This window comes from Pedobacter sp. GR22-6 (assembly GCF_037402555.1).
GTDB lineage: Bacteria > Bacteroidota > Bacteroidia > Sphingobacteriales > Sphingobacteriaceae > Pedobacter.
The window spans coordinates 1,435,975-1,551,317 of sequence record NZ_JBBEUC010000001.1 but is presented as its reverse complement, the minus strand read 5'-3'; the positions used below and the strand labels follow the sequence as shown (position 1 = coordinate 1,551,317).

Sequence of the window (115,343 nt, the reverse complement as noted above, 5' to 3'; positions counted from 1 at the left end):
TTCGCTGGTGCTTTCTTTACAGTGGTCGTCTTCCTTGCTGCAGTACCGGTTTTCTTTGCTGCCGCTTTTTTCTTCGGCTCAAATGCATTCGGAACTTGCTCTACGATTAGCTTCTTCACTTCGTCCAAAGAAATCACCGCCAGTTCTTCTGGTGTATATTTATCGTTGGTGGCCGGGTTTTTCCGAAGTTTCAGCATTTCTTTACCAAAACGGATGAAAGGTCCCCATCTGCCGTTTTCAATAGCTATTTTATCGGCATCCCATTGCTGGATGAATCGGTTGGCTTCTTTTTCTATCTTTTTAGCGATCAGTTCCTCAATATCTGTCTGGGAGAGCCTGTCGAAATTATAGGCCTTAGGTACGTTGATAAACAGGTCATTCCATTTGATGAAAGGCCCAAAACGCCCGGTGCCTTTAGTCACTGGCAGCGACTGGTAATGCGCCACCGGTGCATCTGCGGTAATTTTCTCTCCGATGATCTCAACCGCACGGGCCTGATCAATCGAAAGCGGATCTTCGTTCTTTGGAACTGAAATGTACGCATCTCCCCATTTTACGTAAGGCCCAAAACGGCCTACACCTACAGAGACTTCTTTACCTTCATAGTCTTCCAATGAAAAAGGCAATTTAAATTGTTCCAAAGCCTGTTCCAATGTGATGGTGGCAACCGACTGGCTTTTCGCCAGGCTTGCATAACGTGGCTTTTCAGCACCTTCATCATCGCTCAGTTCACCGATCTGAACCAGGGGTCCAAATCTGCCAACCTTAGTATATACATTCTTTCCGGATACAGGATCTATACCCAACAGACGCTCGCCATTAGCACGGTCGGCATTCTCCAGCGTAGTTTCTACCTCAACATGGAAAGGCGTATAAAAGGAGTGGAGCATTTTTGTCCATTCCTGTAAGCCCTGTGCGATCTCATCAAATTCCTTCTCAACATTTGCCGTAAAGTTAAAATCAACAATACCTTTAAAATGCTCTACCAGAAAGTCATTTACGACTTCACCAATGTCTGTGGGGAACAGTTTTCCTTTTTCAGCACCGGTAATTTCAGTTTTTTGTTGTTTGACCACTTTGCCAGCGCTCAGCACAATAGAACCAAAAGCACGCTGACGGCCGTCACGGTCTTCTTTCACCACATAACCACGATTTTGGATCGTGGAAATGGTAGGTGCATACGTGGATGGTCGCCCTATGCCCAGCTCTTCCAGTTTCTTCACCAGAGCGGCCTCTGTATATCTCGCCGGAGGTCTTGAGAAACGCTCCGTTGCGTTCATTTCTTTTAAAGTCAATTCCTGCCCGCGTGTCAAGGGAGGCAGTAAACTCGAGTTTTCCGAATCATCCTGCTCATCTTCATCTGAAGATTCCAGGTAAACTTTCAGGAAGCCATCGAATTTCAATACTTCACCTTCAGCAATCAGGATTTCTTTGCGCGTGCTGATGCCAATCTGAGCAGTAGTTTTCTCAAATAAGGCTTCGCTCATCTGCGAGGCGATTGCACGTTTCCAGATCAGCTCATACAGACGCTGCTCAGAACTATCACCTGGCACAGTGTGCTGGTTGAAATAAGTAGGACGGATGGCCTCGTGAGCTTCCTGCGCACCAGCTGATTTGGTTTTATAAACCCTCAGGTGATGGTATTTATCCCCGTATGCCGACTTGATCTCTGCGGCAGCAGCTTGCAGGGCAGTCTCAGACAAATTCACAGAATCGGTCCTCATGTAAGTAATGCGTCCGCTTTCATACAGGCGTTGTGCAATCTGCATGGTCCTGGATACAGAGTAACCCAATTTACGGGATGCCTCCTGCTGCAGGGTAGAAGTAGTAAAGGGTGCTGCCGGATTACGTTTAGCGGGTTTGGTCTCCAAACTGTCAACTGCAAATCCTGCATTAATGCAATCATTGAGGAAAGCTTCCGCATCCGCTTCTTTTTCAAAACGTTGTGGCAGTTCTGCTTTCACAATTTCACGTGCATTTCCAGTGAGGAACTGTGCAGTGATCTTGTATGCCGCAGCGGCATTGAATTTATTTACTTCGCGCTCACGGTCTACGATCAGGCGTACCGCCACAGACTGTACACGACCTGCGGACAACGAAGGTTTGATCTTTTTCCACAGCACTGGCGACAATTCGAAACCTACCAGACGGTCCAGCACCCGGCGTGCCTGTTGTGCATGCACAAGGTTGTAATCGATTGTCCTTGGTGTTTCTATTGCTTTTAAAATCGCAGGTTTAGTGATCTCATGAAAAACGATCCTCTTGGTTTTGGCTTCTTTAAGCCCCAAAGTCTCGTATAAGTGCCAGGAAATGGCTTCTCCCTCGCGGTCCTCATCGGATGCGAGCCAGACCATTTCGGCATCCTTGGCTAATTTTTTAAGTTCTGCAACGACTTGTTTCTTATCAGCGGGTACTTCGTAGGTTTGAGCAAAATTGTTGTCGATGTCAATGCCCATATCCCCCTTAACCAGATCACGGATATGCCCGTAGCTTGATTTAACGAGGAAATCTTTACCTAAATACCCTTCTATGGTTTTAGCTTTTGCAGGTGACTCAACTATTAATAAATTCTTAGCCATTCAGGAGGTTTTTCTGCAAATAAAGCTATAAATACGGCTAATATCAAAATCAGAACTAAAATTTGTCATAAAAATATTCCGAATTAATCAATTTTATTCTCCAATAGTTAAGGGTTTCTTAGCCTGGAGACCAGCTGCCCGACTAAGAAACCCTATAATTATTAAGCGGTTAAATTAATCCTGCCACAGTAGGTGCTATTGGAAACCTCCATTCTGTCATCGGAAACAAAAGCGATGTAAGTTTCCACATAACTTTCATCGAAGCCTGTACCATCATTCTTCAGGTGGACATCAAGTCCTAACACATCTGATCGATCGACCCGGCGTGCGCCGCTTGTGCAATAGCTGCTTTTTCCGGTCTCCGGAAAGAAAGCCAGCATCATCACCTGATCACGCTGCCGCTCTCCATAGCAATTTGGATCTGACTCCCAGCTGAACTTGAGTTTGACTGTTCTGTTTTGCTGATCGTACACAGACAACTCCGCGACTGGATTCAGTGCTGCCGGCAGCACTCCCGCCGCTACTATCGCTTTTGAAAAGTCAAAATGCTGATCAGGATATTCGCCGTATACGGCAGGTAGGTTTAGGGACATTCCTGCATTTCTTGGAATCTGCGTAGTGCCTGCTACGTAGGGTTTGAAGCTTACATCAGTGAACGCTCTGATGGGGCTCACAAACTTGGATACGATGCTAAAGGCATTAGTGGAAGCTTTTTGAGCAGAGCTTCTTTTCTTTTTGGTGGGGATAGACTTCATCCTGATCAATGGCTGCCCTAAGCGAATGTAGCCAACATGATTGCCCAATTTGCCCACTATCGGGCCCGAAATTCCGTTCTTTAAACGTGCCATAATATAATATGATTTAATAAGCTGCACCATTGCAGCCTATACAAATTTACTATAAGAATGTCCAATTGCCAACTCTGTGCGATGGTCCAGTATTTCTAACCGGCCCTTTGTAAGCGTGTTTTCTCCGGCTTTTTGATCAAAAAGTCGGAGAAAACACGGAGCGGTGCTGGAACGTAGACGGACACAGCCACCACTCATTGTTGGAAATTATATTAGCGATTTGATTAGATTTTACGGAATGATTATAAATAGCTAATGTGATATATTTAACTTCGCATATATCAAAGCATATAACTATGAACACATTATTAATTTTCCTCGCTTTATTTTTTACACCTCCTGTGAAAAACGTATACGATTTCTCCTTCAAAACAATTGATGGAAAAGAAGTCAAGCTTTCTAAATTCAAAGGAAAGAAGATCATGATTGTAAATACGGCTTCCAAATGTGGTTTCACACCCCAATATGAGGATCTGGAAAAACTGCATAAGCAATATGGCAAAAAATTAGTCCTGATCGGTTTTCCCGCAGGAAATTTTGGCGGACAGGAATTGGCTACCAATTCTGAGATCCAGGATTTCTGCAAAAAGAACTTCGGCGTGACTTTCCTGCTGAGCGAGAAAGTAAGCGTGAAGGGTGCAGACATCAATCCCTTGTTCAAATACCTGACTGCCGCAGAGAACCCTGATTTCAAAGGTGACATCAACTGGAATTTCGAAAAATTCCTGATCAATGAAAAAGGTGAGTTGGTACACCGTTTCCGTTCTAAAATAAAACCAACAGACGAGAGCATCGTTAAAAATCTTTAATGACCAAAAAAACAATACTCAGACACTGTCTGCCGCTGCTGTTTGCAGCATTACTGTTTTCCTGCAGTACAGGATACCGGCTTAGCAGGAGCAATCGTGCCGACTATCCAATAGATAGTCAACTGGCGGCCGACAGTGTCATTATAAAGACCTACCTGCCTTATAAAGCGCAGATGGAAGCAGAGATGAGGCAGGTAATTGCGCACTCTGCTGTGTTGATGTCTAAGAAAAGCAGCGATACGCTTCCGGAAAGCCTACTCAGCAATTTCTTTGCTGATGCGGTGATGCACCAGGCATTAAAATTAGATCCAAATATAGATTTTGCGATTCCTTCTACAAAGGGTGGACTTAGGGTAGACCTTCCCAAAGGCAACATTACGGTTTCCAATATTTTTGAACTGATGCCATTTGAAAATGAAGTAGTGGTCTATGATGTCACAGGAATTCAGCTGAAGCAACTCCTCGACTTTATTGCCTCTACTAATGGTCAGCCCATCAGTGGTTTTCAAATGCAGATCAAAGACAAAAAACTGCTCAGTGCAACTTACAAGGGAAAGCCTTTTGAAGACAACAAGACTTACAGGATCATGACTTCTGATTACATTGGCGGGGGAGGTGACAAAGTACCTGTGTTTAAGGACATAACAAGCAGAAAAGCCATAGGTCTTAAGGTCCGTGATGCCCTAATGAAAGAGGTCAAAGAAAAAGAAGCTGCCGGAGAATTGCTGAACCCGGTGTTGGACAACAGAATCATCAAATTATAAAGTAATGAAAGAATTGATCAACCGCAGAAACTTCATCCGGAACAGTGCAGCAGCAGCATTGGGCTTTAGTGTTTCCGGTGGTTTGGGTTTTGATGCCAGCGCCGCGATAGCAGGAGGGGACCTGGTGAAGCTGACCATATTGCATACCAACGATGTGCACAGCAGGATAGAACCTTTTCCCTTGGACGGATCTAAATATGCCGGACTGGGCGGAACTGCCAGAAGAGCCGCCTTATTAGCTAAGATCAGGTCTGAGGAACAAAATGTATTACTCCTGGATACGGGAGATATTTTTCAGGGTACACCTTACTTTAATAAGTTTGGCGGTGAACTCGAAATTAAGCTGATGAGCATGATGGGCTACGATGCGGCTACCATGGGCAATCATGATTTTGACAATGGCCTGGAGGGCTTTCATAAGCAACTGCCTCATGCTAAATTTCCCATCCTTTGCGCCAACTATGACTTTTCGAATACCCTGATGAAGGGTGCGACGAAAGCCTACCAAATTTTTAAGAAAGCAGGACTGAAAATAGGCGTATTTGGAATCGGGCTGGAGCTTAAAGGCCTTGTTGCTGATGCGAATTACGGAGACACCCGCTATTTGGATCCAGTGAAAAAAGCAAATGAGACGGCGGCACTGCTGAAGAATGAATTGAATTGCGACCTGGTGATCTGCCTTTCCCACCTGGGTTATAAATATGAGAACGATAAGGTTTGTGATCAGATTTTGGCGAAAAACACAAGTAACATCGATCTGATCATCGGTGGACATACACATACCTTTATGGACCAACCGGAGGATGTACAGAATTTAAGCGGGGGAATCACAACCATCAATCAGGTAGGTTTTGCCGGTATCAACCTGGGCAGGGTAGACTACTACTTTGAAAAATATAAAGGCAGACGTGTAAAAACAGGCCTGCCTTATGTGATCACTAACGAATTGGGATAGCTTTAAAGCTTCATTGATTTTTTAGCACAGGAAACCACCGCCCAGCAAGTCGTTTCCTTCATAGAACACGGCAGACTGTCCAGGTGCTATGGCCGATACGTTATGATCGAATACCACACGCATCCGGTCTTTCTCCTGTACAATAGTGCTCAGCATACCAGCATCCTTGTAACGGATTTTGGTAATGACATTATCCATAGGTTCCAGGATGTTCTCATACTTCACCATATTCACATTCCTCACCATAGCTTCTTTACGTTCCAGTTCATCTGCACGTCCCAATACTACTGTATTGCTCTCCGGCAGGATCTGGATCACGAACATCGGTTCACCAAAAGCGATACCCAGTCCCTTACGCTGACCGATGGTATAGAAAGGATAGCCCTTATGCTGACCCACCACCATGCCATTGCTCAATATAAAATTGCCGCCCGCGACACGCTCTTCCAGATCCTCTACTTTATGTCTCAGAAATGACCGGTAATCATTATCAGGCACAAAGCAGATCTCATAGCTTTCGCTTTTCTTTGCCAGTTCTTCCTGTCCCATGTCCAATGCCATTTGACGGATCTCCGATTTGGCAAAAGAGCCCAAAGGAAATTGCGTACGGGAAAGGTTTTCCTGTGATACGCCCCAAAGCACATAAGATTGGTCTTTATTTTCGTCTTTACCTTTAGAGATCACGTAGCGGCCGCTGTCCTGCTGGCGGATATTGGCATAGTGACCTGTAGCGATGAACTCGCAGTCCAGTTTGTTTGCCCGTTTCAATAAGGCTTCCCATTTGATGTGCGTATTACAAAGCACACAAGGATTTGGTGTACGCCCTGCGAGGTATTCATCTACGAAGTTATCGATGACAAAATCGCCAAATTCATCCCTGATATCGAGGATATAATGTGGAAATCCATAATTTACTGCCAGTGTACGCGCATCATTGATGCTGTCGAGGCTGCAGCAACCGGTTTCTTTACTGCTGCTGCCGGAGGTGGCATAATCCCATGTTTTCATGGTGAGGCCAATGACTTCATAACCTTGTTCGTGGAGCATGACCGCTGCAACTGAACTGTCGACGCCGCCACTCATGGCGACCAATATTCTTCCTTTTTTACTCATTTTTTTAATACTGCCACGGGTTCAAGGCCCGGTGATTAAGATATAAGCTGCAAAAGTACGGGATTTTTTGGGTTTATCTGAAACCCGGAGTCAGGGACGGGTAATAAATTCGACGGCGCATGGATTTGCACTGATGAAGTCAAACGTATTAGCAAAGCTAAAAACAGTGTTTTTTATTATTTTTTTAATACATTAGTCGATAGATTAGCAAAGCGTAAAAAATATCATTAAACTAAACATGAAGAAAGCATTATTGTACTGTTTACTGTTGTCGCCGGCCATGGCATCGGCACAGCAAAATCTGGTGAAGTATGTGAGGCCGATCATCGGCACACAAAAAATGGGACATACTTATCCCGGGGCAACGGTACCTTTTGGGGCTGTACAACTCAGTCCGGATACTGATACCTTATCCTACGAGCTCAACGGAAAGTACAATGGCGATATCTATAAGTATTGCGCAGGCTACAAATACGAGGATAAGACCATCGTAGGTTTCAGTCATACGCATTTCAGCGGCACAGGCCACTCTGACCTGGGCGATTTCCTGATTATGCCAACACAGGGAAAACTGCAATTGAACCCAGGTACAGCCAGCGATCCGAAATCAGGTTTCCGTTCTGCATTCTCCCATGCCAATGAAGTTTCAGAGGCCGGTTATTACAAGGTAAAACTGGATGATGACAACATCACCGCTGAAATGACCGCCACCAACAGGGTAGGGATCCACCAATACACCTTCCCTAAATCTGATCAGTCGCACATCATCCTGGACCTGATGTCGGGCATCTACAATTACGATGACAAGACTGTGTGGACCTATGTAAGGGTGGTGAATGATACCCTCATTACCGGTTACAGACAGACGAATGGCTGGGCGCGTACCCGTACGGTGTATTTCGCCATGTCGTTCTCTAAACCTTTCCGCGAGTACGGACAAAAGAACTTTGAGAAAACACAGGTGTACCGCGGTTTCTGGAGAAAATTTGACCAAACGAAGAATCACCCTGAAATTGCCGGCAAGCGCATCAGGATGTATTTCGACTTCGCTACAGAAGCGCAGGAAAAAATCCAGGTGAAGTTTGCCATTTCTCCGGTGAGCCAGGACAATGCCCTTGAAAATATGCGTGCAGAAGCACAGGGCTGGGATTTCAATAAATTTAAGAGTCAGGCACAAGCCGACTGGAACAAGGAGCTGAACAAGATTAAAGTGGAAGCTTCGGAAGATGATAAAATCAATTTTTACACCGCTTTGTATCATTCATTCATCAATCCGACCAATTATAGCGATGTGAATGGCGAATATAAAGGATTGGATCAGGGCATCCATAAAGCAGATGGCTTTACCAATTACACCACTTTCTCTTTATGGGATACCTACAGGGCATTACACCCTTTCTTCAACATCATCCAACCGAAGCGCAACAATGATATTGTAAAATCGATGATGGCACATTACGAACAGAATAGTTTGAAAATGCTGCCGATCTGGTCGCACTATGCCAATGAAAACTGGTGCATGAGCGGCTACCACAGTGTTTCTGTTTTAGCGGATGCAATCATCAAAGGAGTATATGACGGCGATGCCCAAAAAGCTCTGGACGCCTGTATCGTGACGGCCAATCACAGAAATTATGAAGGCATTGGCGATTATATTGATATGGGTTATATCCCTGCTGAACGTAGCGGAACCTCCGTATCCAATACACTGGAATATGCATATGACGACTGGTGTATCTCACAAATGGCCAAAAAACTAGGTCGTAATGATGTATACGATACTTTCATGAAACGCGCGGCCAGCTGGAAAAATGTCTTTGATCCTTCAATCGGCTTCATGAGACCCAAAATGGCTGACGGTTCTTTCAAGAAGGAATTTGATGCATTGAGCACACATGGGCAAGGCTTTATTGAAGGAAATACCTGGAACTACAGTTTCTTCGTTCCGCAGGATCCTAAGGCCATGATCGCAGCCATGGGCGGCGCTAAAAAAGTTACTTCGAGGTTGGATTCCCTGTTCTCTATGCACCTGCCTGATGAATTCTTTGCCGAAACAGAAGACATCACCCGTGAGGGGATCATCGGTGGGTATGTGCACGGAAATGAGCCTGCACACCATGTGGCCTATTTGTACAACTGGGTCGGTCAGCCCTGGAAAACGCAGGAAAAGATCCGTATGATCCTGAAAATGCAATACAAATCGACACCGGATGGATTGGGCGGCAATGATGACTGCGGACAGATGAGCGCCTGGTACATGTTCTCCTCACTTGGTTTTTATCCGGTAGCACCTGGTTCAGACGAATATTCACTGGGTAGTCCTGCGGTAAAGAATGCCGTACTTGCATTGGAAAATGGCAAAACCTTTACCGTAGAAGCGCTGAACCAGAGTGACAAAAATGTGTACGTCACTAAAGTCTTGTTGAATGGCAAACCATTGACAGACTGGAAGATCAAACATTCAGACATCACCAATGGTGGTAAACTGAGCTTCTACATGTCGGCCAAAGCCAAAAAATAGACCTTAAAAATAAGGTATAAAAAAAGTCAGGTAAGGTTCACTTACCTGACTTTTTTATTTTAATGCCCCAATTCTATAGGAACCGGCTAAACGAAAGCAGGCACATCTGAACGGGGATCATTTCCCTGAATTTGATTTTTGCGCATATCTGAAGGTTCTACCGGGGTTCTGATGATCTTTTTATTGAGTCCGCTGGCTGCGTTATAGAGGAGAATACTTCCTAAAGCGATCTCTTCAAAGGCAATGAGTGGTCTCTTTTTTAGAATTCTCAGCCCTTTTTGTAAGATGTATGCTCCAGCTATGATAGAGATGATCCTTTTTCCGGCGCTTAAATCCTCCGCTTTATACCCGCTCAGCAATGAGCTGGCAATGCCTATAGTCGCTTTGTCTTTTATCTTTGTAAACATAGTCGCTTCGTTTAAAATTCTAATTATTGAACAGGACAAAGCAAGTTTTTGTTTTCACAATTGCTCAAAAACCTGCCTGATGGCCTGATTTACGACTTTTTCCGGTTCCGGACTAAACTGGAAACCAACGCGGCTCGCGAGAATAGCATTGATAGATAAAGCCTTATGTCCCAATGCCCTGGCAAGCGCATAGATGCCGGCTGTTTCCATCTCCAGGTTGGTGATCCGCTGATCCCGATAACGGAAGCTATTGAGTAAGTAAATGAAATCAGGAACGGTATTCTTTGCACGGACCTGTCGCCCTTGTGGGGCGTAGAATCCGGGGGCTGTCAACGTGATACCTTTTTCCATTCCCTTCGCAAATCGGTCCAGCAAGCCTGGATCTGCCGAAGTAAGATAAGGACTGACGCCTTTGAGCTGTCCGCAGTGAACTCTGAAGTGCTCCAGCATATTCCCTTCTTCGTCTGAGGCCTTCTGCTCGTAATAGAGCATCAGTGCATCCATACCTATACCTACAGTGGAAGCCAGAATGGTACCCATTGGCAGATCGGGCTGGATGGCACCGGAAGTACCGATTCTGATCAGTTCCAATGACGTCAATTCCTTTTTCACCTGCCGTGAATTGAAATCAACATTGACAAGCGCATCCAACTCATTAAACACGATATCGATATTATCGGTACCAATGCCTGTTGAAATACAGCTGATGCGTTGTTTGCCCACATAGCCGGTATGTGTGAGGAATTCCCGTTTTCCTTTTTTCAGTTCAATCCGGTCGAAGTGCTTAGAAATCACGGAGACCCGGTCGGGATCGCCCACGGTAATAACGAGGGGTGCCAGGTCCTCTGGTCTGATGTTGAGGTGATAAATGCTACCATCCGGATTGATGATGAGGTCTGCGGCTGAGATCTGATGTTCCATACCTCAATTTAGCAAATAAGTACCGAAAGCCGCTAAACTGTAGTCAGGTATTTCAAACGCAGGCCTTCGATTTTTTCCATCTTAGCGATCACTGCATTCAGATTGGCTTTTCTCACCTCGAAACGAATGCTGCAGTGGTTGTCGAATTGCTGATCAAGAACAGCCAGCTGCTCTTCTTTGATGAGCCTCATGACCTCATTCATCGCCAGGTATTCAAACTTGGCCTCATAGATGTCATTGACTGTTTTCTCAACTATGGATGATTCCTTAATCGCTTCTGCAGCAGCAGTTTTATAAGCATTGATTAAGCCAGGTACACCTAATAATGTGCCACCGAAATACCGGACTACTACAATGAGCACATTGCTGAGATCTGCAGAAAGCATGGCATTCAGAATAGGCCTGCCGGCAGTGCCAGATGGCTCTCCATCGTCCTGGATACGGAAAACACTACGGTCGGGACTCAGGCGCAAGGCCCAGCAGAAATGCCTGGCCTTTGGATGTTCTGTGCGGATTCTTTGGAGGATGAGCTTAGCTTCCTCGTCGGTACTTAACGGGAAGGCATAACCAATGAACTTACTGCCCCTGTCGCGGAAAATACCTTCTGAGGGCTCAGCTATCGTTCTATAGGTATCATCAAACAGCATAGACCTGGGATATAGTGATCAGAATGATGGCGATAAGGGCCAGTGCCAGTCCGGCATAGTTGAGCTGATTGAGTTTTTCCTTGAAAATAACGATACCTACGATACTTCCCAGGGTAATCACGCCCATATTCATGGCCGCAAAGACAGTAGAAGGATCGTCGGCCATTGCACGGTGTGCCTTGAGATAGAACAGGATATTGAAAAAGTTAAAAAACCCGAGGATGCATCCGCACAGGAAGTTGATCAGTTGAAGTTTTTCTTTCTTTACAATAGCTAAATAAATGATGGTCAGTATAGATATCAGGAATGCCAATGCAAAAATAAGGATCAGAGAACTGGTATAAGGAAGACTCTTGATCTGAGCAACTTTTTTGAACAGGATGTCTATGATACCAAAGCCTACGAAAACGACCAGAGGATAGATCCAGCTGGATCCTTTCGATTGCTGGTCCGTCTTTTTGTGGAGGGTAAAGAAAATGGCCAGGAAGCCGACTGCAAGCCCAAGCAATTTGATGCTGCGAAAAGATTCATTGAACAGGAAAAAAGCGGCCAGTATAGGAATAAATAGGGAAAGGCGTTGTGCGATGTCTGTTTTCGCAATTCCGATATTTCTTACCGAGGCGGCCAGGAACCAAAAAACAAGGGGCAATAAAATGCCCAACGCTATATATATGCCGTTTATGGGGGCTGAGGAAAGCTGTGTAAAATCTGGCTGAAAGAATACTGTGGCGAGTGCAATGGCAAAAAGGTAGTTCCAGGTGACTGCCTGTGGTATGCTGATCTGATATCTTTTGGCTAACTTAAGCAATACAGCTACGGTGACGCTACAGCAGATACTGATGAGAAGGTAAATCATAGTTGATGTTTGTTTTGGTAAATGGTAAGGCGGTCCTGACCGACCTGATATTGCTCACTAATGTAGCCATTAATGTGTGGAGCCGACAGTCCTTCCAGCCAGGAAGTACCTGAAGTAAAAACACGGGCTTCATCCCATAAATTACCTATGATGAACTGGTTAAGGATATTTGCGCCACCCTCAATGATCACGGATTGAATGTCCATTAGATACAATTGAAAAGCGATCTTCTGAGGCAGGTAAAATTGCATGTCTTCCATTTGAATGTAATGGATATTGCCCTCTACCTCGGTTTTTATTTCATTAAAAACTACTGTTTTCGCATGATCATTATAGATATGATTGTTGTGGGGTACGGAAAGCTGGCGGTCGATGAGGATCCTTACCGGATTTTTACCGGGCCATTCCCTGGAGCTCAACTGCGGGTTGTCGGACATTGCCGTTTGCCGCCCGATCAGAATGGCGTCTTCTTCTGTACGCCACTTATGTACCAGTAATTTAGCCAAGGGGCCACTAATCCATTGTTGTACTGTATTTTTAGGGGCAAAATAACCATTGGCAGTGGTTGCCCATTTGAGTAGGATATATGGTCGTTGCTGACTGATGCGTGTGAAGAAACGCCGGTTTAGCTCCCTGCATTGTGCATCGAGTATACCAGCTTTTACCTGGATGCCTGCGGCTTCCAGTTTCTGAATGCCCTTACCGTCGACATCTGGAAAGGGGTCACGATTACCAATCACTACGCTTTTTAGTCCATGCCTGATCAACAGGTCAGCGCAGGGTGGGGTCTTACCAAAATGTGCACAGGGTTCCAGACTAACGTAGGCAGTAGCCTCCCTCAAAAGTGCTGGTGCCTGATCTCCAAAACGGCTCAGCACATCATTGATCGCATTTACTTCTGCATGCGCTTTTCCAAATTGCTCATGATAACCTTCGCCGATGATCAGTCCATTGCTGACGATAACGCAGCCAACCATAGGATTGGGGCTTACACTGCCAATTCCCATTTCCGCCAGCTCCAGACAGCGCTGCATATATAATTCATCGCTCATTGCTGCAAAAGTAAGGTATATTGTTCGATTTAGTTACTTTTGTGCCTCATGAATTTAAAGGCGCTGGCGCAACATTTTAGTGTACAATTGAAGAACCGCTATGAGGAGCAGGAAATCAGTTCCATCTTCAGCATTGTGGTAGAAGAACTGTCCGGCTGGAGCAGGTCCCAGCAAGTCTGGAAGAAGGAAGAGGAGATTCCTGATGCAGAGCTTGTGGCCTACCTGCAGGTTTTGCAGTCACTGTCAGATGGCCAGCCAGTTCAATATGTGCTTGGAAAAGCACCATTTTTTGGCCTGGATTTTATCGTAAATCCTTCGGTACTCATCCCCAGACCGGAGACAGAGGAACTTGTCGACTGGGTGCTGGAAAGCTGCAGGACTTTAGAAGGGCCAGAAGTGATCGACATTGGCACAGGTAGTGGCTGCATTGCCATTTCACTCGCAAAAAATTTACCACAGGTCAGGGTGTCTGCTCTGGATGTATCTTCTGCTGCTTTGGAAGTGGCCAGGGAAAATGCTGTACTCAACGAAGCAGCGTTGACTTTCATTGAGTCTGACATCCGAACCTACGATAATCCGGGGAAGTTTGACATTATCGTGAGCAATCCGCCATACATCACGCTTCACGAAAAAGCCGAAATGCATGAGCATGTGCTCAGTCATGAACCGCATCTCGCATTATTTGTTCCCAATGAGTCTCCATTGGTCTTTTACGAAGCCATTGCAGATTTTGCGTTACACTCGCTAAAAGCCGGCGGGTATTTGTTCTTCGAAATCAATGAGCACTTAGGAGCAGAAATGATAGAGATGCTTAGCTTTAAATCGTTTATAAACATTAACTTAAGGAAAGACATGCAGGGTAAGGACAGGATGATCAGCTGCAGTCTTGGCTAAGTTCTCGGATGGAAATCGGTAATGACTCCCCGCAGGTAGTCGCGGTCCAGGTGCGTATAAATTTCGGTGGTAGTGATACTGGAATGCCCCAACATCTCCTGTACAGCGCGCAGGTCGGCACCACCTTCCACAAGATGGGTAGCAAAGGAATGGCGAAAAGTATGCGGACTAATGGTCTTTTGGATGCCCGCCTTTTCGGCTAATCCTTTAATCATCGTAAATACTGAAATCCGGGAAAGGGCTGTTCCGGAACGGTTCAGAAATATATAGTCTTCATGGCCTTTCTTCACATCGATATGCAGACGGCTTTCCTGAATGTAAATATTGAGAAACTTCAATGCCGAGCCACCGATAGGTACAATTCGCTCCTTATTGCCTTTTCCGATCACCCTGAGGTATTCCTGGTCCGGATATACATTTGATAGCCGGAGTCCTACCAATTCTGATACCCTTAGCCCACATCCATATAACACTTCAATAATCGCTTTACTGCGCATACCATCGGGCCTGGAGGCGTCAATGGCATCAATTATAGCATTGATCTCGTGTATATTCAGCGTATCGGGCAATTTCTTATTCTGGCGAGGTGCTTCCAACAATGCGGTAGGATCCAGGTCAATCACTTCTTCCAGCAGTAAAAATCCAAAGAAAGATTTCAGTCCGGAAATTAACCTGGCCTGAGAACTCGGCAACATCCCCAGCTCGTTGATCCAGGAAATGAACAACTTCAGGTCCTGATAGCTAACTTCCTTAATAGTTGGCTTCCGGTTGATGCTTTCATAGTACTGAACGAGTTTTGAAATGTCGCTTAGATAAGCCTCGATGGAGTTTGCAGAAAGCGCCCGTTCCAGTTTGAGGTAGGTTTTATAAGATCTGATGTAGGCCGGATTAATCACAAAAAATTTTATACTGTAAGTTTTTAACTTTAAGTTTGATTGATGAAGATACAAATTATTAACGGGCCAAATTTAAACCTTTTAGGAGTACGTGAACCAGGAATTTATGGAAATCAGGGGTTCGATCAATATATCAAGGAGTTAAGAGATAAATATAGCATCCTGGAGATTGATTATTTCCAAAGTAATGTGGAAGGTGAACTGATCAATAAATTGCATGAGGTAGGCTTTAGTTATGATGGCATCGTGATCAATGCAGGGGGCTATACGCATACTTCAGTAGCCATAGCTGATGCCATTGCGGCGATTAAAACGCCGGTAGTAGAGGTTCATATCTCCAATATTTACGCCAGGGAAGAATATAGACACGTATCCCTTACAGGTAAAAACTGCAAAGGTGTGCTTACTGGATTTGGCATGGACGGTTACAGGCTGGCTATTGAGAGCCTGCTGCATATCTAAACTTTCAGCTGACTGAAATACCTGATTTTCTGAATAAAATAAGCCCAGACGATGCTCGAAGGGTATTGTCCGGCATGTTTTTGAAAAGGAATTTGCCGGTCATTACGTTTGCTTGCGTTTTTGAAAAGGGCCAGCACAAAATGATAATGCGCTTTATTGACGGACCATGCAAAGTCGGTTTCGCCTTTGAGCAGGAAATGGATCCAGGCAATGAAATCTATGCACATCCGTATAAACACCCTAAAATAGGCATCGCCAAGTGGAAGGTTCTTTTGAAGAATAATAAGGTTATTGCGGAAATTCAGATAGGTCTTATAGGGGTTATTGGCGTTTAGGGTACCGCCCCCGACGTGGTAGACTTCGGCCTGCGGACAATAGATCACTTTGTAACCCAGGTTTTTAAGACGCCAGCACAGGTCAATTTCTTCCATATGTGCAAAGAAATCTGGATCCAGTCCACCTACCTCATGCCAGGCTTTGCTTTTGATGAAAAGCGCAGCTCCGCTGGCCCAAAAAATTTCTGTGGTCTGCTCATACTGGCCCTGATCAGTTTCTATGGTATCAAATAACCTTCCACGGCAAAAGGGGTAACCATGAAGATCAAGAAAACCACCTGCAGCGCCGGCATATTCAAATTGTGTCTTATCTTTTTGCCATTTGATTTTGGGTTGCGCTGCCGCAATCAATGGATCGGCTTCCATTTGCGCAATTACCGGCCGGATCCAGTCCGCAGGCACCTCTACGTCAGAATTGAGCAAGATGTAGTAATCGGCTTCAACCTGATCCAGCAACTTACGGTAGCCCTCAGCAAAACCATAGTTTTGCGCATTTCGGATGATACGAACGTCGGGGTAATTGGTCTGTAGGAAGTCGACGGAACCATCGGTAGAATTATTATCGCCAACGATTAGCTGCAAATTGCCATAAATGGATTGTAAGACACTTGGAAGAAACTGTTCAAGCAAGGCCTGTCCGTTCCAATTTAAAATTACTACTGCTACGCTTGGTTCCATTCTTCTTTTGTCGGTTGGTATTTCCATCTCCTATGGCTCCAAAGCCAGTAGGGTGGGTTTTCTTTGATGATATTTTCTAGAAATGCAAAGGTCATGTCCGCAATCTCATGCCCTTTAGTTTCGCTGGGTTTCTCACAGATCACGTCACAATCAATCTCATAATAGCCTCTCCTTAGGAATTTCATATTGAAATAGATCACGGGGCGATCGGTCTGTAAGGCAATTTTTTCAAGTCCCAGCAATACTGCTGTAGGCTGATGGAGAAAGTTGATCCAATATTTAGCTTCGTGTCGCACGGGGGTCTGATCCCCTGCAAAACAAAACATGGTGGCCTCATTTTTAGTACTTACCAATGCACGGAGTGTTTGTTTCATCGGGATGAAGACATTCCCGAATTTGGTACGCATTCGATTAAACCAGCTTTCATATGCCTTATTGTTCAACGGCTTATAGATCACGTATGGCGTGGCCGACAATTTTTGGCTCAGCGCCAGCATTCCCCATTCCCAATTGCAATAATGGCTGCTGCAAGCGAGTACATTTTGCCCACGCTGGTAGTAAGCCTCGACTTTCTCCAGGTTACTGAAACGCACCCGCTTGTCCAGCTCTGCTCTGGAGATCGATTGCATTTTGATCATCTCAAAACTCAGATCGGTAAAATATCTATAGAATTTTTTTTCAATCCTGATGATCTCTCTAAGTTTTTTTTCAGGGAAGGACTGTAGCAGGTTGTCACGGACTATTTTTCTGCGGTACCGGGCAATATAATAAACAGGATAATAGCTCAAAGTCGCAAGGCAATACAACACTGGTAGTGGGAGCAAAGACAAAAAGTTTAAAAAAAATATTCCTATATCAGAAAAGCTTTTTTTTATCATTATTTTGGCGAATTGAGAATGCAAACATAAATTATCAGATGCAAAGTTCAGCTATATTCCCCCTTTTTTATCTTCCACCAATCAGCTATTTTTCTGGTTTAAAGGAATTTGAGGGCAATTTCCTAATTGAAAAAGAGGAGCATTTCCCCAAACAAACCTATAGAAACAGGGCAACTATCTACTCGCCAAATGGCAGCCTGGACCTGATCATCCCGGTGATTCGCGGAGCAAATGCACACACCAGCATCAAAGATGTGAGGATCAGTAATGATTTTAACTGGCAACGCCTGCATTGGAAAAGCCTGGAAAGTTGTTACCGAAAGTCAGCATATTTTGAGTACTACGAAGATGAACTGGCCCGTTTCTATCATCAAAAATTCGAGTTTTTGTTCGACTATAACCTGGAACTGTTACAATGGTTACTTAAGCAGATGAAGAAGGATGTGTCTTTGAACTTTACCACGGAATATGTTAAAGAAATTCCAGATGAGCTGGATTTCAGGACTAAACTTCATTTCAAGAAGAAACAGGCAGTTACGGATGCCAAGGCTTATTTCCAGGTGTTCGACGACCGGCATGGTTTCAAGCCAAACTTAAGTATTGCCGATTTGTTGTTCAACCAGGGACCTCAATCCCGATCCTACATCTGACTTCATGAAAAAGCAGCAAAAGTACAAGCGTAAACACAAACATTATAATTTGCCCGATGCGGGAACTAGTCCCGGCCTGGTGTATATTGATAAGGATTCACTCGATCCGGTAATTAAGATTTACAAGTATAATGCTGAGTCATATGAGGTTGCAGATGCGAAAGACCTCAGCCGGGTGAAGGACATGATCGCAGACAAGGATTTTAGCTTTTGGATCGAAATCAAAGGTTTCAGGTCGATGCCGATGTTTGAAACCCTAAACGCAGAATTTGGAATCAACAAACTCACGCTTGAAGACATTACCCGCACTTACCAGCGGCCTAAACTGGAGGAATATGATGGTTATGTTTTTGCGATCAGCCGGATGTTGCATTTTGCAGACCGCGAGGAACTGGAGAACATTCAGGTTTCTTTCCTGCTGCTGGACAATGCGCTCTTTACTTTCCAGGAGACTTACGCTGACTGCCTGGATCCTATAAGAAACAGGCTCAAAGCGGGAAAAGGTAATATCCGTACTGCGGGAAGCAGTTACCTGATGTATGCCCTGATGGACATCATTGTAGACACTTATTTTCAAACGCTTGGCGTCTGGAGCGAAGAATTGGACGCTATAGAAGACCGCTTATTTGACAAACCTGATAAAAGCGTCATGTACGATACGCAGGTCATCAAACGTCATTTGATTGGCATGAGGAGGGTAGTATGGCCTGAAAGGGACAAACTAAATGACATCCTCCGCACGGATAGTCCACTCATTACTGAACAGACCAAAATGTATGTAAAAGATGCTTATGACCACTGCATACAGATCATCGACATTGTCGATTCACTAAAGGAGATTTCCGTCAGCAATATTGACATGTACTTGTCTTTCATCAGTAATAAGATGAACGAGATCATGAAAGTGCTGACCATCATCTCTTCGATATTCATTCCGCTCACCTTTATTGCGGGTATTTATGGGATGAACTTTGCCGTAGAAGATCCTGTAACCGGAAAAGTATTGCCAAGAAACATGCCTGAGCTGTATCAGGAAAATGGCTACCTATATACCATGATTGTGATGGCTCTTATCGCATTGGCTCAAATCATATATTTCTGGCGCAAAGGATGGTTTAAATAGTGCTGATTATGCTTACCTTTAGACCAGCATGCAATCGTTTGAACTGGACAAGACAGATGTTTCAAAAATCAAGTTAGCCTTAACGGGTGATGATGAACAACTTCAGGTTATTCTGGAGGAGTACCATGCCTCAGAAATTGCCATCCTGTTTGAAAGTCTGAACAAGGAAGACAGGCAGCGCATCATCAACCTTCTGCCTGTAGAGACAGCTTCAGAGGTCATTTCGGAAATGCATGAGGAATCGCATCCCGAAGAACTCCTACTTCAAATGCATCCTGATAAACGGACAGAGATCGTAGAAGAACTTGATTACGACGATGCAACCGACATCATCTCCCAACTCGAAGAACACGAGCAAAAGGAAATTCTGGAAGACCTGAGTGAAGATGATGCTTCAAGCATTAGGAACCTTTTAAGTTACCACGAGGAAACTGCCGGAGGTTTGATGAACACAGAGTTCATCCGCATCAACCTCAACCTGACAAAAAAAGATGCCATCGATGAAATCATCCGCCAAAGCGAAGAAATTGAGGAATTTTACACTGTCTTTGTGGTAAATGATGAAAATGTCTTTCAGGGAATCGTTTCCTTAAAGGACATCATTAAATCGAAGGGAAATGTAAAAATCACTGAACTCGTGAAAGCCGAGGTCGCCTGGGTACATCCAGATACCGATCAGGAAGAGGTGGCTAGACTCATATCGCAATACAACATCACCAGCATACCGGTACTAGATAATGAAATGAAATTATTGGGCCGCGTGACATTCGACGATGTCATCGACGTATTGGAAGATGAAAATACCGAAGATATCCTGAAGATTTCCGGGGTATCTGAAGATGAAGAACTGAGCGGTAACTGGGTAGAAGCTGTCAAGTCCAGATTACCCTGGTTGGTGCTCAATCTTGGTACGGCTTTTCTTGCCTCCGGTGTTGTCAGGCATTTTGAACCCACCATTGAAAAAATTGCTGTACTTTCTGCTTACATGACCATCATTGCTGGAATGGGAGGGAATGCAGCTACCCAGGCACTGGCTGTAACCGTCCGCAGGATCTCGTTATATGACCTAACCGACAATCAGGCATACCGTACTGTTTTGAAAGAGTTTACTGTAGGATTGATCAACGGTGCAGTCACTGGACTGATTGTATTCCTTTTTGCGCTGTTCTTTGACAGTAATCCTTTGCTTGGAGTGGTGATTTTTCTGGCCATGACCGGTAACCTGTTGATCGCTGGTGTCACAGGTGCAGGAATTCCTTTAATCTTAAAAAGGGTTGGAATTGATCCAGCCATTGCTTCTTCAATAATTATTACAACTTTTACAGACGTTTTCGGATTTTTGCTGCTGCTAGGTTTAGCGAGCAAATTATTACTATAACTGATTAACTATGCAACCAACTAAACACAACTGGACAAAAGCAGAAATTGCGGATATTTATCATAGACCATTTTTAGACCTCGTTTATGAAGCAGCCACCATCCACCGTGAAAATAAAGATTATAATGAAGTGCAGGTAAGCTCCCTGATTTCTATAAAAACCGGTGGCTGTGCGGAAGATTGTTCTTACTGCCCGCAAGCAGCCAGATACCATACCGATCTACAGGTACAGCCACTGATGCAACTCAGTCAGGTTGTGAGCGCAGCGGTAAAAGCCAAGGAGGGAGGGGCATCACGGCTTTGTATGGGTGCTGCCTGGAGAGAAGTACGTGATAACCGCGACTTCGACCGTGTGATCGACATGGTAAAAGCGGTGAACGACATGGATATGGAAGTCTGCTGTACATTGGGCATGCTTACGGAAAGCCAGGCTCAGCGTCTCGCTGACGCGGGTTTATATGCCTACAACCACAATATAGACACTTCTGAAGACGATTATAAAAGGATCATTTCCACTCGTACCTACGATGACCGTCTAAAGACTATTAAAAATGTTCGTAAAGCAAAATTGACAGTTTGCAGCGGCGGCATTATCGGCCTTGGAGAAACCGTAGAAGACCGCGTATCGATGCTGCAAACTTTGGCCAATATGGAAGTACATCCGGAATCTGTCCCTGTTAATGCTTTGGTGCCTGTTAAAGGAACACCGTTGGAAGATCAACCACGTGTCCCGATTTGGGATATGGTGAGGATGATTGCAACTGCGCGTATCGTAATGCCCAATTCAGTAGTGCGCCTATCTGCAGGCAGGAACGAGATGAGTACGCTTGAACAGGCTTTCTGCTTTATGGCAGGTGCCAGTTCAATTTTTGCTGGTGATAAGCTCCTGACCACGCCAAACCCGGCATTTGTAGATGACATGGCAATGTTCGAATTGTTGGGGCTAAAAACCCGTGATGCATTTAAAAACGGAAGACCTGCAAATACACAGACCGCAACTGCGGAGGTAGCCATTTAGTGCTACATATAAACAAAAAAGCTTCTGAAATATATTTCAGAAGCTTTTTTGTTCCAACTAGTGCAATGCTTAAATCGCTGTTATTCTGGTTTCCACATTACCTTTTGTGGCCTTGGAGTAAGGACATGCACGATGTGCCTTATCTGCCAGTTGTTGGGCCTCTTCGGTAGTAATGCCCGGTACATGTACATCAAGGTCTGCAGACAAAAGGAAGGAATTCCCGTCTTTATTAAAAGAAACATGAACTTCCACTGTTGCTTCAGAAACATCCACGCCTTCATGCTGAGCCACCGACCCTAAAGCACCGAGGTAACATGCTCCCCAGGCAGCAGCGAAAAGCTGCTCGGGATTACTAGCCCCACCTTGACCACCCATTTCTTTTGGCTTTCTTAAATTAAAATCTATAATTCCGTCGCTCGATTTAACATGACCATCCCGACCGCCTTTTGCAGTAACGGATGCCGTATACAATTTTTCCATAATTAATGCTTGTTACAATAGAATAACAACAAGATTTTCCCGCTAAAGTTTTAGATTTTGATTTTCTCCGATAGTTTATAAATGTCATAGACAACTTTCTGAATCAAATCAAATTGCTCTGCAATGACCAGCTCTTCCTGAGGATAAAGCGTATCATCTTTCATACCTCTCCGAACGAGGGGAACATTGCTTACCATACCTGTATTGGTTTTAAGTGTATCCGAGGAAAGGTTCAAAAGATAAATGGTATTCTGCACCAGAGGTTTCAATTCTTCAAAATTTGAGAATACGAAAGCATGCTCTTTATGGTATAACGAAAGCGTGGCAATGTAAGAAGACAACAAATGATTTAGCGCAGTAAACTGATGGAGTTCAGTCATTAGTATCTGTTTACTTTTCGGCTCTGAAAACATACGTTGAAAGAGTGACGCTAAATTTGCGGTCGTGACATATACTTCTTTGCGCGCAACCTTATAATTCGTAAGATCCGTAACAGGTTGAGTGTATAGAAAAGTGACCTGCTCAAAGTAATTGAGGTTAGCTTTTAATGTATCCAGCATTCCTTCTTTTAATTTTTCATATTCCCAATTGGGGAAAAGAGAATAACTGGCCAGCAAAGCAATTCCGGAACCGATTAATGTATCATAAATTCTTTCCCTTGCAATAGAAAGTCCACCCATTCCCAAAAAATCAAAAAGCACAAGAATGTATGGCGTCATAAAAAGTACACTCACTACGTAATTCTTTCTTTGGAAGCTATAGCAACCTACCATACAAATCAATAGGATCACAAATAAAGTATTTTTATCCTGAACATACATCAAAATCCCCATACCTATAAAAGCGCCAATTACAGTACCAATCAAGCGTTGATAATTCCGTTGTTTCGTTAGACTGAATCCTGGTTTGGAAATCACCAGGATGGTCAGTAGAATCCAATAGCTATGAGAAAAACTTAAAGACTTAGCTACCACAAAACCGATCAGCATTACGATAGCTACACGCAATGAGTGCCTGAAAGTCGCCGAGCTGAATGTGAGGTTCTCGGAAAGTAATTTCAAGTCAATGCTTTGATGCGTGACAAACTTTTCTACATCAATCTTACGCGGCTTTAAATTTTTCTTTTCATTCTTATTGAAATATCCGTTAATGGTTCTTACCCTGGATAAGATATTCTCTATATTAACTTCTATGTTTTTTAAGGCTATGATTCCTAGGGTACTATACTTTCCATCGGTATTGGCCGTTTCCAGCGCTGTGATTTCTTGCTTGAGCTTGGCTACGTCTTCTATAAGTGAGGTTGGAAGGCTAGGGGTACCTCCAGTTTTAAGTGCAAATGCAATCTCATCCAACTGGTCAGCGATCTTAACAATGACAGATTCATAATGAAGTAGTATGCCCGATGGATCGAATTGTTCATGAAGCTGCTTATAATTATAATAAGTAGACATGACTTGTTCGAAAAGATCCACCATATCCACGAATACAAGCAGAAGAAACCTGCCTTCTGGTGTAGATTCGCGTACAATTTCCCTCGTCTTAAATAAAACTTCTCTAACAGCATCCTGTTGCTCATGTACCAAAACCTGTAACTGTAAAAGTTCTGCGTAATTTTCTTCGTAGTTTGTTTTATGGTGATAAAACTTAGCTTTAGCGCGCAAAAAATCACTGACTTCGTGAATTGAATCACTCAATGTTTGTTGTACCAACCGATAGGGGCGAATCCTATAAAAGAAATAACTCAATAAAGTATACCAGATGCTGCCTACAAAGATTAGCAAAGCATAAAAAAGAACCTCATTCCAAGGCCTGACATCATCTATACTCAATACCATGATCAACAATGCCGCAGTTCCTATAGAAGCCGCCCGCAAGCCGTACAAGAAGAACATGGAAAATATGAAACTAAAGAGCACTAATAAAGTACCTATAAAATAAACATTGTTATTAGTAAGTCCCACGACAATAGAAATCAATGTAATCAGGCTTGTTGTAATCAGCATTGCATTTCTACGGTGCACGATTGGACCTGGCGAATCGACTACGCTAACACACAAGGCGCCCAATGACAATGTCATCCCGTATTGTAACATACCAAATTGCGCAAGCAACAACGAGGGACAAAGCACACCCAGGGTAATTCTTAAGCCATCAGCAAAATAAGTGCTGAGCAAAAAATCATGGATATTCCTTATAGGGCGGTTAATCATTATGCAAATTTAACGTTAGAATACCGTGAATCAGATAAATTTCAAAAATTAATCTAGCAATTGGATTCTCTTACAAATTAGCTAAACAATTTAGTTGAATCAACAAATATTAGTATAATTGTAAAACAAGTCAGTGTCCTAATCGACATGTCCTATAATTAATATTATGTTAAGTAATATGTTTTCCACCATCACCTACACTTTATTTGTCCGGGAATTTTTTTTTAATAATCAGAATCCTAAAACTCTTCCAGCTTTGATTTCAGTTCCTGAACCTTATCCAGTTTATTTTTTCTGGTATAGATATCAATGAGCAGTTGAACCGTCGGCTTATCATTTTGGTTGATCTCATGTGCTTGCAGCAATGCAACCTCAGCTCTATTGATATAAGAGGCAAATTTTTGGCGGTCTTCTGCTTTGTTAGACTTCAATGCATCATTTGCGGAATCAACATAAGCCAAACCCATTTGATAAATAGCATCAAAATAGTTCTCGTCAATGGACAATGCTTTGTTGTACGCTAAAGTAGCAGTACTATAATTCGCATTATTTTGCTGTAAATAGCCGTATAGAAAATAAAGTAATTTATTTGTCTTGTCTACTTTAAGTGTAGACTCAATTACTTTAACAGCATCATTATACCGTTCATTATCCAATAATAAGTTGATATAACTGCTGGTTAGGTTAGCATCCTCTCCGTTGATCCGGAGACCATCTTCTAAAGTTTTTATAGCAAGCTCATGTTCAAATTTAGAGGTATAAATGCTTGACATATTTTGAAAAACAGTCGGATTTCTAATGCCGTTCTCCTTCGCTCTTTTGAAATAAACCAAGGCTTGATCGAAATTTCTAACGTTTTGCGCAGCTAAAGCAGTATTGATTGCCAATGAAGTATCTTTTGGAAAGAAGTCACTAACATCTTTCAACAAACTATAAGCTGCCGCAAAATCACTATTTTTAAATGCACTGTTTGCTTTATCTTGCTTCTTGATATTCACGTTGTAAACTGCTGCAATAATCAGCCTTGTATTGGCCTGAAATTTATCCAGTCTTCTTGCTGAATCTATAGCAGCGACAGCCAAATCGTAATATTTATTTGAATTTCCTTCATCTGTATCCAAAATAGCTACATAAGAACTCAGATAAGCTTTTATAGCCCAAGTCTCAGGCCATTTCTTAGTTTTTTTATCATTTTGAGCAGTTTCACTTGCCTTGATCCCCTCTCCTATAACACCGAGTTGTTTTTTTGCATCCTGCTTATTGTTTATGGCATATTGTAGTTTACCTACACTATTGCGTGCGATCTGTAGCTGGCTTTTCTGAGAAAAAGCCATATTACCAGTTGCCAAAATAATAAGGGCAGTATTGAAAAACGATATCTTGCTCATAATACAAACTTAAAAAAAAAGAGGGATAAAATATCCCTCTTTTATATAATCAATGAAATGACGCTTTATTTTTGCAACTCATCTAATCTTTTCTTCATTGCATCATGATTCGCAGTATCACCTTTAAATGCATAGATAATTTTTAAATTCTCTAATGCGTTTGAGTTCTTAGGATCTAATTCCAGTGCAGTTTTATAATAAGGCATAGACAGGTCAATGAATTTTGTCATTTTAGTTCCTAAATCATTGAACTCTTTAGTCTTCTTAGCATCTAAAGCATTTCTCTGTGTTTGGATAGCCAGCGCTTGCTTGTAGTAAGTGTCACCCATTAAATATTGATAGGTAGGATTCTTTGGATCTTTAGCAATCAATTTATTCAGCATTTCCTGAGATTTAGCGATATCCCCTCTTTTGATATAAATATCTGTTTCTAAACCGATAAAATAAGGATTTTCTGGAAATTTCGCACCAGCCTCCTGAAGCAAAGCAATTCCAGCAACACTATCCTTTATTTTATCAAATGTAGTACTGATGATTTCAGAATAAAGAACGCTTCCATCTTTATATCCCAAATCGATAGCCTTCTTGAAGTTACGTACAACTTCAGGATAATTGTTTGCTTCTTTAGCAACTACGCCAGCATTTACATACATTGCGGTATCCGTAGGATACTTTTTAGTTACTTCATTAAAAGCTTCTAATGCAGTTGCAAAATCTTTCTTTTGATAAGCAAAGATTCCTCTGTTTCTCAACGCATTATCCAGATTCAACTCAGCATCTTTGATGTTATCTTTTTCTGCGCCTTTAGCATCCAAAGCTTTTGCTTTTGTAATGGCCTCTTCAGCTATTCTTTGATTTGCCAAAGAATTTTTAGCATCTAAAGAGTCTACTAATGAAATCCGGGAAGCAAATAATGCCCTATAAGACCATGCATCAGGTAAATCTTTTGATTTTTCATGTGCGATTGCCTTGTCTGTGTGCGCCAGACCAGCATTTAACTCCTTTAAATTTTCATCTAATGTTTTGGCTTTGCTTAAGCCCAATAGTCCCCAGGCGGTCTTCGCCGCATTCACTTCACTCTTTTGAGCATTTGCAAGCGAGGCGACACCCACAAATAATATACTTAAAAGTATCTTTTTCATTTTATTTATTATAGGTTAAACAATTAATTTTCTTCTTCTGTATCCTCATCATCTTCTGCATCTTCGGTATCCTCTTCAATAACGTCATCAGCAGTATCGGCCTCCAGTTCCTCACCATCTAAAACAATATGGCTTTCCATCAGCTCGGCATCTTCTATCTCCTCCTCTTCGTGTTCTATTTTTGCTACGGACGCGATCTCATCATTGCCTTTAAGGTTGATCAAGCGTACCCCTTGTGTCGCTCGTCCCATCACCCTTAATTCACTAACCACGATTCGGATAACAATTCCCGATTTATTAATAATCATCAGATCATCAGCGTCAGTAACATTTTTAATGGCCACCAGATTTCCGGTTTTTTCTGTAATGTTGATGGTTTTTACACCTTTTCCGCCTCTATTGGTAACGCGATAATCCTCGATATCCGTACGTTTTCCATAACCTTTTTCTGAAACCACCAATACAGTAGCTCCAGGATCATCCACAGCAATCATGCCAACTACTTCATCCTGCTCGTTTGCAAGGGTCACGCCGCGCACTCCCGTAGCAGTTCTGCCCATAGGTCTTACTTTTTCTTCGTTAAAGCGAATAGCTCTTCCGGAACGTAAAGCCATTACGATCTCGCTGGATCCTGTAGTCAAGCTGGCTTCAATTAGCTGATCACCTTCATTGATGTTGATGGCATTGATACCATTTACTCTAGGTCTCGAATAGGCTTCTAAAGAAGTTTTCTTAATCGTTCCCTTTTTCGTACACATGATGATGTAATTGTTCTCCAGATATTCCTGATCTTTCAGGTTCTTCACCTTTATAAAGGCTTTAATTTTTTCTTCCTTTGGAATGTTAATGATATTCTGAATCGCCCTGCCCTTGCTCTGACGGCTTCCTTCAGGAATTTCATATACTCTAAGCCAGAAACAGCGCCCAGCTTCAGTAAAGAATAACATGTAATTGTGATTCGAAGCTACCAGCAAATGCTCGATGAAATCTTCACTCCTAGAATCACTACCTTTAGAGCCTTTCCCTCCTCTTCCCTGAGTACGGTATTCTGTAGCTGGTGTACGCTTGATATAACCTTCATGAGAAATCGTAATCACCACATCTTCATCTTCAATGAAGTCTTCCATGCTCATGTCTCCGGCAGCGTGAACGATCGTCGTACGGCGTTCATCACCATACTTTTCCCTCATCTCCGTCAATTCATCCTTAATGATCTGCATACGTTTGCCTTCATCATCAAGAATAGATTGTAAGTACTCGATAGTCTTCATCAATTCGTTGTACTCTTCCTTGATCTTATCACGTTCCAGACCTGTCAACCTTCTAAGGGTCATATCCAAAATGGCTCTGGCCTGTAGGTCAGACAATCCAAATTTCTCCATCAAGCCAGTTCTGGCTTCTTCAGGAGTATCCGAACTACGGATCAGCTGGATTACTTCATCCAAATGATCTAATGCAATCAGCAATCCCTCTAAGATGTGTGCACGCTTCTTAGCTTCAGCCAACTCAAATTTAGTACGGCGGACAACTACTTCATGCCTGTGCTCCACAAAATAGCGGATCAGATCCCGAAGATTAAGTAACTGCGGACGCCCATTTACTAGTGCAATATTATTCACACTAAATGAAGTCTGCAGAGCAGTTTGTTTGAAAAGGTTATTCAATACAATCGAGGCGTTCGCATCACGCTTAATTTCATAAACGATACGAATACCATCCTTATTCGATTCATCTTTGATGTTCGAAATACCTTCAATTTTCTTTTCGCCAACCAACTCTGCGGTACGCTCAATCATCATCGCTTTATTGACCTGATAAGGTATTTCTGTTACGATGATCGTTTCGCGATCCTTGTTGGTCTGAATTTCAGCTTTAGCACGCATGACAATACGGCCACGACCGGTTTCAAAAGCTTCCTGAACACCAGAATAGCCATAAATAATCGCTCCCGTTGGAAAATCAGGTGCTTTGATGTGCTTCATGAGATCAGCTACGGTGATTTCATTATCATCAATGTAAGCAATTGTGGCATTAATAGTTTCGGTAAGGTTATGCGGAGGCATATTTGTAGCCATCCCCACAGCAATACCAGAAGAACCATTGATCAATAAGTTTGGCACCTTAGAAGGCAATACTGTAGGTTCCTCAAGGGAATCATCAAAGTTAAGTTGAAAATCAACCGTATCTTTATTGATGTCCGCCAGCATTTCTTCAGCTATTTTTTGGAAACGTGCTTCAGTATAACGCATTGCTGCAGGAAAATCTCCGTCAATTGAACCGTAGTTCCCTTGTCCTTCTACCATAAGGTAACGCAAACTCCATTCCTGAGCCATCCTTACCATCGTATTATATACAGACGCATCACCATGAGGGTGATATTTTCCAAGTACCTCTCCAACGATACGTGCAGACTTTTTATATGGTTTATTGTTGGTCAATCCCAGATCAAGCATACCGTACAACACCCTGCGATGTACCGGCTTTAAGCCATCCCGCACGTCAGGCAAGGCCCTCGATACGATTACCGACATCGAATAATCGATGTAAGCTGACCTCATTTGCTCGTCAATATCGATCCTGATTATTTTGTCGTTTTCTTGATTTTCTAAATCTTCTGCCATAAATATTAATGTTCCTTAAGAACGATTTAAATGTGGTATTCTTATAACCTTGCGAATCTAATAAAAAATGCGCCATAAAGGCGCATTGTTGAAAAATTTTAACCCATAAATAAAGTCCCGGATTTAGGCGATTAAGCCCATTCTATGCCCTTTTTTAACTTACTCAGGGTAGTAGCTTCCTGACTATCTTTCAATGGTTGGTGGTTATAAACCCACTTCGCCATTGGCGGCAAACTCATCAGGATTGATTCTATCCTTCCGTTAGTTTCAAGACCAAATTTTGTGCCCGCATCGTAAACTAAATTGAACTCTGCATACCGGCTCCGGCGCAGGTATTGCCATTCTTGCTCCTGCTCAGTGAAGGCTGTATCTCTATTCCGCTCTATCAATTCTGTATAAGCCGGAATGAACGTATTCCCAACTGCGATAGAGAAATCCAGAAGTTGGTCAAAAGATAGTCCTGTATTTTCCGGCTTCAACCTGTCATAAAAGATTCCTCCTACACCTCTTGTTTCATCACGGTGTTTTATGAAGAAGTAGTCATCCGCCTGGGCCTTGAATTTAGCATAGAAAGAAGCATCAAATGTATCACAGGTCTGTTTCAGCAAATGATGAAAATACCTGACATCTGTATCAATCACGTAGTGTGGCGTAAGATCAATTCCTCCACCGAACCATTTGGTTTGTTCATCCATCTCAAAATACCTGATGTTCATATGGATAATAGGCACGAAAGGATTACTCGGATGCATTACAATAGACACTCCTGTAGCAAAGAAATCGTCACTTTCGACTTTAAAAGCATTTTTTATAGCTTCCGGCAACTTCCCATGCACTGCTGAAAAATTTACACCTCCTTTTTCAATCACGTCTCCAAGTTGCATGATCCTGGTCCGTCCGCCACCTCCACCTTCCCTATTCCAGATTTCCTCTTCAAATACGGCTTTTCCATCTGCCAATTCTAAACTCTTGCAAATCTCATCCTGAATTCGCTGATATGCCGCTACTACTTGATCTCTAAACATCATTTTCATAAAAACTATAGCCAAAGTTAACCTTTAAAAAAGGCCTTTAAAGCTTTAATTTGCAGATAGTACATTGAATTGACATACTACTCTTCAACGAAATTCAGGTCTCGCCCATAGGTCTCTTCCAGATTATACAAGGCAATGTAAGCGAGTCCGATAGTTAGCACAGCCAAACAGAGTGCTGCGTTTACAATGCCCATTTTGCTGAGCAGAAATTGAAATAAAAGAGTGACCAATATGAGTGAGCCCCTTACCATATTCGGTACGCTAGTTGTCACTGTTGCCCGCAGATTCGTGCCGAATTGCTCTGCTGATATAGTTACGAAAACTACCCAATACCCTGTAAATAATCCAAAGCAAACACACAAAGTGTAAAAACCGTTTGCTGTCCATCCGGTATTTAACAGGTAGTACAGCATCGCTAAAAATGTAAGCGTTACGAAAACAAATACAATTTTTTTCCTTGTTTTAAAAACCTGGCTTAAGGCACCACTCAGGAAGTCTCCCAGCGAAATACCTATGTAAGTAAACATTACTCCCTTCCCATTATCCAATACCTCTACTGCTTTTAGGGCTTTTCCAAATTCCGGGGCTATGCCCACCAAAATTCCAACTACAAACCATAAAGGAACTGCAATGAGGATACAATTTAAGTATTTAAAAAAGCGTTTCCTACTGGAGAACAGCATAAAAAAATTACCCTTGATCACGTCTTTCTTGGACATCTTTTCAAACATTCCCGATTCGAATACGCCGAATCTGAGTAATAATAAAACAACTCCTAGCCCACCACCCACGAAAAATGCAGTCCGCCATTCAAACAGATCGCCCACAATATATGCCGCCACTGCGCCCATTAATCCGATTCCGGCAACCAGCATCGTCCCGTACCCCCGTTTTTCTTTGCTCATGCTTTCGCTCACCAAAGTAATTCCTGCGCCGAGTTCGCCAGCCAATCCTATACCTGCTATAAACCTCAATGCCGCATAAACTGGTATACTGGTCACGAATCCGTTTGCAATGTTGGCCAGTGAATACATAATAATCGATCCGAAAAGTACTGATAAGCGGCCTTTTTTGTCTCCCAATACACCCCAGAAAATACCACCGATCAGCAGTCCAGCCATTTGCCAGTTCATTAGTCTAAGACCAGTTTCCGTAATCTCGTCAGCTGGAACACCCAGCGCAGAAAGACTTTTATTTTTAATAATCAGGAATAATAGCAGATCGTAAATGTCTACAAAATAGCCTAGTGCGGCTACAAGAATCAAAAAGAATACATTTCTTTTTTGCTCAGCTTCGTTCATGGTTTAAATTCGTTTGGTTGTTGAAAGTACAAACAATTTTATGCTGAGAAAAATTTTCGATAAAAAAAACGTGCATCGGACAATCCAGTCCGAGCACGTTTGTTTAACCTTTACTCGTATTACATTGGTTTCACCGTGGTATCAGGTGGCATTGTCATCGTTGTGTCTGCAGTTCTTGCGGTATCTACTGGCATCATCGTAGAATCTACAGTTGTACTATCAGAAGTTCCCGATACATTTTTCGTGGAGTTGCATGCTGTTGTGGCTATGGCTATAGACCCTGCAAAAGCAAGACTTAAAATTAACTTTTTCATAGGTTGATGTTTTGTTTTCAATCATAGGAACAACGAATCAGATCTAAAGTTTTTAAAAACTTTAAAAATCAACATGTTAAGAGTCTTCAATGAGTTGCCTTTAAATTCTCTCTCTTAATTGCCAGACACAATTTCGACGATAAAATTTCATAGTTCAATAAACTTTCTGATATTTAAGCATCATGGTTGTATCAGAGAAAACCCTCAAATGGGCAATGTGCTTATATCCTCCACTCTTATTTCAACGCATATGGGTGCGCAAATTCCATCCGGGCTTTAAAGGGGCCGATGTAAAAATTGCCAAAAGCCTGTTCAATAAAAATTACAATGGCTCTATTTTCGGAGGAACCATTTACGCTGCCACCGACCCCTTCTACGCAATACTATTTGACCAACTCCTCCAACGGCAGGGCTTTAAAGTCAGGGTCTGGTTAAAAAGTGCATCAATACAGTACTTGAAACCAGGACGTTCCGCACTTTATTTCACAGTAGTCATTACAGACGTTATGCTAAATGAAGCTATTGAAGCGTTAAACACCGGTGGCAAATTTGTGAAAGCTTACCCGATGGAGATCAAAAACAAAGCAGGAGAAGTATGTGCCACCGTAATGAATGAAGTATATGTCAGGAATCTTCATCAAGGTGAAGCTCCACGCATTGCTTATTAATGAAATTAACGCTAAATCGCATTCAGATGAACATCAGGAAATTAATATTACAGGGCGAAGGAACTACACTGGATTTTAAAAAAACGATTACCAGCAATGAAAAGATCGCCAGAAGTCTGGTCGCCTTTGCCAACAATAAGGGTGGCCAGTTGCTGATTGGAGTAGCCGATGATGGAAGCATTAAAGGGGTCAAATCTGAAGATGAAGAACGCTATATGATCACGAAGTCGGCGCACCAGTTTTGCAAGCCAGCGATAGAACCTGACTTTGAGGAAGTATATGTCGATGATAAACTGGTATTGGTGGTCAGTATTGCTTCAAGTGATACGAAGCCTCACTATGCACTCGATGAAAACAAGAAATGGTGGGTTTACTACAGAGTAAAAGATAAGAGCATTCTTGCCAGTAAGATCCTCGTTGATGTCATTAAGAAGGGAAATAGCGAAACCGGACAACTCATCACTTACACTGAACAAGAAAAAAAACTATTCGAGTACTTGGGACAGCAAGGTCGCATCACCTTAAAAGAGTTTAGTAAACTCACTAGAAGTTCCTACAGACAGGCGCAAAAAATCCTTGTCAGCCTGATCATAAGTGGCGTTATTCGTCCTCACATCAATGAAAAGGAAGAGTATTTCACAACAATTTAATGTAATATAAATCTGTAACTCTCAAAAATCAGCTGGAAAAAGCCGACTTTTGCCTCATGTTGACGAGCCTTTACAAAAAGTATAAACCCTATTATACGGATAACCTGCGCCTTGCGCTACCTATTGTTGTTTCTCAACTGGGACATACACTCGCTCACCTTGCCGACAGTGTTATAGTCGGTCATTTTGCAGGCACGATCCAACTCGCTGCCGTATCACTGGTCAATAGTCTCTTTATGCTCATCTTGGTGCTGGGAATGGGGATAGCTTATGGGCTTACCCCTCTAATCGCACAAGAAAATGGAAGGAAGAACTATGAAGAATGTGGCAAATTACTCTCAAATAGCCTGATCATCAATTTCTGCATGTCATTACTTCTTTATGGCTTTGTTCATATGGGCACACTCCTGATCATCGACCATATTGGCCAATCTCCCGAGGTGGTGGCTTATGCAAAGCCTTATTTGGGCTATTTGGGTATTTCCATCGTGCCACTCATGATTTTCCAGACGTTTAAGCAATTTGCCGAAGGACTGGGCTTTACCAAACAGGCGATGTTTGTTTCTATATGGGGGAATGTCATCAATATTGTATTGGGGGTCATCTTCGTAAAAGGCATGTTTGGAATCAGTCCTATGGGTGTAAAAGGCGTAGGTCTCAGTACGCTGATTGACCGTACTATCATGGCTATAGTCATGTGCCTCTATGTTTTACGTTCCAAACACTTTAAAGCATATATAGAAAAATTTAAAATTACTTTCGTCGACCGTGTCCGTTCCATTAAGATCATCAAAATAGGTGCACCTGTTGCCTTACAATATTCCTTTGAGATCAGCGCCTTCAGTGGCGCAGCGATATTAATCGGTACTATAGGCGCTGTCGAACAGGCTGCCCACCAGGTCGCTATTAACCTCGCTTCAGTAACCTATATGATGGCCAGTGGAATTGCTTCAGCAGCAACGATTAAAACAGGGAACAACTTTGGCAAAAGTAATTTTAAAGATCTGAGGCATTCCGCAATCGCGAGTTACCACGTCATCATTGCCTTTATGAGCATCACGGCATTATTGTTCATCTTTGCGAATAATTTATTACCATATCTGTATACCGAAGATTCGGCTGTAATACATATCGCCGCTCAGTTGCTCATTATTGCTGGATTTTTCCAGCTATTCGATGGCACGCAGGTCGTAGGTCTAGGTGTCCTGAGAGGGATTGGTGATGTCAACATCCCTACCCTGATCACCTTTATTGCTTATTGGATCATCGGCATTCCGTTGGGATATTTTTTGGGCATCAACCTCCACTTGGGGGTTAATGGCATTTGGTATGGACTCACTTTTGGCCTTTTAACAGCATCTTTATTGCTTTTCCTCCGCTTTCAGACCAGAACAAAAAGGCTCGCCAGCTAAATAAAAAGCAGCGCCACCCTAATATCTAGTAATTCAATAGAATTTATTGCTTGAAAATTTTGTTTATTCAAAAACTTGCCTTAATATTGTCGACTAATCACATAGAACTTATATAAAGCATGAAGCATTGACTCGAGACAAGCTGCCTGCCTAAAAATAATATTAAAACCAACTAGTAACCTAAACCAGCATCCGGCGGCCCATCGGGCTCGCCGGATTTTAAATGAATACCAGCCGCCATTATTAAAGCATACAAGAGATCTAATGAGTACAACAGAAAACCAAGTCAGCGTCAATATAAACAACCGGTCCCAGGAACGAAAATGGAAGAAAATTGCTTATTTATGCCTCATCATCCTGACTGTATTGTTTGTTGGCTATGCCATCTATTCCTACATAGGCTATGATTCTCTGGTTGGTATCGCAAAGGACACCTATAACCAAATTGACGAAAAATTCCTATGGATGCTGTTGGTGGGATTCCTGGCACAATTGGTAGATGGTGCTCTTGGAATGGGTTACGGTGTAGTATCTACTACACTTTTACTATCTGGCGGACTCAACCCTGCGGTCATTTCTGGCAGTATCCATACTGCAGAAATGTTCTCTAGCGGCGCTTCTGGATTCAGCCACTATCGATTTGGAAATGTGAACAAGAAATTATTTAAAACTTTGCTCATCCCTGGTGTATTGGGTGCCATAGCAGGAGCTATTTTATTGGGTTATGCAGGCGAAGCATTCTCTACCTATATTCGCCCGGTAATTTCTATCTACACGCTTTTGCTCGGTATAAGAATTCTGGCTAATGCTTTTAAAGAGAAACAAAAACCACAGAAGGTCAAGCACGCTGGCTGGCTGGCTGGTGCAGGTGGATTTCTGGATTCATTTGGCGGTGGTGGATGGGGACCGCTGGTTACCTCTACACTGATTTCTAAAGGCCGCACACCTAAATACGTAATCGGCTCAGTGAGTTTAACGGAATTCTTTGTCACTATGGCAAGTGCAATTACATTTTTCTTCATCCTGGGCGTCAGTCATTGGCAGTCGATTATAGGACTCATCGTGGGAGGTGTGGCTGCAGCACCCATCGCCGCCAGGCTAGTCGGAAAGCTCCCCATCAAAAAGATGTTCATTGGGGTCGCCGTTATTGTTATTATTTCCAGTATTCGCATAATATGGATGTCAGTGACTAAATTATTGTAGAAAAAGAATAAATTTGCCTTTGACGCTAATGGCAAATCTTTCTTTTAAACAACAAGTCAACAAGAATTTCAGCAACTACAGATGGTTGCTGCACCTCTTATTTTGGATAACCATCTCTGGAGTTTCCCTACTCCAGATGTATAATTCCGGACAATTCAATCATTTTGCGGAACCGTTTGGTAGTGTAGGACTTCAAGTCTTTATTATAAAAGTTGTTACTCTACTTATCGCTTGCTATAGCTTTCAGTTTGTAATCATGCCACTTTATAGCTATCGTAAACAATATGTTTTCTGGTGTGGCCTTATCGGAATGTTAATGATCATATGTCTCTTCCAGGTATTGATCATTAAAATGATTTACGTTGGTCTTCCTGCCTCCGATGTAAATCATAACCTTACTTTTTTCAAGCTGATCGGCAATAGCCTTTCCCGCTTCCTGCTTGTTTTTTTCTTCTTCACATCCTTCTATTATTTTGTAGATATCTATGACCAGCAAAAAGAAATACGCAAGCTTTCCAGTTTTAAAACTCAGAAAATAGCGTTAGAAAGTAGCTTTTTAAAGTCACAGGTTAATCCACACTTTCTCTTCAACACCTTAAATAACATTTACGCCCTGAGTCTTAAAAAGTCTGCACAAACGGAGGTAGTTATTGAAAGGTTGGAATCCTTGCTACACTATATGCTCTACGAATGCAAATCTGACCTTGTTCCTCTGGAAAATGAATTTAAATTCACCAACAGCTATATTGCACTGGAAAAACTAAGGCATAAGGAAGAGGAATGTAAAGTGACCGTGGAAATCAGTGGCGACACAGCGCATAAGAACATTGCCCCCCTGCTGCTCATCAACTTTCTTGAGAATGCTTTTAAACACGGCACCAAATCTAGTTTTGGTAAATCCTGGATCAATATGAAAGTTGAAGTAAATGAACATTCGGTTCATTTTCAATTGCAAAATAGCAAACCTTTCCGTCCAAGTGGTCAGGCCATCACTGAATATAAAGGTGGAATTGGTATCAAGAATGTAAAAAGACGATTAGAAATCCTTTATCCTAACCAACACCGCTTAAGCATCAATAACCTCAAAGACCGTTTTGAAATAGACCTATTGATTAATTTTTAGCAGATGAGCAACATTGTACAGATAGAGATCAACAAAAAGAACCGCTGGGTCTATTTTTCTAAATACCGTTGGGTTGCGCATGTCATCTATTGGACCTGGGTACTCGTGGCAGGTACTTTGCTCAGCGTGAAAGTGCCAATTACAGCCAGTGTCGTCTTCAATCATTTCATACTGGATAATCTATTGATTGCCCTATTTTACTATACTTATTGTCTTTATTTAATCCCGTATTTTTTCAAGAGAAACCGAATCGTTCTATTTTGGATACTGACTGTCCTCTCCTATTTGCTCATCGCCGCCATTGATGTACCTTATAATCAATATTTTGTAAAACTAAGTTACCAAAACCCTCATATTGAAGCCAGCTCAACTTTTTTCCAAAGATATTTTGTCAATCTGGGCAATTATCTGCTCAATTTTGTGGTCTTTTCTATGATGCTTTTTTTCATGGAAAAGAACGAAGAAAACCACACACTATTGGAACTGGAAAAAGAAAAGAAGGAAATTGAACAGGTGAAACTGGATTTACTAAAGACCAATATTAGTCCTGATTTTCTGATGCGCTCATTGTCTCAATTGAAACATTCAGCTCAGGAACAATACAGCAATACGCCCGATGCAATTCTTGCATTTTCAGATCTATTACGATACCGTTTGTACAGCAAAAAGAAACACCTTTCTACACTGTCTGAAGAACTAGATGCACTACAGAGTCTTATACATTTCATAGACCTGTATAATGATAAAAATAATCTGATAATACACTTAGACGTTCAGGGCAATTCTTCCGGCAAAAATATTGCGCCCCTTTCTTTAATTAACATTCTGGAGCCTTTCTGCAAAGCGCATTCCAATCAACCAGTAATACTCCGTATGATCTTGCTCATCGATGAAAAAGAACTCAATCTGGAGATGGACTATGGTTTAAGAGCAAATGAGATCCTGATTGCTGACCTGAATGAGTATGGCAATAACTATAGACATTTGTATGGTTCCAGTGTCAGGTTCAAATTCGAAAATTGCGAAGATGACAAATGTATCATCAGTCTGAACCTGCCACTTAGCACCCAACAAACTACCGTATAATTGCGGCCTTTATACCCAGAGTAAACCATGACCCCGGCATTGGCACCGCACCAGCTTCAATATATTGCACATCGAATACATTGGCTGCATCGGTATATATACTCCAGTTCTTTTGCCGATAAGCCAGTCTGGCATCCATTGTCATGTAATTTTTATAATTGATACGTTCATTGTAACGGCTGGTCAGACTCAAGGAGATTACCTTGTAGAAGTCAGCACTCCAGGTGGTGCTCAGTTGATTCCGTAGACTTTCCAGTGCATAGCGCGAAAAATTTGCGGTAACCAGTGTCTTCTTGAAGCTGGGCTGCAGATTGGTGTATGAAGCGCCGATCCGGACATTACCTATTGCGTTTTCCAGAATATTACCTAATAAATAATCCGCGCTCAAAGTGAGCCCTTTGGTGTCTACCTGGCTAAAGTTTTGGGGTTGCCATGGGTTTGTTTGTACCTCTTTTATCCAGTCTATAAAATGATCGATCCTGCGAAAAAAGTAACTTGCATTCAGCGACAATTTCTCATTATTAAACTTTAGGCCTCCTTCTGCGTACTTTGATTTTTCCGGCTTCAGCTGATCGTTCCCAATATTTGTTGGTCCTTTATAGTAGAGGTCGGTATAAGTTGGTAGTCGCTGCCCTGTACCTACATTCGCGAATAAGCGCCAGTTGCCATAAAAATTATAACCTACATCCATGCCTGGAAATGCCTGCCAGCCAAAATCCGAATTGTAATTGGTATACATTCCGGCATTGATCCATAAGCGTTCCGCAGGCTCAAATTTAAATTCGCCTGAAATTCCCGCGTTGTTGCGTTCCCTTTTACCTAGATTCGTACTATTAATTTTTTCAGTACGACCTTCCAATCCGATACCAAGTGTACCAAAACCTAGTTCAATTGTATTGTTCAGTTCTGCATTAAACACATTCACCACATGATGATTATGAAACTTGTCAGGTGTCTGTTTGATGTAGAGGTAGTCATCCACGTTGTTTCTCCAGCTGACTCTTGGGCTGAACACCCAATTTTCACTGAACTTAGTATGATAAGTTAAGGAAGCGAGAGCGGTTTTCACGGTCTCTTCTGATTCTTTGTCGCCTGGCGAAGCGTAAAATCCGTTCGCTCCAAAATTGTTATGAGTATAACCTGCAAGAACATCTATCGCATCCCTTTTATTAAGCACGTATTTCCCCTGATAAAACACTTTTTGGTTGTTGAATGCCGTGTTATACCGATAACCATTTCCTGCTTCCTGTCCACCAGACAAAACATGACTGGAACCATTCAATACTACCGAAGCGGCAGCTCGCGCACCATAATTATAATACGTATCGCCGGATACATCATCCTTAAAGCTACTCCCGGCAAAAACGTTCGCAGTGGCACTGGTCTGTTGAGGCGTCCGCGTCACGATATTAATGGCCCCGGTTAAAGCATTCACACCATAAATTCTTGAAGCTGAACCTCTCAGCACTTCAATGTGATCTATATCATCAATTGCAATCGGGAGGTTCATCATGTTATGGCCTGTCTGTGGATCGGAAACCTTAATCCCGTTGATCAACACCAGCGACTGGTCGAAAGTCCCTCCATCGATACTGATGTCAGCTTGCAGACCGCCTGGACCCCGCTGACGAACATCTACACCTGAGACATAGCTTAGCAGTTCACTGACGGATCTTGCTGGTAAGGTTTTGATCTTTTCATGGTCTATGATCCAGATGTTTCTATTGAGTTTTGAAAAAGGCAACTGTAGCCTGTTTTCTTTAACAATTACTTCGTTGAGTTTATTAACCGTATCTTGTAGATTTCCCTGTTGGCCGTAAGCAGTAATGACACTGCCCAACATTACAACCGGAAATGCCAGTTTTTTAAATTGCATTGTTTTTATTTTTGCTGCGCCAAATATAGTATGGTTTGTCGATTTGATGTTAGCTTTTCGCCACATTCCTGATCAACTATTTCTTAAAATACTGTTAATCCGTTCATAATCTCCACTTAACTTAACGATGAATTAACATTGAGATCATTCTTTTGTAAGTGTATGAAATACCTCAAGTCTATTTTCAGAGCACTTTTCTTGTTGCTATGGATGGTCCTACAGCAGGGTTCGGGGCTACGAGCCCAGCATGTCGAAGACGATTTTGTCACCGGCAGATATCAGCTTCAACAGCTGGACCGGCCAGATTCCCTTTTTCTGGAGCTAAAAAAACAAAGTTCAATCGCACATGCAAAGGGTGATGCTGTCGAACAAGGGCTTAGTCTTCGGAAAATGGCTGAGCTGTGCTTTCACCTCGGACATTATCAACGTGCCCTGGAATACCATCTGGAAGCTGGAAGGCTATTTGAAAAAGCGGGAAAACAGAAACTTCTGGCAGAAAACTACCTGCAACTTGGCACCTTACAATATTACAACCGGGATACCGCACAATCTGGGAAGAGTTACAGCATAGCCATGCGCATTTTTGAAAAACAAAAAGACACACCTGGCATTGCGGCTGCGCTCGGGAAAATGGGGCACTTGTTGGAAAAAAAGCAAAAGTATAGCCAGGCATTCGATTATCAGCAACGTGCTTTAAGAGTTTATGCATCAATCAACAATAGAACTGGAATGGCAAAAACATTTGAAAATCTTGGGAGTATCTATGAAGATATTGGAAATTACGACGAGGCTATGTCTTATTTTCATTCCGCACTGACCAATTATGCCGATGTCGGAGAAGAAATATCAACCATTGAAGTCGTTAATAATATCGGCGACATTTACCGTAAAACGAACAACTACAACAAAGCCCTCCAACAATATTTTTCCGCATTGAAACTTGCACAGGCACACCTTGAAATGTACCAGATCAATTCCGCCTATCGGGACATCGCGAAGACCTACCACCTGATGGGCCAAAACGAATCTGCATATACTTACGGAGAGCTATCCAGAAGCTGTCTTCTTAAGATCTATTCCATCGAGGGCAGCAAGCAGATGGCATTCCTGCAAGCCCTCAATGATGTAGAAAAGAAAAACAATGAGATCAGGGAATTACAAAATGAGAAGAAGATCAACCTGATCATTACCGTAGCGACTGTGATGGTCATCCTGCTCCTTATATTTTCGGTATTTCTGATCCTCAGCCGCCAACGCATTAAACTTGAGGTTCTTGAGGCACAAAAACAACTGATGGAAGCGGAACTCAAAAATCGTAAAATGGAAGAAACGCAACTTAAATTGGATATCGGGATCAAATCCAAAGAACTTAGCACCCAGGTCCTGCATGTGATCCAGAAAAACCAATTACTCGAAAATTTGAAAACCCAACTGGAGGAAATCACTAAAGATGAAAAACGGGATCAGAAGAAACAACTGAGGCAAGTCATCCAACAAATTAACCTCAATTTCAACAATGATGCTTACTGGCTGGAGTTCCGACAGCTTTTTGAACAGATCCACCATTCCTTTTTTGACAACCTGAACAGGAGATTTCCAGGACTCACTTCTGCCGACCTTAAACTGATCTCCTTACTCAAAATGAATATGGATTCTGCAGATATGGCTTCGATGCTTGCCATTTCACAAGACAGCCTCCGAATAGCCAGATACCGCCTGCGCAAAAAATTAGATCTTGAGCAGGGCGAAAACCTTATTGCATTTTTACAATCAATTTAGACATGATAACCTCCGGTAAACTTTAGCTTAACAATTAGATAACGGAGGTTAATAACAATACAAAACACTAACAAACAACGCTTTAAAAAATAAAATTCACTTTTTGTATACGCAAAATCTCAGCTTGTATACTTTATGTAACAGACAAAATTTGCATAGCCATCGCCACAATTACAACTTGCCGGTGTAATTAAAAAATCTCAAATCAACAATTGTTACATGAAGAAAATTCTATTTTTCGCCATCATTATGACATGCTGGTCCGCGATGGCCTTCGCACAGAAAGGACTGCTCACCGGCCAGGTCACAGACCTGCAAAAGCTTTCACTTCCGGGAGCTGTGCTCCATCTGGAACCCGGAAACCTACACACCGTTTCAGATACCTATGGAAAGTTTCAGTTCTTAAATGTTCCGTTGGGGGACTTTACACTTACGGTAACTTATATAGGCTACAACACCTATACCCAGAAAGTAAGCATTAGCAAGGGCAAGGTAATTCCGGTAAACGTGACGATGCAAGAATCTACTGTAATTGGTCAGGAGGTTGTAATCATGGGAGATAGGCTCCGTGGCCAGGCCAAGGCTTTAAACGTTCAGAAAAACAAACTGAACATCTCCAATATTGTCTCAGCCGATCAGGTGGGACGGTTCCCTGACGCCAATATCGGTGATGCCTTAAAACGTATTCCAGGCATCACCATGCAAAATGATCAGGGTGAAGCGAGGAATATCATCATTCGTGGCCTGGCACCTGAATTGAACTCGGTTACGCTGAATGGCGACCGCATTCCTTCCGCAGAAGGTGACAACCGCAGGGTACAGTTGGACCTGATTCCATCAGACATGATCCAGACCATAGAAGTAAATAAGACACTTACTCCGGACATGGATGCCGACGCAATCGGTGGATCGGTTAACCTGATCACCCGTGCAACACCAAATGGGCAAAGGATCTCAGCGACCTTCTCCGGAGGTTACGCTCCGATCCGTGAAAACCCATTGTACAATGCGAGCCTGGTTTATGGCGACCGTTTCTTTGAAGATAAGTTTGGTATCGTGATAAGTGGTTCTTACAATCATAACAACTATGGTTCAGATAACGTAGAAGCAGTTTGGAAAAAAGACGATTTTGGGAATACCTACGTAGAAGAACAAGATATCCGCAAATATGATGTGAAACGCATCCGCAGGAGCTTTGCTACAGCCATGGATTTTAAGTTTAATGAAAAGCATCAGATCAGTCTTAATGCGATGTACAACTGGCGTGATGACCTGGAAAATAGGTACCGTTATACAATGAAAGACATAGAACCACTTTACGATGCGAATGACAACATCATTGGTTATGAAGGAGCTATCAACCGACAGACCAAAGGTGGTATCGGAAACAACCGCGTAGACAATGCCCGTCTCGAAGATCAGCGCGTACAAAACTACTCGATCAATGGAGATCACCTCCTTGGACCTAAACTGGATATGCACTGGGCGGTCAGCTATTCTACAGCAAGAGAATACCGCCCAAATGAACGTTATATTGAGTTCGAAACGGGTACTTTGAATTTCAACAAAGACTTTGGTCCAAGCCGGTATCCCCTTCTAAATGTGTCAACTCAGCCTTCACTGGACGAATATGAGCTGGATAAAATCACCGAAAATACAGATGAGACCAAGGAAGACGAATTGGGTGCCAAACTTGACTTCAGGATACCATTTTCTTTGGTCAGTGGACAAAAAGGTCGCTTGAGGTTCGGTGCAAGGCTCCGTTTAAAAAACAAAGACAGAAACAATACTTTCATGGAATATGAACCGGTCGATGGAATCGAAAATCTGTCGCAGACCACTCTTCGTTATTGGGGCGGCGACAAATGGCAACCGGATACTAAATACGTTCCTGGAAATTTCGCGAGCAGAGAATTTCTCGGCGGACTACAATTGAGCAATACTTCATTATTTGAAGGAGAAGCTGATCCAACGGAATTTCTGGCCGCAAATTACAAAGCTAAGGAAACCATCATCGCAGGCTATTTAAGATGGGACCAGGACTTTAGCGAGCAATTTTCAATGATCGCCGGTCTCCGACTGGAAAACACTCAGATCCGCTACTCAGGAAATCTCATTCAGGATGAAGAGGATCTAGAAGGGACAAAAATCACTAAAAACAAATACCTTAACGCCTTACCAGGTTTAACATTCAAATACACCCCCGCAGAAAATCTGATCATCAGGGCTGCGGCGACTACAGCATTGGCAAGACCAAATTATTACGTACTTTCTCCCTTCGTCAACACAATTATGGATGATGCTCAGATTGATGCAGGGAACCCAGACCTGAAAGCATCCTATTCCTGGAATTACGACTTAATGGGTGAATACTACTTTAAATCTGTGGGTATCTTTTCCGGTGGCTTATTTTACAAAAAGATCAACGACTTTATCTACAATTACAGAGATGAAAACATGACCACAGACAAATTTGCTACGCAGTTCCCCTACATGAGTAACCCGATTCCTGTCAACGAAAACTGGACATTGGTACAGGCGAGAAATGGAGAAAGTGTAAAGGTATACGGCTTTGAGGTAGCCCTACAACGTCAACTTGATTTCCTCCCTGGCAAATTCTTAAAAGGTTTTGGTATATACACCAACTACACATATACCAAGTCAAAAACTTCAGGCATCTATAATGAAGATGGTGACCTGCGTACCGGTATCCCGCTTCCGGGTACTACCCCTCATATGTTTAATGCCTCATTTTCATGGGAAAACCAAAAATTCTCTGCACGTATCTCCATGAACTACGCTGCAGATTACATCGACGAACTGGGGGGCAACGATTTTGAAGACCGTTTCTACGACAAACAAGTTTTTCTGGATGCCAATGCTTCTTATGTAGTCGCTAAACACTGGCGCATCTTTGGTGAGGCCAACAACCTGACCAATCAGCCGCTGCGTTATTACCAGGGCATTTCCTCCCAAACCATGCAAATGGAATATTACCGCAGTAAATTTAATCTTGGTCTTAAGTTTGACCTCAATAAATAATCCTCATGAATATTAAAATATATCAACTCCTACCGCTCCTAATACTCAGCCTTACCGCCTGTAACAATGAAAAACAGGGTACCATATCGCCGAATGCGCTAAAACCTGCGGCCATTACAGACACAGTGGGACACGATACCGATGATCCCGCAATCTGGATTCATCCTGCTGACTCCTCAAAAAGCCTGATCATTGGCACAGATAAAGATACCGATGGTGGCTTATATGCTTACAATCTGGATGGAGGGATTGTCAATAAGGTAACCGGACTAAAAAGGCCTAATAACGTAGACATTGCCTATGGCTTAAACATCAACGGTAAACTGGTAGACATTGCCGTAGCCACAGAAAGGGAAACCAACATGATCCGAATCTATAGTCTCCCTGACCTCAAACCCCTTGACAAAGGCGGTATACCTGTGTTTGAAGGGGAAAGTCAGAGAGATCCGATGGGGGTATCGCTTTATACCGCCCCGGATAGCAACATTTACGCAATAGTTGGCAGGAAAACAGGTCCTTCAGATCAATACCTATGGCAATATAAACTGACAGATAATGGCCTGGGCGGAATTAAAGCTGAGGTGGTACGCAAGTTTGGTAAATACAGCGGAAAAAAAGAAATCGAGGCCATTGCAGTTGATAATGAGTCGGGATTTATCTATTACTCCGACGAAACCGTAGGTGTTCACAAATACTATGCAGATCCGACCAAAGGAAATGAAGAGCTTGCGTTCTTTGCACAAGATGGTTTTACCAGCGATCATGAAGGCATTTCCATTTACAAAACTGGTCCGAAAACTGGCTACATCCTGATCTCCAACCAGCAAAAAAACAGTTTTATGGTGTACCGAAGAGAAGGAAGCAAAGCAAATATTCATGAGCATCAACTGATCACAGAGATTGATGTGTCTACAATTGAAAGTGACGGCTCAGATGTAACGAATGTAAACCTCGGCCCTAAATATCCAAATGGACTATTTGTAGCCATGAGCAACGGAAAAGTGTTTCAATATTATGACTGGCGTGACTTGCAGAAGAAAATCGACGCAGCTAAAAAGTAACAAAAAGGGCAGTCCAAAAATGGACTGCCCTTTTATCATATCCCTCTAAAAACCTCCGACAAAATCTCATAAGAGCGGAGTCTTGCAAAATGATCGAAAATATGTGCTGAAGCCATTACCTCATCGACACCAGTCTGATCTATAAATTGCTGAAGATCAGTTTTAATAGTCTCTTTACTTCCCACAAAAGTACAGGCAAGCATCTGGCTGATCTGTTCTTCTTCATAATCAGACCAAATCCCTTCCATACTGTCTACAGGCGGCGGAAGTAATTGACGTTTGCCGGTGATCACACCTCTGAACATTTGGTACAGGGAAGTTGCCAATTTATTCGCCTCCGCATCAGTCTCGCCAGCAACCACATTCACACAGGCGAGCACATAGGGCTGTTGCAAATGCTCCGAAGGCTTAAATTTATCTCTATAAATGTTAATGGCAGTCATAAACTGCGCCGGGGCAAAATGGCTTGCAAAAGCGTAAGGTAATCCCAATGCCGCTGCCAGATGTGCACTATCGGTACTAGAGCCTAGTATCCAGATCGGGATATCCAATCCTTCGCCGGGAATGGCCCTCACACTGCTCCCGCTGTTTTCCGATGAAAAATAGGCTTGTAATTTCAATACGTCCTGTGGAAAGGTTTGTGCAGCCTGGAAACGTTGCTCACCACGGATAGCCATAGCCGTGACCTGATCCGTACCAGGCGCCCTGCCCAAGCCCAAATCAATACGTCCCGGAAACAGTGATTCGAGTGTTCCAAATTGTTCTGCAATCACCAATGGCGAATGGTTTGGCAACATAATGCCTCCTGAACCTACACGTATAGTTTTGGTAGCTGCGGCAATATGCCCGATCACTACAGAGGTAGCAGAACTGGCTACACTGATCATGTTATGATGCTCTGCCAACCAATAACGGGTATAGCCAAGGTCTTCTACGTGACGTGCAAGATCGGCACTCTTTTTAAACGTGTCAGCAGGTGTTTTGCCTTCTATTACCGTCGCTAAATCTAAAACGGAATAGGGAATATTGGTGATTGATCTTTTCATATGCTTATTGATGCGAACAAAATTAAAGCCTGAAACGCTAAAATCCCGTTCGCACCAGCTGATATGACGCTAATACTACAAGTATTACCTATTGGTGTTCTATCTTATAAATTGTAGTCTGTTGATAACGCTCTCCTGGTTTTAATATCGTGCTCGGAAGCGATGGTACATTCACACTGTTAGGTGCATGCTGAGTCTCTACACAAAAGGCACCAAAGGGCTCATAATGAGCTCCGCCTTTTCCGTTTTTTACGTCCAGGTATTTTGCTGTATAAAAATGGGCAACTGGTTCAGTAGTGTATACAGTGAGTTTTAGCCCACTCGCAGCCTCAGTAGTTTCCGATGCCAATGTCAGTTCCCCATACGCCTTGTCGAGCACATAAGTCTGATCATAGCCCAGCTCCGTATCCCAGTTTTCACCAATCGGTTTTCCGGCAAGAAAATCATGATGTGTTCCGGCTACAGGAATCAGTTTTCCAGTCACGCAGTAGGTATCATCCTGCTCTAAATAATAACTGGCAGGCATTCTATGGTGATGATGGATGATCGGACCTCCATCCGGACTGAGGTTAAAATAACTGTGATGCGTCAGATTGATCGGAGTAACAGCGTCTGTAGTGGCTTTATAGTCCAATATCAGCTCATCCTCGTCAGTCAGCTTAAAGGTGAGTTCCACAACAAGATTGCCTGGAAAACCTTCTTCAGCTGCCGGACTCACATAGCGCATGGTCACGCTTGGGTCTATGGTAGACAACACTTCCCATACCCTACTGTCGAAACCAGTTTTGCCACCGTGTAAACAGTCATAACCTGTATTCTTAGCCAGCTGATAGTCTAGACCTTCCAAATTAAAACGTCCATCTTTAATGCGGTTCGCGTATCTTCCGATCACTGCACCGAGATATGGGTAGTTCTCGCGATAGCCTTCACTCAGGTATTGATCGAAATCATCAAATCCCAGAACAATATCTTGCTTTTCCCCTTGTTTATTGGTCACCACAAATTTGCTGATGATCGTGCCATAATTGTACACTTTTACATATGTCCCTTTGGTATTGGTCAGCTCAATACCAATGACCTCCTGACCATCTATGATTTTTCCCGTCTTTACTAGCTTAGTGTTCATCTGTATCTGCTAAAATGTTATGTTTTATGAGTTAAAATGTATGTTATTGTGGCTTTGAACTTATAGGATTCGGTTCATAGTCGTATATTTAGAACCGAAAATGAGATCACAGGCAATACTATAAATACTTTATTAAAACTAAAACAATAATTTAAAATATTACAATGAAAGCTGAACTAACCAAAGAATTCCTGGAGCACTACAAACACGAACCTGCACAATACTATTTTACTCCCGGACGCGTCAACTTGATTGGTGAACACATCGATTATAACGGTGGCTTGGTCATGCCCTGCGCCGTCACCTTAGGCACATGGTTAGCGCTTGCACCAAACAACGAAAATGTAATCCGTTTCAAAAGTCTGAACTTTGAAGAAGAAGCTACCATTGAGCTGAAAGACAGCTATGTCAAAGACGGGAAAGGATGGTATAACTATCCACTGGGCATCTTTAATGAAATCCTGAAAGACCACAAGATCCCTGGCGGCCTGGACTTGCTTTTTACAGGCAATATCCCGATCGGATCCGGTCTGTCTTCTTCTGCCTCTATTGAGGTGGTCATGGCTTATGCATTAAACGATTATTTCAACCTGGGCTACGACAGATTGCAGTTGGTGCTAATGGCCAAACGGGTTGAAAATGATTTTATCGGATTGAATTCAGGTATCATGGATCAATTTGCAGTTGCCTTCGGCGAAAGCCATAAAGCGTTGGTTCTTGATTGTGATACATTGAAATATAAAGCAGTTGACTGTAACCTGGGCGAATACAACCTGGCGATTATCAATACGAACAAACCCCGTAAACTGGCTGAATCCAAATACAACGAACGTGTAGCAGAATGCCAGACTGCCCTGGAACAATTGAACCAGGAAATTAAGCTACATGCCTTATGTGAACTGACTGCTGAAAAATTTGCATTGCATAGTCACCTGATCACAGATGAGACTGTATTGAAACGTGCCACACACGTCATTAAAGAAAATGACCGTGTACACCTGGCAGCGAAAGCATTGAGCGAAGGCGAACTGAATGAATTCGGCCGCCTGATGTACGCTTCGCACCAGTCCTTAAGGGAACTATATGAAGTATCGGGTGTAGAACTGGATACTGTAGTTGATTTCTGCGCTGGCTATGAGCCAGTGATCGGGGCCCGCATGACCGGTGCCGGATTTGGCGGTTGCGCTATTGCTTTGTTAAGGAAAGGACAGGAAGAGGATTTTGCCAAAAAATTGACCCAATACTATGAAGAGCGCATTGGCTATGCTCCTGGAATCTATGTCAGTGAAATCGGCAACGGTGCCAGCGCCATCTAATCTGACACCCACAGCATGCAAAAATTAAAATTAGACGAACTGAACCGGGTAAGTGTAGAAGAATTTAAAGAACAGGAAAAACTCCCGGTCATTGTGGTGCTCGACAATGTACGTAGCATGCACAACATCGGTTCTATCTTCCGTACCGGCGATGGCTTTTCCATTGCCGGTGTATACCTTTGCGGCATCACTGCCCAACCTCCGCACAGGGAGATTGAAAAAACGGCTCTGGGTGCTACCCAGTCACTGAACTGGCAACATTTTGAACAGACAACCGAGGCTTTAGCGTCGCTTCGGGCCGATGGTTATGAAATTATCGCCATTGAACAAGCATCAGGCAGCACCATGTTACACACCTTTAAACCCTCAGTTGATAAGAAATATGCGTTGATATTTGGCAATGAGGTCAATGGTGTAGACGAAGCGGTCATGAAAATCATAGATGAATGTATTGAAATTCCTCAATTCGGAACCAAACACTCCTTCAACATCACCATTTCAGCGGGAATTGTACTTTGGGATTTCTTTGCTAAATTGAGATTGTAAAAACAAATTCGCCATATGGAAAATGCACTGCTCAAGAAAATGTTTTTCAAGCCAGCCTTCACACTCATTCTGGCTAATGCCCCTGAAAATGCCGGTGCTATTCTGGGTAATATCCAAGAAATCAGTATAGTTTCTGAAGAAGCTAAGATTTTTGATGCACTACTGCTGTTCGTCAAAAACAGTACAGAACTTAGTCAACAGTTGAGCATATGGGGACCAAAGATCGCCGATAAAACCCTGGTATGGATTGCCTACCCAAAGAAAACCTCTGGTATTGCCACTGATCTGAAGATGGAAAAATGGCAAGAATTGGAACCATACCAGTTAACTCCATGTGGCTCAGCAGCTATCGATGAAACCTGGACAGGTTTGCGCATCAAACCTGTAGGAAGCGTCAAATCATCGGGAATTGGCAATCAACAGATCAAGACCAATGAGTTTTCGGAATTCATAAATGTAGACCAAAAAACAGTCACAGCACCACCTGAACTGGCCAGATTATTTCTGCAACATCCTCAGGCGGGTCAATATTTTGAATCCCTCGCTTATTCTCACAAAAAAGAATATGTAATCTGGATCCTGACTGCGAAACAGGAAGCCACACGCATCAACCGCTTGCAGAAAACTATAGAGATGCTGATGACCGGCAAGAAAAACCCTACAGAGAAATAGTAGACATCAATGAGAATCAAGCATAAAAAAACACCGGCAATCCTGCCGGTGTTTTTTCGTTATATCCAATAGTTTAAACGATTCAATAATTAAGCAAAGGGAATACCATCCTTAGATGGCAAACTGCTGTGTCCCATCAAATACTGGTCTACCTTGCGGGCAGCTTCCCTACCTTCAGAGATCGCCCAAACTACCAAAGATTGTCCACGACGCATGTCGCCGGCAGCAAAGATTTTGGCAATATTCGTCTGGTACTTACCCTCTTCCGCTTTCACATTACCCCTGTTGTCCAATTCCACGCCCAACTTCTCGATCAGGCCTTCTTTCTGCGGATGCAGGAAGCCCATTGCCAATAACACCAACTGACAAGGCAGGTCGCGTTCTGTACCTGGTTTCTCCTTAAAGTTAAGGGGACGGCCAGAAGGATCAATTTCCCATTCTACATCCACCACCTTCACCGCTTTCAGGTTACCATTTTCATCTTTAATAAATTCCTTAGTATTCACTCCCCAACCTCTTTCGCAGCCTTCTTCATGTGAAGAAGTCACTTTCAGTAACATGGGGTAAGTTGGCCAGGGCATATTGTTTGTCCTTGCAGTAGAAGGCATCGGCATGATCTCAAACTGAGTTACGGATTTCGCACCCTGACGATTAGAGGTACCAATACAGTCTGAACCTGTATCACCACCACCAATCACGATCACATCTTTTCCAGTCGCCAGAATGGCTTCATCCTTAACTTCAAAATTCTTCACGCGTTTGTTTTGCTGTTTCAGAAAGTCCATCGCAAAATGTACTCCCTTGGCATCCCTGCCAGTAGCTGGCAAGTCACGCGGAATGGTAGAACCACCAGCCAATACGATAGATTGATAGTCTCTCAGCAGGGTATTCAATTCTACATTCACACCTACGTTTGAATTGCATTTAAATACAATACCTTCTTTCTCCATCAGGGCGATACGCCTGGTCACCACATCTTTTTGAAGTTTGAAATCAGGGATACCATAGTTCAGCAAACCTCCCGGCGTATCATCACGTTCATAGACTACTACCTCATGTCCCGCTTTATTCAGCTGTGCTGCAGCTGCCAGACCTGCAGGTCCTGAACCGATCACCGCGACCTTCTTACCGGTACGGATCAAAGGTGGTTCTGCTTTAATATAACCTTTTTTGAAAGCAGTTTCTATAATGTGTTTTTCGATTTCCTCGATAGAGATCGGCGATTTGTTAATGCCCAATACACAGGCAGACTCACAAGGTGCCGGACAAATCCTTCCTGTAAATTCAGGAAAATTATTGGTACTCAGCAAAATGGTAGAGGCCAGATGCCAATCTCCTTTATATACTGCCTCGTTGAATTCCGGGATCACATTACCAAGCGGGCAACCCGACTGACAAAATGGCACACCGCAATCCATGCATCTTGCAGCTTGTTTATTTACTTCCTGCTCTTCCAGCGCATCTACAAACTCATTGTAGTGCGTTAAGCGAGATTTGGCATCTTCTTTACCAGGAGCAGTCCTTTCATATTCTAAAAATCCAGTTACTTTTCCCATGGTTATGCTTTGTTTAATTGATTAGTACTAGTCATTTGGTTAAGGTCTTAAACTGTGGCTTTGGCTTTGTTCATTAATACAGCTTTGTATTCTTTAGGGAATACCTTGATGAAATGCGCTGATTGTGTTGCCCAATCAGACAACAGGAACTTGGCTACGCTACTTTCGGTCAGTTGGGCGTGTTTTTTCAATAAGAAGGCAATCCTAAGTTCGTCTTGTTCATCCAAAGGATCCAGGTCTACCATCTCCTTGTTGCATTTACTTGCAAAGTCGCCGTTCACATCGTAGATCCAGGCTACTCCACCGCTCATACCAGCAGCAAAGTTGGTTCCGGTAGTACCGATCACCAGCACCTCACCTCCAGTCATGTACTCACAACCGTGGGCACCCAAACCTTCTACTACTGCCGTGGCCCCAGAGTTACGCACGGCGAAACGCTCACCAGCTTGCCCACGGACAAACAGCTCACCAGAAGTTGCACCATATAGGGCTACGTTACCGATGATGATGTTCTGTTCCGGAACATATTTATTTTCACTGAATGGATAGATGGCTAGTTTAGCACCAGAAAGCCCTTTACCAACATAATCATTAGCTTCACCTTCCAGGTGCAAAGAAATTCCTTTTGTCGCAAATGCACCAAAACTTTGTCCAGCTGAACCCTTGAATTTAAAATTAATGGTATCAGCAGGCAGTCCCTGACTCTTATATACTTTGGAAACTTCGTTAGACAACATGGTACCGATCGAACGGTCGATGTTGATCACAGAGAATTCTTTATAGATCGGCTCTTTAGTTGCCAATGCTGGCTGAGCAGCAGCAATCAACTGGTGATCCAATACATTCTCCAAACCATGATCCTGACTTTCAGTATTATACAAACTCAATCCGTTATCTGCTGCTTTAAACAAGATTTTAGAGAAATCCAAATCTTTCAATTTCCAGTCAGATTCATCAATGTTGCGTACTGTAAGTGCGTCTGCTTGTCCTACCATTTCCTGGATCGTTCTGAAACCTAACTCAGCCATGGTTTCTCTTAATTCCTGTGCAAGGAAGTAAAACAGATTCACGACGTGATCCGGCTCACCGGTAAACAGTTTTCTCAAGTTTGGATCTTGCGTTGCCACACCTACCGGACAAGTATTCAGATGACACTTACGCATCATAATACAACCTGCTGTCACTAAGGCTGCGGTAGCTACACCCCATTCTTCAGCTCCAAGTAATGTCGCTATAGCAATATCTTTACCGGTTTTCAGCTGACCGTCAGTCTGAAGGACCACACGACTTCTCAACCTGTTTTTTACCAAAGTCTGGTGTGCTTCGGCCAGTCCAAGCTCCCATGGCAAACCTGCGTGCTGAATGGAAGTCAGCGGAGAAGCTCCTGTACCACCATCAAAGCCCGAAACCAGGATCACATCTGCATGGGCTTTAGCCACACCGGCAGCAATCGTACCTACACCTGCTTTAGAAACCAGTTTTACGTTGATACGGGCTTCACGGTTGGCATTTTTCAAATCGTAGATCAGTTGAGCCAAATCCTCAATCGAATAAATATCGTGATGCGGAGGAGGAGAAATTAATCCCACGCCCGGCGTCGCGTGACGCACTTTTGCGATCCAGTCATCTACTTTGTGCCCCGGTAGTTGTCCACCCTCACCTGGTTTTGCACCCTGGGCCATTTTAATCTGCAGCTCATCTGCATTAGTCAGGTAATAACTCGTTACGCCGAAACGTGCAGAAGCAATCTGTTTGATCGATGAGCGCATAGAGTCACCGTTTGGAAGCTTCTCGTAACGCAGTTCATCTTCCCCACCCTCACCTGTATTGCTCCTGCCACCAATGCGGTTCATGGCAATCGCCAGTGTAGAGTGTGCTTCGTGAGAGATTGAACCGAAAGACATCGCTCCTGTTGCAAAACGCTTCAGGATGTTCTCAATTGGTTCTACCTCTTCGATCGGCACGGCCGGACGGTTGTATTTAAATTCAAATAAGCCACGGATGGTGTAAGCTTGCAAAGTTTGCTCATTCACCAGTTTCGCATATTGCTTATAGGTATTGTAATCATTTTTTCTGGTTGCATTTTGCAACAAGTGGATCGTTTGCGGATTAAATAAATGCTGTTCTCCTTTGCGTTTCCATTTGTAGTTACCACCTGTAGGCAGGATCGCATCCGGACGTGTAGCCAGTTTGAAAATCCTGTTGTGCTTGATCAGGGTTTCTCTAGCAATCTCATCCAATCCCAATCCACCAATCCTTGATACTGCACCAGTGAAATATTTATCTACCACTGTTTTATTGATACCTAAAATCTCAAAGATCTGTGCACCATGGTAAGATTGTAAAGTAGAGATTCCCATTTTAGAGAAGATCTTCAGCAAACCACCATTGATAGAATAGATGTAATTGTTCACCATCTTTTCAGTCGTCATGCCTGCTTCCCTGCCAAAACCACGGATGGTCTCCAGAGCTAGATAAGGATTTACTGCTGTAGCACCAAAGCCGATCAGTGTCGCAAAATGGTGTACTTCCCAAACATCTCCAGCTTCCACCACGATGCCAACTGCGCCACGGTATCCTTTGCGGATTAAATGATGATGAACCGCAGAAACAGCCAGTAGCGACGGGATCGCAGCGTGCTCAGAATCCAGTGCCCTGTCAGACAAAATAATTACCTGAAATCCGTCTTCCACAGCATCCACAGCATAACGGCAAAGACGTTCGATACCTTTAGCCATCGATCCTGGTTTTCCATCCGCCCTGAAATAGGTCTGCAAAGTTTTAGACTGGAATACACCAGTGTCAATACTTCTCAATTTCTCCAGTTCTGTATTGGTCAATATCGGGTGTTTGATACCCACGCAGTGACACTGCATGGCAGTTTCTTCGAGTAAGTTACCGTTGGCTCCCATGAATCCCGCAAGACTCATGACCACCTTTTCCCTGATCGGGTCAATTGGCGGGTTGGTCACCTGCGCAAACAATTGTTTGAAATAAGAGGAAAGGTGCTGTGGTTTCTGGGAAAGTACAGCCAAAGGAATATCAGTTCCCATAGAACCGATTGCCTCTTTACCCTCTACTGCCATCGGTTTTAGCACCAGATCGATATCTTCTCTGGTATAACCAAACACCTGCTGGTAACGGAATATAGATTCTTCAGAAAGCCCACTGAATACCACTCTTGGTTCAGGAAGCTCTTCCAGTCTGATCTGGTATTTATTGATCCAATCGGCATATGGCCTGTTGCCACATACCTGTTGTTTAATTTCGGTATCTGAAATGATACGGCCTTGCTCCATGTCTACTACAAACATTTTGCCTGGCGTCAACCTGCCTTTCTCTATGATCTTACTTTGATCCAGGGCCAATGCACCGGCTTCCGAAGCCATGATCACCAGGTCGTCCTCCGTAATTGCATAGCGCTGCGGACGCAGTCCGTTTCGGTCCAATGTCGTACCGATCAGGTTTCCATCAGTAAATGAAACCGCTGCCGGTCCATCCCATGGTTCCATTAAAGTCGCATGGAATTTATAGAATGCTTTTTTCAGCTCATCCATATCATCATTACCATCCCAGGCTTCCGGGATCAGCATCATGAGTACATGCGGCAGCGAGCGGCCGGAGTGCATCAGTAATTCTACTACATTATCCAAACAACCTGAATCGGAGTTGGTCTCATCGATGACAGGCAATAATATATTCAGTTCTTCAGGGGTAAAATATGCGGAGGCAAAAGACTTCACACTCGCTCTAAACCAGTTAAGGTTGCCCTGCAAGGTATTGATCTCACCATTATGGGCAATATATCTGAAAGGCTGAGCCAGTCTCCATGAAGGAAAAGTATTGGTTGCAAAACGCGAGTGTACCAAGCCAAATGCAGATACAACACGTTTGTCACCCAGTTCGGTGAAGTACGATCTCACCTGCAATGAGGTCAGCTGGCCTTTATAAACAATTGTCCTGGAAGAAAAGGAGGCAATGTAAAAATCACCATTAATACCCTTCACTGTATTGTTGATCGTTTTGGATAGGTAATTTTTGAATACGTACAGTTTACGTTCGAAATCAGCACCTGCTGCAATGGCGTACGGACGTGCGATGAACAACTGCTCCATTTCCGGCTCTACAGATAGCGCCATATCGCCAATGCCTTCGGTGTTGGTCAGCACCTTTCTGAAACCCAATACTTCCAGGTTCAGTTTTTCTGCAGCACGATAAATGATTTCCCTGCATTCTTCTCTTGCTTTCACATCTTTGGGTAAGAAAAGCATCCCGACGCCGTAATCACCAGATTCATTCAGACTGAACCCGATCTTAAGACATTCATCGTACAGGAACTCGTGTGGTATCTGAATCATGATACCGGCACCGTCTCCCGTATTGATCTCGGCTCCTACTGCCCCGCGGTGATCAAGATTTTCAAGAATGGTTATGGCGTCTGAAATGATTTGCTGCGATTTTCTGCCCTTGATATGAGCGACAAATCCGATCCCGCATGCATCGTGTTCAAAACGCTGGTCGTATAACCCCTGGTTATCTTGTGATTGTTCCATAAGTCCGTTTAAATATAGTTTGGTATAGTGTATTTGAGACACTAAGATAAGAAATTATTTCAATGAATTATAATATTGATATATTTTTTAAGAGATATGCAGTAGTTTTAAAATAATACCATCCAAAATTGCAATATTGATAATTTACATCGTTACCAATTACCATAATCACAATACCGCTATTTAGAATAATTTTGCATAAGCAGGAGAGCCTCTATTTTTACAAAAAATTCGCTTTTTGAGCTATTTTTAGAGTTTCCTGGCCCCCATCATTAGCTTGCTCTAGAACAATTTCACTTCAAATCAGGGTTACCGGCTCAGCATATTAAAGATATGTAAATTTTTTATCAAGTTCAAGACATTTAATGTCAATGGATTATGTAAAAAACGGCCAAAAAGTAAAAATAAATACAACATTTCTTTTTGCAAACTGATGTCTTTTGCTACTTTTGTGGCGGGCAAGTCTTTTACGATCAGCTCCCTTTGAACTCCCCCAGGGCGGGAACGAAGCAAGGGTAGAAGGTTGTAGCGATGCGATAAGAGGTGCTTGCCCACTTTTTTCTTTTTCTTAGAAAAAAGGCAAGCTCCATAAGATCAGCATTTCCATTCTTCAAAATAATTTAACCTTAGGCGGACATTTTTAACAGCTAAATTCCCTAATTTAGGCCTCGTAAAATATTTTACACAACATATTAACCAATGCTAATAATTAAATAACATGAAATTTTTCATTGACACAGCAAATCTTGATCAGATAAAAGAAGCACAGGACCTGGGCGTTTTAGACGGAGTGACCACCAATCCAAGTCTAATGGCTAAAGAAGGTATTACCGGTGATGCTAATGTAACAGCACATTATAAAGCAATTTGCGATATCGTAGATGATAACGTAAGTGCTGAAGTAATTGCAACTACTTATGACGAGATCATCAAAGAAGGTGAAGCCCTGGCTGCACTGAATCCTAAGATCGTTGTGAAAGTGCCAATGATTAAAGACGGTGTAAAAGCCATCAAATATTTTACTTCAAAAGGAATCAAAACCAACTGTACGCTGATCTTCTCTTCAGGACAAGCGCTATTGGCTGCTAAAGCAGGTGCTACTTACGTTTCCCCTTTCCTGGGCCGCTTAGATGACATCTCTACAGATGGTCTGCAACTGATCGAAGACATCCGTTTGATCTTCGACAATTATGGATACCCTACACAGATCTTAGCTGCATCAATCCGCGGACCACTACACATCGTAGCCTGCGCTAAATTAGGTGCTGATGTCATCACCGCTCCTTTGGCTGCAATTACTGCATTATTGAAACACCCATTAACTGACAGTGGTCTGGCTACTTTCTTAGCTGATCATAAAAAAGCTGCTGGATTATAATCCTAAAAGCGCATAAAAAAGCCTCGCTGAAATATTCAAGCGAGGCTTTTTTTATTTCTTCTCTTCGGTCAGTTTCTTCATACCTGCTGAGTAGGTCTTCATCTCTGTGCCTGCCAACACGCCTTTCACCAGGTCGTAATCGATCTGTTCATCAGGAACAATCTCTATCCCCTTCACACCAGCCCCGTTGGCTGCCTCTACATCACGCGGTTTGTCGCCAATCATGACCGACAATGCCGGATCAATCTCGTACATGTCAATCGCATCGAGCAGCATCTTAGAACCCGGCTTTCTGCATTCACAATCGCCGGTTACGGTCGGATGGTGCGGGCAATAATAAAACCCTGCAATATCTGCTCCTTTAGCCACAAAAGCGTTCCGGAGCATCTGGTGCATCACCGCGAGTTCCTGTTCTGTATATCTTTTCAGGGCAATCCCACCCTGATTGGTGATCACGATCAGCAGGTAACCTTCATCGAAAAATCGCTTTAATGGTTGAATCTGGTAATTCAGGATTTCAAAATCTTCTACCCTGGTGATGTAATCGTAGATCTCATGGTTTAAAACTCCATCGCGATCCAGAAAAATAGCTTTATTCATTTCTTTGTTTGATATATTGCGGCAATTCTTAACTGCCCCAAATATGGGAATATTAAGCTAAACAAAACCACTTTATCCCTGTTATTTAACCAAATAGACAGTATTTTTAAACTCTAAGTACCACTAAGAAGATGCCATACATTAAAAAGAACCCTGCCAACAACCAATCTGTAAACCTATTTTTTGAAGACCTCGGACAAGGAAAACCTGTTGTACTCATCCATGGCTGGCCGGTTTCCCACGAGATGTGGGAATATCAGGTCAATGCATTGGTAAATGCCGGATACCGCTGTATCGCCTATGATAGAAGAGGTTTTGGCCAGTCAGATAAACCCTGGTCTGATTATGATTATGATACCCTGGCTGCCGATCTGAATGAAGTGCTGACCGCTCTTGACCTTTGGGAAGTGACCTTGGTAGGCTTTTCGATGGGTGGTGGCGAAGTGGTTCGTTACCTCGGTAAATATGGCTCTTCCAGAGTTGCAAAGGCCGTATTGATCAGCTCTGTAGTGCCCATACTTGTCAAAACCCCAGATCATGAAGAAGGTGTACCTGAAGAAGTATTCAATGAGATGATCGCGAAAATACAGGATGACCGTCCAGCGTTCCTTACAGAATTTGGAGAACAATTTTTTAATGAAGGAATTCTCAATAAGCCGGTGAGCAAAGAAATTCAGGCCTGGATGCACCACATGGCGGTATTGGCCAGCCCAAGCGCAACTGCGGCCTGTGTACGGTCCTTCTCAGAGACAGATTTTAGGACTGATCTTACAACCATTACTGTCCCTATGATGATCATTCATGGAGACGCTGATAAAACCGTTCCCATAAAAGCAACCAGTGAAATCACCGCTTCCCTCCTGCCCAATTCAGAATACTATATTCTGGAAGATGCCCCTCATGGACTATTCATCACCAATAAAGCAGAAGTAAATCAACTATTGGTCAATTTCCTCCGTAAATAAAAAGCATCAGCTGATCCTCCGTACATTTGCCACATGAAACTCAACCTTAAAGGTTCACTTTATGTGCTCAGCGGAGCGATCAGCTATGGCATATTGGCCACTATTGTCAAATACTCCAATCACCTGGGCATCCACACCAGTGTACTTACATTTATGCAGTTCTCCGTTGGCGTTATGTTTCTGGTTATATTTACACAATTCAAAAATAAAAGCCTGAATATCCCCCCTGCAAAGAGCAATGGAAAATCCATTGCTAAGCTATTGGCATTCGGAACTTCACTCGGGCTCACCAGCTCTCTGTATTACCTGTCGATCCAATTCATCCCGGTTTCCCTTGGTATTATCCTGCTGATGCAATCCATCTGGATGAGCATGATACTGGAGGCGCTGGTCAACAGGCAACGCATTACTCCGACCAAACTGATTGCCACCCTTACAGTCATCATCGGAACACTTTTGGCCACCAATATTTTGTTCGAACCTACCGCCATCAACTGGTTGGGCATATTGATCGGGTTAGGCGCCGGTTTGTCTTACACCATTTCTATGTATGCTTCCAGTAATATTGAAAGCCAACTACCCAATTACGTCAGAAGTAAATACCTGGTAATGGGTGGCTTACTCGCCATCATCTTATTCTGGAACATTGACATCATCCAACATTTCAACAGTATAAATATCTTATGGTGGGGTACAATTCTCGCTATATTCGGAACCATTGTGCCACCGCTCCTATTCACTAAGGGTATTCCCCTGATCGGTATTGGGTACGGGTCCATCATCGCTGCAGTAGAAATACCGGTTTCCATCCTATCGGCGCATCTGGTACTGGGCGAGCAGGTCGGCGCCATGCAGTGGTTGGGCGTGATGATCATTATTGGCGCTGTAGTAGTGGTCAACCGCAAGCCTGGCTGAACAAAAAGAGCTGATATTTGTTAAAACCATAAAAAGAATTTATGGAACAATTCAGAATAGAAGTAGCAGCAGAAGGCCTTAGCCATTTTTACAACATCAAACCTCAGGGAAATCAGGTGTATGACATTTATACAGATGACGACAGGATCGGGAGCATCGAGCTGGATGACGAAAATCATGAGCACTGTATCACTTCCGATTGTGAACTGGACCTACCACTCATCAATGCAATCCGCGAAGGCATTCATGCCAAATTAGCTCAGGCAAAATAAAAAAATAGGGCATCCATTAATGGTGCCCTATTGCAAAATCATTACGTACCCGGATTAAATACTGAATTTAGAATCCCAGACCCACCGTAAATGCTTTTAAATTACCTGTTACGGTAGCGCCAGCAGTGGCAACTCCTGTACTCAGGTTGATGGTATAAACTTTCGTCACGCCTCCTACCGTCAACAAAGCATAAGCAATGCCACTTGTACTTCCGATATCGAAACCATTTGATGCAGTAGCTGTTACACCTAGAGGCCCAATAGCCGCCAGACCTCCATCGTTAGGTGGATCTTGTTTATACAGTGTATTATTTTGGGTATCAATATCATACAACACTGTAGAAGTTGTTCCCGCAAAATTATTTGTGTAAGCTGCAGCGGTCACAGAAGCCGAGGGAAGTGTCAGTGCAACATCTGCCATGACCAACGCCCCTGTCTCAGGATGTACCCTTAAATTCTGACGCGTATTGCTTACGATCCTGATCCTGTCTACCTGAGGATTAAAATCGAAACCGAATTCGGTGCCTGCCAATAAGCCAAAAGGCGTAGCAGATACAGCTGTTGCTGCGCCTGTACCGATATTGATGGTATAAATCCTGCTTGAACTACCTAAAGCATACAGTTGACCATTAACCGGGCGGAAATCTAATCCAAGTAAAGTCTCTGCAGTTGCTAAGCCGGTAATTGGCTTACTTACCTGAGCTGGATTCATTGGATTGAAGATCACCAAATCGTTAGTTGCACTCAGGGCATAAGCCACTGGTTCAGTTGGGATGGCCAGTCCCAGAATTGTAGCACTAAACTCTTTAGCGATTTTTGTAGCCTTTCCGGTAGCAATATCAATGCTGTACAAATTGGTTTTGCCTGCAACTTTCAAAGGAGCAATAGCCACTCGGCCGTCAGGACTGATGTCAAAATCACCTGCCTGCTCTACATCAAAACCCAGGCTCCCTACTTCTACCAAAGTGCCGTTGTTAGGTGGATCTTGCTTGTACAATTTATCTGTAGTTGAATCGATTACATAAAGTACCGTGCTAGTGGTACCTGCACGATTCTGCGTGTAACCAGCTGAAGTAATCACTGCGCCGCTAACTCCATTGATAGCTCCATCTGCCATCACCATCATTCCAGTTTCAGGGTGTAAACGAAGATTTTGTCCTGATGAAGTGATCAAACGAATCCTGTCAACTGCAGGATTAAAATCAAAACCTACAGCTGTACCAACAATACCTGGAGTGAATGATGGAAGCGTGAGCAGTCTTGCAAGACCAGTTTGCGGATTGATTACATAAATGTGGCTCAAACTACCGACACCATACAACTGCCCGGTAGCCGGGCGAAAATCAATACCTACTAAAGATTCGCCTGTTTGTAAACCAGTAACCGTCGTTTGTTTGGTCACAGATGAAACATCTTTCGCGTTAACGCTGAGTAAAACGTTGTTGTTGGTCAAAGCGTAAAATGCCAGGTCCGGACCAGTGATGGTCTCTTCATTAGGATTCTGTCCTGGTCTGTCTTTTCTGCAGGATGTAAAAATAAGCATGCTTAGGAAGGCGCATACCAGCCCCATACGAGTAATTGTTTTCATAAAAGATGTGTTTATTGATAGTATAGATTTGGCCGAGGGCCAGTTTTTAAGCGATGTTCAAGGAGATGTCCGGAGGGGGGATGATCACGTCCAGACAATAGACCATCAGGTATTGAATCCGGTGAACAGCGAAGCCCATTAGCTTTATGTCTCCATTTAAATGGAGCAGATGAGAATGCACACTGGAAGTAAAACTCTTCAGTTGATCCTTATCCGGTTCAGATTCAGCTTTTTTTTCATCTGATTCGCCCTGCTCCATAGAAACTTGAGGTTTATTCTGCTCAGAACAAGGCATTAATGGGAGGCAAATCTTAAAAATGACCATAAGCATCAATAACAGCCCGATTCCGGTACTGCATTTACGCTGATAATGGCCTAATCCCCTTTTCAAAATTTATGTATTTCTAGATTCAGACATAACTACGCCAAAAAAGGCAAAATGGTTTTCTAAAAAAGCGCCTTTTTTACGCGTTATTGATTTATTTAATCAACAGAAATGTTAAAGAACTGCAAATCAAGGGATGGCAATTAAGATGTTATTGTTGTAGCTTTGCCAACATAAGCTATCAAAGATGATCATAAGAAAAGCAAGCGAAGCCGATGCAATGGCAATTACCTCCTATATCCTATTGGCTATGGGCGATATCATCTACCGGTTTATCGGTGAAAATAATGATGACAAGGCAAGGGCATGCATGTTTCACCTGGTAAGCGGCAGCAATAATCAGTATGCTTACGAAAACTGCTGGGTAGCTGAAGAAGATCGTCACATCATCGCCGCCGCTTGTATTTACGATGGTGCGAGGATCACTGAACTCAGAACTCCCGTTCTTGAATACCTGAAAAACACCTATCACCATGTACCTGTTCTTGAAGAAGAAACACAAAAAGGTGAATTTTACCTAGACTGTCTGGGTGTCGACCCAAGGCTTCAGGGTAAAGGTATCGGCTCAAAAATGCTCCAGTTCTTAATTGATGAATATGTAGTCAGACAAAAGCAGACGCTGGGTTTATTGGTCGACAAAGAAAATCCAAACGCCAAACGCCTGTACTTAAAATCCGGTTTTGAGGTCGTTGGACATAAAAATTTTGCAGGCAAAAAAATGGAGCATTTACAGATTGCAGGCAAAGCACTTAGCTAAATAGAAAAGAATCACCGCCTAAAACTGTTTCAATAACTCTTCCTTTTTACTTTTATACTCAGCTTCATCCAGCAACCCTTCCTCAAATAAAGCTTTTAATTCTTTCAATTTCTCTTTGATCGAAAATCCAGCCGGCGCCACAAGCTCCGCAGCCGGCTGCAAGTTAAAAGCTGTAATCACTCCAGCGCCCATTCCACCTTCGTTGCGTGCCGCATCCCTCATAGCCATCATCTTTTGCAATTCCGCATAAGACACACCGGCCATTTGCGCAGCTTTGGCTTCCGCCTGTACATTGGATATCCCTGCAATGCGTTGCTCAGTTTCAGGATCAAAGGAAGAGCCTTCTATTCTAAAATCCAACAAATCAAAACCAAACTCCAGAAACTCAGGTTCAGTCTGAACACCGGTTTCCGCAGCTATTTTTACTAAATTGCTATCTATATCGGCGTAACTGAACTTCGCATTTGCCAGGTAATTCCCTATCGGTTGGCTGATCCTCGACAATAATAATTCTTGCAGTTCATAGGCATAGTAATTTGATGCCCCGGCAACGATCCTGGTAAAGAACTCTTCGGGCCTACTGATCTTGATAGAGAAATTACCATAGCAACGTAAGTTCACCGGAAAACTGTATACAGGGTCATTATACGTAATGGGCATACGTGTACCCCACCGTATATTGGCAAGGTCTGCTGTCCGAAAAAACCAGAAGCCTGTTTTATGATCGCTTTCAAACAGGTTCATAAACTTCTTGAGCGTAGTGAGAAAGGGTCTGTTATCTGTATCTATTTCGTAAATACCCGGTTCCTCAAATACGCCTTTAATGCTGCCTTCATAGGTAAAGATACAGCCCTGGCCGGGCTGTAATATCAGTTTAGAGGCATTCTTGATTTCATCATTCCGCTTATCAAATTTACGGAACAATTCCCATTCCTGTGGATCATCCCATTGGATAATCGTACGGAACTGATTCTTAGTTGAACTAATGATTCCCATACTAAAATTCTATATCTGAGGCCAGGTCTGACCGGTTATCTTTATATAAATTCTCAAAATGGAATCTCCATTTATCCTGCAATTGCTGGAAGTACCTGAATTTATCTGCATAATCAGGAGCTGTATGGTCCAGCAAATCGTTTTGATAATTCATATAGTGCATATTTAATGCACCCCATTTGCCCAGATCTATGCCATAATCTTCCAGAACCGTAACGGGATCTACTCCATGGCTTGCGGCTACAGACTGATGCCAGAATATTTTCTGATAAGCTTCGTAGTCAGGCACCAGCTCCAGCAGCTGCCCGGTATCTGCTGCGGGACTATCGGCAGTTGCAAACCTTCCTGCTTTCGGATTTGCAAAGAGCTCACCGTATTTGGTTGCATAACTCATGTCTTCGGTCATCAGTTCCCCAAGACGATTATTCCATTTGTCTATCGTTTCATCCCATATTGGTTTTTCCATATCCAATATCTGTATGATCTGTTCTTCTGGCATACCCTGCGCAAGGTTGCCGCATGCTGCTGCATATTCTTCAAAAGTTACTCCGTTAATTGTTTCCATAGGTATCTGATTATTGAGATTGTTTTTTTAATTCCAGTTCGATGTCCTGATCACGCGTGGCCGCGGTATGCGGCAGCAATTTGATGCGCTCATCAAAATACCGCTCGTAATATTTCCTGGCAGCGGCATTATATTCAGCCCCCCTTTCTGTTCGCTGCATGATTGTATATTCGTCCAGCGCGTTTAAGGCAGCAATATTATTCACTACATTCCAGCCAATGGCGACATATTTACTTTCCGGTTCGAAAGTATTGATGGCCCCGCAGTAACTGCAGTTAACATACTGCGCCATAAAGAAATTCTTCTTTACATTCAGCAGTGCATTACACTGGGTACAGAAAAAATCACGATTGATCATAGGAATGATGTGGTCATAGTATTTCTGCGAAAGCCGCCCTTCTGTAACGATTTGCCAGAGACCGATACGTTCATTCATAGATTCAGCCTGACGGTGCCCCTTGTAAGATTCTTCCGCCCAGAAGTGACCTTGCGCACGCATCAGGGGTTCCACTTGCCGTTGCCAGGTAGTAGAAATCTTCTGCACCAAATCCTCATAGAGCTGGGCTTTTATAGCCTGCAAAGTTCTCGCTGAAGCATAATAATTGTAGTCATTATCCTCAAGACTTTCTAGCACAGCTTGCTCGCCAAGTTGTAATGCTTCTTCGAAGCGGAGCTCCAGCTTATCTAAAAAGCCATCCCAACGTGAAATCAGTTCGCGCTCAGTCATACTTCAGAATTAGGCTTTATGATTCGGTCGACTCCCATATACCTGAAGCCACAGTAGGCACAATTGGCTAAATTGGTATTTACGGGCCTCGCAGCACCACAGTTCGGGCAGGAACGACTATTCAAGACAGGTTCCTCCTTGCTATTCTCCCATTTTTTGGAAGTCTCTTTCGAGGTATCGGCTATTTTTTTGAAAGGGTTACTCATAGGCAGATCTGTAGTAATAACGATCGAATTGCCCTAAAAGTTCATAAAAATTAAGAATCGAATACCTGACGGAATGCTAATGGTGACATTTTAGTTTTCTTTTTAAAAAGGGTACTGAAGGACTGGGCATGTTCGAAACCCAATGCATAGGCGATCTCACTAACCGAGAGGTTGGTCGTAGACAGCTGCTCTTTAGCCTTTTCAATCAGCTTTTCGTGAATGTGTTGTTGTGTATTCTGCCCGGTATGTACCCGCAGCAGATCACTGAGGTAATTGGGCGACAAGCTCATCTTTTCCGCAATATATTGTACCGTCAGCAAGCCATGGCTAGCCGATTGATCTTCCTCAAAATACTCGTTCAGAAAGCGTTCAAACCTCACCAGCAATTGATGATTATTGTTCTTTCGTGTGATGAACTGCCTCTCATAAAAACGATTTGAGTAATTTAGGAGGAGTTCAATCTGGGTCAGAATGATCTCTTGAGTATGCCTGTCAATATGCAGGCATTCCTTGTCAATCTTATGCAGTATAGCAATGAGGTCATCCTCCTCTTCAGTCGAAAGATGCAATGCTTCGTTCACAGCATAAGAAAAAAAGCCATAAGTATTGATGCTACTGGCCAGGGGGTGTTTTAAAAGAAAATCGGGATGAAAGATGAGTAAATAGCCCGATCCACATTCCATATTCTGCAGATCTAGGTACTGCACCTGATTAGGTGCAGTAAAGCTTAAAACACCTTTGTCATAGTCATAATGCTGCTGGCCGTATTTAATCTTGCCTTTCGCTTCTCTTTTTAATGCTACACAGTAAAAGCGATTGACAAAACCCTTCCAGACCTCGCTTTCGAGGAAAATACTTTCCTTCAGGTTGATGACACTCACCAGAGGGTGCCGTGGCTCAGGCAAAGATAAAAGTCTATGAAACTCTGAAATGGATCTGATTTCGTTCATCATTCTAATTTAAGCAATTAATCGATAAGCCCCATACTAAACTCGTCATAAGGGTTACCGGTATCTGTTCCTAAAGGAATAATACGCTCCAGTCTGGCCAGTTCATCATTGTTCAACTGAATTTCCGAAGCTGCCAAATTTTGCTCCAGATATTTCCTACGCTTTGTTCCTGGAATCGGTAATATGCCCTTGCTGATGATCCATGCTAAAGCCAATTGCGAGGAAGTCACCTCCTTTTCCGAGGCTAAGGACTCAATTGCCTTTACCAATTCAATGTTCTTATAGAAGTAGGCTTCCTGAAAACGCGGGATTGCCCTGCGGAAATCATCAACTGGCAAATCGTCGATACTGCGAATCTCTCCCGACAAAAATCCACGACCTAGCGGCGAGTAAGCCACAAAGCCGATCCCAAGCTCATTCAAGCTCTGCAATACACCACGCTCTTCCACTGAACGTTCAAATAAAGAATATTCACTCTGCACCGCAGTGATCGGATGTACCGCATGCGCTCGTTTTACTGTTTCTGAGGAAACCTCCGACAGACCAATATAGCCAACTTTACCTTCCTTCACTAAATCAGCCATAGCCGCTACGGTCTCCTCAATCGGTGTATTCTTATCGAGGCGGTGCATGTAATACAAATCAATATAATCTGTATTGAGGTTTTTCAGTGAACGCTCAACTGCCTTTTTTACGTATTCTTTCTTTCCATTGATGGCCCAGGTCACTTTATCATTGTCGTCTATCTCCCAGCCAAATTTGGTAGCGATGATGTATTTATCCCGCTTGCCTTCAATGGCTTTGGCGATCAACTGCTCATTTTTAAAAGGCCCGTACAGGTCAGCAGTGTCCAAAAAATTACCACCCAACTCCAATGAACGATGGATCGTTGCAATGGCTTCCTGTTCGTTGGCTTTACCGTACATATTGCCATCTTCAAAGCCCGTCATGCCCATACAGCCCAGACCAATTTCAGGAAGAACCAAACCCTGATTTCCTAATGCTATTTTCTTGATTTCCATAATGTTGATTTAATACCTCAAAATTCGGCAAGACAAGCGTAAATGAAGTATGCAAAACCCTGAATCTTGTAGGTAAATCAAGGCATCAACCCATAAGAATTTACAAAATTTACAATTCTTTTTACAATAATCATTATTCATCCCCGGTTCAGCACTGTTAGGTTTGCAGTCACCAATAACTTAAAACTATGTCCCGTAACCTACTCCTGATTTTGATCGCAATAGCCCCAGCAATGGTCTTCGGGCAACAGGCGGAAGAATGGATAAGCAAGCCCAAATCACAATGGCCCAAAATCGCGCTGATCAATCAGGTCAGTTTTAAAAATGGCGACCGCTACATAGATCCTTCATTTAAATACGCGGCAACAGGCTTCCTCATAGACAATGGAACTGACACGCTTGCCGCAACCGCGAAGCACATGCTATGGATAGCACGGAATAAAAAATCAAATGCCGTAGCTATAAATGACGATTTGAACAGCTGGACGATGACACCTAAAGGATCGGACAGAGACACAGTCGTTATCGAGAAATTGCTCAATGAAGACCCAGAGGAGATACTGGAAGGTCCAAACTCCAGTATACTGGAAAGAGATTGGCTTATTTTTTCTGTACAAAAGGTCACTGGCAAGCTCTTCCCATTAAAACCCAGGTATACAAGCCTAAAACACGGAGAAAAAGTTTACATCCTCAGTTGCGCTTATGAGGACAGTCTCTGCACAGTCCACGAAGGGAAAGTCTATAAAAAGCTGGGAATGGACATCCTGATCCGTAGAGACATGAAAACCCACAAAGGAGGCTGTAGCGGTTCTCCTGTCATTGATGCTGCAGGCCATTTGATCGGCATCATTTCAAGCAGTACCGGAACCCTGAAAGGTGATATGTCCGTTGCCGTATCTACCGAATACCTTAAAGCCGTTTTGGACAATAAGCCGGGAATCAACGAAGCTAAAAAAGATTATGGCAGACTGGTTTATAATGAAGCGATTCAATATGGGGCAAAAGCGGCCATCAGGAAGTTCCGTCAGTTGAGCACTGAATCACAAGCCTACTACCACTACAATCTTCGGAGTTCCAACCGCAACGGCCTAAGGGAATGTGGTGAAAAATTACTGCAGCTTAAGCGCCATTCAGATGCTGTAAGCCTGCTTAACTTCAACCTTAAAATCAATGGAAAGTACTACATCAATTACAATATCCTCGGAAATGCCCTGATCGCTGCCGGCAAAAAGAACGCAGCAATCAAAGCATTTAAGCGCTCAATAAAGAGTTATAATGGTAGTGACAACGAGGCTTATGCGGCATTGAGCAATCCAGGTAAATAGCTGATATTAAATACTTGGGATTACGCTGAGCATTTGATTGATGAGCGTGTCGACAAAGGCATTCTAAATAAATAAGCAAGGTTTTGAACTTCAGTTCAGCGACCTGAGGTGTTCAGTAGGTGTGAATCCGGTAATCTCCTTGAAATATTTGTTGAATGAAGATTTTGCCTTAAACCCTGCGTCATAGGCTAGCGAAAGTACATTTACAGGCGTTTCATCCTGATGCAGCCGCTGCATCCTTTTTATCGCATACTGGATACGGTGCTCATTGATGTACTGGTAAAATGAGCATTGACCAAAGCTATTTAATGTTTCAGAAATATGATACTTATTGATACCTGTAGCCAATGCAAGCTTATCTAAGCTGAGCTCACTATCCGTAAAAGTTTTGTATTCCTGCAGATGATGCTCTAAACTATTCCAGATTTCCTGTTGTCGCTCAGGAGAAAGAGGCGCCTTTTTACTAATTGCCTTCTCTTCCGCCATTTCTAAACCTACCGCAGGAAACCTGACAGTTTGCTCCTGAAAAACACTGTAATATCCTATTTGAATGCAGATTGCCGTAAGCATGGCATAGATAAGGCTCCTAATCGCCAGCATATTGCTGATTTCGTAAAAATACCCGAGGGTAAAAAAACAAAGAGAGCACAACGCAATGCTCAGGAAAAGGTAAGCTAACTTTTTGACCATCCGTTTTTCCCTCTTTTTCGCGTCAGAAATGTCTTTCAGGAGCGACAGGGAAAAGAATATAAAACAGAATTCAGATGCCAGCATCGTAACGGTACTCAGGTCATTATACCACTTCAAAAGCCTGTAGTCGCTAAAGTTGGAAGCGAATAATGCACCGGCAATACTGAAGTACGCAATTGCCCCCAGTACAAATGGCAAAAAGACATACCATTTCGAAGCAGGAATGAAACGATCGTCCCGGACTTTCAGTGAAAACAGATAAAGCAAAGGACCATAGCAATAACCGATGAAGGTATTCATCTGCTCCCTGACATGCAGGTCCTCAACAAAGTTATAAATCACAAACTTAATGGCCAGATGCGAAGCGATACAAGCAACAAGTAAGATCAGCAGTGAATCTGCTCCACTTCGCAACTTGTTCTTCCATAATATACCACCTACCATCAGTGCCTGAAAAATTCCTATTGCTATGATGTACTGCATATTACTCTTGATGCCGGTAAAAGTAGTACTTGCATATTAAGCTAATGTTAATACAATACTCATTCCCTATCTAATCAATAAATAAACATTTTGATAACACTTTGATAACACGTCATAAGTAGCTGACATACAATGCAAAATAGTACTCCAACAACGCCTGATACGCCACGGTAGTCTCTCCGGTTGGAGGAAGTCGCAACCATGATGACCTTCGTACACTTTTGCAGAAATAATCAGACAAACATGAATTATAATTTTACCAAAAAGTTTTTTGCAACAGCGGTGTTGGTCATCCTCTCCTCCAGCGCCCTACTTGCCCAGACCATTAAGGGAACCGTAACCAGTAGAGATGGAATGCTACCAGGCGCCAGTATCAAAGGGCTTAGTTTTAAAAACGGTGCTTCATCCGATCTCAATGGTTCTTTTACCTTAAATGCGCCTGAACCGGGCAAAGTCAAGATTTCTATTTCTTATATTGGCTATGCGACTAAAGAACTGGAACTCGAAGTATTAAAAGGCATCAATGACCTTGGAAATATAGAACTGCTGCCAGAAAGCAAAAATGCATTGAAGGAAGTAAGCATTTCCGCGAGTATGGCTCCCTCTCAAAGTAAAGCCTACAGCATCAAAAAAAATGCAAATGCCATAATGGATGTAATGGCTTCCGATGCCATTGGTAAACTTCCTGACCGTAATGCTGCTGAGGCTGTACAAAGGATGCAGGGTGTGGCTGTTGCTCGGTATCATGGTGAGGCCGATCAGGCCACAGTTCGGGGAACGCCTTTCGCATGGACATCTACGTTATTTAATGGCAGTCGTTTACCAAGTTCCAATGTAACTGGCAATCGCTCTTCGGTTCTGGATGCAGTTCCCTCTGAAATGATTCAATATGTGCAGGTGGCAAAAGCCATCACTCCGGATATGGAAGGAGACGCGATTGGAGGTTCAATTAATTTCATCACCCGCACCGCTCCTTCCGGCAGAATATTCAATGCAAGTGCAGCCGGTGGATACAATACCTTTTCACAAAACGGAACCTACAATGCTTCTTTGGTATATGGCGACCGCTTCTTAAAAAAGAAACTTGGTGTTATCCTATCCGGTGCAATCTGGGACAGGCAATGGGGTGCCGACTCTTTCGATGCTTCTTACAACACCGGATTGGCCGACCTTCAGCAAAAGAAATCCATCAACTCGATCATGTTTAAGCGTTATATGGGCACGCGACAAACCATGGGAGGCAACCTCGGGATGGAATACAAATTTGACGCCGCTCATAAAGTTTTCTTTAGAGGAATGCTCAACAAATTCAATGACATCAGGCCAGTATATGAATCCTATATCGATTACACAAATACCCGCTACCAGTACAATTACCGCTATTCGCATTACCAGACATCTCTAAAGGGCGCTGAATTTGGCGGAGAACACCAGCTGACTACAAAATTGAAACTGGACTGGGCTGTCAGTGATTATAAAAGTAAATACTTCCTGGAAACTCCGCCTACCTACGGAACCAAAGGCCTTCCCATCTCCACGTTCCGTCAGAAGATCAATGGTGGCTTTAATAACCTGTCTTCAGATGGAAAACGCTATTGGGCATTTGACTCACCGAATGGTATAGGCGGAATGCCCCTGGAATTTGATGCCGGTATTAAAGACCCCGCGGAAACCATGAACCCCGAAAAATTACTGTTGCAGCAATTGGTCATCGCACAGCTGGATAACAATGAGCGCGATCGCAATGCACAGATCAACGCAAAAATAAACGCAGGTCCTAAGGTCAATTTCAAGTTTGGTGGTAAATACAGACACAAATACCGGGAAAGTACTTATGGATCCAGTATCGTTTTCATGCCTGGAGCAGCACTTGGCATTCCGAACTCGCCGGCATTGCTGAACCTCTCGCAGCTCAACACCACTAAATTCCCCTCTGGCTCTCAATTTTTCGGAGCGATGAATGGTAGCCATGATCAATACATCGTAGATCCCCTCACTAAGAATCAACTGTTTGATTTGTTTACTGAAGATACACGCAGCAAAAATGGTTTTATGGATGTTACCCCAAAAACCAATCCCACTGCGTTATACACTGGAACAGAACAGGTAATGTCTGGCTACTTCATGACAGAGATTGATGCCACCGAACAGCTAAAAATCGTAGGCGGGCTGCGACATGAATATACCAGGATGCAACTCGATGGTTCGAGGGTTGTGACCGCGGGTAGCCCCGCGGTTACTACAGTCTCAGAATCTACAGTGAATAACAATTATCATGCATTTTTGCCAATGCTTCACCTAAAATACGCAATAAATGACAATAGCAACCTCCGGGCAGCCTATACCAGAAGCTTCATCAGGCCGGCATTTGGAGATACGACTCCCGGAACCTCGATAGACAATACCCGAACTCCCATGGCGATCAGTCAGGGTAACCCCAACCTGAAACCAACCTTCTCCGAAAATTTTGATTTGATGGGAGAACATTATTTCAGCAATGTCGGAATCGTATCTGGTGGACTATTCTATAAAAACATCAGTGATGTAGTGTTTACAGATATCAGTATGCAGAACATCAATGGCAGCGATTTCATGGTTACGCAGGCTAAAAACCTAAACCATGCCAAACTGTTCGGTTTTGAAGCCGGCATCAATAAGCGTTTTGACTTCCTGAATGGCTTCTGGAGTGGCTTTGGTACAGAATTTAACTACACCTACATAGAAAGTAAAGTAAAAGTACCCAGAGGTACCGGAAGCAATCTTGTACTCGACAAAACCAGTCTGCCTAACCAAAGTAACCATTTGTTCAATGCCATTCTATTTTACGAACACAACAACCTGATGCTCCGCTTAGCCGGTAATTATCGTGGTACTTCGGTAGAGACCATCAACCAGCAACTGGGACCCGATTTCTACATCTGGACGGCAGCTAACTTTACGATAGACGCTTCAGCAACCATCACCATCAATAAACGCTTAAAGGCTTTTGTTGAGCTCAACAACCTCAGCAATGCGCCTGTAAGAACTTATATGGGCGATAAAAGAAGGTTAACTGCCAACGAATGGTATGACAGCAGAGGACAAGCTGGCATCAGATGGGACATCATTCACTAAAAATCAAGATAAAACAACAGATATGAAAAAGACATTAATTTTTGCAGGACTAATGCTTCCAGCCTTATCCTTCGCGCAACTGACAGACAGCACAAAACGACTGGTACATCTAAAAGGCGCACTCAATTTCCGTGACATAGGTGGCTACCAGACTAAAGATGGCAAATCTGTAAAATGGAACAAAGTATTTAGAAGTGCCTCCATCAACAAATTAACAGATGGCGATATGGATACACTCAGAGCAAAACAAATCTATACCGTAGTAGATTTACGCGGGACTAAGGAAGCTGCAGATGCTCCAGACCGCTTATTGGAGGGAACAGATTACACCTTGAGTCCGGCCGGTAGCGATGCTTTACCAAACAATCAGCAGATGATGGCCTTGCTAAAGAACGGAAACTTCCTCGAGGATTTTTACGGGAAAAGCGGCATCAAATACTTCGGTGAGCGCTACAAACCTGTTTTCCAAAAGCTATTGGCATTGGATGACAAAAAAGCGATGCTTTACCATTGCACAGGAGGAAGAGACCGTACCGGAATGGCCACAGCACTATTCTTATATATCTTGGGCGTTCCAGAGAAAAAGATAGAACAGGATTTTACGGCTTCAAACGTTTACCTGGAACCAATGATGGGAAAAAACTACGGACCAATGGCGCAGGCAACTGGCATGACGGCAGAAGAAATCAAGGCAAAAATGGACTTACGTCCTGAACTCCTGCACATTTTCTTCGATACGATCAAAGCACAGTACGGAAGCGTAGAATCTTTTATGGAAAAGGAAATGGGTATCGGAAGCAAGGAAATCAAAATTCTTAAAAGTAAATATACAATTTAGCAAAAAACGGCCTCAGAGAAATCTGGGGCCCTTTCTGTATATCAGAACCGCTCAATTCACTACCTCTCTGAAGAAACATTTTCTTCGAAATACTTCCTCACCAAAAGATTAATGAAGCGTTTCAAATACGTTTCATTCAAAAATACGTTCGACCAATTCTCATAGCGTTCACATTGAACACCCAAATAAAAGAAATAAAGGCTTACCCCAAGCACCGGCAACATCCTTTTTTCTTCATCGGTAATTTTGGTTACGGACTCATAGCCCTTCAAAAAAGATGCGATCTTCAAATCGCGCTGGCTAATATCTTTTTCGGTACTATGCAGTTGTAAAATATAATACGCAATATCATAAGCAAGCCAACCATTGCCACAAAAGTCAAAATCAAAAATCGTTACCTCTCCATCTTTAGTGATGTTCATATTGTCAAACCAAATATCCAAATGAACAGCCCCAGACCTAAGTTGGCTGATATCTGCCTTATTCATTTCATCTGATAAATACTGTTTCGCATATATCATCCAGGCACTTTCTTCCGAATCAGCGGGAAGAAACCTGGCTAAGTTTAAAAATGAATCTTCTAATACGGCCTTCGGACTATAAGTAATTCTTTCCAATTTCAAGTTTAAAGTAGTCTGGTGTATTTTCGCCATTTCCTTACCCACTTTAAGGTGTAAGTCGGCAGAAAAATTAAGCTGCTTATCTCCTTCAGCAAAAGAGAACAAAACACCTTGTCGCCTTCCTTCAGGCGCATCCAAGTATTGAATATACTGATCACTAACGTCCTTTAAGGGAAATGAAACAGGACTCCCTTTTTCTTTCAGAGCGCCAAGTAAGCGAAGTTCTTCATTTATCTCCAGATCGCTCCGCCAGTTTAAGCTATAGAGCCTGAAAATGAACTTGTCAGCTGCATGGATAACCAGATAACTATGATTAATCCCTGCTTTTAACAATGTACATGAAACTCCATCAGACAAGCCATATCTCTCTGATAGCATAAGGCCTACGTGATCGGCAGAAAGAATTGAACTGATAACTGGAAAATTTTCCATAAAGATGAAATTGATTCGCAAAGAAAACGAAAATTCTTCCTATATTTAAAACAGAAAATTTAACCCTCCAACAATATGAAATCTCTCTCTCCGCTCTCATCAGCTTTCCTAGGCCTTCTAATCCTTGCATCTACAGTATCATCTTGTGAAAAATCTAATGATCCTGAAAAAGAAAAGTCTGGATTTGGCAAAATTTCCTATGTCGCAAAAGCCTCTAATTCCGGCCGAAAAAACCTTTCCAGTATAGGTAATAGAACTCAGGTTTCGAGTACTATTGATACGCTTACGCAGGTAGATGTAACTTGGTCTTCTGCCACAGTATATGTAGATAAAATCAGTTTCAAAGGCATAAATAGTAGCCTGTTAGATACTACGATCACCGTAGAAAAGAATCTTGATCTTTTTAATGCCAATTCACTAGCAGGCGTTGTTACACTTCCTTCTGGATCTTACCAGGACGTCGCTGTAAAAATGCTCTGTAGAAAATCACTTATCCCAGGGATAGCAACAAATTACTTCGCTTTTCATTTCAAAGGTACTTTTGTGAATGCCGCTGGAGGTATTGATAGCGTACTGGTCGGTAGCTCTTATCCATTTGAAGCCAGCCTTTCAGTACCTGAAATCGTGATTGGCACTTCGGGAAATTATGTAGCGACCTTTAACTTTGATCTGAATAAAGTACTGAAAGGAATTTCCCGTCAGCAATTGCAGACTGCACCGAGCTTCTTCAGGAACGGACAAAGAATTTATTCTATTTTCAAAGGTGGTTCAGGTGATGAACCATTCTACAATCAAGTCGTAGAAAACTGGCAAAATTTAGCAAACGTAACCATCACCGAAGAAACCATGTAGGTTAAAAATCAATAGACCAAGCAATCCCGATCTGGATTTAAATAATCTATTTGCTTATCCTCGAAGAGTTGTTCCAATTTCTCATAACCATTATCAATTTTAAAATCTCGCTCATTCATTGTAATAGGAATCAACCAATAGCAAGAGATTTCTTGTCCCAGGTAATTAAACAGTTCCAGCTGGTCCCCATCAAGATACGCATTTGAAATAAAACAGTGATCACACTTAGATTCCCCAAGCCAAGGCCTACCAATATTCACAGTGTGCTGCAGATTCAGGGGTAGCACATTTCTATGATAAGATGCACAGACTGTTAAAAGTTCAATTAACGATTCATCCGATTTTGGCGAATAAATGAACAACTCAACCAGATTTTCGTCTAAACGATCAGCAGACATGCCAACGGTGCAATAACAAAACATGCCATGCCTCTTATTGGGAGGAAATTCTAAAACAAAAAAATCTGCATGCAACTTCTCCATAGGCCCTTTGTTTAGTTTCAAGCATTTACCTTCAATTCCAAAATAGTCCTCGTAATGTCTTGATAATTCTAAAAAGTATTTTGCAGTATTCAATTCTTTCATCCTTTCTTATCTAAAAAATGTTTTTTTTAATGCTTAATTGAATTTACTATATATTCTCTATTTGTAAGTAAATACTTTCAACTCTGTGCTGCTAATTTTGATTGCAATTGCTGCTGATTTTCTATTAAAAGATATTTGCGGGTATTTCTCAATGTTACCATAGAACATTGACGAGAGTTGCTCTCCGGAATTTATATGATCCAGTTCACATTCAATATCTCCAGTTTGAATATTAATGATTTTTGGATACTTAAAAGTATCCCAGGCCCTCTTCTCGTCAATAGCGAACAGGTTTCCAAATTCTCCCTTGACTTTTACAGGTGCGGTAAGCTCATTTGTCTTAAAACTCCAAACCGCAAGATTCTTTTGCGGCAATATTGGCTCATTTTCATCATCAAAAGGTTCTTCATCAGATGCTGCGATAAGTATTCTCTCGTTGTCAATGAATGTTGCTGAGTTAATCTCTGTTCCATATTTTGGAGAAATCGAGCTTTGGTCTAATAACAAGGGGTTGCTAAAGCATTCCGAGATATTGAATAATTCGACACAACTTAACGGATGCCAAACCCAACCACATACCATCAAATATCTGTTGTCGGGGCTAATTGACAGTCTCGAGTGAAAAACATCAGACGGGTCCCTGCCAGGTATGTCGGTAATGATTTCACCCGTTTCTACATCCTCAAAATCAAGTCGGCAGTAGTCAATTGGGCAATGGATCAAATATGTTCTTTGGTTAAATGTCAGAAACGCTGCTGGAAATTCATAAGCTTCTGCACAGTAGTACGTGCGATTGATTTCGCGAAGCATCTCCCCATTTTTTAATAATATTCCCTTTGTACCGAGTCGTTTGTAAATGAAAGCATACTGACCATCCAAAGAAGTAATAGACGCATCGAAACTGAATGGATAATGCCATTTTGCTATTCGACTCTGCTGTCCGTCCATGGGATACAATTGCCCCCCAGAAACCCAGTCTACAATATCATTATCAAGCCAATCAATTGCCTTTAAATCATCGGTTTTAATAGTCTGTTGTGTAATCGTAGCTGGCATAACTATATTAATGAGCAAAGTAAAGAATTATAATCCAGCTATTTCCCATCTGGCCATAACCGCTTGTAAGCTTCTGGCCAAATCTGACCGATCACCCATTTGTGCTCGAGATCTTCTTTCTTAATGAAGTCTTTAAAACTATAAACAGTTTTTATGTCGGGCACCACTCCTCTTCCGGAAAAATCAGTTTGAATAGGAATTTTAATCTGCATCTCTCCGAATTTCAAAAGCAGGCTGGTGTTAGGTAAGGAGAACTGAACAAATCGGCCTCCAATACAGCCATTTCTTCCTCCGCCAGTTTCCTGACCAATGATAGTGCCCCTTTTGATCGCCTGCAAACTCCCGGCAAGCAGACTGGCCGCGGAAAACGTACCTTCATTAGTATAAATGTAAAGCACCCCATCAAAATGATCGGCCGCCGGCTGTACGGGAGTTTTTGCCCCATAGTCAAGGTCGTCCTCCATTTTTCCAGCCTTGTTGCGATTAAATATTTCCGCGAAATAAGTTGGCTTATCAATTAAATAAGAAAATAGTTTGATCATATTTGAATGATCACCCCCTATATTACCCCGAAGATCCAGTTCCAAAGACCTAATGCTGTCACGCTTCAATTGGGCGAAAAAATCACTAAAAATATGATCGGTTATTTTATCAAAAGCTTTGACTCTTAAAATTGCAGGAGCGCCCTGCTGATTTTTTACTATAGCATGTTCAATCGTCGACCTTCCTCGAGGATCCGGATCATTAAACTTCCCTGACTCCCAAGAACTTGTAATGGTAACTGTGGAGCTGGTACCGCCCTCATCGAGCTGCAGCGATACTGTATCCAGGTATCCGTAATAGGCGGAATAGATATCCGAAAACATCGACTTCTTTAGCACGAAATATTTAAAGTGAGTACTATACCCATCAGCAGGCATCCCTCTTGTCAATACCTTAAGTATATCACGTGTAGGTTTTTTGTCAATGGCTACGATTTCCATTCCCCGCTTAATCCGTGGATCATGAGATCTAGCGATAAAAAGTTTATTACCTATGATCTCATATTCCAGTTGCTTTAACGGTAGCACTTTAGTGCCGTTGAATTTTGATACATCATTTTCATTTAGCTTATTTTGATCAAACAATAATGACATGTGGCCATCACCTATGTCAGCAAGAACACAGGCCAATTTGTACCTGAACTGAGCAAAGGATAGTGGTTCTTTGATTGATTTTGAGAGACTATCGAATTTGTAATCTAAACTTTTCTTGGTGATATACCAGTACAAAGCCGGATGATGATCTTCTAACTGGCGTTTAACAAAGCCGACATCCGCCTTTAGTTTCCCAGGATTATATTTCACATCAAACATGCTTGTTTTGTGTTGAGCCTTTGCTGAATATGAAATTATCAGGACCGTGCAAATGAAAACCATCGGGTACTTGGCTTTTGAGACTGCGTTCATAAGATTGATGACATTCTAGCACCGATGTTCAATAATCAGGTTAAGTGCTACATTTATATTAAGTTGGTATTATCTGTTAGCAATATAAACATTTTTATTTTGACCGGAGTTCACAAATTTTGAAAGAATTACGAGTATCTTCAATGCAAATCTCAATAGGCTATTTACTTCAATGAACCACTATTAATAGTAAATGAAAAAAATTATACGTAAATTTTGGACAATCAATTTACTGCTCAGTATCGCACTATTTATCATCTACAGAGTAGTTATTGCGGAATCAAAATCACCTGAGGGAAATGTATTTGAAAGCTTTTTATACATTTTAGATATCTTTTTAAATCTAAGTTTTTCAGCCGTATACCTTGCTGGAATGGTCATTTGCTCCCTGACATTTTTCCTGAATCTAATGACAACTATTAGAAATAACTACCTGCTATCATTCTTGTCATTCAGTGGACTTCCACTAGTGTGGGCCCTTTTTATCCTCATCAATGTAGCAATTGATATTTACTCTTACAATAAGAGCATTTTTACGACCCTAGGGATATTTTCAATAATCTACCTGTCCATCACAGCCATAGAATTTATAGCATTCAGGAAAAGGATTCAGCGAGAAAAAAATTCTTCTTAAGCGCTGACCTCAAGCTTATACCCCTTGCCCCGTACCACTACGATTTTGACGTTCGGATCAAGTTCCAGTTTTTTTCTAAGTTTTGATATAAACATATCCAGACTGCGCCCAACAATAACACCTTCATCTTCCCAGATCTCTTTTTGTAGCCGGCTTCTCTCTATAGTTTCATTGGGAGCACGCGCGAAAATGAGTAGTATCCGGCTTTCTGTTGCCGTCAGATCAACTGAATGTCCGCCGATGGTTAGTTTCCTGTGCGCTACATCAAACAATACCGAACCCAAAGCAATGGCGCCATCATGGTCAGTACGCTCGGGTGTGACTTTTCCTGGCTTAACAGACCTTAAAAATATAAAACCAACAAGCGCTAAAAATGGCAAGCTGCCCAGAAGATATCCGTTTTTTGTTGTATTTAGGCCCAGCGGTTTAAATTTGATGTTGATCATATAACATGCTTTGGGTTGCGTTCTTCCCATGCAGGCTACAATATCATCTTTCTTATTTTGCGATATGGCGTATCCATAGGCTACACTAGAATTTCCGCAATTCAGCACGTTTACCACATAATCGCGGGTAAGCGGATCCTTACCCAGCAAACCAGACGTAGTTTTTACCAGAAATTCCGGTTGAAAAGTAAGCTCATTCTCAAACCTGATCTGGTATTCATTTTCGTCGATCTTCTCAACCGGAAGTACTCTCGAGGTACTATCTCCAGACTGCAAAAGCAGTTCATGTCCAATCCGGCGCAGCAAGACTTCCCTTCTTGCGAAGTCAAAGTCGTCCCCATGGTCCATGCTAAAAGCCGCACAAATTACAGCAGTTAACAAGATTATCAGTCCGAACAGGTACTTACCTTTTCCAAAGACCAGGTTTCGACTAAGTTGCATAGTGTCAATTTTTTATTTACAAAGTTTACATTTTTATTTACAATCCAAATTCCCCGCAGCGAAAAACATCAAAGTAGATTCGCTGAATCAATTTAGATAAGATATGAAAAATAAAAGAAAGGTGTTCTGCTGCCTGACCATCGTGCTGGCAGGAGTAATCAACTGTCCCCTACAGGCCCAACAAAAAATCGGCACTCAAGATTCCCTTGAAACCCGCATTGTATCTGCTCAAGTACCCAAGGGCATCGTTCGCAGCATCAAGCAAGATAAAAAGGGCAATATCTGGATTACTTCATGGGAGGGTGTTTTCAAGTATGATGGCAAGTTGTTCAGCAATGTCACCAGTAAAGTAAGCTCCGCGCGCTTCTTCTCTGTTTTGGAGGATAGAAAAGGGAATTTCTGGTTCGCTTCTATCGGTTCTGGGGTTTATTACTACGACGGGAAATCCTTTCGAAATTATACAACTAAAGATGGGCTCGCCAATGACAGGGTCACCAATATTTATGAAGATAAATCAGGCCACATTTGGTTCGGTACTGAAAGCGGAGCGAGTCGTTACAACGCTAAATCCTTTCGAAACTTAAAAATGAGCGACGCCCCTCCCCACAATGAGACCGATTCTGTCCATATATCATTCTATCAGAATCAGATTCCAGAACTGCATTGGACGCACAATGATGTGAATGCCATCATTGAAGACAAAACGGGAAACCTTTGGTTTGCTACGAGGGGCCATGCCCGCCTTTACGATGGGAAAACGTTCAGCACCATTACCAATACAGATGGCCGCCCATTTACAAATGTGCGTTCGATGATCAAGGATAAAAAAGGCAATATCTGGCTCGGTGGTGCCGATGGTCTTTGGCGCTATGACGGTAATACATTTACCAATTTCAGCAAGAATTTTGTTGGCTATATCTATGAAGATAAAAGAGGCAACATATGGACCAGTTCAGAAAGTGATAAGGACAAAAACTGGGTACTCTTACGTTATGAGGAAAAGTCCTTGTTAGACAAGAATCCAGCGGCAACCGAAGTGGCAAGCAAAAGAATGATCTTTGGGATTCTAGAAGATCGTCAGGGAAACATCTGGTTTGGATCGATGGACGGCGTATGTCGTTATGATGGAAAATCCATTACGGACTTTAAAGCGCTCAAAATGGAATAATTATCACATCATAAAAACAAAAATCGGTATCTTGTTCGCTAAAAATACTATGCTCAAATATGTCTCCTTTCTGGCACTATGTTCTTTATCACTGATTTATAGATCTGAGGGCTTTGGACAAGAGGTAACCAAGCAGGTCTTTATAGATGCACGTCAGCTTACTATGATAGGAAAAGTACCTCATAATGGTTCCTCCTACCACCGTTTGGATATGGCTGCAATTAAAGATCTTCCTAAAGCGGTGCAAGTTTTAGCTACGAAATCTGCGGGTCTGGCCATCAGCTTCCAGACCAACAGCTCTAAGATATCTGCAAAATGGTGTACGGGAGCTGGAGGTCCGACAGATAATATGACAGCTATTGCCTTTGAGGGCATGGATTTGTATATCAAACGAGATGACCGCTGGCAATATGCCGGTGTTGCCCGCCCAAAGGCCCACGATTGCAATACGGTCGAAATCGTCGCTAACATGGCTCCGGGAGAAAAAACATGCTTACTTTTTCTCCCCACCTATGATGAGACGATATCGCTTCAGATTGGTATCGATTCCGCGGCCACAATCGCGCCGGCCAGTAACCCTTTCAAAAAAAATATTATTATTTATGGTTCCAGCATTGTTCAGGGAGCCTCTGCAAGCAGACCTGGTTTAGCTTACCCGGCAAGACTTTCTAGGGAAACAGGTTTAAATTTCATTAATCTTGGTTTCAGTGGCAATGCCAAAATGGAAGCCAGTGTTGCGAATTTAATTTCAAATCTGTCCATGGATGCTTTGATTCTCGATTGTGTGCCCAATCCATCGCCAGAGGAGGTCTTAGCGCGAACAGCCAATTTCGTAACCACTATTCGCAAAAAGCATCCTAAAATACCCATCATCGCTATACAAAGCGTCGCGAGGGAAATGGGAAATTTTAATACTCAGGTTGCTGATCGGGTATTATTAAAGGACAGATATTTCGAAACAAAAATCAAGAAGCTGCAAAAGCAGGACAAAAACTTGTACCTCATTTACGCGGATGGCCTGTTGGGTAACGACCAGGAAGGAACTACGGATGGCATACATCCCAATGACCTGGGATTCGACAGGATGCTCCACAAGATCCGGCCAGTGATTGTAAAGATTCTTAGTCGTTATGGGATCTAGGCCAATCGTGAATCTCGGGCTTGGCGTTTAATAAAAAATCATTTTCAACCATTGGCCGCTCTTTTTGAATGAAGTGACAAATATCTTAATCTCCTTTAATTGGAGATTAAGATATAACTTGGCTTGTATTTTAAACGTGGCAGAAGTTAATTTATATCCCAAAAATACGCAGGGTAAAATACCTAAAATCATTAATACCCAAAACCAGATAGGGTTCACAGCCGACAACCATAGCCAACCCACAACCAGCATTATTAAACCACCAACTAACAGATTTTCTCTTACCTCTCCTCCAATCTTTGTGGTAAATATTCCACCTGAACAACAGCTAACCCACACGCACATAAGTTTGATGACAAATTGAGAAATATTGGTGGCGGCTAATTCCTGATTCGTAAATATTTCCAAAGATGACGCGAACAACCAGCCTTGTATCTTTGCAAAGAGAGAACTCAATAACCCTATCGTTCCGAATCCTACTATCACGGAAAGTATCTTTCTAAAATTCATGATTTAATTGAGTTTAAAATTCAATTGGTCTTCTGTTAATACAATTGGATCGGTCATTATTTTTTTCACTTCGGCATCAGACGCAGCTCTGAATGAATGGATAAACTTGGTTAATTTTTCTTCACTATCAGGGATAAATGATGCCGAATTATTTTTTGCATTTCCCTGAAATTTCTGAATGATAGGTTGCATGATGGTATCATAGTTGGAACAAGCCGTTTTTAGATCGTTTGGATTTTCATCAATAAAATGAGCCAAGGCTTTTGCTCCGTAAATGGATAACGATGCCCCCATTCCCGATAGTGCAGTAGGGCAATAGCCCGCGTCTCCCAATAAAACCACATTACTGTTTACTAAAGTGGGTGAATTTATCATGCCCATTTTATCAATAAACATAAGGCCATTATCCGCGAAACCATCTAACAAATGTTGTACTTCTTCATTATATCCAGTAAAAGATGTTCTTAGTATTTCACTGGCTTTGTTTTGCATGGATGCTAAATCTCCTTTATCATGTATATAGCACTGAATGGCTATTTCATCGGAAGCAATGGGATAAATAGACAGCATCTTATTCACATCGATATAAATATTGAATTTGCCGACCTCGTAAGAATGGTGTTCTTTCAATCGTCCGCCCATATAAAGCACGTTAAAATCCTCCAGCGTACTTTCGGGAAAATAATTTTGTCTTGTTGTAGAGCGTAACCCTTCTGAAACAATAAGCAGGTCAGCCTCCAACTCGGTTTGGTTGTTGAGTAAGATTTTGATTTTGTTTTCATGATACGTTAATTTTTCAACAGAGGATGAAAAAAGAATATTCACTTCATCCTTTAGGTCATTGTATAAAACGTGATGCAGTTCGCCTCGTGTTATCAATACCGAACGCTCAATGTTCTCGTTCATTTTCTCATAGCTAAGGCCTTTTATAATTGTATCGTTTGATTCCCTGAAATTCACAAATTCCGATGGTGATGATGCTTTCTGCAATTGTTCTGCTAATCCTAATTCATTCATAATACGAACCCCAAAACTCTTGAGCGAAATAAGAAAACCAGATTTACTGAATGATGCAGCTCTTTCCAAAACAGTTACTTTATGACCCTGTTTGCTCAATAGTTTTGCAGCAGTTAGTCCGGCGATGCCTCCTCCTGAAATCACAATATTTTTTTTCATTGTTTCTAAACTTTAATTTATACTGCAAATCTATTTTTACATTTACAGATAAAATAGTCCAAATTAAACCAATAATAGTCCAATAGATTATGTTTGATGAAAAAGGTAAAATGAGACGACTTGCTGAGAAACTCGGCCTCTCCCTAGCTTCTATTGAAGAAGAAATAGAACTTTTGCATTTCAACCAATTGAACATTGTGGATTTGATGCCCGAGATGTTACTAATGGTTCGTTCCTTAATTGCCAGCCGGACTTTTACTTACAAAAGAAAACCAATTGGGGTAATAGAGGAAGGATTGCTCATTTCGTTTCAAAATATTTTTATTACGGAAGGAACAGGTAAAGCAATTGGTACAAGAGCATTGAACAATCAGCCACATGTTCGCATTATGCCTTTGCATGTAGAAAGCGATGTGGTATTTCCCAGAGATGTTCACGTCCAGCAAATCACAATTTTAGTCGAACTGGAATACCTGAAACATTTTGTCGGAAATGATGCAGATCGATTGTTTTATCTTTTTGATGTAGAAAAAACCTTTTGGATAGAAGAATTTATGTCACCTGAAATGTCTGATTTGGTTGCTCAATTGGCCAATCTTCCAACAGAAAACATTTTATCGCAAGCCTTTTATAGGTTAAAATCACTTGAACTTATTTATTGGCTTTTCAGCAATTTATTAAAAAGGGAAAAAACAGAACACCACCATCTTAGTAACGCTGAAATTGATACAGTTTATTTGGTTCGAAATACGATAGAATCAAACCTGGAAAAACCGCTCACAAAAGATGAACTGGTAAAACTTAGTGGTATAAATGAGCTAAAATTAAGAAGGATATTTACACAAGTTTTTGGGAAGGGAATTCACGAATATTACAATCATCTGCGTATGCAAAAAGCGGCAAGCCTATTAAAGCAAGAAGCTCTCTCAGTTTCAGAAGTCGGCTATCGATTAGGATTTAGCAATTTGAGTTATTTCGGAAGATTATTTGAAAAACACTTTGGATTAAAACCAAAGAAGTGGAGTGATAAAAATAAAATCTAAACTTTTTATCGCATTTTAATATTACCAAACACTGCCACACAACGCCAATGGTTGCCTAATCCTTACAGCCACTTAATAGAGCCTTTTAATTTACACCACTTTGCCTTACTCACCCAATCGCTAACAGAAGTTTTGTGAAAACGTGCGAAATTTGAAAACCTCTAAAAGCAAAAACATTTTGATAGTCTTTGCTGGGTCCCTCTGGGATTTTTTGCTCGCGCTGGCTTTGTGCATCCCGCTCAAGATAAAGTTCGAACCGGGCCAACGCTTCTGTTCGAACCCCAGTGGGATTAAAAAAAAAATCCCCCGACTTTCGTTGGAGGATTTCTGTGATCCCGCTGGGATTCGAACCCAGGACCACTACATTAAAAGTGTAATGCTCTACCAGCTGAGCTACGGAATCATAGTTCTTTACAGAACACTATCAAACATTTCCGTCTGATTTGTACAAATATAGCGCTACAGCCTAAACAACGCAAATTATTACCCTACAAATTCTGTAGTGTACAGATTCTAAGCCTGATATTTATCAGGTGGTACGATTATAGCTGACCAAAACGTCGAAGTAAGCCCATAAAACATGAGTATAAATGCAATCAACCCCGTAAACGGCAAAATCATAAAATCTTACAAAGAAGCAACTGAAGACACGGTACGCCGAAAAATCGAACAAACACATAAAGCCTGGATCAACTGGCGGGAAAGTAGCTTTGAGGACAGAACCCGCCTGATGAACAGTCTCGCAGCGCAACTACACAACCAAAGAGACAGTCTAGCCAATTTAATGGCCCTGGAGATGGGAAAACCTTTAAAAGACGGATTGGCCGAAATAAACAAATGCCAGGGAGTCTGCGAATATTATGCGAGCAATGCCGCCGCCTTTTTAAAAGACCAGCAGGTGGAAACAGAGGCGACAAAAAGCTATGTCAGTTTTCAGCCTTTAGGTATAGTATTGGCCATCATGCCCTGGAACTTCCCCTTCTGGCAGGTATTTCGCTTCCTTGCCCCTGCCCTAATGGCTGGTAATTGTGGATTGCTCAAGCATGCTTCAAATGTGCCCGGATGTGCAATGGCCATTGAGCAACTGATTAAGGATGCCGGATTCCCTGATCATGTGTTTCAAACCTTAATGATTGGCAGCAGCGCCGTCAATAAGGTAATTGCACACCCATCGGTAAAGGCAGTAACCCTCACAGGAAGCACCGAGGCTGGAATAAAAGTAGCCGGACAAGCTGCCGGACTCCTTAAAAAGACCGTACTGGAACTCGGAGGCAGCGACCCCTATATCATTTTGGAAGATGCGGATCTGGAATCTGCGGCTGAAATCTGCGCCAGCAGCAGGTTGATCAATAATGGACAAAGTTGTATCGCAGCCAAAAGATTCATTCTGGTTAAGAAAATAGAGCGAGAATTTACAGAACTGTTTCTGGAAAAGATGAATGACCGTAAAACGGGCGACCCATTGGAAGCCTGCACAGATCTGGGCCCCATGGCCAGAGCAGATCTTCGAGATGAATTGCATGCCCAAGTACAACGAAACATCACCATGGGCGCTAAATGTCTGCTAGGCGGCCAAATACCAAACCACAAAGGAAAACACGCCTATTATCAGCCTACCGTATTAAGTGGGATGAAAAAAGGAATGCCGGCCTATAGCGAAGAAATGTTTGGTCCCGTCGCTACCCTACTCAGTGCCCGCGACACCGAACATGCGATAAAAATTGCGAATGATACCTCATTTGGACTAGGTGCTGCGGTATTCACTTCCGACAAGCAATATGGCGAAGAGATAGCCAGAACAAAACTGCAGGCGGGATCTTGTTTTGTGAACTCCCTGGTGAAGTCGGATCCAAGACTGCCTTTTGGCGGCATCAATCAATCAGGTTATGGCAGGGAATTGAGCGCATTTGGTATTCAGGAGTTTGTAAACATCAAGACGGTCTACATTAAGTAAAAGTAGTTTAGACGATGACTCGTCGTGGATTTACTTGAATAATGCCCGCAAACTAGCCGTACCGCATTTGCGGCCTCCGCTCTTGGCTGCTGCTGTTCCCTACTATTTAGCATGCCTGATGCAATGCGTGAATTTTTAATATCCAAAAAATGCATAACAATAGCCCAACTGATCTTTCACTAAAATCAACTTTTGTGAACAGTGACTTTAAGGTTCCCAGTGGATAGCCTACCTTGTAAGCAGCCGTTTCAAGATTTCTACAGAATGTTCTAGTTCATTAAAATTAGACGAAGCAAAACCAAGCCGTGTTGAATTTGCCTGATAAAAGTGCGAACGATGAATTCTGCCATCAGAAAAAGAAAGGTCCTTTTTACGAGCATCTTGTGTAAGTTTATACATATCAATAGCTGGATCGAAAGTTGTCCACACAGCCATACCACCTTCTGGTAAGATAAAATTCAGGTAGCTGTTTAATTCGTTTTTTAGTAAATTACATAAAGTATCGCGTCTTTGCCGATAAAGGCGGAGCGACTTGCGCAAATGGCGCTGAATAATGCCATTTTGCAATAGTTCGGCCATCGCATTGTCTAACATGGTATCTCCCTGTCGGTCTACAATCCGCCTTAGCTTAGCAAGTTGGGCGATCACATTTTCAGACCCAACCAAATAGCCTACTCTAAAAGCTGGTGATATTGTCTTAGTGAACGACCCAAAATACAAAACCATGCCTTCCTCGTCTGCGCTGGCTAAAGGTGATAATGGTTTGTTGAGGTAATGAAAGTCATAGTCGTAATCATCTTCAAAAATAATAAAGCCATATTTTGAGGATAATTGCAAGAGCTTTATCCGCCTTTCGGCCCTTAAGCTTACACTGCTGGGGTAATGATGGTGAGAGGTAACATAAACCATCCTTACAGTCTTCATCTTACATATTTGTTCCAAATCGTCTGTATTGATTCCATAATCATCTACCACTATTTGTAATAAATTAGCTCCAGTCTGCAAAAAGATATTATTTGCGCTTGTCCATCCTGGTGTACCCACTACTATATTGTCGCCTGGCCTTATTAAGGCTGTACTGGCCAAATATAAGCCCATTACGGTGCCACGTGTAATCAAGATGTTATCTTTAGTCACTTTCATTCCACGGGTTTCACTAAAGTAAATCGCCAATTGTTCTCTTAACCAGGCTGAGCCCTGTGGGTCTTCGTATCCCAAACGATTATAGGAGTTACCCATAATCAACTGTGTACGATAGGCTCTGGATAAGTCATGCAATGGTGCGAGGCGAGGATCAGGAAAGCCATCATCCAGATGGTAGCTGGTATGTTCCTTAATAAACTTGCGTTCTAAATGAGCGGCTTGTTCAAAATGAAAACCCGCGGTTAGTAAAGAATCTCTGGTGTTTTGAATTTTTTTCCCAAACTTCTCAGGCTTAATTACGGGTAAATGGCCTGCTACAAAAGTGCCGCTTCCTGTTTTACTTTCCAGCCAACCTTGGACAATTAGATCGTCATAAGCTCTAATCACGGTTTTTCGATGAACGGAAAGTAATTGAGCCAAATGTCGAGAGCCAGGTAATTTCGTTGCAGGTTGAAGGATACCTTCTATAATTGCGTCGATTAATTTTTTGGATAATTGAACATATAGCGTTGTACTGGTGCCTTTGTTTAAATTAAGGGTAGAGAAAAATGGGTGCATAACCGGACTACTTGTTTTGTAAAAATTGGATGATAATAGGCCTCCAATAAAAATACAATTTTGTTAAAAAGAAAATATAATGAAAAAAACAACCAATCACCTCATCCCAAGCCGGGTAGCAAAACGGGCAAGTTTTGATGCTGAAAATATCTATCCAATATTGGATGAAGCCCTGTTCTGTACCATAAGTTACGCCATGAACAATAAGCCCTATTCTATTCCAACGTCATTTGTGCGTTATGGAGATAAGATTTATATACATGGTTCCGTAGGGAGCCATTTTATTCGGGAATTGGATAAGGGGATACCAGTTTGCATTACTGTTATGTTAACTGATGCCCTTGTGGTTGCCAAATCGGCACTGAGCCACTCTGTAAATTATCGGTCAGTAGTGATATTCGCTACGGGGGAAAAGATAGAGAATGAAAAGGAAAAGCTTGAATCCTTTGAGTGGCTTATTGATAAGGTAGTGCCAGGCAGCTGGAATTATCTTCGTCCGATAACGGAGAGTGAGATACGCCGAACAGCGGTTCTGGCATTTAACCTGGCGGAGGCATCGGCGAAAATTAGGGAAGGTATGCCTAATGATGATGCAAAAGATAAATTGTTACCGATATGGTCGGGTATTATTCCGTTGCAAACCTCAAGACTACAGCCAATAGCGGATGAAATAAGCCAGCAAATTCCGGTTCCCGATCATTTAAGTCATATAGGGAATAGTTAAGATGCCGATAAGCTGGCCGTCCCGCATTTACGGCCTGCGGAACAGCCTCCGCTCTTGGCCGTCGCTGTTCCCGCTTTTGGCATATAAGGAGAGGCCAGTAACAGAAAACTACAGTTCGTCGGGCTTGAACCCAATTCGTGTCCTTTTCCGCGCTGGCCGTTCCTGTTTCTCCAGCAGTTCCACTAATGCTTTGATTTTTTCATTGTGGGTTTTAATGGCCTCTAGTATAGTGTGTGCTTTTTCTTCTTTGCTCAAGAATTTGCATTAAACATAAAGAACGACGCACATTTTATACGCGATTTCATGCATATTTTGGTAAAACCCGTAAAAGCAAAAACCCTGCTAATCGTGCGATTGCAGGGTTTCATACATTTTGATTGTCTTTGGTGTGATCCCGCTGGGATTCGAACCCAGGACCACTACATTAAAAGTGTAATGCTCTACCAGCTGAGCTACGGAATCATTGTTGTTTTCAAAACAATTACTTTAAACATTGCCGTCTAAAGTGGTGCAAAGATAGCATTAGCATAGACATGATGCAACTTATTTGTTGTTTAGGGCCGTATAAAGCTGATTCCTAGCGGATTTATTTCTCGAATCCCAAACTGACTCTTGTTAATTTGGTATAAAATCCTCGTTAAACCTAACACAAGACCTATTATTGTACTTCCACTATACCAAGATACTGACTGTTACTGCGCCGCTTTCTATCCTCAGACACAAAGGCCAGATACACATGCACCTGTTTGCCAGAGAACACATGGTTAAGCTGGAACACAAATTGCTTTTTCTGTACATTTGCGGCGGCGGTATCGTATTCGGCTTTACCTCCTTCGATATCATAAACCACTACCATTGCGCGGTCGTCATATGCAAAGTTGCCTCCCTCCCATTTAAAAGTCACCGTATTTGCACTTTCTGAACTGGCGCTAGCCTCAGGCGCCTGATCCATATCCCCATAACTCACGAGTGCCAAAGCAGGATCCACATAGAAACCGGACGCACCTTCTTTGACTGCATTCTTGTTGTTATAAGATTTTGCCGCATTAAACCCTTCAAATTTTGGATCATAATCCTGAAAGCCGACCCGTAGAAAAGGCGTCAAGGCTTGTAGCCAAGGCTGCGTAACCGCAAACTTATTCTGATTTTTCAATTCGTTTTCTGTGCTAGGCACACTCCTAGGATCCGCTACCCCCCTCATGATGTCTTGACCTTTCAAATTATAACCGACCACTGAAGCCACTTTACCTTTGAAACCTCCTAAAATTCCATTTCTAATGATTGCCATTATTACTAATAGTTAATAAATTAATAAACGATTTATATGCTACTATAATTAGACAGGTTTTTAACAGAGAGACAACTCGAAGTTAACAGGTATTTGCCCCTGTTATCCCCCTGTTAAGTCCCTGTTATTCCCCTGTTATATCCCTGCTACTTATAAGCTCATCTTCTACCATTACAGAAGCTCGTTATAGGAAGATATTTACTTGATTAAGTACCATTTTACAGCAGCTTATTGCTAAGGTAATCACAAAAATTGCCCTATACAATAATCAATTTCACAACTATGAGTTTTTAAAATATGAATATAATAACGTTCCAATCACTCTTTTGAAAATTTAATATACTGATATCAAAGGACGTATGAGATATTCGCAACAATTTATCGTAAATGATATGATAAACATAAAAATAATAATACCTTTGCGCTTCTTCAATCGAAGACGATTCCGTAGCTCAGCTGGTAGAGCATTACACTTTTAATGTAGTGGTCCTGGGTTCGAATCCCAGCGGGATCACGCGATGGGACAAGACAGATAAATCCTGACTTGTCCCATTTTTATTTTGGACAAAATCGGCCAAATCACGGTTAATTTGCGCCATTAGCACAACAACATCACTCAACTTAGTGGTTCGAAGTAAATTTTCGCTGTAGACCAGATTTTCCTTGAAAATTAACCTGAAAATGCGAAGCTTAAGTTCCGAGGCGACCCTCAAATAGACCCTGGAAATTTGGTTCAAACAATCCGCCGCACGCTCCAAAATCACGCTCAGATCTTCAAATAACTTATTTTCCGCCATTTTTTTGACAATCAGTTCGTCCATTTTTCCCTCCGCTGTCGCTTTAATTTTTTGGAATTCCTGCGGTTCGATGTGTCCTTCCACCATTAGCATCTTTCCACGCTTTATTTTTTGTTCCAGACTTGTAATTTCAGCATCGATTGCAGAATCATGATTACGAAAAGCAGCAGCCTGGGCACCTGAAAGACCAGCTACCACTACCTTAAATAATACGCTGATGGCCGATGGAATTTTATAGCTGTCCAGCAGCGCTGTAAAAGCATCATTGATCGCGGTTGAATTCGCGCGGAACGTGCATCCATCATAGCAATGGTAATAGTAATAATATTTCGACCGGCCTTTAGAAGCACTACCGGTAAGCTTCTTACCGCATTTCACGCAGGTCAGGCTTCCCCGTAAGAAAAAGTTATCTGGCTCCACCATTTTTGCTGCATACTCAGAGGTAGGCCTTCCCCGGTTTTCCAGGACATGCTGAGCTTTGTAGAAAAGCGCCTCTGAAATTAACGGCTGATGTTGGCCCATGTAAAAACTGCCCGCTTCCTGTTTGGTGGCAGGAACCCAAATTTTGCCACAATAGACCGGGTGTTTGATCGCATTCCAAAAAGTGTTCTTCGAACAATTCAAGCCTTGTTCCAAAGCACGCTTCCATATTTGTTCGGTATTGTAAACACCTTCCGCCAGCGAATTGAACACCCATTTCATCACGATAGATTTCTTCGGATGCGGGACAATTGATTTCTTGCCGGTTTCTGAAGTGACATTCACATAGCCCAGCGGCGCCGTCCCCATCCATCGTCCCTCCTTTTTCGCCCGGCGCATTCCGCCGGTGACGTTCAACGCACGGCGGTCATTTTCTACCTCGCCCGAAGTGAGGTAGATGGCCAGCATCATCTTATTTTCAGGGATGCTCAGATCAAGCGGTTGTTCGATCGCCTGGGGCTCAACCAGCAATTTTCGTAGGACACCGATCATCTGATAAGCATCCGGCGCATTCCGGCTGAACCGATCCCACTTGGTGAAAAGCACAAAATCCGGCCGCTGCTTTTTAACTTTCAATTTCTTGAGGTAATCACCCCAGGCCGGACGGTTAAACGTCTTGGCCGAATAATCTTCATTGATGACTGTGCCAACGGTCAAACCATTGATCAGGCAATAGGTGCGCAGCACCTCTTCCTGGTAACGGGGCGAGTAACCCTTCTTCTGTTCGTCTGTACTCACCCTGATGTATAAATCTGCAATTTTCATAAGCGTAAATCGTTTATGGAGAACTTTGAATATCAGCAGCTAATTTGCAAGATTTATGCCTCATTTGCCAAATGAATCAGCACGATATCAGCCATTTCATATAAAAAATCCAGGATCAGGGCAGCCTGTTCCTCGCTGACCTCAAGACCATTGTCCTTTAAAATCTCCACCGCCTCCGCGGCAGACAATCTTTTTTGCTTTTCCAATACAGTATAGAATTAAATAAACGTGTATTACACGGCTATCACTTGCGTAACGAAAATATTAACCGCTTACCTAATAGCTAATTAGCCAGCTCAGGCACAGAATTTGCACATGAATTGCAACGGGATAAACAAAACCAAACTGTCATGAAAACCATTATGCTCTTTTTTATCACCACGGTGATCAGCACCGGTGCGTTGCTTGCTTCATTAACCATGAAAAATGCGTTCATAGGAACGGCTGTTTCCTTCACAGTAGTCACACTTTTCCTGGTATATCTCGGCGGGAAATTCAGGCGTCAGGCCAGGCAAAAACAAAGAGAGCGCCTGTTTTACCAGTATTTTGTTGACCAGCGCAACAGACGCTCCACATTTTACTAATCAGCGCCGTCTAGACTCTACCTCAGAGAGATGCCTTTCTTTCCCAAAATTCAGCACATCCAGTATCCGGATCTGACTGGTATTGAAAGCGATGTACTCATTCTGGTAATCTCCCAGATCTGAAACAATCCCATCATAACCGGCTTTCCTGAACGCAAGGTTAGCTTCCTCGGTATTCAATGCATCATACATATCCGCAATCTCCCCCAGATCAATTTCCCGATTCAAAAGGGAAAGCGCTGCGCGCGGATTCAGCGTCCTTTCAAAGATCACCTCACACAACACAGGCGCCTGTTCAAGCGTAGAAAATATCCCATGGATTCTCAGATCCAGCGGCTTGGAAATCGAGACTTCAGCGGTATACACCTTAGGACCGAACAGCAGTGCATTCTCCGGCTTGTCCGCAAAAAAGAAACCATGAAGGGTATTCTCCCAACCAGTACTGCTGCGCTTAAACCTATCGTCAAATTCCGAAAAATCATAATAGGAGCCGTGGTAGAGCAGCTCCGGTATTTCTAAATCCATAAATCATATGCTATTCTGACCAGACCATTTCTCTTAGCCATTCATCAAAGCATCGGCACATTCGATCTGGCAGTTCTGCAACCGGATTGCCAGCAGCTCGGTGAATCCCTCCTTATGTTGCTGTATCTTCTGGGCAGTGGTATTGCCGGACTTATCGTAGCCCCAGGTCCCGTCCAGCATCGCACTGGAGCTTTGGGTACTGAGCACCCAGACCGCCCAGGCACGCTTGAGTTCTGAAAACATATTCGGGTGCTGGTAAATCACCCTAGCTTTGCGGTGCATATCCCGGCTGTGCAGGCTGATGCGAACGTCCTTTTCCAAACTCACAAAATCTTCCTTGGCTACCCTATAAAAATTGATCAGCTCCCTGTTCACATCGTTGATCACCTCAATCACTGATGACTTTTTCGCAAAAAACACGGCCACAAAGGGCTCACAATAGACGGTATGTTTAGGAATCAGTGAGACAATTGCAGCGGCAAGATTCTGCTTGCCGCCGTAATAACTGATCGGGGTAACCGGACTTTCGCATGCGAAATCTATTAACGTCCCAATTTTTGCTTTGCCTCCTCCGCAGGATCCTGCTCCCAGGGCTGCTCCTGCTGCGCTGAAAGATTTCCCTCATCCCTTTCCACAACCTGACCCGAAGCCGGCTTACTCTGGCGCTCAACCTTGTCCGGAAAAATCTGCCAGTCTGGAATCGCATTCAGCCCTTTGTCATAAACATCCAGCGAACGCGACTCAGGCCTTGCAGCGATATAAACCGGAAAGATCTGGTCATACAAGCGCATGTCCGCTTTAAAGAGCTTGCCTTTACTCAAATCCTGCAGCGCCATTTCCCGGATACTGTCAGAGGCCAGGTTGGTGAAAGGATACTTGTCCAATGCAGCACCCAGGTCATAGCCATATTCCGGGTAAAACCTGCGCATCGGATGCTGATCATAGGCATCCAGCACATCCAGCGAAAGTTTCATCCAGATCTTCCTGGCCTCCTGCGGAACTTCAACGCCCTCCTTGCGCTGGGGCAATACATTCTTTTCAATCGCGAAGCCGGATAACAAACGGTATGCCTGCCAGGCAGTGATCCGGTGGTCACGCTCCAGGTCAAAAGTATGGGTACGGGGCGTCACCTCCATCGGCTTGTACAGCGACACCCGGTAATCGTTCAGGAACACAGAATCTGAGCTCTTACTTTTGTTAAAGTTGAGCTGGTACTTCACAATATCCCTGTTCTGGCTGCCCAGGATTTTCGCCTCGTCTGACAGGTAGGCGCTGCTCATACCCAGTGAAAAGGTATTGAAATCTTTTTCCAGCGCCTGCTGCAGCACCAGGTTCAAATGCTTGCCAAAACCCAGGTTGTCCAGCAGCTTTTTGAGATACTCAAAATTATTCTCATTCATAAATTAGTACTTAAAACATCCGGAGCTGGCTGTCCCGCGCTGGCGGCTCTTAGCCGATCTCTCTGGCGAAATGCTCCCCGACGGCCACTACAAATTCAGCAATGCTCCGGTAAGGCGTTTCTTTCAGGTAGTCGGTATGGAAAAAATGCGAGCGGTAACCGGTGGAACTGATCAGACCGGGCTCCGCGCGGAATTCAATATGCCCAAACATCGGGTCTTTACCGTCTCCTTTCGGCTCTGGCCACCAGAAACGGTAATTCACCTTAACCGGACAGTCAAACACCAGGACATCCAGCTCCAGATTTTTTTTAAAATAATCAGGGATCATGCGTCAAAACGCTTAGCGCAAAGGACGGCGCGCCTCGCGTTCCAGATCCTGGAGGTTGATCTGCGGCACATCCTTCTTATGTTGCCAGCGTTCCATAGCTGCAAGCCCCATCTTGAACCCGGCAGTATATTCGTCTTTTTGCTCATGCCCCTCGCCCATCACACTCCTGATCCCGCGGACCAGCAGGTAAGAAATCCCTCCGTTGAGTAAAACCGATAAGACCAAAGCTTTCCGGTCAGATCGCAGACCGCTGGGCTCAGAAGCCCGGTGCTGAAAGACCGTGCCATCAGGAAGTTCAACGGTAAGCCCTTTCCGAAAGGCTTTCTTCTGTTCCGGGGTGAGCGCCACACCATTTACGTGTTCGGGTACCTGGATTTGCGAAGGATCATAAGAGATGAACTCCCTGGTCTGCGGATCATATTCAAAAACCAGCTTTTTGTATTTCCCATCGCCGCCCTTAACGGACTTGATCACAATCGCTGCATGTTCGCCCGTTAGCTGCTCAATCTCGTTTTCATCGAGCTGGGTATCTCGCTGCACCTGGTGGTGGATGGGATGCGCCTGCAGGCTGACCCAGCCAGCTTCCGATCGCTGAAGCGATAATTTGACATCCAGGCGCTTGATCAGGAACCCGTCCGCCTGGACATTTTCCAAAGTCAGCAGTTCCGTTCTTCTCCCGGAAAGCAATGCCTGGAGGTTCTCCAGGGACAGGGAGGGTTTGCCATTTTTCCATAGGCCGACCCGCACCAGGTCATCCACCGGAAGTTCCGATTCTAAAAATAAAGGTTTCATAATTAGTAAGTAAGGTTAACGTTTCAGACCATAGGCAGCCGGCAGATCCGGCTCCTGGTCAAATTGTTTGGCAAGGGATTCCGGTACATTCAGTACCGGTTTTTCAGACTGAACAGCTTTCGCCTGGACCAGAGAGGCATAAAGGCCATCAGACCTGGAAAGGGTAAACTGGACCCCGGTACCCAAATCTTCCATGCGGAAACGACCCTGTTTGAGCAGCGCAGCTACCCTGAACACGGTGTCTTTATAACTGATCTCATCCATCACCTGAAGCCCTTTCGATGGCGCCAAATCAGCCTTCACCAAATCCACAGTACGATCCTCCTTCAGTTCCAGCTTGCGCTCGAAATCCATCAGGTAATTGAAGATCTTCTCCGCATCAGCCGCGGCAGCATGGATCTCAAAAGGCGTATCCGTCAGGATTTTTACCCATTCCTTCACGTAAGCCGCGTGCTGGCCCGGATCATGGCCGATCTGCAGTTCCTGCCCGATCAACAGCGAAGCGATTTCCGCCCGCAATTCCTCCCGGGCATAGCCTTCAGAACCAAACCGGTTCATTAGGCTCCGGTCCAGACGCGAGGAATGTCCGCTCCAATGTCCCAGCTCATGCAATAAAGTCGCGTAATATTTATCCGGCGAGCTGAACTGCGCCTTCATCGGCATGGTGATCTGGTCCGCCAACAGACTGTAATACGCCCGGTCGCCCGCCTGGAGCCTGACATCCGCCCCCGAACTGTTTACCAGCTGCTCTGCCCTTTCCAAAGGATCCCAGCCCAGCTCGCCCGGGGCAACTACTTTGAGTTCCGGGATACCATCAATCTGCCGGGCATTAAAGACCTTGGCATGGTTGATGATCGGTTTCTCCAGTTTGACCAGTTCCTTTTTAGGCTTCCCCTCACTGTCCAGAACAGGCTTACCCTGTTCATCTCTTTTTTCCCGCTCCTGGTAAAACCGAACATACTGGATGGTCGTCCCATGCTCGCCTTTTCTGACCTGCCAGTCTTTGGAAGCAGCCTGGTTATAGGTCATCCAGCGGGGATCATCAAAACCTGCCAGCAGCAGCGAAAAGGTATTGATCCCCTTATACCTGTTCCCGGAGATCACATTGTAAGGGAGGCGGAATGCCGGAGCCCCGGCAGCAGTCCAGGGTTTCTGCCAGGGCGCCGTACCCGCCTTGAGCTGATCAATTAGCTTCTCAGCAACCTGGACATGCAGCGCCTTGGGCGCTTCTTTCTTAGTCCTCATCCTGCTCCTCCTCTAAAAAATAATCCTCCTCAGGAAATTCATCCGCGTAATCCACGCCATATGTGGCAGCCTCTTCAGGAGTGAGCTCCATCTCCTCTCCCTCAGCGAGCAGCTGCATTTTGCGCTCCAGAGACCGGTAATATTGCCAGTCGCCAGCGTCATAAGGATTGTTCATCATAAAAAATTAAAATTCAGCTATGGCCCAGACATCAAACCCTTCAGGAAATGCAGCGGATGCAGGTATCGCCCGCGGTAGCTGACAGACAAATGCAAGTGCGGACCCGTCACCCGCCCCGAATCCCCGCTCAGCCCAAGCAACTGTCCGGGATAAACCTGCTCATGGGCAGACACCAGACAAGCAGCAAGGTGCCCGTAAGTGATCTCAAGGCTATCCGTTTTGATCCGGATATAATTCCCCAGGAAAGCCTGATAACCGATATCCGACACCACAGCCCCGCAAATCGCATAAACCGGTTCAAAGCGCGCGGCCAGATCGATGCCGCTGTGAAAATCAGTCCCACCGGTAACCGGGTGAACCCGTTCCCCGTAGCTGGAAGTCAGCCGGAGCGAAGGCAATGGCAGGCAGTATTGAGCGGAGACCAAATTTGGGATCCACACGGTAAAAAACAGCATCAGCAAGCACCACAAATACATTAAGCACATTTTCACCTCCCCATTCCAAGACTTTTGCCCTGCTGTAAGTCTTGGCCGTAATTCAGCTCCAGCACCTGCGACAGCGGTCGCGTCGCAAAGTCCAGCGCAGCAGCACTTGAGCTGAGTGCCTGGAATGCTTCCCGGACCAAGCGCGGACTGCCGGAGTCCTGGTACATACTCAGCCGGAGCAAATTTTTGAAATCCCCGACTTCCAGCTGTTGGACATTGTCCAGCAAATCGTGGTAGAGCTCCTCACGGGATTTCAAAGCCAGCAAAGCATCACTCTGGTACCTGCCTGCAGCTTTATCCCCAAAAGCCACCAGGATGGTATCACCGGCCAGATCAGCAGCCGAAATCGTACCCACCACACCCCTCATCAAAGACGGATCCTGGGTAAGCCGGGGATGCACCATTACCGGTACTCCTAAAAGTTCATCCATAATTAAATAGGTTAAAGAAATTACTGCTACAAGCCCGGCCGCATCGAGCCTTTCATGGGCGGCGGAACAGGAACGGGTCTTGCCGCAGGTTTAAACTGCTTGATCACCTCCTGGACTTCGGCAGTAATCCTGTTGAAATTCTGCAGCAGGATCTCCTCCCTTTTACCCTTGAAATCATAAAACAGCGGCAGCTCACGGTAAGCCGCCTCCTCCTTTTTGATCGCATCCAGGTCCAGGTTCACCCGGCAGTGCACGGCGGAAGGCTCAAAGTTGCCGGTATATTCCTCTACAGCATCAGCCGCCAGCAAGCCGACCATTTCCCCTGCCCGAAGTGAAGCAATCTTCCCAGCGGGGATCAGCGGCTCCAGCTTTTCACTCAGCGATACCGATACCTTCGCACGGTCAATCGACAAGCTTTCGCTCAGTTGTTTCACTTTACCAAAAATGCGCTCGAGCCAGTCCAGCGTATCCTTATTCTGGACCGAACCCGATAACACATTACCTACAATAGAAGTAATTGTCGCAGCCGTCTCTTTGCCGTACTGCTGCTGGATCTGCTGCATGGACTGAAAACCCAGCAACGTCGCCACTCTATTCGACCTCGCCTGTGCCAAAAGCAAGTCCAGCCGGTTGACCATCAGCGATGCGGCCTCGTCCAGAATCAAGCCCACCGGCAGATTCCCCTTGGTATTGATCAGTTTCGTGATCCTATTCAGGATCACCGAATAACAGGCCGCATTGGTGCTCTGGGTCAGCGGATCATTGGCCAGGATCAAAAGACCCGGAGCAGCCGGATTGTTGATCTTCAGGTCAAAATCATCCCCCGAAAACACCCAGAAAGTTTCCTTGGTCGCCAAACGGCTGATGAAGATCTTTAAAGTACCCACCTGGCCTTCCAGCTGCTCAAAAGCCCTGGCCTTGAAAGCTGTCATAAAGGGAGAAAGCAAAGAACCCAGCTCCTTATTGGAAAACAGCGTACTGAAAATATCCTCGTAGGAACAGTTCAAAAAAGCCAGCACATGCGGCAAACTGGAATACCTGCCATCCTCATGCCTGCTGAAAAAATACACACAGGCTGCCAGGAAGTTGATCGCCGACTGGGTAAAGAACTGGTCAGAGCCGCCTGATTTGTCCCCTTTCTTCAAGGCCTCAACCAAACCCTCCGCGGTTTCCGAAGCATCCGCCAGCGTCTGCAAATAGATGGCTTTCCAGGGATTGATTCGCCTGCTGCGTTCCGGCTCATTCAGGTTGATCACATGGAAACGGAAGTCCCGGTAATCCCCTTGCTGCTTGGCCAGCAGGTAATGGTAATAAGCGATCTTTCCCAGGTCGGGGAACTTGATGTCGTACACCACCAGACAGGCGCGATTGGCAATCATGCCCCGGATCACCGGCATCACCACCGAAAAGCTCTTCCCTGAACCCGGCACCCCCAACAGGATCATTCCGCGGTACAAGTTCTGCAAAACGATATAGCCCTTTCGGACTTTTCCTTTGTAGTAAAACAGCATCGGAATGTTCACCGCATGGGAACTCAAAACCGGCTTTGTCGCCTGCATGAAACTTTCCCCCTCTACGTTCCATTTGTCCTTGCCCAGTTTAGAACTGATGATCTTGGAGATGTTGTCCATCGCCACATGCAATAGCAAACAGCCAAAAAACGAACAGCCCATATAAGCCAGCTCAAACCAATTGGCCAAAAGCAGCACCTCATCACCCTCCCGCCCATAACACCACAAAGCCATCCCAAGAACCAGAAAACCACCGGCCAGCGGGTAAACAATGCTGTTCTTCGGATCCAGGTCTTTCTGTTTGCGCGCTAAAGTTCCAATTGAAGTCAGACAGATCATCAGGAAGGTAAAAGCCTTACAATACAGCGGACTATAGAAAATAAACATCCTACTCAGCCCCCTAAAGAAACGGTACAGCCCGTAATGCTCCGCCCAGGGATGAGCGAGTATTTTAGCAGCGTAAACGAAGACCAGGATATCAAAGGCGACGGAGAGGTAAATGCCAAATTGCAGCAACCTGTGCAGGTGCTGCTGTTCTTTGGATTCTTCCATATCGCATACATAAAAAAACCGCCTGGAAGGCGGTTAGTAATATCGAATCAAAAATAAAAATCAGAATTAGCGCCCAGATCGCTGAACAATTGCCTGAGACCGGTCCTCTAATCCATTTACGATCTCAGAAGCCCAGCTCTCAGCTCTTCGCTGCAGAACACCAATTACCATACGCCTCAATTCTTCAGCGCCCTCCAGGATAGCCTGCATCTTTCGGCCGATAACCCTTGCAGCAATTAGGTTCAGATACTCGGGGTGATCAGTGTCGTACAAATCCATAACATCTGAATACTCAAAATAAATCTGTTCATCAGCCAACTCAAAATAAACCCCTACCATATGGGAAATGTCTTCAATGTCCTTCGCCCTGGAAAGATCCTGGTCATAGGCAATTAATTTGAGGATGACGATTCCTTCCAAGGGACAGACTTTCAATACGAAATCATCGTCAACCTGAACATTTTCTACAAATGGGTAAACCGCTTTAAAACCCGGAAAATTTACCGTAAACAAATTCGGTGGCTGCAGGAAAACATAGCCTTTATCGTTTTCGATTTCCCCAAAAGGAAGCAGATCCACCTCGAGTTGATGCTTATAAAATAATTTGACAGGCTCCTGCGGATCCGCTTCGAAATTACCAGAAGCGAGCAAACTGGCTTTGATTTCGTTAAACTGACCTGCATCGTTCAGCATGATCGCAAAATCCACATCCCTTGTCTTTCGGAAAGATTGCAAATCGGGATGTGCGGAAAGGTGATAGTCCCGTGCAATAGCACCAATTAAATAGAAATCAACGCCATAGGCTTTCAGCGCTGCTTCAACATCTTTGAGCAGACCTAACAGGGGCTGTTGTAATAACGGATTATCCATTGAGGTAACGTTTTTTAATTCTTACCGCGGTCTCATGGCAGCGGCTGTCCATACTATTGATTAGTTCAGCGTAGGCAATAAGTGGTGGCACAGCACCATTGGCATCGCTTTGATGAGGCAGCTGATCCCAGAACTGCTCAACCATCACAAGCTCTCCTTTTTGATCCGGAACCAGCTTTAGTTTTTTCATCAGCTCAAGGGGTTTTTCTTTGGTATAAATACTGAACAGTTCGGGATCCAGGAAATTCGTCAGGACTGCACCTGCATTTTCTCCTCCCCATAAAAATCCCTCAGTTGTGATGTCTTTCCAGTGCTGCCGGGCTTTAGGATTCATAAACCTGAAAGCACCTTTAATCAGCTTCGGTCGTAAGTTCGCATAATACAAGGTTGCCCACCTTTCCAGCAAGCGGTCCCGCTGATCAAGAAACTTGACTTTTTTATTTTTCAAGCCCTTATTGACCTTCATGAAACCCTCAGCCTCCAGCTCCTCGATCAGGGGCCCAACAGTACCTAGTGCAACCTTAGTTTGCCTGGCAATGGTCCGGTACGGTGCATTCAGCAATTCAGGCTGCTGCAGGACACCGAATAAGAATTTCAATCCTGCTACATTCCATAATTTCCCCTCTGCGGTCTGCCTGACTTCGGTTACAGGCTGATCGTTGATGTATACATATAATCCCCTTGCTCTTATAAAGCAGTTACCAGAAGCCTCCAGGTAGCAAATTTCCTTTTCTTTTAGGGTTTGTTTTAAAGGCTTAGGAATGTATTTAGAGACCAATAGATGACGCGCTACTGTCGGGTGAGCAAAGCGCTTTACCAGCGCCGGGAGTTGTTCCTTAAGAAATACGCTTTTAACCTCTGCAGCAAAATTGCTGTGAATTTTATCATCGACTAATGTTACTACCTGCCCCTCGCCCATATGAAAAACATTTGGCTTGACTGCGTAGTCAATCGCAGTCAGTCCCTTCAGCTTTTCCAGCGCATCAAATAATAAATTCTGTTCAATCATAGCAATTGTTCGTTAAATACGAACAATCAAATATAATGAACAAAAACAGAAATTCAAAATTATACCTCAGAACGTATCCGCCTTGAGCAAATCTCCGTATCTAACCTTTAACACCACCGTCCTTCCGGACACCTGCTTCTCGGTCAACTCGATATTCAGCACCTTATTTTCCGGAAAGGTCAGCTTCTTCAGCACGAAGATATTCCGGTAGTTTCGCTTAAAGTTATGGCTTTGATAGAGTTGCCAAATCGGTTCAATTTCAATGGACTGTGCATTGGTAGCTTTAACAATCTTCCGGTCTTCGATCTTAAACCGAAGTTCATCAATGCTATACTTCAATGCAGTGCTGTTCTCAAAGGAAATATCCAGGAAAATATAATCTCCGACGGTGTAAACCTGGTTAAGCCTGGCCTCCAGACCATAGGCTTCAGCCTTGCGGATCGGCACAGATCGCCGCTTAGCCAGCAACTGGATCGCATGGGATTTCATCATCGGAGTAGAAAGACCAACACCAGAAACCTCTAGAGGCTGGCAATGCTCCGGCAGGATGTTTACCAGTGCGGGAATACCTTCCAATCCCGGCGGTACAAAACACAACTGATACTGCGCAATAAAAGTTTCTCCAATAATGGTCAGCACCACCGTACTGCTGGCCTGCCGTAAGAGCAGGTGAGCTGAATCCGGTATTAACTTTAAGCGCAGCACATTTTTCTCCAGCAAGTCCCCCGCAATTGCGGGACTGGAAACATCCACTTTAGAGATCGGTTCAGGAGACACGATGTGCAGCGAAACGCCTGAGGAAATCTCCACCAGGGGCAGTTCGCCCAGTTTGCGCTCAGCACTTTGCGCAGCGGCAACGCCAGCAAAAATGAAAAATAGAAACAGCAGGCATAGCGCCTGCTTAATAAAACGAAGGTGATTCATAGAATTAATAATGATTTTGATTTTTTCTGAGTTCTTCCGGATCTATCAGATAGACCAGGGTATTGTATTTCAACTTGGCCTTGTTCTGCCGGATCAGCTTTCCAACTGCCGTAGTGGTAGACTGGAACATTTTCTGAAGCAGCCCCATCACCAGCTGATTGTTGTTTTCCGCCTGCTGCTGCAGGCTCAGGCCCTGGGTCGTATTGTTCCCCAGCTCCCGTGAAAACTCCCGGAAGGCAGAAACCGGAACATAGAGCCCCGCCATACCGTCGTTATCATAAACCTCCAGCCGTACCGGCAGGATATGGCCATCCTGCATGATGGAAGTAATGCTCAGGTTCACCCGCTGCCCGCTAAAGCCGCTGATCTGCGCAAACAAATAAGTCCCTTTTTTCACCAGAAACTTCCCCGCCATCAGGTCTTCGAGCAAGCGGATCCTTAGCCTGGATCCCGAGTAACCTGTAACGTTCTGATCGACAATAGCAGTAATGAAACTGCCCTCCGAGGCAGCTGTGATGGTATTGAAAACGCTTGAACCAACACTTGATTTATAAACCGGTAGGTTCTTATCAGTCAATGCTTTTTCTACAGCTACTTCACGCTTTCGCTTAAGCTCTTCAGCAGCTTTAAGTTCCGGATCAGCCGCCTTGGCCATACTGTCGACCAGTGCCATTTGCTGCCTGAACAGCTGCATGGCATCCGGCTCCGGACCAGGTTTAACGCCAGAAGAAACCATAGGCGCGGGCCTGCTCATTTTTGCCAGTGCCTCCGCCAAAGCCCGGTCCTGCTCAAAACTACCAGGACGCGAGACAGTTCGGGACGAAGAAGGATAACTTGAACCCCGACCAGCAGCAGCCGAAGCCCCAAACCCGCCATACCTGGCTTTCATCGACCGGTCAATGGAATCCAGCATCCGTTTTTCTTGCTCATTGTACAGCGAGCTTGTTTCCAGGCTCAGGGCCTGCTCCTCCTGGATCGCCCCAATGGCCGTATAACCGTCCGACTGTTTGAAGCGGTCACGGTACGCATCCAGCTTGCCGCTGAGCGCAGCCTTTTTGACCTGCTCGGACACACCCGCCACATTCATTTGCAAAGAATCCTTTCCCGCATCCACAGATTCCGGCGGATCGGCCATCCCCTTATAGATGTAAAAGAAAATGAACAAAAAAGGCAGCAGGATCAGCGGCAGGATATACCTGGGCTGTTTAAAATTTACTTTCATAAGTTAAACATTAACGGGCGGTTGCCCTTTTGTAAATCGAATCGATCTGATGCAATCTGCACTTCAGCAATACGCTATCTGCCTCCAGCAGCTTTTTCTTGGAAAGGATATGCCTGACCTCCTGTGCCAGCACTTCCAGCTGCTCCAGGTCCTGGTAAACCGAAAGCGTTTTCCCCAAACCCGAAACTGCAGGCAGGCCAGGACCTGACATTTTAGGAAAGGCAGCTGGCCTGGGTTTTCGCAAGACAGTAAAAGCAAGGGCAGCGGAAAGCAGCATCAGCAGCACCATACCAAAGAAAAGCAGGCGCTTAGAAATTGTTTTTCTGTACATTTTCCAGGTCTTTATTTTGAAGGGTTTTCCATGAGGTGATCAGCACCGCATTGGGATTGTTGTCCGAGCGGATCTCCAGGTCACGCAGATAGCCTTCCGTCACCAGCGAACGGGTAATAGTAGAACTGCGCCGGTCAATCTTCTGCGTGCCATAATAGCGGAAATACCTGCGTTTCTCGTCCAAAAACACCGAATCCGTGCGGATCGTCAGCACTGCACTAGAAGAAAGAATTGAATTGAAGAAATTCCGCTCTTTCAGGTTGTTGTACTGGGCTGCACCACTTTCATCCACCAGGTACATGGCCTGCTTCATCTGATATTCGATGTATTTGTCATCTGGGGTCAGCGAAAAGAACAGGCTATGGAAACGCGCGATGTGCGCCCTGTATTCCGCTGCCCTGTTCATCTGCACATCGGTCTGTCTAGCCAGGACAGGGATTCCGCCCGGATCCAGGATGTAAATGCTCTTACGCGCATCACGCACCTGCTGGTAAGCGAAAAAACTGACGCAGCCGCAAATCAACAGCGAACAGAGTAGGCTCCCCGCTGAAAGAAAGGTCGCCAGGCGCACCTTGCTTTCAATATTTTTAATGATCATAAGCCTACCTGGTTATCATGCGAAATAAACTCGAAGCTCCACGTCCCATGCTGGAAGCAGCAGAACTCACTCCCGAGGTTGAAACCACCCAGGTGGAGATGCTCGGCACAGTCAGCATGGTCAGCCCACCGATCAAAAAGGTGACGATCACAATCCCAAAAGAAAGCAAACCGTTGCCTGCGAAAGCATACAACCGCTCCAATCGGCCTGCATCATCCCCAACCAGTTCCTGATACCGGCTGATCTCCGCCTCCATGGCATACTGCTGGAACAGCGAAGCCACATACAGCACCAGGTAAGCGATCCCCGAATACAGGTTCACTGAAATGAAACGCGCCACCCAGGTCGTAAAGGAATCCCGGAAGGCCGGCAAAATGCTGATCGCCACAGAAAAAGGCCCCAGAATGATCAGGATCGTAGAAAAAATAATCTGCACCATAAAAATGATGTATACACAGAGCCTCAGGATCCAGAGCGCCAGGGTCTCCAAAACCGAGGTCGCCAGTAACTGCAAGCTGACCTGCAAACGGTTCCGCAGTTTCACGATCGGGTTCCAGACCTCAGCAAAACCCTCCTTCACCGAAGACTTCACCGACTCCCAGGCATTTTCATACCAGGTATCCGCTTCTTTCTTGGCCGTTTCTGTTTCCGCCTGCACCGTCATCAGCGCATTGGCTACCTGCTGCATCAACTGCGCGCGCTGCAAACGCAGGTTGTTCACCTGCACCTGGCTGCCATCAAACATCGCCTCAGTCTTAGCGGCAACAATATCTGTCGGATAAGCCAGCACCCGGGTAAAGACCGGCCACCAGAGGATCAGCATCACCAGGCCGAAAGGCCGGAGCAGCGGTATCACCTCCAGCTTCTTGTCCCCCGCCATCATTTCATAACTCTTTACCGCAAAAAATACCAGCATAAAAATCGCGCACAATGCCTGGGCATCCGCGATGAAGGCATCATAATGCGTCCAGACCGTATTGCGCATGGCTTTCAGGAAATGCATCATGCCCTCTTCATACACCCCATTCCCCTGCAAGAAGTTAAAGGTATTCTTAAATGCCTCCGGATCAACCGGCGGGGTCTGCAACAGCAGGCCAGCGCCTAAAAAATTCAAACCCATCCCAACTAAAGTTTTGAGCTGCTTAATATCCGGTCGGCGATCTGCTTATCGCTTTCAGCACCAGACCGGGCCGAACCCACCTCAGGAACCCTCACCCTTTCCACGGTCTCCGCCATCGACAGGTACAGTTTCGCCCGCTGCTTTTTCGCCTCAAAATTCGCCCGCAGGATCCGGTACTCCCCCAGCATCCGGTGATAGCCCAGGATCCTGGAACCACGATCGACATTGCTGCTGCGCAATGTCGCCAGCCTTTCCCGGATAGACGCACTTTCCTCCTGGTACCAGCTGGTTAGCCCGGTACGGCTGAGGTAATCCCGGACAGGCGGCTCTAATCCCTCCAGCAAACGCCCATCATCCTGGTTCAGCAAAGGATCAAATTCCCTGGAATAATACAGCATCCAAAGCGGATCCAAACCTGATACCGCGCCCAGGTAATTGTAGCTCTCACTTAAAGCCGTACTGCGCAGCGTATCCGCATGCAGCTTCAGGCCATTGCTGCTTTGATGCATGGCCAGCACCAGGCCTAAACGCTGGGTCTGCGGACCATAAGGTCCTAGAGGCCGCAGATCCGTCTTCGGATAATTCGGATGCAAACCCCAGGTGAGCCAGTACAGGGGATTCAGGTACAAAAAGCCAGGCTCCGGCTCAAACTTATTTTTGTCCCATTGCTTGAACACCATACGCTCCTGCTGGTAGCGGATCGCATCATCACGGATCGCCTTCTGACTAAAGGCCAAAGGCAGGGCCAGCCCCAAAAAGAGCAAAGCCAAATACAGATGTTTCATGATTAATTTTTTAAGAATTTTAAATTTAAAAGCAGTTCATCTGCTTTGCGTTTGTCCTGGTTCAGGAAACTCTGGTAAGGGTTCAGCGAACGCAACAGCCCCGCCTGCTTCGCCCAGTACATCGAACGGGACATACTGAAAACCAAAGACCTCATCACCTGCAGCTCAAGAATCACTTTCTTCAGCAGTAAGTCCCGCCTATCGAAATCCATCAGCACATTGCTGCCTTCCCGGAGCACAAAACCAGAAACTTCAGCCGCCAGATTGACGCCCCGGCCTTTAAGCGGCCGGGCTACTTCCTCGGCAAATAGCAACAGATGCGGATCATCCCGCACCAGGGCCAAAAGTTCATTGCTTTCCGAGACAATTTCTGCAACCAGGCTGCCCACCTGCCTGGCCATGATTCCCGTCTTCAAGGCTTGGTTCACTTCGCTCAGTGAGGCATGAATGATCTGCTGCACCAGCAGCACCGAAGAGACATTCAGATTGATGTCATCCAAACGCTGCATGATGGTCGATAGATAAGCGTTATGCGTGTTCTCCGCGCTCAGCCGCATCGCCCCGTTTTCGTTCACCGAATTGAAATGCCTGCGGTCAAACACTACACGCTGCGCGAAAGCTGCACCAGAAAACACCAACAGCAAAACCAGCACATACCCAAAATACAAAGCAATCTTCATAAAATCAGTGCTTTAAGCTATCAAAATTGCGCATGATCTCCTCTACCAGCCGTTTGTCCTCCTGGACAAAACCGGCAAAGGGATTAAGGCCGGACAGGGACTTCTTGCGGCTTGCACCAAGCAGTGAAGCGGACAGTCCCCGTGAAGTTCCGGCGATGCGCCGCAGTTCAACCAGCACATGCCCAAACAAAATCTTTCGGTCGGAAGCCTTCATCTGGTTCAGGTCCCCTACACTTATCGCCAAACCATACAAATAATTTAGCAGCCCATGTGCCTGCCCAGCAAGATCCGCCTCCACATCATACGCCAAAGCGATCAATAAAGGATCATCAGCAGCCAGGTCCAGGATCTGGCGCTGCTGACTGACAATTTCCGAAACAATAGGCGCCGCCTGCAGACCAATCTGCGCTGCATCTATTGCCAGCCCCAAAGCCCTGAACCTGAACTGCAGCTCCCGATATTTTGATTTTAGCCTGCCCATCTGCCCCTTATTGACCTCCTCGTTGGCCGAAGCCACCGTTTGCCTGTTCCTCGCCTCAGTCTGCCTGGAATGCTCCGACTTGCTTTCATCCACCAGCTGGTGCAATAGCTGGACATTCGTCTGGCTAAAACCAGCTGAACAAAACCCAAAAATTACCAAGAAAACCAACAGCCACCTCATGGCTTCAGGTATTTAGCCGTGCGGATGATGTCATCGGCAATCCGCTTGTCCATATTGATAAAACCGGTGTAGGGATTCAGCGAATTCAATATCCCCCGCTGCTTTGCCCAGAACATGGAGCGGTGCATCCCGTAAGCCACGCCCCGTAAAATGCTCAGCTCGGTCACAATCCGTCCCAACAGCCTCGCCCTTTCCCCCGAATCCATCAGGTTGTTTAATCCCCCGGCCAGCACAAAAGAACTTACCTCAGAAGCCAGCGACACCGAACGCGACTTGAACTCCCGGGCAGCGCCTTCCGCAAAAAGCAATAATACCGGGTTGGAACCCGCAATCTGCAGAGCCTTATTGGCATCTTCCACAATGTCCACGCTGATCTCCGCAATGTCCTTTACCGCCAGTAAATTGCGTACTACCGCAGACACCTCGCTTAATCCCCGGTAAATCTGGCTTTGCAAATCATTGACTACCGTCAGCTGTCCCGTCACCGCCAGCTGTCCCCGCTGGATCAGCGTCAGGTTGTCGTTGGTGCGGTTCAGCTGCGAATTGATTACATTGCTGTGCGCCGCCATCGCAGCCGCTGTTGTCGGATCGACATAAATCGACTGGGAAAAACCAGCGCCATACCAGAGCATGGCGCAAAAGATCAAAAACAAATATTTCATAAACTCAATCTGAAAATGGATAAATACCGGAGTGGTTTACAGCGGTCACAAAAGCACTCAAAGACAGCCCACTAACATTCATGTCCGAAACAAAAGCTTCAAGCGCAGCCTGGTCATCCCCGTAATGCCGGACATAAGTTTCCACCGCGGTTTTCTCCGGCTTTTCAGTAGTATAGACCAGGTACTGAAAGATCGACAGCTCGATCCCATAGACTTCACCGACTGATCCCCGTTTGATGTACACCTCCTTAAACCGGCCGCGTCCTTCCTGGTTGTCCAGCTTATTGATCGTAAAGATCTTCCGCTGTTCCGCCTCGGTTAGTGACAGCAGACGGGCAATCTCCTGGTAATTGTCCTTAAACTTACTCTGGTCCAACAGGATCACCGTATCGGATTCAGAGATGATGCATTCCTTTAAAATCGGGTTGCCCAGCACATCCGAAAGCGACTGGGTCACTTCCACCACCTCACCCCAGAACTTACGTACGGTCTTATTGAGGTACAATAAAAAATTGGCCATCAGGGGCGATCCGATCGCCTTCCAGCACTCCTCCAAAATCAGCGCCTTACGCTGGTGCGTACGGAAGCGCATCTTTTGGATGAAGAGGTCAATGATTGTGAGGGTGATGATCGGAAACAGGATCCGGTTATTTTGGACTGAGTCGATTTCAAAGACGATAAAAGGTTCAGCAAAGAGCGAAGCGTCCGTACTTTCGTTCAGGATGCTCTCGTATTCCCCACCCCTGTAAAACTTCTTCAGCACAAAGCGAAACTCGTCCGTCTCAAAATGGATGCGTTCCTGGGCAATGATCTCCGGGATCCGAAAGACCGCATACTCGTAAAAACTGTTGAAGCTCAGCCCAGAAATCTTCAACGAATCCGGGGCGATTGCCCCTCCGGCAAAATAAGCCGCATAATAACCCGAGATCAGGCTGGCGATCACATCCCGCTCCACCGAAGAGATTTCCCCTTCAGCTCCCTTCCAGAGCAAGGAAACCAAAGTAATCAGGAAATCCTTCTTTTCGATGTTGTACTCCGCCTGGCTGATCAGGAAAGGGTTCATGGTGATCGGCTTTTCCTCGGTATAGGTGATGTACCTGGCATTCAGGTAGCGGTTCAGCCCCGAATAGGAATGTCCGACATCCACGATCACCACATCCATATTGTACAAGAGGTACTGCTCGACAATCGCGTTGACGCATACCGATTTCCCGGATCCCGAAGGGCCGCAGATCAGCTTATTGCGGTTATTGACCCTGTTGTTGCGCATGATCAGCTCCCCCAGGTCTATGCCAATTGGAATCCCGTCCCGGCCAGTAAAACGGATCAAATAGTCCGAAGGATCGTCCTGCTGCAAACGCTCCTTGAAAAAGAAACACAGCGCCGCATCCGCCGTTGTTAAGAACCAGTCATAGGCTTTCAGCTCCAGCCCGTTTCCCGGCAAGGCCGTCCGGAAGAGCTCCAGCTGGTTGTAACTCTGCCTGCTCGGCAAAATCCCCTGCTGGAACAACGCAGACTCAAGGAAATTACAGGCCTTGTCGATCTTGTCCAGCTCCGCGCAGACCAGGATGTTGAAATGCGCCTGAACCAAAAGCTGATTTTCCCGCGCCACATCCTCCATCAGCCGGTCAATGTCCTGCACGCAGACCAGGTTTGCCGGATCCGGCACTCCGCTATGCCGTTTGCGCTTCAGCTGGAGTTTAGTCAGCAAAGCCTGCTGCGCAGGGATTTCCAAGACCTGGTTATAAACCATCGTATGGAAGCCCGGCACCTGGTGCAAAAAAAACAAATTGTCCAGCGGAAAACCTTTCAAAGCCGCCGTATCCTGACCGGCAGCGTATGGCCCGATCTCCTCGGGCAGATCCATCACATCGGTATTGATCAGCGAAATGCTGCGCAGGGCACGTCCACCCAAACCCAGCTGCTGGTCCCCGCAGGAGAGGTTGTCCATCACCGGATGTGCCGCGCTGAAATCCATACACAGGATCCGCGTCACATAATTACGAATCTGTTTTTCCCCCAGCAGTTCGGGAAACATGCCCGCTCCAGTCAGCAGATCCAGCAACTTATCGGTCTGCTGCAATAGCTCCCGCAAAGCCTTCTCATTGTACACATAGAACGCGTTCTTTTTCACCTGACGGGTGATCACCAGGTAAGTACTGATCTTATTAAAACCCCTGCCCGCAAAATGCTCATTGTACTTCTGCTGCAAGAAAGTCCCGGCGGGCCTGGCCTCAAAGCGGTGCCGGGAGAATACATCCTGCTTCTGGAGCAGGTAACCCTCCCCTAAGATTTTGATCACATTGAGCAGCAGTTGCTGGTAAGAAAGGTAAGGCTGCGCATCCGCACCATACTGCATCACCGGGTTCTGCATCCGGATCAGCACTGAAGTCTCCCCGGCCTCCCCGAGCAGCACCGAAACCCCATGGAACTCATCGATCCCCGCATAAGGCAGTTTGAAAGCCCGCTTAGTTTGCTGAAAGCCCTGCATAAGCCTTAGAAAAAGGAATCGGGTGGATCATTATCCCGCGGAACCGCGTCCGGGAATACAGACCGCCCTTCTGTTTATGAAAGGTATAAAACATGCCCGCCGAGGCATTTACAACCGTGAAAAAGCCACCCAGATAAATGCTGCTCAGAAAGCCGATCAGCCCGCCCGAGACCAGGCCAAAGACCAGCGAGCCAATGCCCCAGACAATGAACTTCCCGCGGAAACCGCGGTAAAAAAGGGGCTTTTGCAGCCCCTTATAAATCGGATACCGGACCATTAAACCCCGAAGAAGGCTTTGATGACCACCGAAACCAGCACCAGGAACAAACAGGAACCGCCCCAGCCCATGATGTCCTTGTTGACATCCTGGTCACCGTTGTTCCACTTGATGTACACCCGCACACCCCCGATCAGCCCAACCACCGCCCCGATAGCCAGGATCAGGTAGGAAACCGGGTCCACATAGGTAGTGAGCGACGAAGTCGCCGCATTGATCCCGGTTACGCCGCCGCCCTGGGCTTTGGCAGAATTGAAAGCAGCCACAGACATGGCCGCAACAGATAACAGGCTTTTACGCTTAACTGTCATAGAAAAAAATTAAATGGTGAAAAAATTTAATGGACCCCGAACAGGGCACTGAGAAACGTCCCAACCAGCAGCAGGAACAAGCAGGAAAAGAACCAGCCCATCACCTGGGCATCAATATGGCGGGAACCGCTCTGCCAGTTGGCATAAACGCGCAGACCGCCCAGCATCCCGGCAATGGCCGCCAAGACCAGCACCAGATCCGCAAAGCTGAAATACCAGCGCTGAACCTCATTACCTGCATTGTAGAACTCCGCAATACCCGGCTGGGCGGAGAGCGTTAAGGGAAAAAACAAAAAAACCAGGGCATAAAAAAAGATAGCCAATGCCGTCTTCACAAAACCAGCGCCCATCAACCTAATACGGAATTGCCCTGGTATGTTCGATGAGCTCATCCTTCGCGCGGATCAGCAGTTCAGCGATACTCATCCCACCAGTTGAAGACACCAGGCCGGAACTCAGCACCGCAGAACCAGGCGTAGCAGCAGGATCTCCCAAAGCAGGAAGCTCCGCTACAGGGGCATCCTCCAGGTAGCTCACAAGTTCAGGAGAAGAAGCCTCTTCAAAGAACAGCTCTTCGGATGCCGCAGATTCAACGCTGCCCTGCCTGGAGATCAGTAAATCAAAAGCCAGGTTCAGGCCATAATAAGCCAGGTAACCCAGGCAGAGCCAAAGGCCAAAAGAAGTCCATGTCATAAATCAGGATTTTTAAGTGAATCTTGGATGTAACTCGTCAGCCAGGGATGCCTGGCCAAAAGCTGGTGCAGCGCAAAGACAATGAACTTGTTCATGTCCACTCCCCGCACCAGTTTCAAACGCCGGAGCAGCCTCATGGTACCGGCATCCACCCGGATCATGCTTTTGTGCCTGGCGGAATAATCAAACGCTTCCAGCTGCTGAAAGAATTTACTGACCTGGGCCTCGGTGTAAACGGCATCTGCAGGAACAGCAGCTGGCTTCACAGCCAATGAAGAATTCTCAATACCAACAGACTCGGCCACAACCTCCTCCGGAGGAGAATTCACAGCCTGTTCATGCCGGAGCTTTTCGCGGATCTCATCCGCCAGGCTTTTAATCTGCTCGCTCACGACAGCACCTCCCCCAAAATGTACTTTTCATACACATGCTCCAAAAGCGGCAAAACCACCGGAAGCACAATTGCAGGCGTTTCATTGGTGCTCAGCCGCTGGAAATCCACCCGGTCGGCAATGGCAGGGCAAACTTTCCCAAAGCGCAGCAGTACCGCATCCACCTGTTCCTTGGTTTCATAACGCACCGTTGTTTTGATACGGTTGGGCACAAACAGCAGTGTCGCCCGGTTATTGATTCTTTGGGTGACCATCGCAAAC

At 44.0% G+C, this 115,343-nt stretch carries 110 protein-coding genes, 3 tRNA genes and 1 other RNA gene (2 of these 114 only partly in view); 40 read left to right on the top strand and 74 right to left on the bottom strand.

Annotated features, from left to right (window positions below):
- On the bottom strand, window positions 1–2,579 hold the 5' portion of the coding sequence (topA, locus tag WAE59_RS07310) for a type I DNA topoisomerase (protein ID WP_337855284.1). The gene continues 22 nt to the left of window position 1, outside the view; the window shows 2,579 of its 2,601 coding nt (coding positions 1–2,579); the start codon lies at window positions 2,577–2,579; its stop codon lies off the left edge, out of view.
- Window positions 2,580–2,740: 161 nt separating this feature from the next.
- On the bottom strand, window positions 2,741–3,427 hold the full coding sequence (locus tag WAE59_RS07305) for a DUF6266 family protein (RefSeq protein ID WP_337855283.1): 687 nt from the start codon (window positions 3,425–3,427) through the stop codon (window positions 2,741–2,743).
- Window positions 3,428–3,723: 296 nt separating this feature from the next.
- Between WAE59_RS07305 and WAE59_RS07300 the strand changes: the two genes are divergently transcribed.
- From WAE59_RS07300 to WAE59_RS07290, 3 genes are read left to right on the top strand one after another with little or no spacing between them, the layout of a single operon-like run.
- Window positions 3,724–4,236 carry a glutathione peroxidase gene (locus tag WAE59_RS07300; protein ID WP_337855282.1) on the top strand — a complete coding sequence of 171 codons (513 nt, stop codon included), beginning with the start codon at window positions 3,724–3,726 and terminating at the stop codon, window positions 4,234–4,236.
- Complete coding sequence (locus WAE59_RS07295) at window positions 4,236–5,000, top strand: 5'-nucleotidase (RefSeq protein WP_337855281.1); 765 nt, start codon at window positions 4,236–4,238, stop codon at window positions 4,998–5,000. Before WAE59_RS07300 ends, WAE59_RS07295 begins: the two co-directional genes overlap by 1 nt.
- Window positions 5,001–5,004: 4 nt before the next feature.
- The gene (locus WAE59_RS07290; protein WP_337855280.1) at window positions 5,005–5,955 is read left to right on the top strand and encodes a bifunctional metallophosphatase/5'-nucleotidase; all 951 of its coding nucleotides are present in this window, start codon (window positions 5,005–5,007) and stop codon (window positions 5,953–5,955) included.
- 21 nt (window positions 5,956–5,976) lie between these two features.
- On the opposite strand, the gene mnmA is transcribed toward WAE59_RS07290, so the two are convergent.
- Window positions 5,977–7,068: a tRNA 2-thiouridine(34) synthase MnmA gene (gene mnmA, locus WAE59_RS07285; protein WP_337855279.1), complete on the bottom strand. Its 1,092-nt coding sequence runs from the start codon at window positions 7,066–7,068 to the stop codon at window positions 5,977–5,979.
- Window positions 7,069–7,306: 238 nt separating this feature from the next.
- Between mnmA and WAE59_RS07280 the strand changes: the two genes are divergently transcribed.
- A complete protein-coding gene (locus WAE59_RS07280) occupies window positions 7,307–9,589 on the top strand; it encodes a GH92 family glycosyl hydrolase (RefSeq protein ID WP_337855278.1) in 2,283 nt (760 codons plus the stop codon).
- Between the two features lie 86 nt (window positions 9,590–9,675).
- Here WAE59_RS07280 and WAE59_RS07275 read toward each other — a convergent pair whose 3' ends face one another.
- From WAE59_RS07275 to ribD, 5 genes are read right to left on the bottom strand one after another with little or no spacing between them, the layout of a single operon-like run.
- Window positions 9,676–9,996: a hypothetical protein gene (locus tag WAE59_RS07275; protein ID WP_337855277.1), complete on the bottom strand. Its 321-nt coding sequence runs from the start codon at window positions 9,994–9,996 to the stop codon at window positions 9,676–9,678.
- Between the two features lie 54 nt (window positions 9,997–10,050).
- The gene (locus tag WAE59_RS07270; RefSeq protein WP_337855276.1) at window positions 10,051–10,917 is read right to left on the bottom strand and encodes a nucleoside phosphorylase; all 867 of its coding nucleotides are present in this window, start codon (window positions 10,915–10,917) and stop codon (window positions 10,051–10,053) included.
- Between the two features lie 32 nt (window positions 10,918–10,949).
- Window positions 10,950–11,564, bottom strand: coding sequence for an IMPACT family protein (locus WAE59_RS07265; RefSeq protein WP_337855275.1), 615 nt, complete (start codon window positions 11,562–11,564; stop codon window positions 10,950–10,952).
- Window positions 11,554–12,420, bottom strand: coding sequence for an EamA family transporter (locus tag WAE59_RS07260; RefSeq protein ID WP_337855274.1), 867 nt, complete (start codon window positions 12,418–12,420; stop codon window positions 11,554–11,556). The genes WAE59_RS07265 and WAE59_RS07260 overlap by 11 nt, the downstream gene beginning before the upstream one ends.
- Window positions 12,417–13,472, bottom strand: coding sequence for a bifunctional diaminohydroxyphosphoribosylaminopyrimidine deaminase/5-amino-6-(5-phosphoribosylamino)uracil reductase RibD (ribD, locus tag WAE59_RS07255; protein ID WP_337855273.1), 1,056 nt, complete (start codon window positions 13,470–13,472; stop codon window positions 12,417–12,419). Before ribD ends, WAE59_RS07260 begins: the two co-directional genes overlap by 4 nt.
- 48 nt (window positions 13,473–13,520) lie before the next feature.
- Here ribD and prmC point away from each other — a divergent pair, with 48 nt between their 5' ends.
- Complete coding sequence (prmC, locus tag WAE59_RS07250; protein ID WP_337855272.1) at window positions 13,521–14,366, top strand: peptide chain release factor N(5)-glutamine methyltransferase; 846 nt, start codon at window positions 13,521–13,523, stop codon at window positions 14,364–14,366.
- On the opposite strand, the gene xerD is transcribed toward prmC, so the two are convergent.
- Window positions 14,363–15,262 (bottom strand): site-specific tyrosine recombinase XerD, encoded by a 900-nt coding sequence (gene xerD, locus WAE59_RS07245; RefSeq protein ID WP_443147251.1) that lies wholly within the window; start codon window positions 15,260–15,262, stop codon window positions 14,363–14,365. The two genes, prmC and xerD, sit on opposite strands and share 4 nt — an antisense overlap.
- 42 nt (window positions 15,263–15,304) lie before the next feature.
- Between xerD and aroQ the strand changes: the two genes are divergently transcribed.
- Window positions 15,305–15,724, top strand: coding sequence for a type II 3-dehydroquinate dehydratase (gene aroQ, locus WAE59_RS07240; RefSeq protein ID WP_337855270.1), 420 nt, complete (start codon window positions 15,305–15,307; stop codon window positions 15,722–15,724).
- On the opposite strand, the gene WAE59_RS07235 is transcribed toward aroQ, so the two are convergent.
- Both WAE59_RS07235 and WAE59_RS07230 read right to left on the bottom strand, forming a co-directional pair.
- Window positions 15,721–16,737 carry a glycosyltransferase family 2 protein gene (locus WAE59_RS07235; protein WP_337855269.1) on the bottom strand — a complete coding sequence of 339 codons (1,017 nt, stop codon included), beginning with the start codon at window positions 16,735–16,737 and terminating at the stop codon, window positions 15,721–15,723. The genes aroQ and WAE59_RS07235 overlap by 4 nt on opposite strands.
- A complete protein-coding gene (locus WAE59_RS07230; protein WP_337855268.1) occupies window positions 16,722–17,561 on the bottom strand; it encodes a lysophospholipid acyltransferase family protein in 840 nt (279 codons plus the stop codon). Before WAE59_RS07230 ends, WAE59_RS07235 begins: the two co-directional genes overlap by 16 nt.
- A gap of 92 nt (window positions 17,562–17,653) precedes the next feature.
- Between WAE59_RS07230 and WAE59_RS07225 the strand changes: the two genes are divergently transcribed.
- The 4 genes from WAE59_RS07225 to bioB are packed head-to-tail and all read left to right on the top strand — an operon-like array spanning window position 17,654 to window position 21,784.
- The gene (locus WAE59_RS07225) at window positions 17,654–18,265 is read left to right on the top strand and encodes a WbqC family protein (protein WP_337855267.1); all 612 of its coding nucleotides are present in this window, start codon (window positions 17,654–17,656) and stop codon (window positions 18,263–18,265) included.
- A 4-nt stretch (window positions 18,266–18,269) separates the two neighbouring features.
- Complete coding sequence (gene corA, locus WAE59_RS07220; protein ID WP_337855266.1) at window positions 18,270–19,388, top strand: magnesium/cobalt transporter CorA; 1,119 nt, start codon at window positions 18,270–18,272, stop codon at window positions 19,386–19,388.
- 28 nt (window positions 19,389–19,416) lie between these two features.
- On the top strand, window positions 19,417–20,766 hold the full coding sequence (mgtE, locus tag WAE59_RS07215; protein ID WP_337855265.1) for a magnesium transporter: 1,350 nt from the start codon (window positions 19,417–19,419) through the stop codon (window positions 20,764–20,766).
- A 10-nt stretch (window positions 20,767–20,776) separates the two neighbouring features.
- On the top strand, window positions 20,777–21,784 hold the full coding sequence (gene bioB, locus WAE59_RS07210) for a biotin synthase BioB (RefSeq protein WP_337855264.1): 1,008 nt from the start codon (window positions 20,777–20,779) through the stop codon (window positions 21,782–21,784).
- Window positions 21,785–21,853: 69 nt separating this feature from the next.
- Here bioB and WAE59_RS07205 read toward each other — a convergent pair whose 3' ends face one another.
- The 7 genes from WAE59_RS07205 to WAE59_RS07175 form a co-directional block, all read right to left on the bottom strand.
- Window positions 21,854–22,264, bottom strand: coding sequence for an organic hydroperoxide resistance protein (locus WAE59_RS07205; RefSeq protein WP_337855263.1), 411 nt, complete (start codon window positions 22,262–22,264; stop codon window positions 21,854–21,856).
- A gap of 50 nt (window positions 22,265–22,314) precedes the next feature.
- The gene (locus WAE59_RS07200) at window positions 22,315–24,474 is read right to left on the bottom strand and encodes an FUSC family protein (RefSeq protein WP_337855262.1); all 2,160 of its coding nucleotides are present in this window, start codon (window positions 24,472–24,474) and stop codon (window positions 22,315–22,317) included.
- Between the two features lie 239 nt (window positions 24,475–24,713).
- Entirely contained in the window at window positions 24,714–25,862 is a 1,149-nt protein-coding gene (locus tag WAE59_RS07195; RefSeq protein WP_337855261.1) for a tetratricopeptide repeat protein, read from the bottom strand.
- Between the two features lie 65 nt (window positions 25,863–25,927).
- Window positions 25,928–27,004 (bottom strand): tetratricopeptide repeat protein, encoded by a 1,077-nt coding sequence (locus WAE59_RS07190; RefSeq protein WP_337855260.1) that lies wholly within the window; start codon window positions 27,002–27,004, stop codon window positions 25,928–25,930.
- Between the two features lie 23 nt (window positions 27,005–27,027).
- Entirely contained in the window at window positions 27,028–29,625 is a 2,598-nt protein-coding gene (gyrA, locus tag WAE59_RS07185) for a DNA gyrase subunit A (RefSeq protein ID WP_337855259.1), read from the bottom strand.
- Window positions 29,626–29,756: 131 nt separating this feature from the next.
- Entirely contained in the window at window positions 29,757–30,653 is an 897-nt protein-coding gene (gene hemF / locus WAE59_RS07180) for an oxygen-dependent coproporphyrinogen oxidase (RefSeq protein ID WP_337855258.1), read from the bottom strand.
- 83 nt (window positions 30,654–30,736) lie between these two features.
- A complete protein-coding gene (locus tag WAE59_RS07175; RefSeq protein WP_337855257.1) occupies window positions 30,737–31,960 on the bottom strand; it encodes an MFS transporter in 1,224 nt (407 codons plus the stop codon).
- A gap of 99 nt (window positions 31,961–32,059) precedes the next feature.
- Here WAE59_RS07175 and WAE59_RS07170 point away from each other — a divergent pair, with 99 nt between their 5' ends.
- The 7 genes from WAE59_RS07170 to WAE59_RS07140 all read left to right on the top strand — a co-directional run bounded on the left by WAE59_RS07170 (window position 32,060) and on the right by WAE59_RS07140 (window position 38,416).
- Entirely contained in the window at window positions 32,060–32,281 is a 222-nt protein-coding gene (locus WAE59_RS07170) for a hypothetical protein (protein ID WP_337855256.1), read from the top strand.
- Window positions 32,282–32,456: 175 nt separating this feature from the next.
- Window positions 32,457–32,942, top strand: coding sequence for a DUF4442 domain-containing protein (locus tag WAE59_RS07165; protein ID WP_337855255.1), 486 nt, complete (start codon window positions 32,457–32,459; stop codon window positions 32,940–32,942).
- A gap of 26 nt (window positions 32,943–32,968) precedes the next feature.
- Window positions 32,969–33,592, top strand: a complete 624-nt coding sequence (locus WAE59_RS07160) for an AlbA family DNA-binding domain-containing protein (RefSeq protein WP_337855254.1) — start codon at window positions 32,969–32,971, stop codon at window positions 33,590–33,592.
- Window positions 33,593–33,648: 56 nt separating this feature from the next.
- Window positions 33,649–35,004 carry an MATE family efflux transporter gene (locus tag WAE59_RS07155; RefSeq protein WP_337855253.1) on the top strand — a complete coding sequence of 452 codons (1,356 nt, stop codon included), beginning with the start codon at window positions 33,649–33,651 and terminating at the stop codon, window positions 35,002–35,004.
- A 264-nt stretch (window positions 35,005–35,268) separates the two neighbouring features.
- Entirely contained in the window at window positions 35,269–36,207 is a 939-nt protein-coding gene (locus tag WAE59_RS07150; protein WP_337855252.1) for a sulfite exporter TauE/SafE family protein, read from the top strand.
- A gap of 316 nt (window positions 36,208–36,523) precedes the next feature.
- On the top strand, window positions 36,524–37,330 hold the full coding sequence (locus WAE59_RS07145; protein ID WP_337855251.1) for a sensor histidine kinase: 807 nt from the start codon (window positions 36,524–36,526) through the stop codon (window positions 37,328–37,330).
- 3 nt (window positions 37,331–37,333) lie between these two features.
- Window positions 37,334–38,416, top strand: a complete 1,083-nt coding sequence (locus tag WAE59_RS07140) for a histidine kinase (RefSeq protein ID WP_337855250.1) — start codon at window positions 37,334–37,336, stop codon at window positions 38,414–38,416.
- On the opposite strand, the gene WAE59_RS07135 is transcribed toward WAE59_RS07140, so the two are convergent.
- Complete coding sequence (locus tag WAE59_RS07135) at window positions 38,406–40,292, bottom strand: TonB-dependent receptor plug domain-containing protein (RefSeq protein ID WP_337855249.1); 1,887 nt, start codon at window positions 40,290–40,292, stop codon at window positions 38,406–38,408. The genes WAE59_RS07140 and WAE59_RS07135 overlap by 11 nt on opposite strands.
- A gap of 162 nt (window positions 40,293–40,454) precedes the next feature.
- Between WAE59_RS07135 and WAE59_RS07130 the strand changes: the two genes are divergently transcribed.
- The 3 genes from WAE59_RS07130 (at window position 40,455) to WAE59_RS07120 (ending at window position 46,174) form a co-directional block, all read left to right on the top strand.
- A complete protein-coding gene (locus WAE59_RS07130) occupies window positions 40,455–42,071 on the top strand; it encodes a tetratricopeptide repeat protein (protein ID WP_337855248.1) in 1,617 nt (538 codons plus the stop codon).
- Window positions 42,072–42,290: 219 nt separating this feature from the next.
- Entirely contained in the window at window positions 42,291–45,113 is a 2,823-nt protein-coding gene (locus tag WAE59_RS07125; RefSeq protein ID WP_337855247.1) for a TonB-dependent receptor, read from the top strand.
- A 5-nt stretch (window positions 45,114–45,118) separates the two neighbouring features.
- Complete coding sequence (locus WAE59_RS07120; RefSeq protein ID WP_337855246.1) at window positions 45,119–46,174, top strand: phytase; 1,056 nt, start codon at window positions 45,119–45,121, stop codon at window positions 46,172–46,174.
- Between the two features lie 35 nt (window positions 46,175–46,209).
- On the opposite strand, the gene WAE59_RS07115 is transcribed toward WAE59_RS07120, so the two are convergent.
- A complete protein-coding gene (locus WAE59_RS07115; RefSeq protein WP_337855245.1) occupies window positions 46,210–47,220 on the bottom strand; it encodes an LLM class flavin-dependent oxidoreductase in 1,011 nt (336 codons plus the stop codon).
- An 88-nt stretch (window positions 47,221–47,308) separates the two neighbouring features.
- Complete coding sequence (locus tag WAE59_RS07110; RefSeq protein WP_337855244.1) at window positions 47,309–48,346, bottom strand: aldose epimerase family protein; 1,038 nt, start codon at window positions 48,344–48,346, stop codon at window positions 47,309–47,311.
- Window positions 48,347–48,510: 164 nt separating this feature from the next.
- Between WAE59_RS07110 and WAE59_RS07105 the strand changes: the two genes are divergently transcribed.
- The 3 genes from WAE59_RS07105 to WAE59_RS07095 are packed head-to-tail and all read left to right on the top strand — an operon-like array spanning window position 48,511 to window position 50,880.
- Entirely contained in the window at window positions 48,511–49,662 is a 1,152-nt protein-coding gene (locus tag WAE59_RS07105; RefSeq protein WP_337855243.1) for a galactokinase, read from the top strand.
- Between the two features lie 15 nt (window positions 49,663–49,677).
- Complete coding sequence (locus WAE59_RS07100; protein WP_337855242.1) at window positions 49,678–50,208, top strand: RNA methyltransferase; 531 nt, start codon at window positions 49,678–49,680, stop codon at window positions 50,206–50,208.
- 15 nt (window positions 50,209–50,223) lie between these two features.
- Window positions 50,224–50,880 (top strand): YdeI/OmpD-associated family protein, encoded by a 657-nt coding sequence (locus WAE59_RS07095; protein WP_337855241.1) that lies wholly within the window; start codon window positions 50,224–50,226, stop codon window positions 50,878–50,880.
- An 89-nt stretch (window positions 50,881–50,969) separates the two neighbouring features.
- Here the strand turns inward: WAE59_RS07095 and WAE59_RS07090 are convergent, their stop codons facing one another.
- Window positions 50,970–52,436 (bottom strand): glutamate synthase subunit beta, encoded by a 1,467-nt coding sequence (locus WAE59_RS07090; RefSeq protein WP_337855240.1) that lies wholly within the window; start codon window positions 52,434–52,436, stop codon window positions 50,970–50,972.
- A gap of 47 nt (window positions 52,437–52,483) precedes the next feature.
- Window positions 52,484–56,989 (bottom strand): glutamate synthase large subunit, encoded by a 4,506-nt coding sequence (gene gltB / locus WAE59_RS07085; RefSeq protein WP_337855239.1) that lies wholly within the window; start codon window positions 56,987–56,989, stop codon window positions 52,484–52,486.
- A 456-nt stretch (window positions 56,990–57,445) separates the two neighbouring features.
- Between gltB and ffs the strand changes: the two genes are divergently transcribed.
- An RNA gene (gene ffs, locus WAE59_RS07080) (signal recognition particle sRNA small type) lies at window positions 57,446–57,545 on the top strand.
- A 162-nt stretch (window positions 57,546–57,707) separates the two neighbouring features.
- Window positions 57,708–58,367 carry a fructose-6-phosphate aldolase gene (fsa, locus tag WAE59_RS07075; RefSeq protein ID WP_337855238.1) on the top strand — a complete coding sequence of 220 codons (660 nt, stop codon included), beginning with the start codon at window positions 57,708–57,710 and terminating at the stop codon, window positions 58,365–58,367.
- A 51-nt stretch (window positions 58,368–58,418) separates the two neighbouring features.
- On the opposite strand, the gene WAE59_RS07070 is transcribed toward fsa, so the two are convergent.
- Window positions 58,419–58,967: a D-glycero-alpha-D-manno-heptose-1,7-bisphosphate 7-phosphatase gene (locus tag WAE59_RS07070; RefSeq protein ID WP_337855237.1), complete on the bottom strand. Its 549-nt coding sequence runs from the start codon at window positions 58,965–58,967 to the stop codon at window positions 58,419–58,421.
- A 131-nt stretch (window positions 58,968–59,098) separates the two neighbouring features.
- Here WAE59_RS07070 and WAE59_RS07065 point away from each other — a divergent pair, with 131 nt between their 5' ends.
- The 3 genes from WAE59_RS07065 to WAE59_RS07055 are packed head-to-tail and all read left to right on the top strand — an operon-like array spanning window position 59,099 to window position 61,119.
- Entirely contained in the window at window positions 59,099–59,932 is an 834-nt protein-coding gene (locus tag WAE59_RS07065; RefSeq protein WP_337855236.1) for an alpha/beta fold hydrolase, read from the top strand.
- Window positions 59,933–59,965: 33 nt separating this feature from the next.
- Entirely contained in the window at window positions 59,966–60,847 is an 882-nt protein-coding gene (locus WAE59_RS07060) for an EamA family transporter (RefSeq protein WP_337855235.1), read from the top strand.
- A gap of 41 nt (window positions 60,848–60,888) precedes the next feature.
- A complete protein-coding gene (locus WAE59_RS07055; RefSeq protein WP_337855234.1) occupies window positions 60,889–61,119 on the top strand; it encodes a hypothetical protein in 231 nt (76 codons plus the stop codon).
- A 67-nt stretch (window positions 61,120–61,186) separates the two neighbouring features.
- On the opposite strand, the gene WAE59_RS07050 is transcribed toward WAE59_RS07055, so the two are convergent.
- Together WAE59_RS07050 and WAE59_RS07045 are read right to left on the bottom strand one after the other, a co-directional pair.
- Entirely contained in the window at window positions 61,187–62,707 is a 1,521-nt protein-coding gene (locus tag WAE59_RS07050; RefSeq protein WP_337855233.1) for a DUF4394 domain-containing protein, read from the bottom strand.
- 46 nt (window positions 62,708–62,753) lie between these two features.
- On the bottom strand, window positions 62,754–62,966 hold the full coding sequence (locus tag WAE59_RS07045) for a hypothetical protein (protein WP_337855232.1): 213 nt from the start codon (window positions 62,964–62,966) through the stop codon (window positions 62,754–62,756).
- A 313-nt stretch (window positions 62,967–63,279) separates the two neighbouring features.
- Here WAE59_RS07045 and WAE59_RS07040 point away from each other — a divergent pair, with 313 nt between their 5' ends.
- Window positions 63,280–63,849, top strand: a complete 570-nt coding sequence (locus WAE59_RS07040; protein WP_337855231.1) for a GNAT family N-acetyltransferase — start codon at window positions 63,280–63,282, stop codon at window positions 63,847–63,849.
- 18 nt (window positions 63,850–63,867) lie between these two features.
- On the opposite strand, the gene WAE59_RS07035 is transcribed toward WAE59_RS07040, so the two are convergent.
- From WAE59_RS07035 to WAE59_RS07015, 5 genes are all read right to left on the bottom strand, one after another.
- Window positions 63,868–64,845, bottom strand: coding sequence for an SPFH domain-containing protein (locus tag WAE59_RS07035; RefSeq protein ID WP_337855230.1), 978 nt, complete (start codon window positions 64,843–64,845; stop codon window positions 63,868–63,870).
- Between the two features lies 1 nt (window position 64,846).
- Complete coding sequence (locus tag WAE59_RS07030; protein ID WP_337855229.1) at window positions 64,847–65,410, bottom strand: DUF6620 family protein; 564 nt, start codon at window positions 65,408–65,410, stop codon at window positions 64,847–64,849.
- Between the two features lie 10 nt (window positions 65,411–65,420).
- Window positions 65,421–66,137 carry a hypothetical protein gene (locus tag WAE59_RS07025; RefSeq protein ID WP_337855228.1) on the bottom strand — a complete coding sequence of 239 codons (717 nt, stop codon included), beginning with the start codon at window positions 66,135–66,137 and terminating at the stop codon, window positions 65,421–65,423.
- Window positions 66,138–66,393: 256 nt separating this feature from the next.
- Window positions 66,394–67,293: a helix-turn-helix domain-containing protein gene (locus tag WAE59_RS07020; RefSeq protein ID WP_337855360.1), complete on the bottom strand. Its 900-nt coding sequence runs from the start codon at window positions 67,291–67,293 to the stop codon at window positions 66,394–66,396.
- Between the two features lie 17 nt (window positions 67,294–67,310).
- A complete protein-coding gene (locus tag WAE59_RS07015) occupies window positions 67,311–68,315 on the bottom strand; it encodes an aldo/keto reductase (protein WP_337855227.1) in 1,005 nt (334 codons plus the stop codon).
- Window positions 68,316–68,503: 188 nt separating this feature from the next.
- On the opposite strand from WAE59_RS07015, the gene WAE59_RS07010 reads away from it, so the two are divergent.
- Entirely contained in the window at window positions 68,504–69,640 is a 1,137-nt protein-coding gene (locus tag WAE59_RS07010) for a serine protease (protein ID WP_337855226.1), read from the top strand.
- 90 nt (window positions 69,641–69,730) lie between these two features.
- On the opposite strand, the gene WAE59_RS07005 is transcribed toward WAE59_RS07010, so the two are convergent.
- On the bottom strand, window positions 69,731–70,813 hold the full coding sequence (locus tag WAE59_RS07005; RefSeq protein ID WP_337855225.1) for a helix-turn-helix domain-containing protein: 1,083 nt from the start codon (window positions 70,811–70,813) through the stop codon (window positions 69,731–69,733).
- 243 nt (window positions 70,814–71,056) lie between these two features.
- On the opposite strand from WAE59_RS07005, the gene WAE59_RS07000 reads away from it, so the two are divergent.
- Window positions 71,057–73,927 carry a TonB-dependent receptor gene (locus WAE59_RS07000; RefSeq protein ID WP_337855224.1) on the top strand — a complete coding sequence of 957 codons (2,871 nt, stop codon included), beginning with the start codon at window positions 71,057–71,059 and terminating at the stop codon, window positions 73,925–73,927.
- A gap of 22 nt (window positions 73,928–73,949) precedes the next feature.
- Window positions 73,950–74,765: a tyrosine-protein phosphatase gene (locus WAE59_RS06995; RefSeq protein ID WP_337855223.1), complete on the top strand. Its 816-nt coding sequence runs from the start codon at window positions 73,950–73,952 to the stop codon at window positions 74,763–74,765.
- Between the two features lie 59 nt (window positions 74,766–74,824).
- Here WAE59_RS06995 and WAE59_RS06990 read toward each other — a convergent pair whose 3' ends face one another.
- Window positions 74,825–75,817, bottom strand: a complete 993-nt coding sequence (locus tag WAE59_RS06990) for a phosphotransferase enzyme family protein (RefSeq protein ID WP_337855222.1) — start codon at window positions 75,815–75,817, stop codon at window positions 74,825–74,827.
- Between the two features lie 75 nt (window positions 75,818–75,892).
- Here WAE59_RS06990 and WAE59_RS06985 point away from each other — a divergent pair, with 75 nt between their 5' ends.
- A complete protein-coding gene (locus WAE59_RS06985) occupies window positions 75,893–76,669 on the top strand; it encodes a hypothetical protein (RefSeq protein ID WP_337855221.1) in 777 nt (258 codons plus the stop codon).
- Between the two features lie 8 nt (window positions 76,670–76,677).
- Here the strand turns inward: WAE59_RS06985 and WAE59_RS06980 are convergent, their stop codons facing one another.
- The 4 genes from WAE59_RS06980 to WAE59_RS06965 all read right to left on the bottom strand — a co-directional run bounded on the left by WAE59_RS06980 (window position 76,678) and on the right by WAE59_RS06965 (window position 81,278).
- Entirely contained in the window at window positions 76,678–77,253 is a 576-nt protein-coding gene (locus tag WAE59_RS06980; protein ID WP_337855220.1) for a suppressor of fused domain protein, read from the bottom strand.
- Between the two features lie 57 nt (window positions 77,254–77,310).
- Window positions 77,311–78,309 carry a hypothetical protein gene (locus WAE59_RS06975; RefSeq protein ID WP_337855219.1) on the bottom strand — a complete coding sequence of 333 codons (999 nt, stop codon included), beginning with the start codon at window positions 78,307–78,309 and terminating at the stop codon, window positions 77,311–77,313.
- 38 nt (window positions 78,310–78,347) lie between these two features.
- Window positions 78,348–79,655, bottom strand: coding sequence for a S41 family peptidase (locus WAE59_RS06970; protein WP_337855218.1), 1,308 nt, complete (start codon window positions 79,653–79,655; stop codon window positions 78,348–78,350).
- Window positions 79,656–80,387: 732 nt separating this feature from the next.
- Window positions 80,388–81,278, bottom strand: a complete 891-nt coding sequence (locus WAE59_RS06965; RefSeq protein ID WP_337855217.1) for a winged helix-turn-helix domain-containing protein — start codon at window positions 81,276–81,278, stop codon at window positions 80,388–80,390.
- Between the two features lie 103 nt (window positions 81,279–81,381).
- On the opposite strand from WAE59_RS06965, the gene WAE59_RS06960 reads away from it, so the two are divergent.
- Both WAE59_RS06960 and WAE59_RS06955 read left to right on the top strand, forming a co-directional pair.
- Complete coding sequence (locus WAE59_RS06960) at window positions 81,382–82,446, top strand: ligand-binding sensor domain-containing protein (RefSeq protein ID WP_337855216.1); 1,065 nt, start codon at window positions 81,382–81,384, stop codon at window positions 82,444–82,446.
- A gap of 31 nt (window positions 82,447–82,477) precedes the next feature.
- Window positions 82,478–83,587 (top strand): SGNH/GDSL hydrolase family protein, encoded by a 1,110-nt coding sequence (locus WAE59_RS06955; RefSeq protein ID WP_337855215.1) that lies wholly within the window; start codon window positions 82,478–82,480, stop codon window positions 83,585–83,587.
- A gap of 27 nt (window positions 83,588–83,614) precedes the next feature.
- On the opposite strand, the gene WAE59_RS06950 is transcribed toward WAE59_RS06955, so the two are convergent.
- Window positions 83,615–84,097: a hypothetical protein gene (locus tag WAE59_RS06950; protein WP_337855214.1), complete on the bottom strand. Its 483-nt coding sequence runs from the start codon at window positions 84,095–84,097 to the stop codon at window positions 83,615–83,617.
- A gap of 3 nt (window positions 84,098–84,100) precedes the next feature.
- Entirely contained in the window at window positions 84,101–85,273 is a 1,173-nt protein-coding gene (locus tag WAE59_RS06945) for an FAD-dependent monooxygenase (protein ID WP_337855213.1), read from the bottom strand.
- Window positions 85,274–85,362: 89 nt separating this feature from the next.
- On the opposite strand from WAE59_RS06945, the gene WAE59_RS06940 reads away from it, so the two are divergent.
- Window positions 85,363–86,316, top strand: coding sequence for a helix-turn-helix transcriptional regulator (locus tag WAE59_RS06940; protein ID WP_337855212.1), 954 nt, complete (start codon window positions 85,363–85,365; stop codon window positions 86,314–86,316).
- Window positions 86,317–86,646: 330 nt separating this feature from the next.
- Here the strand turns inward: WAE59_RS06940 and WAE59_RS06935 are convergent.
- Window positions 86,647–86,719: transfer RNA gene (locus tag WAE59_RS06935), tRNA-Lys, on the bottom strand.
- 177 nt (window positions 86,720–86,896) lie between these two features.
- Here WAE59_RS06935 and WAE59_RS06930 point away from each other — a divergent pair.
- Complete coding sequence (locus tag WAE59_RS06930; RefSeq protein ID WP_337855211.1) at window positions 86,897–88,270, top strand: NAD-dependent succinate-semialdehyde dehydrogenase; 1,374 nt, start codon at window positions 86,897–86,899, stop codon at window positions 88,268–88,270.
- Window positions 88,271–88,498: 228 nt separating this feature from the next.
- Here WAE59_RS06930 and pdxR read toward each other — a convergent pair whose 3' ends face one another.
- On the bottom strand, window positions 88,499–89,971 hold the full coding sequence (gene pdxR, locus WAE59_RS06925; RefSeq protein ID WP_337855210.1) for a MocR-like pyridoxine biosynthesis transcription factor PdxR: 1,473 nt from the start codon (window positions 89,969–89,971) through the stop codon (window positions 88,499–88,501).
- 79 nt (window positions 89,972–90,050) lie between these two features.
- On the opposite strand from pdxR, the gene WAE59_RS06920 reads away from it, so the two are divergent.
- Window positions 90,051–90,695, top strand: a complete 645-nt coding sequence (locus WAE59_RS06920) for a pyridoxamine 5'-phosphate oxidase family protein (RefSeq protein WP_337855209.1) — start codon at window positions 90,051–90,053, stop codon at window positions 90,693–90,695.
- A gap of 108 nt (window positions 90,696–90,803) precedes the next feature.
- On the opposite strand, the gene WAE59_RS06915 is transcribed toward WAE59_RS06920, so the two are convergent.
- The 3 genes from WAE59_RS06915 to WAE59_RS06905 form a co-directional block, all read right to left on the bottom strand.
- The gene (locus WAE59_RS06915; protein WP_337855208.1) at window positions 90,804–90,950 is read right to left on the bottom strand and encodes a hypothetical protein; all 147 of its coding nucleotides are present in this window, start codon (window positions 90,948–90,950) and stop codon (window positions 90,804–90,806) included.
- A 134-nt stretch (window positions 90,951–91,084) separates the two neighbouring features.
- A tRNA-Lys gene (locus tag WAE59_RS06910) sits at window positions 91,085–91,157 on the bottom strand.
- 196 nt (window positions 91,158–91,353) lie between these two features.
- Window positions 91,354–91,983: a DUF6266 family protein gene (locus tag WAE59_RS06905; protein WP_337855207.1), complete on the bottom strand. Its 630-nt coding sequence runs from the start codon at window positions 91,981–91,983 to the stop codon at window positions 91,354–91,356.
- A gap of 441 nt (window positions 91,984–92,424) precedes the next feature.
- Here WAE59_RS06905 and WAE59_RS06900 point away from each other — a divergent pair.
- Window positions 92,425–92,497, top strand: a tRNA-Lys gene (locus WAE59_RS06900).
- Here WAE59_RS06900 and WAE59_RS25845 read toward each other — a convergent pair.
- Complete coding sequence (locus tag WAE59_RS25845; RefSeq protein WP_443147255.1) at window positions 92,451–94,025, bottom strand: recombinase family protein; 1,575 nt, start codon at window positions 94,023–94,025, stop codon at window positions 92,451–92,453. The two genes, WAE59_RS06900 and WAE59_RS25845, sit on opposite strands and share 47 nt — an antisense overlap.
- A gap of 53 nt (window positions 94,026–94,078) precedes the next feature.
- Window positions 94,079–94,231 (bottom strand): hypothetical protein, encoded by a 153-nt coding sequence (locus tag WAE59_RS06895; RefSeq protein ID WP_337855206.1) that lies wholly within the window; start codon window positions 94,229–94,231, stop codon window positions 94,079–94,081.
- A gap of 144 nt (window positions 94,232–94,375) precedes the next feature.
- Between WAE59_RS06895 and WAE59_RS06890 the strand changes: the two genes are divergently transcribed.
- Window positions 94,376–94,609, top strand: a complete 234-nt coding sequence (locus tag WAE59_RS06890) for a hypothetical protein (RefSeq protein WP_337855205.1) — start codon at window positions 94,376–94,378, stop codon at window positions 94,607–94,609.
- Here WAE59_RS06890 and WAE59_RS06885 read toward each other — a convergent pair whose 3' ends face one another.
- The 28 genes from WAE59_RS06885 to WAE59_RS06750 all read right to left on the bottom strand — a co-directional run.
- Window positions 94,610–95,134 (bottom strand): ADP-ribosyltransferase-containing protein, encoded by a 525-nt coding sequence (locus WAE59_RS06885; protein ID WP_337855204.1) that lies wholly within the window; start codon window positions 95,132–95,134, stop codon window positions 94,610–94,612.
- Window positions 95,135–95,167: 33 nt separating this feature from the next.
- Entirely contained in the window at window positions 95,168–95,644 is a 477-nt protein-coding gene (locus tag WAE59_RS06880; protein WP_337855359.1) for a DNA adenine methylase, read from the bottom strand.
- Between the two features lie 32 nt (window positions 95,645–95,676).
- Entirely contained in the window at window positions 95,677–96,534 is an 858-nt protein-coding gene (locus WAE59_RS06875; protein WP_337855203.1) for a hypothetical protein, read from the bottom strand.
- A gap of 49 nt (window positions 96,535–96,583) precedes the next feature.
- The gene (locus WAE59_RS06870; RefSeq protein ID WP_337855202.1) at window positions 96,584–96,862 is read right to left on the bottom strand and encodes a hypothetical protein; all 279 of its coding nucleotides are present in this window, start codon (window positions 96,860–96,862) and stop codon (window positions 96,584–96,586) included.
- A 12-nt stretch (window positions 96,863–96,874) separates the two neighbouring features.
- On the bottom strand, window positions 96,875–97,654 hold the full coding sequence (locus WAE59_RS06865) for a DUF4099 domain-containing protein (protein WP_337855201.1): 780 nt from the start codon (window positions 97,652–97,654) through the stop codon (window positions 96,875–96,877).
- Window positions 97,655–97,669: 15 nt separating this feature from the next.
- Window positions 97,670–98,899 (bottom strand): ArdC family protein, encoded by a 1,230-nt coding sequence (locus WAE59_RS06860; protein WP_337855200.1) that lies wholly within the window; start codon window positions 98,897–98,899, stop codon window positions 97,670–97,672.
- Window positions 98,889–99,077: a hypothetical protein gene (locus WAE59_RS06855; protein WP_337855199.1), complete on the bottom strand. Its 189-nt coding sequence runs from the start codon at window positions 99,075–99,077 to the stop codon at window positions 98,889–98,891. The genes WAE59_RS06860 and WAE59_RS06855 overlap by 11 nt, the downstream gene beginning before the upstream one ends.
- A gap of 17 nt (window positions 99,078–99,094) precedes the next feature.
- Complete coding sequence (locus WAE59_RS06850; RefSeq protein WP_337855198.1) at window positions 99,095–99,553, bottom strand: M23 family metallopeptidase; 459 nt, start codon at window positions 99,551–99,553, stop codon at window positions 99,095–99,097.
- An 11-nt stretch (window positions 99,554–99,564) separates the two neighbouring features.
- Window positions 99,565–99,993, bottom strand: a complete 429-nt coding sequence (locus WAE59_RS06845) for a hypothetical protein (RefSeq protein ID WP_337855197.1) — start codon at window positions 99,991–99,993, stop codon at window positions 99,565–99,567.
- A 26-nt stretch (window positions 99,994–100,019) separates the two neighbouring features.
- Window positions 100,020–102,056, bottom strand: coding sequence for a type IV secretory system conjugative DNA transfer family protein (locus WAE59_RS06840; RefSeq protein WP_337855196.1), 2,037 nt, complete (start codon window positions 102,054–102,056; stop codon window positions 100,020–100,022).
- Window positions 102,057–102,122: 66 nt separating this feature from the next.
- Window positions 102,123–102,926 (bottom strand): nucleotidyl transferase AbiEii/AbiGii toxin family protein, encoded by an 804-nt coding sequence (locus WAE59_RS06835; protein WP_337855195.1) that lies wholly within the window; start codon window positions 102,924–102,926, stop codon window positions 102,123–102,125.
- Window positions 102,919–103,935 (bottom strand): type IV toxin-antitoxin system AbiEi family antitoxin, encoded by a 1,017-nt coding sequence (locus tag WAE59_RS06830; protein WP_337855194.1) that lies wholly within the window; start codon window positions 103,933–103,935, stop codon window positions 102,919–102,921. The genes WAE59_RS06835 and WAE59_RS06830 overlap by 8 nt, the downstream gene beginning before the upstream one ends.
- A 66-nt stretch (window positions 103,936–104,001) precedes the next feature.
- Entirely contained in the window at window positions 104,002–104,859 is an 858-nt protein-coding gene (locus WAE59_RS06825; protein ID WP_337855193.1) for a DUF4138 domain-containing protein, read from the bottom strand.
- A 4-nt stretch (window positions 104,860–104,863) separates the two neighbouring features.
- Window positions 104,864–106,081: a conjugative transposon protein TraM gene (locus WAE59_RS06820; protein WP_337855192.1), complete on the bottom strand. Its 1,218-nt coding sequence runs from the start codon at window positions 106,079–106,081 to the stop codon at window positions 104,864–104,866.
- Between the two features lie 10 nt (window positions 106,082–106,091).
- The gene (locus tag WAE59_RS06815) at window positions 106,092–106,412 is read right to left on the bottom strand and encodes a hypothetical protein (protein ID WP_337855191.1); all 321 of its coding nucleotides are present in this window, start codon (window positions 106,410–106,412) and stop codon (window positions 106,092–106,094) included.
- Window positions 106,390–107,010, bottom strand: coding sequence for a conjugative transposon protein TraK (gene traK, locus WAE59_RS06810; protein WP_337855190.1), 621 nt, complete (start codon window positions 107,008–107,010; stop codon window positions 106,390–106,392). The genes WAE59_RS06815 and traK overlap by 23 nt, the downstream gene beginning before the upstream one ends.
- A gap of 4 nt (window positions 107,011–107,014) precedes the next feature.
- Window positions 107,015–108,130 (bottom strand): plasmid transfer protein, encoded by a 1,116-nt coding sequence (locus WAE59_RS06805; protein ID WP_337855189.1) that lies wholly within the window; start codon window positions 108,128–108,130, stop codon window positions 107,015–107,017.
- 5 nt (window positions 108,131–108,135) lie between these two features.
- Window positions 108,136–108,915, bottom strand: coding sequence for a hypothetical protein (locus WAE59_RS06800; protein WP_337855188.1), 780 nt, complete (start codon window positions 108,913–108,915; stop codon window positions 108,136–108,138).
- A 2-nt stretch (window positions 108,916–108,917) separates the two neighbouring features.
- Window positions 108,918–109,595 carry a hypothetical protein gene (locus WAE59_RS06795; protein ID WP_337855187.1) on the bottom strand — a complete coding sequence of 226 codons (678 nt, stop codon included), beginning with the start codon at window positions 109,593–109,595 and terminating at the stop codon, window positions 108,918–108,920.
- Window positions 109,596–109,599: 4 nt separating this feature from the next.
- Window positions 109,600–110,256, bottom strand: coding sequence for a hypothetical protein (locus WAE59_RS06790; protein WP_337855186.1), 657 nt, complete (start codon window positions 110,254–110,256; stop codon window positions 109,600–109,602).
- Window positions 110,253–110,918, bottom strand: a complete 666-nt coding sequence (locus WAE59_RS06785) for a hypothetical protein (RefSeq protein ID WP_337855185.1) — start codon at window positions 110,916–110,918, stop codon at window positions 110,253–110,255. Before WAE59_RS06785 ends, WAE59_RS06790 begins: the two co-directional genes overlap by 4 nt.
- Window positions 110,919–110,922: 4 nt before the next feature.
- Window positions 110,923–113,409 (bottom strand): TraG family conjugative transposon ATPase, encoded by a 2,487-nt coding sequence (locus WAE59_RS06780; protein WP_337855184.1) that lies wholly within the window; start codon window positions 113,407–113,409, stop codon window positions 110,923–110,925.
- On the bottom strand, window positions 113,387–113,686 hold the full coding sequence (locus WAE59_RS06775; RefSeq protein ID WP_337855183.1) for a DUF4133 domain-containing protein: 300 nt from the start codon (window positions 113,684–113,686) through the stop codon (window positions 113,387–113,389). The genes WAE59_RS06780 and WAE59_RS06775 overlap by 23 nt, the downstream gene beginning before the upstream one ends.
- Window positions 113,686–113,997 (bottom strand): DUF4134 domain-containing protein, encoded by a 312-nt coding sequence (locus WAE59_RS06770; protein ID WP_337855182.1) that lies wholly within the window; start codon window positions 113,995–113,997, stop codon window positions 113,686–113,688. The genes WAE59_RS06775 and WAE59_RS06770 overlap by 1 nt, the downstream gene beginning before the upstream one ends.
- Window positions 113,998–114,023: 26 nt before the next feature.
- Window positions 114,024–114,347, bottom strand: coding sequence for a DUF4134 family protein (locus WAE59_RS06765; RefSeq protein WP_337855181.1), 324 nt, complete (start codon window positions 114,345–114,347; stop codon window positions 114,024–114,026).
- Between the two features lie 4 nt (window positions 114,348–114,351).
- Window positions 114,352–114,690 (bottom strand): hypothetical protein, encoded by a 339-nt coding sequence (locus tag WAE59_RS06760; protein WP_337855180.1) that lies wholly within the window; start codon window positions 114,688–114,690, stop codon window positions 114,352–114,354.
- Complete coding sequence (locus WAE59_RS06755; RefSeq protein WP_337855179.1) at window positions 114,687–115,082, bottom strand: hypothetical protein; 396 nt, start codon at window positions 115,080–115,082, stop codon at window positions 114,687–114,689. The genes WAE59_RS06760 and WAE59_RS06755 overlap by 4 nt, the downstream gene beginning before the upstream one ends.
- Window positions 115,079–115,343 carry the 3' end of a ParA family protein gene (locus WAE59_RS06750; RefSeq protein ID WP_337855178.1) on the bottom strand. Its footprint extends 371 nt past the window's final position, so the window shows 265 of its 636 coding nt (coding positions 372–636); the start codon falls outside the window, past its right edge; it ends in the stop codon at window positions 115,079–115,081. Before WAE59_RS06750 ends, WAE59_RS06755 begins: the two co-directional genes overlap by 4 nt.

Excerpts from the sequence above, each read along its gene's own strand:
- WAE59_RS07305 (WP_337855283.1), bottom strand. The coding sequence starts at position 3,427 with ATGGCACGTTTAAAGAACGGAATTTCGGGCCCGATAGTGGGCAAATTG.
- WAE59_RS07300 (WP_337855282.1), top strand. The coding sequence starts at position 3,724 with ATGAACACATTATTAATTTTCCTCGCTTTATTTTTTACACCTCCTGTG.
- WAE59_RS07295 (WP_337855281.1), top strand. The coding sequence starts at position 4,236 with ATGACCAAAAAAACAATACTCAGACACTGTCTGCCGCTGCTGTTTGCA.
- WAE59_RS07290 (WP_337855280.1), top strand. The coding sequence starts at position 5,005 with ATGAAAGAATTGATCAACCGCAGAAACTTCATCCGGAACAGTGCAGCA.
- mnmA (WP_337855279.1), bottom strand. The coding sequence starts at position 7,068 with ATGAGTAAAAAAGGAAGAATATTGGTCGCCATGAGTGGCGGCGTCGAC.
- WAE59_RS07280 (WP_337855278.1), top strand. The coding sequence starts at position 7,307 with ATGAAGAAAGCATTATTGTACTGTTTACTGTTGTCGCCGGCCATGGCA.
- WAE59_RS07275 (WP_337855277.1), bottom strand. The coding sequence starts at position 9,996 with ATGTTTACAAAGATAAAAGACAAAGCGACTATAGGCATTGCCAGCTCA.
- WAE59_RS07270 (WP_337855276.1), bottom strand. The coding sequence starts at position 10,917 with ATGGAACATCAGATCTCAGCCGCAGACCTCATCATCAATCCGGATGGT.
- WAE59_RS07265 (WP_337855275.1), bottom strand. The coding sequence starts at position 11,564 with ATGCTGTTTGATGATACCTATAGAACGATAGCTGAGCCCTCAGAAGGT.
- WAE59_RS07260 (WP_337855274.1), bottom strand. The coding sequence starts at position 12,420 with ATGATTTACCTTCTCATCAGTATCTGCTGTAGCGTCACCGTAGCTGTA.
- ribD (WP_337855273.1), bottom strand. The coding sequence starts at position 13,472 with ATGAGCGATGAATTATATATGCAGCGCTGTCTGGAGCTGGCGGAAATG.
- prmC (WP_337855272.1), top strand. The coding sequence starts at position 13,521 with ATGAATTTAAAGGCGCTGGCGCAACATTTTAGTGTACAATTGAAGAAC.
- aroQ (WP_337855270.1), top strand. The coding sequence starts at position 15,305 with ATGAAGATACAAATTATTAACGGGCCAAATTTAAACCTTTTAGGAGTA.
- WAE59_RS07235 (WP_337855269.1), bottom strand. The coding sequence starts at position 16,737 with ATGGAACCAAGCGTAGCAGTAGTAATTTTAAATTGGAACGGACAGGCC.
- WAE59_RS07225 (WP_337855267.1), top strand. The coding sequence starts at position 17,654 with ATGCAAAGTTCAGCTATATTCCCCCTTTTTTATCTTCCACCAATCAGC.
- corA (WP_337855266.1), top strand. The coding sequence starts at position 18,270 with ATGAAAAAGCAGCAAAAGTACAAGCGTAAACACAAACATTATAATTTG.
- mgtE (WP_337855265.1), top strand. The coding sequence starts at position 19,417 with ATGCAATCGTTTGAACTGGACAAGACAGATGTTTCAAAAATCAAGTTA.
- bioB (WP_337855264.1), top strand. The coding sequence starts at position 20,777 with ATGCAACCAACTAAACACAACTGGACAAAAGCAGAAATTGCGGATATT.
- WAE59_RS07205 (WP_337855263.1), bottom strand. The coding sequence starts at position 22,264 with ATGGAAAAATTGTATACGGCATCCGTTACTGCAAAAGGCGGTCGGGAT.
- WAE59_RS07200 (WP_337855262.1), bottom strand. The coding sequence starts at position 24,474 with ATGATTAACCGCCCTATAAGGAATATCCATGATTTTTTGCTCAGCACT.
- WAE59_RS07195 (WP_337855261.1), bottom strand. The coding sequence starts at position 25,862 with ATGAGCAAGATATCGTTTTTCAATACTGCCCTTATTATTTTGGCAACT.
- WAE59_RS07190 (WP_337855260.1), bottom strand. The coding sequence starts at position 27,004 with ATGAAAAAGATACTTTTAAGTATATTATTTGTGGGTGTCGCCTCGCTT.
- gyrA (WP_337855259.1), bottom strand. The coding sequence starts at position 29,625 with ATGGCAGAAGATTTAGAAAATCAAGAAAACGACAAAATAATCAGGATC.
- hemF (WP_337855258.1), bottom strand. The coding sequence starts at position 30,653 with ATGATGTTTAGAGATCAAGTAGTAGCGGCATATCAGCGAATTCAGGAT.
- WAE59_RS07175 (WP_337855257.1), bottom strand. The coding sequence starts at position 31,960 with ATGAACGAAGCTGAGCAAAAAAGAAATGTATTCTTTTTGATTCTTGTA.
- WAE59_RS07165 (WP_337855255.1), top strand. The coding sequence starts at position 32,457 with ATGGTTGTATCAGAGAAAACCCTCAAATGGGCAATGTGCTTATATCCT.
- WAE59_RS07160 (WP_337855254.1), top strand. The coding sequence starts at position 32,969 with ATGAACATCAGGAAATTAATATTACAGGGCGAAGGAACTACACTGGAT.
- WAE59_RS07155 (WP_337855253.1), top strand. The coding sequence starts at position 33,649 with ATGTTGACGAGCCTTTACAAAAAGTATAAACCCTATTATACGGATAAC.
- WAE59_RS07150 (WP_337855252.1), top strand. The coding sequence starts at position 35,269 with ATGAGTACAACAGAAAACCAAGTCAGCGTCAATATAAACAACCGGTCC.
- WAE59_RS07145 (WP_337855251.1), top strand. The coding sequence starts at position 36,524 with ATGATCATATGTCTCTTCCAGGTATTGATCATTAAAATGATTTACGTT.
- WAE59_RS07140 (WP_337855250.1), top strand. The coding sequence starts at position 37,334 with ATGAGCAACATTGTACAGATAGAGATCAACAAAAAGAACCGCTGGGTC.
- WAE59_RS07135 (WP_337855249.1), bottom strand. The coding sequence starts at position 40,292 with ATGCAATTTAAAAAACTGGCATTTCCGGTTGTAATGTTGGGCAGTGTC.
- WAE59_RS07130 (WP_337855248.1), top strand. The coding sequence starts at position 40,455 with ATGAAATACCTCAAGTCTATTTTCAGAGCACTTTTCTTGTTGCTATGG.
- WAE59_RS07125 (WP_337855247.1), top strand. The coding sequence starts at position 42,291 with ATGAAGAAAATTCTATTTTTCGCCATCATTATGACATGCTGGTCCGCG.
- WAE59_RS07120 (WP_337855246.1), top strand. The coding sequence starts at position 45,119 with ATGAATATTAAAATATATCAACTCCTACCGCTCCTAATACTCAGCCTT.
- WAE59_RS07115 (WP_337855245.1), bottom strand. The coding sequence starts at position 47,220 with ATGAAAAGATCAATCACCAATATTCCCTATTCCGTTTTAGATTTAGCG.
- WAE59_RS07110 (WP_337855244.1), bottom strand. The coding sequence starts at position 48,346 with ATGAACACTAAGCTAGTAAAGACGGGAAAAATCATAGATGGTCAGGAG.
- WAE59_RS07105 (WP_337855243.1), top strand. The coding sequence starts at position 48,511 with ATGAAAGCTGAACTAACCAAAGAATTCCTGGAGCACTACAAACACGAA.
- WAE59_RS07100 (WP_337855242.1), top strand. The coding sequence starts at position 49,678 with ATGCAAAAATTAAAATTAGACGAACTGAACCGGGTAAGTGTAGAAGAA.
- WAE59_RS07095 (WP_337855241.1), top strand. The coding sequence starts at position 50,224 with ATGGAAAATGCACTGCTCAAGAAAATGTTTTTCAAGCCAGCCTTCACA.
- WAE59_RS07090 (WP_337855240.1), bottom strand. The coding sequence starts at position 52,436 with ATGGGAAAAGTAACTGGATTTTTAGAATATGAAAGGACTGCTCCTGGT.
- gltB (WP_337855239.1), bottom strand. The coding sequence starts at position 56,989 with ATGGAACAATCACAAGATAACCAGGGGTTATACGACCAGCGTTTTGAA.
- fsa (WP_337855238.1), top strand. The coding sequence starts at position 57,708 with ATGAAATTTTTCATTGACACAGCAAATCTTGATCAGATAAAAGAAGCA.
- WAE59_RS07070 (WP_337855237.1), bottom strand. The coding sequence starts at position 58,967 with ATGAATAAAGCTATTTTTCTGGATCGCGATGGAGTTTTAAACCATGAG.
- WAE59_RS07065 (WP_337855236.1), top strand. The coding sequence starts at position 59,099 with ATGCCATACATTAAAAAGAACCCTGCCAACAACCAATCTGTAAACCTA.
- WAE59_RS07060 (WP_337855235.1), top strand. The coding sequence starts at position 59,966 with ATGAAACTCAACCTTAAAGGTTCACTTTATGTGCTCAGCGGAGCGATC.
- WAE59_RS07055 (WP_337855234.1), top strand. The coding sequence starts at position 60,889 with ATGGAACAATTCAGAATAGAAGTAGCAGCAGAAGGCCTTAGCCATTTT.
- WAE59_RS07050 (WP_337855233.1), bottom strand. The coding sequence starts at position 62,707 with ATGAAAACAATTACTCGTATGGGGCTGGTATGCGCCTTCCTAAGCATG.
- WAE59_RS07045 (WP_337855232.1), bottom strand. The coding sequence starts at position 62,966 with ATGGAGCAGGGCGAATCAGATGAAAAAAAAGCTGAATCTGAACCGGAT.
- WAE59_RS07040 (WP_337855231.1), top strand. The coding sequence starts at position 63,280 with ATGATCATAAGAAAAGCAAGCGAAGCCGATGCAATGGCAATTACCTCC.
- WAE59_RS07035 (WP_337855230.1), bottom strand. The coding sequence starts at position 64,845 with ATGGGAATCATTAGTTCAACTAAGAATCAGTTCCGTACGATTATCCAA.
- WAE59_RS07030 (WP_337855229.1), bottom strand. The coding sequence starts at position 65,410 with ATGGAAACAATTAACGGAGTAACTTTTGAAGAATATGCAGCAGCATGC.
- WAE59_RS07025 (WP_337855228.1), bottom strand. The coding sequence starts at position 66,137 with ATGACTGAGCGCGAACTGATTTCACGTTGGGATGGCTTTTTAGATAAG.
- WAE59_RS07020 (WP_337855360.1), bottom strand. The coding sequence starts at position 67,293 with ATGAACGAAATCAGATCCATTTCAGAGTTTCATAGACTTTTATCTTTG.
- WAE59_RS07015 (WP_337855227.1), bottom strand. The coding sequence starts at position 68,315 with ATGGAAATCAAGAAAATAGCATTAGGAAATCAGGGTTTGGTTCTTCCT.
- WAE59_RS07010 (WP_337855226.1), top strand. The coding sequence starts at position 68,504 with ATGTCCCGTAACCTACTCCTGATTTTGATCGCAATAGCCCCAGCAATG.
- WAE59_RS07005 (WP_337855225.1), bottom strand. The coding sequence starts at position 70,813 with ATGCAGTACATCATAGCAATAGGAATTTTTCAGGCACTGATGGTAGGT.
- WAE59_RS07000 (WP_337855224.1), top strand. The coding sequence starts at position 71,057 with ATGAATTATAATTTTACCAAAAAGTTTTTTGCAACAGCGGTGTTGGTC.
- WAE59_RS06995 (WP_337855223.1), top strand. The coding sequence starts at position 73,950 with ATGAAAAAGACATTAATTTTTGCAGGACTAATGCTTCCAGCCTTATCC.
- WAE59_RS06990 (WP_337855222.1), bottom strand. The coding sequence starts at position 75,817 with ATGGAAAATTTTCCAGTTATCAGTTCAATTCTTTCTGCCGATCACGTA.
- WAE59_RS06985 (WP_337855221.1), top strand. The coding sequence starts at position 75,893 with ATGAAATCTCTCTCTCCGCTCTCATCAGCTTTCCTAGGCCTTCTAATC.
- WAE59_RS06980 (WP_337855220.1), bottom strand. The coding sequence starts at position 77,253 with ATGAAAGAATTGAATACTGCAAAATACTTTTTAGAATTATCAAGACAT.
- WAE59_RS06975 (WP_337855219.1), bottom strand. The coding sequence starts at position 78,309 with ATGCCAGCTACGATTACACAACAGACTATTAAAACCGATGATTTAAAG.
- WAE59_RS06965 (WP_337855217.1), bottom strand. The coding sequence starts at position 81,278 with ATGCAACTTAGTCGAAACCTGGTCTTTGGAAAAGGTAAGTACCTGTTC.
- WAE59_RS06960 (WP_337855216.1), top strand. The coding sequence starts at position 81,382 with ATGAAAAATAAAAGAAAGGTGTTCTGCTGCCTGACCATCGTGCTGGCA.
- WAE59_RS06950 (WP_337855214.1), bottom strand. The coding sequence starts at position 84,097 with ATGAATTTTAGAAAGATACTTTCCGTGATAGTAGGATTCGGAACGATA.
- WAE59_RS06945 (WP_337855213.1), bottom strand. The coding sequence starts at position 85,273 with ATGAAAAAAAATATTGTGATTTCAGGAGGAGGCATCGCCGGACTAACT.
- WAE59_RS06940 (WP_337855212.1), top strand. The coding sequence starts at position 85,363 with ATGTTTGATGAAAAAGGTAAAATGAGACGACTTGCTGAGAAACTCGGC.
- WAE59_RS06930 (WP_337855211.1), top strand. The coding sequence starts at position 86,897 with ATGAGTATAAATGCAATCAACCCCGTAAACGGCAAAATCATAAAATCT.
- pdxR (WP_337855210.1), bottom strand. The coding sequence starts at position 89,971 with ATGCACCCATTTTTCTCTACCCTTAATTTAAACAAAGGCACCAGTACA.
- WAE59_RS06920 (WP_337855209.1), top strand. The coding sequence starts at position 90,051 with ATGAAAAAAACAACCAATCACCTCATCCCAAGCCGGGTAGCAAAACGG.
- WAE59_RS06905 (WP_337855207.1), bottom strand. The coding sequence starts at position 91,983 with ATGGCAATCATTAGAAATGGAATTTTAGGAGGTTTCAAAGGTAAAGTG.
- WAE59_RS25845 (WP_443147255.1), bottom strand. The coding sequence starts at position 94,025 with ATGAAAATTGCAGATTTATACATCAGGGTGAGTACAGACGAACAGAAG.
- WAE59_RS06890 (WP_337855205.1), top strand. The coding sequence starts at position 94,376 with ATGAAAACCATTATGCTCTTTTTTATCACCACGGTGATCAGCACCGGT.
- WAE59_RS06885 (WP_337855204.1), bottom strand. The coding sequence starts at position 95,134 with ATGGATTTAGAAATACCGGAGCTGCTCTACCACGGCTCCTATTATGAT.
- WAE59_RS06875 (WP_337855203.1), bottom strand. The coding sequence starts at position 96,534 with ATGAATGAGAATAATTTTGAGTATCTCAAAAAGCTGCTGGACAACCTG.
- WAE59_RS06870 (WP_337855202.1), bottom strand. The coding sequence starts at position 96,862 with ATGATCCCTGATTATTTTAAAAAAAATCTGGAGCTGGATGTCCTGGTG.
- WAE59_RS06865 (WP_337855201.1), bottom strand. The coding sequence starts at position 97,654 with ATGAAACCTTTATTTTTAGAATCGGAACTTCCGGTGGATGACCTGGTG.
- WAE59_RS06860 (WP_337855200.1), bottom strand. The coding sequence starts at position 98,899 with ATGAGGACTAAGAAAGAAGCGCCCAAGGCGCTGCATGTCCAGGTTGCT.
- WAE59_RS06855 (WP_337855199.1), bottom strand. The coding sequence starts at position 99,077 with ATGATGAACAATCCTTATGACGCTGGCGACTGGCAATATTACCGGTCT.
- WAE59_RS06850 (WP_337855198.1), bottom strand. The coding sequence starts at position 99,553 with ATGTATTTGTGGTGCTTGCTGATGCTGTTTTTTACCGTGTGGATCCCA.
- WAE59_RS06845 (WP_337855197.1), bottom strand. The coding sequence starts at position 99,993 with ATGGATGAACTTTTAGGAGTACCGGTAATGGTGCATCCCCGGCTTACC.
- WAE59_RS06840 (WP_337855196.1), bottom strand. The coding sequence starts at position 102,056 with ATGGAAGAATCCAAAGAACAGCAGCACCTGCACAGGTTGCTGCAATTT.
- WAE59_RS06835 (WP_337855195.1), bottom strand. The coding sequence starts at position 102,926 with ATGGATAATCCGTTATTACAACAGCCCCTGTTAGGTCTGCTCAAAGAT.
- WAE59_RS06830 (WP_337855194.1), bottom strand. The coding sequence starts at position 103,935 with ATGATTGAACAGAATTTATTATTTGATGCGCTGGAAAAGCTGAAGGGA.
- WAE59_RS06825 (WP_337855193.1), bottom strand. The coding sequence starts at position 104,859 with ATGAATCACCTTCGTTTTATTAAGCAGGCGCTATGCCTGCTGTTTCTA.
- WAE59_RS06820 (WP_337855192.1), bottom strand. The coding sequence starts at position 106,081 with ATGAAAGTAAATTTTAAACAGCCCAGGTATATCCTGCCGCTGATCCTG.
- WAE59_RS06815 (WP_337855191.1), bottom strand. The coding sequence starts at position 106,412 with ATGTACAGAAAAACAATTTCTAAGCGCCTGCTTTTCTTTGGTATGGTG.
- traK (WP_337855190.1), bottom strand. The coding sequence starts at position 107,010 with ATGATCATTAAAAATATTGAAAGCAAGGTGCGCCTGGCGACCTTTCTT.
- WAE59_RS06805 (WP_337855189.1), bottom strand. The coding sequence starts at position 108,130 with ATGGGTTTGAATTTTTTAGGCGCTGGCCTGCTGTTGCAGACCCCGCCG.
- WAE59_RS06800 (WP_337855188.1), bottom strand. The coding sequence starts at position 108,915 with ATGAAACATCTGTATTTGGCTTTGCTCTTTTTGGGGCTGGCCCTGCCT.
- WAE59_RS06795 (WP_337855187.1), bottom strand. The coding sequence starts at position 109,595 with ATGAAGATTGCTTTGTATTTTGGGTATGTGCTGGTTTTGCTGTTGGTG.
- WAE59_RS06790 (WP_337855186.1), bottom strand. The coding sequence starts at position 110,256 with ATGAGGTGGCTGTTGGTTTTCTTGGTAATTTTTGGGTTTTGTTCAGCT.
- WAE59_RS06785 (WP_337855185.1), bottom strand. The coding sequence starts at position 110,918 with ATGAAATATTTGTTTTTGATCTTTTGCGCCATGCTCTGGTATGGCGCT.
- WAE59_RS06780 (WP_337855184.1), bottom strand. The coding sequence starts at position 113,409 with ATGCAGGGCTTTCAGCAAACTAAGCGGGCTTTCAAACTGCCTTATGCG.
- WAE59_RS06775 (WP_337855183.1), bottom strand. The coding sequence starts at position 113,686 with ATGGTCCGGTATCCGATTTATAAGGGGCTGCAAAAGCCCCTTTTTTAC.
- WAE59_RS06770 (WP_337855182.1), bottom strand. The coding sequence starts at position 113,997 with ATGACAGTTAAGCGTAAAAGCCTGTTATCTGTTGCGGCCATGTCTGTG.
- WAE59_RS06765 (WP_337855181.1), bottom strand. The coding sequence starts at position 114,347 with ATGGGCGCTGGTTTTGTGAAGACGGCATTGGCTATCTTTTTTTATGCC.
- WAE59_RS06760 (WP_337855180.1), bottom strand. The coding sequence starts at position 114,690 with ATGACATGGACTTCTTTTGGCCTTTGGCTCTGCCTGGGTTACCTGGCT.